This is a genomic window from Paracoccus methylovorus (genome assembly GCF_016919705.1).
Classification (GTDB): domain Bacteria; phylum Pseudomonadota; class Alphaproteobacteria; order Rhodobacterales; family Rhodobacteraceae; genus Paracoccus; species Paracoccus methylovorus.
The window spans coordinates 113,444-226,222 of the sequence record NZ_CP070372.1; the positions used below are offsets into that span (position 1 = coordinate 113,444).

The window sequence follows — 112,779 nt, forward strand, 5'->3', positions numbered from 1 at the left end:
ATGAACAGCCCGTTGGTGATCGGCCAGACGGTTGAATTTCTTGAACATGGCAGGTTCGATCCGGAACTGACGATGCGCGATATACTACGCCGGTTCACACAGTAGCATCAGGCCAGAGAGGCAGGCTTCTGTCATCTCAATAGCAGTCCTCGACCGACCAATGGACGGGGATATCCGCGATCGAGGCCGTGGGGGGCAGGTTCAGTACGGTTTCTGCGATTACGGCGATGTCTTCGGGTCGGGTCAGTTCGGTCATGTTCTGGACCATACCTGCCGCCATCTCTGTTGCCACAAAACTGGGACAAATCGCGGTGGTGCGCACCAGATTGTCGCGCCCGCATTGCCGCAACCCTTGCGCCAGCCCCATCAGTGCGAATTTCGATATGCCGTAAAGCCCCGATCCGGCAGATTTCACGCGCTTGCCGGACAGGGACGACATCAGCACGATCCGGCCGGGATGGGGTTTGCCCTGGGGCAGGGCCTCCAGATGCGGCCAGGCAAGCTGCGCCAGCCGCAGGGGTGACTTCACGTTGATCGCGATCAGCCGGTCGAATTCATCCTCTTGCGCCTCCAGCACGGTGGCCCGGCTATGGATTCCGGCATTCAGGACCAGCCCGTCGAGCCGTCCGAACCGGGCAATGGTCGCGTCTATCCAATCAGGCTCGGATGCCGGGTCCAGCGCGTCATAGCGGCAAAGCAGTCGCGTATCCGTCGTCTGCCCGGCATTCTCTGGGTGCCGAAGCCCCAGACTGACATTCCAGCCCGCGGCAAGCATCCGTGCCGCAATCGCGGCACCGATACCGCGCGAGGCCCCTGAAATCATCACGGTCCGAGCCATCATTTCCTCTCCATTGCGCCTGACGGCTCTGTATGGTTCGACACCGGGCGGGGATGTGCTGCCTGCGGGTCGGTTATTTCGCGCCGGCATCCTCGTTATGTGGCAGAACGTCAGCGTGATGTTCAGCTTCGTGGATCGCCGCACCCATGATCGCGATGGCGTTCCGCTCGGCCGCTTCGTCCAGAATATTCAGCGGCGCGAGCAACGAGATTGCCGTTTCCATGCCGCGCAGACTGTCGTTTCTGATCGGCAAGGTCAAAGTCAGGCTTTCGATTCCCGCGCTGCGCCGGATGCCGCGCATAAAGCCGTTGCGAAGAAACTCGGCGATTTCACCCTCGATCTGGGCACGGCTGAGTTCCCATTCCGCCAGTCGCGCCTCGATCATGTTCAGGCAATGGCCACGACTGCGGGCGTCCATCATGCCCAGAATGCAGACACCCGAGATGCCGACCCCCAAGGGAATGCGGCCGCCAATGCCAGAGACATAGGGCTGCGCGGCGATCTGGCCCATCTGATAGTCCAGACAGATCGTGTCGAGCCCTGACCGCACCATCAGATAGGTGGAAAACTGCGTGCGTGCCGTGATGTTGACCAGCGCAGGGCGATAGGTTGCCACGATCTCGTTCACGCCAATGCTGCGATGGGCCAGCGCATAGGCGGCAGGGCCAAGCATATAGTTTGCGCGATTGCCGCTTTGAACGACAAGACCGTAATCGGCAAGCGCGACCAGGGTCCGGTGGACCGAGGATTTCGCCTCGCCGGTGGCTTCTGCCAAGGCGGCCAGAGCCATACCCTTGCGATCGGCCTGTCCCAGCAGGATCAGGATTTCCGCCGCACGCCCTGCATTCGAGGATGATTGTCTGGCCAAATGTCGCTCCTGAAGGCTTTACCGCCGTTCCGGGTTTGGCGGGAACGGCGGACAAGTCAAGGTTTGCGCGTCTTAGACAAAGCGTTTTTCGCGCAGATCGCGGGAACGGGCGACAGGGTCGCGCAGATCGGGGTCGCCATATCCCCCCGCGCCGGGGGTGACGATCTCCAGAACATCGCCGGCTTCCAGGTCCACCGCATCCCGTTCAAAGCCGCTTTGCCGACCGTTCAGGGTGAAATAGCCGCTGGCGCCCGGCTGGCCTTTGTCCAACCCCCAAGGCTGGGAACCAAGGCGCGCGCCCATGACCTGCACACGGCAGGGCTTTTCTGCACGATAGACTCTTCGCAGCCCCATGCCCCCGACGAACTGGCCGTTACCGCCGGACCCGTCCACAAGCTCATAGCGCCGCAGGGTGATGGGGTATTCGTTCTCCAGCGCCTCGACCGGCAGGTTCGAGGTGTTGGTCATATGGACATGCACCCCGTCCAGCCCGTCCTTGTTATGACGGGCGCCAAAGCCGCCGCCGATGGTTTCCAGATAAACCCACAGCGAGCCATCCTCGCGCCGCCCGTTGAAGCTGGCCACCGCGACCGAGCCGTTGGACGCTGCGGTGACCCGATGCGGCACGACCGGGGCAAGGGCCCCGTGGATCAGGTCGACGACCCGCTGGCACGCGGTGATGCGACCATCCACCGCTGCCGGATGGGCGCAACGCAACAGCGTGCCCTCCTGCGCGGTAACGGTGATGGGACGGGCAAGACCCGCGTTGGGCAGCACGGTCGGATCAACAACGGTCTTGACGGCGTAATAGACCGTCGCGAGCAGTGCGGTATAAACCACGTTGAGACCGGCGCGGACCTGCGGCGGGCTGACGAAATCAAGCGCGATTTCGTCCCCCTTGACGTCGATCGTGACCGACAGGTCCAGCGGCTGGTCCAGCGCCTCGCTGTCAAATACGTCCGAGAAGGTATAGCGCCCGTCGGGAATGGCGCTGATGCCTGCGCGCATTTTGCGTTCGGCGTAATCCATCAGTTCGGCGCCGGCGGCCAGCACCGTCTCCAGCCCGTATTTCGCGCACAGCTCGGTCATGCGGATCGTGCCCAGCCGGTTTGCCGCCAACTGCGCCCGCAGATCCGAGATACGCTCGGCCGGCACCTGACAGTTCAGCAGGAACAGGCGCTGGATATCCTCTTGCAACTCGCCTTGCCGATAGAGGCGCACAGGTGGGATGCGCAACCCCTCCTGATAGATATGGGCGTGGCCGCGGTCGGCGAAATCCGAGTGATGGGCGGTGTTGATCGCCCAGGCCACCAGTTTGTTCTCGACGAAGATCGGCTCGGCCAGAACGATGTCGGGCAGGTGGGTCCCGCCGCCCTCATAGGCGTCATTGCCCATGAACACGTCGCCGGGGTGGATGTTGTCCTGACCGAAATGGGTCAGGATCCACGGGATGAAACCAATGAAACTGCCCAGATGCATCGGGATGTGCTCTGCCTGGCACAGCATCCGCCCCTCGGCATCGAAAAGCGCGGTCGAACAGTCGCGGCGTTCCTTGATGTTGGTGGAATATGAGGCACGCACGAGCGCCTCGCCCATTTCCTCGACGGTCGAGGCAAAGGCCGATCCGATGACCTCGACCGTGATCGGGTTAAGCTTCAGGCGGGTGGTCATGTTCACTTGCTCGCCTCCAGAATGAGGTTCAGATAGGCATCTACGGTCGCAGACATGCCGGGCGGGACGACGGTGGTGGAATCCATCTGGTCGATGATCGCCGGGCCTTGAACGACATTGCCCGCTTTCAAAAGCGCGCGGTCGTATAGTGTCGTTTCCACGAAATCCCGACGTTCGACCATCCAGACCGGGCGAGAGCCGGTGACGGCGGCGCCAGAGTCGCTTCCCTCCAGCGGCTGGGGTGCAAAATCGGCCTTTTGCACAAGGCCGCTGGCGGCGGCGCGGAAGGTGACAAGCTGCATCGGCTCTCCCTCGGCGACGAAACCATATAGCTGGCGGTGCGCGGCAAGAAAGCCCTCGCGAATGGAATCGAACGTGGCGTCCGTGATCGGACCATCGGGCAGCGCGATGGCGATTTCATAGTTCTGGCCGGCATAACGCACGTCGACGGCCAGATTGAGCACGCGGGCTTGCGGGGCGATGCCCTCGGCCTCGAACCAAAGTTCCGCGCGCGACTGCAGGTCGGCAAAGATTGCGGCGACCGTGTCGGGGGTGGCCTGATCCAGCCGCATCAGGCTGGTGGCTGAAAAGTCGCTGCGCAGATCGGTCATCAAAAGACCCAAGGCGCATAGCACGCCGGGCGTGCGCGGGATCAGGACGCGGCTCATGCCCAGCTCTTGCGCCAGACGGGCGGCCTGCACGGGGCCTGCGCCGCCAAATGCCACCAGCGTATAGTCGCGCGGATCGTGGCCCCGCTGGACCGAGATCACCCGGATCGCCTTGGCCATGTTCGCAACGACGATATCAAGGATGCCATTTGCGGTTTCCAGTATCTCCATGCCCAGCTTGTCGGCCAGCTTCTGGATCGCCGCCACCGAAAGCTGACGGTCGATCTTCATACGACCGTTCAACAGGTATTCGGGGTTTTGCGTTTGCAGGACGACATTGGCGTCGGTGACCGTCGGCTCATCATTGCCAAGCCCGTAGCAGGCAGGACCGGGATTAGCACCGGCGCTGCGCGGTCCCACCTTCAAAAGCCCACCGTTGTCCACATAGGCGATCGAGCCGCCGCCCGCACCGACGGTATGGATATCGAGCATCGGCACCTTCAGTGGATAGCCATGCACGACCGCCTCGTTTACCACCCGGCATTCTCCGCCCGACAGCAGCGCGACATCCGAACTTGTGCCACCCATGTCAAAGGTGATCAGGTTCTTGATTCCGGTCATCCGACCGATCGCCTGCGCGGCCACCACGCCGGTCGAGGGACCCGACAGCACCGTTCGCACCGGCATTTCGGCCGCAGTGTCAAAGGCGATCACACCGCCATTCGATTGTGTCAACTGCGGAGCGATCTTCAGACCCAGATCGGCCAGCTTCTTTTTCAGCGCACGGACATAGCCCTGCATCACCGGCCCGAGATAGGCGTTGACCACGGTGGTCGACAGCCGCTCGTATTCACGGAATTCGGGGGCGATATCCGACGAGATGGCCGTAAATGCGTCGGGGAATTCCTCGGCGATGATCGCGGCAGCGCGGCGTTCATGTGCATCGTTGAGAAAGCTGTAGAGAAAGGAGACCGCAAGCGACTTGACGCCTTGCGCCTTCAGCTCTCGCACGGCTTCGCGAAAGGCCTCTTCGTCCAGCGCCTCTTCGACCGAGCCGTCTGCCCGCATACGCTCGACCACGCCAAGGCGCAGATCGCGCGCAACCAGCGTTTCGGGCTTGTCGGCTTGCAGATCGTAAAGGTCGGGGCGCTTTTGCCGGCCGATTTCCAGCAGGTCGCGGAAACCGTCGGTGGTGATCAGGCCGGTCTTGACGCCACGGCCCTGGATCAACGCATTCGTGGCGACGGTCGTGCCGTGGCCCAGAAAGTCGACCTCGTCGGCCGTGGCCGAGACGCGCTCAAGCCCTTCGGACACACCCTGCGTAATGCCGCGTGACGGATCGTCGGGGGTTGAGGAGACTTTCCAGATCGTCACCTCGCCAGAGGTGTCATTGAACAGGCAGACATCCGTGAATGTGCCGCCGGAATCCACGCCGATACGCCAAGTCATACGTTTTCCCTGCATCAGTTGTCGGGCGTAGGGCTGCGGCAATCGGTTGGCCGCCCGCCTTTTCTGCCCCGGTTGACCTGGGCCATATCAGTCCTCGAATCTGACAGTGGTCAATCAAATTCTTACAGTTGGGACAAAAAATAAATCTTATACTGATAATCAGAATAAAAGAGGAAATCTGAGGAAAGATCCGCCCGCAAAATAAGCAGAATGAGTGCTATAATTCTTATAATAGGAATTAATAATAAATTGTCATCTGATAGATGGAATATACTTGACCGAAGAAAAAATGAACCGCAACCTTCTCGCAGTGAAACCACCCAGGCATCACCTGTGGCGGCCCATGGCCGAGGCTTCGATAACCGCCCCCTCAAGCGGGCGACAGCAGGGAAAGCAAGTCATGCAACTTAACAGACGAAACTTGTTGAAGATCGCCACCGCCTCGGGCGCCGTTCTGGCACTGGGGGGACGTTTTGCCCATGCGCAGGGGGCACAGAGCCTGCGAATCGGGTTGTCCACCTATCCGCCGCATCTGCGCCCCTGGGTGAATGTCGGTTATTCCGGTCATCTGCTGAGTTCGCTGATCAATCGCAACCTGATCAACTATAACGAACAGGGCGAGCTTGTCGGAGAACTGGCCGAAAGCTGGGAAAACGAGACCCCCGAGACCTGGCGCTTTACCCTGCGAGAGACGCATTTCCACGACGGTAGCCCCGTTACCGCGCAAGACGTGGAATGGACTTTCGAACAGATCAGGGCCGATGGTTCCGGCGCCTATATGTTCGATGCCCTGCGCACCATCACAGGATTCGAGGTGATTGACGAGCGCAATTTCCGCTTGACCACCGAATCGCCGCTGGCCACCGTTCCGGCGCTGATGACCTTTCCGTTCCTGTCGATCATCAAGTCCGGCTCTACCGATTCCGAGGATCAGGGGATCGGCGCAGGTCCTTATCGCATCGCCTACGCCGAGAAGGGCGTTTCGATCGAGCTGGAGCCCAATGAGCATTATTTCAAACCCGGCCTGCCGGCACTGTCCGGGATCGTCATCACCCCCTATGCCGATGAAAGCGCGCGGGTCGCGGCGCTGAGTGCAGGGGACGTCGATATGATCGACTATGTGCCGTGGTCGGCGATGGCCTCGATCGACCGGAACCCCGCCTTGGCGCTTCACAAGGCCGATGCCGGCGCCTTCATGTATCTTAGCTTCAACGGGGATGGCGTATTTGCCGATCCGCGCCTGCGTCAGGCTGTGGCCTTTGGCCTGCGGCGGGATGAGTTCGTCAAGTCGATCTTCTTTGGCTTCGGCGCCGAGATGACCGGCCTGCCGCGCACGGCGGGCAGCCCCTTCCACCACGACGATCAGGCGGCGTTCTGGGGCTATGACCCCGAACGGGCCAAGGCGCTGCTGAAAGAGGCCGGGCATGAAAACGGGCTGACGGTATCGCTGCTGGCCACCTCGCAATACTCCATGCATCGTGACACGGCAGTTCTGGTGCAGGCGCAACTGGCCGAGATCGGGATCACCGTCAACCTGACCATGCCCGACTGGGCAACGCGGGTGAACCTGGGCAATCAGGGCGCGGGCGATTTTGCGGTTCAGGGGGTGGGACTGGACAATCTGGACCCCGACGCCGTGACGACGCTGATCGACCCGTCGCTGTCGCCAACATACCTGCGCAGCCGCAATTTCAAAGTCGAGGGTCTGAGCGATCTTCTGGAACAAGGTCGCGGCGAAATGGATGCGGCCAAGCGGGTCGAGATTTATCGGCAGGCGGACCAGATGGTTCTTGATGCAACCTCGATCTGCGGGCTGTGCTATCGTGCGACCGGCTTTGCCGCAAAGGCGGGCGTTCAGGATCTGGCCATGCTGCCCGACCAGCTTTCTCCGTTCTCCTCGGTGCTGTTTGACAAGCTGAAACTGGCCTGAGCCTTCCTGCCGGGCGCAGGATTGTGCCCGGCCCTTACTGACTGATCCAAACGAAAGGCGGCCTGATGGGGTGGTTCCTTCGACGCGTGGCCCAAAGCCTCGTCATGCTTTGGGTGGTGATCTCACTGGTCTTCCTGTCCATCCATTTCGTCCCCGGCGACCCGGCCGAGCTTTTGCTGTCGCAGGACGGCGGCTCGCCCGATCCGCTGATGGTCGAGATGCTGCGTGAACAGCTGGGGCTGAACCGTCCGCTGTTCGAACAATACCGCCATAATATGGCCGGGATGCTGCGTGGTGATCTGGGCGTTTCGATGGTTGACGGCAGTTCGGTCGGCAAAGAAGTGATGCGGCGTCTGCCACGCACGCTGGAGCTGATCGCGGCGGCCGGCATTCTCAGCCTGCTGATCGGTATTCCGGCCGGGGTGCTGTCGGCATTGCGGCCCAAAAGCCAGTTTTCGCGGATCGCTTCGATGGCGGCGGGGACGGCGCAATCGGTGCCGGTCTTCGTTCTGGGCACGCTGGTGGTGGTGGTGTTCGCACAGATTCTGGGCTGGCTTCCGGCCGGAGGGTTCGCACCGATCTCGCGTGATCCGGGCAAGCATCTGCTGCTGCTGATCCTGCCTGCCGCGACCATCGCGATCGGGCTTTCGGCGATCGTCTTTCGCATCACGCGCGCCTCGATGCTGGATGTATTGCCGCTGGATTTCATTCGCACCGCGCGCGCCAAGGGCGTGCCTGCGCGCAGGGTGGTGATCCGTCATGCGCTGCGCAACGCGCTGATGCCGGTCATAACCGTTTTCGCGCTGCAATTGGGCGGACTGCTGGCCGGCACGGTGCTGGTCGAGACCGTCTTTAACTGGCCGGGCCTGTCAGGGATGCTGGTCGCGGGCGTCAACGCCCGGGACTATCCCGTCGTCACCGGAGTGATCGTCGTCGTCTCGGCCTTCTACATCGGGCTGAACCTGCTGGTGGACGTCATCTACGGCATCACAGATCCGAGGGTGCGCAAATGAAACAGGCCTTCCAAAGCCCCTCGGGCATTCTTATGGCATTGATCCTCGCCATCGCTTTCATCGGACCCTTGCTGCCTCTGGCCGATCCGCTGGCCATCGACGTGGCCGCGCGGTTTGCCGGACCTTCGGTGGCGCATCCGTTGGGTCAGGATGAATACGGGCGCGACCTGCTGTCGCGGCTGATCCACGCGATGCGCTCGGCCATCGTGATCTCGGGCGGGGCGGCGGTGATCGCAGCCGTGATAGGGGTCACGATCGGCGTCGTCGCGGGCTATGTGCGCGGTTTTTCCGAGGCATTGTCCCTGCGCATCATGGACGTGATCTTGTGCTTTCCGCCCCTGCTGCTGGCGATGCTGGCCGCGACGCTTTACGGTGCCGGGCCTGCGACGCTGGTGCCGGTGCTGGCGCTGGTCTTTGTGCCCAGTTTTACCCGCGTGGCCCATGCCAGCGTGATGACCGTCCGGGGCCAGGACTATGTCGATGCGGTCAAGCTGATGGGTGCGCCGGCATGGCGGATCGTCTTTCGCACCATCCTGCCAAATATCGCCGGCCCGCTGTTCGTGCAGTTCAGCTTTGTCGTGGTGATGTCGGTCATCCTTGAATCCGGCCTGTCGTTCCTGGGTCTGGGCGTGCTGCCGCCTCAGCCATCGCTGGGGATGATGATCGGCGCCGCGCGCGCCACCTTTGCGCAAGAGCCGTGGCTGCTGCTGGCCCCTTGCCTGTCGCTGATCGTTTTGGTGCTGGTGCTGAACGCATTCTGCGACCATCTGCGACAGCTCTTCGATCCAAGGCGGAGTTCGGGCGTATGAACCAGGATCAGACGGACATGACTGCGATGCAATCCGCCGAACACCCCCTGTTGCAGGTCTCGGACCTGACCGTCGGGTTCCGCCGCGGCGCGGACTGGAACGATGTGGTCCGCAATGTCGGCTTCAGCGTCCACGGCGGCGAGACGCTGGCCATCGTCGGCGAATCCGGCTCGGGCAAAAGCGTTACCTCGATGGCGCTCATGCAGCTTTTGCCGCGCGAGGGCACGCGGATCTCGGGGCAGGCGATGTTCCGGGGCACCGATCTTTTGCAACTGGGCGAACGGCAGATGGAGCGGATCCGGGGCGACCGGATCTCGATGATCTTTCAGGAGCCGATGACATCCCTGAACCCGGTGATGACCATCGGCGCGCAGATCGCCGAGGCGATCCTGATGCACCGCCGTGTCAGCCCTTCCGAGGCGCGGGCCGAGGCGCTGGCGATGATGGACCGGGTGCGGATTCCCTCGGCCAAAAGCCGCTATGACGCTTATCCTCATCAGTTCTCGGGTGGGATGCGGCAGCGGGTGATGATCGCGGCGGCGCTGGCCTGCCAGCCGGACCTGCTGATCGCGGACGAGCCCACGACGGCGCTGGACGTGACCATTCAGGCCCAGGTCCTGAGCCTGATCAAGGAACTTCAGGCGGAAAGCGGCATGGGGGTGATCTTCATCACCCATGACATGGGCGTGGTGGCCGAGGTATCCGACCGCACGCTGGTAATGTATCATGGCGACGTGATCGAGGCGGGCACAACGGAACAGATTTTCCGAAATCCATCCAGAACCTATACCCGGGCACTTTTGTCCGCCGTGCCCCGGCTGGGCTCAATGGCCGGCAAGGGGGCCCCTACGCCCTATCCGATCTTCGACATTGCCAGTGGCAAGGTGACGGAACCCGTTGCCCGGCCCGATACGCTGCATCCCGAACCGCCCTATCTGCTAGAGGTCCGCGATCTTTCCAAACGCTTTGCCATCCAGAGCAAGCTTTTCAAACGGACGGTTGCGCGCGTCCATGCGGTCGAGGGGGTGAACTTCACCCTGCGTCGGGGCGAGACGCTGTCCATCGTCGGCGAATCCGGTTGCGGGAAATCGACGACGGGAAAACTGATCACCGGCCTGCATCCCAAGGATTCGGGGCAGATCACGCTGGCCGGACGCGATCTTCAGGCGATCCCCGCCGCGGAACGTGCGCATGACATCCAGATGATCTTTCAGGACCCCTATGCCAGCCTCAATCCCCGGCTGCGCGTGGGCGAAGCGATCACCGAACCCTTGCGCATTCACGGCAAGGTCAGCGCGGCGGAAGAGCGACAGATAGCTGCCTCGCTGCTGGGCCGCGTCGGGCTGAAGCCGGATATGGCCGGGCGTTATCCGCATGAGTTCTCGGGTGGGCAGCGCCAGCGGATCTGCGTCGCACGGGCGCTGGTGATGAAACCCAAGGTCATCGTGGCGGACGAGGCGGTCTCGGCGCTGGACGTCACCATGAAGACGCAGGTCGTCAACCTGATGATGGATTTGCAGCAAGAGATGGGGCTGGGGTTCGTCTTCATCAGCCATGACATGGCGGTGGTCGAGCGTATCAGCCACCGGATTGCGGTGATGTATCTGGGCGAGATCGTCGAGATCGGCCCGCGCGCCGCCATCTTCGACAATCCGCGCCATCCCTATACCCGCCGCCTTTTGGGGGCTGTGCCCGTCCCCGATCCCGCGCGCCGGCATCAGCGCAGCACCGTGGCTGTCACTGAATTGCACAGCCCGGTCCGGTCGGCTGACTATAAGCATCCCGAACGGCGTTATCTTGAGATTTCGGACGATCACTTCGTTCTGGAAACCGGGGATGACTGGCAATGACGCCAGCCCCCTTTGAGTATGCGAGCCTCAGCTATGACCACGCTTTCCATTCCCGTCGCCCCCTTCGTCGGTGACGATACCCTTCCTGCGGCCGTCGATGTGGTAATCGTCGGCGGCGGCATCATCGGCGTGACGACCGCGCTGGAACTGGCCGAGCGCGGGGTCTCGGTCGCGCTTTGCGAAAAAGGCGTGATCGCGGGCGAACAATCCAGCCGCAACTGGGGCTGGACGCGGCAGATGGGCCGGGATGAACGCGAACTGCCCTTGTGCATGCATTCGGTCGAGATGTGGTCGCAGATGAACGCCCGCATCGGCCGCGAGACAGGCTGGCGGCGCACCGGCATCAGCTATCTGTCCTATAACCGGCGTGACCTGAAAGGCTGGCTGACCTGGGAAGAGATCGGCCGCCGTCACGATCTGGACGCACGGATGCTGTCGCAGGCCGAAATCGCACAGAAGCTGCCGGGCAATAACGGCGGCATCCTTGGTGTCCTGCATACCGCCTCGGACGGCCGGGCAGAGCCGTGGATCGCGGTCCCGGCCATGGCAGAGGCCGCCCGCGAAAAAGGCGCTCATATCCTGACCAACTGCGCCGTGCGCACGATCGAGACGGCGGCAGGGCGGATCAATGCCGTGGTGACCGAGCGCGGCGAGATCCGTTGCCAATCGGTAGTCATCGCGGGCGGGATCTGGTCGCGTCTGCTTCTGGGCAACATGGGGCTGGACTTTCCACAGTTGAAAGTGATCGGCCCCGTGGCCTGCGTGGATGGGGTTCAGGGGCTGACCGACATGCCCGTCGGCGCGGGTGACTTTGCCTATCGCAAGCGGCTGGACGGCGGGTTTACCGTCGCGGTCAGGAACAAGAGCCTTGCGCCGCTGACCCCCGATCATTTCCGGCTGCTGACCGACTTCTTCCCCACCTTCCTGACGACATGGCGCGAACTCAGCCTGCGGTTCAACGGCACGTTCTTTCAGGAAATGATGACAAAGCGAAAATGGCGCGCCGATGAGCAGACCCCGTTCGAGGTCTGTCGGACGATGGACCCCCCTGCGGTCCCCGGCTTTACCCGCAAGGCGCTGCGCAATCTGGCGCGGGCGTTCCCGGGCTTTGCCGACGCGCGGGTCCGGCACGAATGGTCGGGGGTGATGGATGCGACGCCCGATGCGATCCCGGTCATCAGTCCGGTTCATACGGTTCCCGGGCTGCATGTCGCCTCGGGCTTTTCGGGGCATGGTTTCGGTATCGGGCCGGGGGCGGGACAACTGATGGCCGACCTGATTACCGGCGATCGTACCCGGGTTGATGCGAAGGTGTTCGATATCAGCCGGCTACGGCCCCGTTATGGCGCGACCAAGGCGCAGGGCCTTCGACCGAAGTCCGCGGCCGCCTGAAACAGCCCGGCCGCCGCCCCGGACCCCGATCCAAATCGAACATCTGAATGGAGGAACCAGCATGACCCATCGCACCCCCGCCCAAGCATTTTCTGATCAGCCGCGCGACTGGCGCAACTATATCGACGGCCGCTTTACCGATAACGGGGCCGAGATGATCGACGTCCTGAACCCCGCCACCGGCACGCTTCTGGGTCGTATTCCCGAAACCGATGCCGATCAGGTCGATGTCGCCGTCAAGGCCGCTCGTCATGCGCAAGGGGCGTGGGAAAAGCTGCCGGCCATCGAACGCGCGGGCTATCTGCGCAAGATCTCGGCCAAGCTGCGCGAGCACCGGCTGGAACTGGCGGATCTGATCGTCAAGGAACAGGGCAAGATCCGCGGGTTGGCGCAGGTTGAGGTCGATTTTACCGCCGATTACATCGACTACATGGCCGAATGGGCCCGCCGCATCGAAGGCGAGGTGCTGACGAGCGACCGCCCGAACGAAACCATGCTGTTGCTGCGCAAGCCGGTCGGCGTGGTGGCGGGCATCCTGCCGTGGAACTTTCCGTTTTTCCTGATCGCGCGCAAGATGGCCCCGGCGCTGGTGACCGGCAACACCATCGTCATCAAGCCCAGCGAGGAAACCCCGCTGAACGCCTATCTCTTTGCCGAGCTTCTGGCGGAAACCGATCTGCCCGCCGGCGTATTCAACCTGATCGGCGGCCGCGGTCACGTCTCGGGCGAGGCGCTGGCCTCACACCCCGGCGTGGACCTGATCACATTCACCGGCAGTGTCGCGACCGGTTCACATATCATGCAACTGGCCGCCAAAAACCTGACGCGGGTCAATCTGGAACTGGGCGGCAAGGCCCCGGCCATCGTGCTGAAGGATGCCGATCTGGATCTGGCAGCGCAGGCGATCTACGATTCGCGCGTCATCAATACCGGACAGGTCTGCAACTGCGCCGAGCGCGTCTATGTCGAGCGCCCGGTCCACAACGCATTCGTGGAAAAGATGAAGGCGCTGTTCGAAGCCACGCGCTATGGCGATCCGTCGGTTCTGGAGGATCTGCACATGGGGCCTTTGGTCAGTCAGGCCGGGCTGGAAAAAGTGGCCCGCGCCGTGGACCTTGCCCGCGAGCAGGGCGCGCAGGTGATCATCGGCGGCAAGGCCGCCGATCTGGGGCAGGGGTTCCATTATGAGCCCACACTGATCACGGGTGCCACGGAAAAGATGGATATCATGCAGCGCGAAACCTTTGGGCCGGTTCTGCCGATTCAGGTGGTGGACGGTCTGGATGAGGCCATCGCTTTGGCGAATGACAGCGAATATGGCCTGACCTCTTCGATCTATACGCGCGACCTCAATGCGGCGATGCAGGCCGCGCGCGAGCTGAAGTTCGGCGAAACCTACATCAACCGCGAGAATTTCGAGGCGATGCAGGGCTTCCACGCCGGCCGCCGCAAGTCCGGCATCGGGGGCGCAGACGGCAAGCATGGGCTTTATGAGTTCACCGAAACCCACGTCGTCTATATCGCTGGCTGACGTCCCCCGATTACGCGCATTAAGATAACGAGGCCGGCCGGTCATCGGCCGGCCTTTGCCGGGCAGGGACCTATGAGGGCATGATCTAAAGATCATAAGGTCATTTTATTATCTGAAGATCATTTGTTATCTTTATGATCTTGGCGACATATTGACAAAAAATGATCCAACAATCATATTCGTGCGGAAAGGATCGCAATGATGGATCAGATCGCCCGCACTACAAAAGATATCGGCAATGTCCTTCGCAATGCGCGCAAGGCCAGAAAGCTGACGCAGACCGACCTTGCCCGTCGCGCAGGCGTCTGGCAGCGCACGATCTCGAATATCGAGACCAGCGCCAGCGGGGCAAAGCTGGACACGATCTTCGACCTGCTCGCGGCGCTTGATCTTGAAATTCACATTGTCCCGCGCAGCAAGATGAAGCCCAGCGATCTGGAAGATATTTTCTGATGGGGCGCAAACGCACCTATGCGCCGCTTGATGTATTCATGAACCGCCGAAAGGTGGGGCAGTTCTTCCGCGAACCCGACGGCGCATTTGCCTTTACCTATGCCCCGGAATGGTTGGCGTGGCAGAACAGGCTGCCTGTCTCGCGATCCCTGCCGCTGCGTCCCGAGCGTTATATCGGCCCGCCGGTCATCGCGGTATTCGACAACCTGCTGCCCGACAGCGACGATATTCGCAGACGCGTAGCCGAACGTGTCGGCGCGGACGGGCTGGACGCCTATAGCCTGCTTGCCCGGATCGGGCGGGACTGCGTAGGCGCCCTGCAATTCCTGCCCGAGGGCGAGGTGCCCGACACCACCGACACGCTGGCGGGCGAGCCCCTTGGCGACAATGAAATCGCCGCCATGCTCAAGGATCTCAGGGGCACACCGCTTGGTATCCGACGCGACCGCGATTTCCGGATTTCCGTTGCAGGAGCGCAGGAAAAGACCGCTCTGCTGCTCCACAACGGCCAGTGGATCGAACCCACCGGCACGACCCCGACAACGCATATCCTCAAGCCTGCGATTGGCGCCCTGCCCAACGGCATGGACCTGACCGACAGCATCGAGAACGAGCATTTCTGCTTGCGGCTGCTGGAAGCGTTCGGACTGTCGGTTGCCCACACCGAGATCGCGACATTCGCGGATACCAAGGCGCTGGTCATCCAGCGCTTCGACCGTCTGCACGCGAGGGATGGAAGGTTTATACGGCTGCCGCAGGAAGATTGCTGCCAGGCGCTCTCGGTTCCACCAACCCGCAAGTACCAGAACGAAGGCGGTCCCGGCATCGTCGAGATCTGCGAGCTTTTGCAAGCAAGCGACGAGCCGCTTTCCGACCGCGCCAATTTCTTAAAAGCCAATGTGTTGTTCTGGTTGATCGGCGCGACGGATGGCCATGCGAAAAACTTCAGCATTGCACTGATGCCGGGCGGACGTTTTACCCTGACACCGCTTTACGACGTGCTGACGGCGCAGCCCTCTCTGGATGCGGGACAGTTTCAGATCAAGGACATGAAGCTGGCGATGCGGGTGGGAAAGGGTCGGCATTACAGGGTCTCGGAAATCCAAGGCAGGCATTTTGTTGAGACAGGTCTGGCCGCAGGCTTCTCGCGCGAACAGGTCGAGCAGATTTTCCAGGACATCGAAGCCGGGTCAGAAGAGGCCTTCGCCAGAACCTTGACGCAGATGCCGACCGACTTTCCGGCCGCTTTGTTCGAGTCTGTCAAGCACGGGTTTGACCAGCGGGCACAGCGCCTCTTGACCAAGGAACGATAGACTGTGGCAAGAGGCCGGTGAATGTGTCCAGTCGCAGGGACACTTTTCGGCTAGGGTCGGGACCCATTGATTTACCTTTTCTTGCGTGATTGACCAGCCTGCCGCGTTATTTCGCCAGCGACCACGCCACGCGCGGTCGCTAGCCAGATATTCATCGTTCTTCAGAAGATGAAATCGCCCATACCCAGTTGCGATCTCTGGAAATCTTCGAGAATGACGGTCGTGTTGCCATTCAGTATCAGCGCCAGATCGTCGCCTTGCTGGACGGCATTCTCTATCACAGACCGGACCTGATTTCGGCTCATGTCATCAAAATGGAGATGATCCACACCGTTTCGGAAATCGGTGATCACATCGCGGCCGTCTCCGAACTCGAACTCAAACACATCGGCGCCTTTGCCGCCGATCAGAGTATCATTGCCCCGACCGCCCTCCAGCGTGTCGTTGCCCGCGCCGCCAAACAGACGGTCGCGACCGCTGCCAACGTCCAATTCGTCGTGACCGTCGCCGCCCCGCAGCGTGTCGTTCCCGGAATCGCCGTCCAGTTCATCATTGCCGGTGCCGCCCTCGAGGATGTCGTTTCCGCTGCCGCCCTCAAGCTCGTCGCGGCCCGCCCCGCCGCGCAGGATATCGTTGCCGCGACCGCCCTCCAGCTCGTCATTGCCCGCGCCGCCCAACAGCGTGTCGCGCCCGTCGCCGCCTGACAATTCGTCATTGCCGCCAAAGCCCCGCAACAGATCGTTGCCGCCCCGCCCAAACAGAAAATCCGCGAAACTGGTGCCGTCCAGCCTGTTGTGCCCGTCCGTTCCGATCCTGCGTACCATCTTTGCGTCCTTTCCATTCTCCATGTCGATCCGGTCGCATTGCGGCCGATCCCGAACCGATAACGCCAATGGGCTGACGCCCCGCTGATCCGGCCTGTCAGGGAAATATCAGGACAGAGCGGCTAAAAACCGCTCATGAGCCGATTGACCCTGCCATTTTTTCCCTTGCGGTCCTGTTTGCCCTGCTGCCGCTGGCGGGCGGCGGGCAACCTGCCGATAGATCCCCGGCCGATAGATCCATGCCCGATTACGAAGTGGCCCGCGATGCCGTCGGTCGCGGCGAATTTCTACCGTTGGAGGAAATCCTTGCCATTGTCTCGCGCGATCACCCCGGCCAGATCATCGAAATCGAACTGGAGTTCGAGGACGGCGTCTGGGAATATGAAGTCGAACTGGTAACACCGGACGGGCGGCTGATCGAGATCGACCTTGACGCTGCAACCGGTGAGATCCTCGAATATGAGGAAGACGACGATTGATGCGCGTGCTTGTGGTAGAGGATGACAGCCGTATTGCCAAAGATCTGGAATGCGCGCTCTCGGCAGCCGGGTTTCGTATCGAACATTCCGATAATGGCGAGGACGCATGGTTTCGCGGCGGCACCGAGGCCTATGACCTGATCGTTCTGGATCTGGGGCTGCCACGGATGGACGGGCTCAGCGTATTGAAGCGCTGGCGACGCGAGGGCTGCGATTGTCCGGTGCTGATCATGACCGCGCGTGGCGCCTGGACTGAACGCGTCGAGGGCATCGATGCTGGCGCCGACGATTATCTGCCCAAGCCCTTTCGCATGGAGGAACTGGTGGCCCGCGTGCGCGCGCTTGTCCGCCGGGCGGGTGGTCGCGGCAGCGCGCGGCAGCGGATCGGCAGGCTCAGTGTCGATCTGAATCGGATGACGGTTGATGTGGACGGCATTCCGGTGGCGCTGACACCCTTGGAATTCCGGTTGATCGCCTATCTGGCTTTGCATCGTGACCGGGTGGTGCCGCCGACCGAACTTCTGGAACATCTTTATGGTGACAATGACGCGCGCGAGGCGAATGCGCTGGAGGCCGTGATTACCCGCATTCGCCGCAAGCTCGGGTCGGGAATAATTACGACGCGGCGCGGATTTGGCTATGGACTGGACGCGACCGAATGAGGTCACGGATGCGGCCACTGTCCTTGCGCTGGCGGCTGCTTGTGGTCGGGGGGGCGGCAATCCTTGCTGCTTTGGGCGCCGCGGCGATCGGGCTGGCGGTGCTGTTCGACTGCCATGTCGAGAGGGTCGCTCTGGCCGATCTGGAGGACAGGGTGCTTTCCCTGATTGCCATGTAGAGCAGGATGGCGACTTGCCCCGGCTGAAAACCGTGCCAGGTGATCCGATCTATAACCGGCCGTTTTCGGGGCATTACTGGCAGATCTTGCTGGGTGACCAGATGGAGCGCTCGCGGTCACTGTGGGGCTATACACTGCCGGCGGATCAGGCAGCCCCCGCGGGCGCACGCCGGGTCCTGACGTTGGAGGGGCCGCGCGACCAGCCGCTGGCGGGCGGGTTTCCAGAGCCTTGACCTTGCGAGCCCGGCAACAGCGCCTCTAACTGGGCATGGTTCAGCGCCATCACCCCGTCCTTGATGGCGGGCCAGGTGAAGGTTGCATCCTCCAGCCGCTTGTAGGCCATCACCAGACCCGTGCCGTCCCAGTAAAGCAGTTTCAGCCTGTCAGCCCGGCGCGCGCGGAACACAAAAACCGTACCGGTGAACGGATCCTTGCGTAGCACAGACGGTACCAGCGCAGCCAGGCCATCATGACCCTTGCGAAAGTCGACGGGTTTCGTCGCCACCATGATCCACACCCGGTTCGACGGGAAGATCACCGGCTTGCCGCCAAGGCGCGCACGACCAACGCGAGCCGCTCCGCCGAGGCCCGCGGCTTCCAGAACGGATCACCACCGCGCTTGCCACAATTTCCGGCCGGGCCACGCCACCGACATCGGCGCGCGGCGCATCCTCAGCGGGGCCGAGCATCAGTGCCGCGAACTCCACCGGATCCTCCGGCGCAGGCAGCACCAGCCGCCCTTTCCCGCCAGCGTTCGCCACGAGGATACATGGTTCGCAGGCACCCCGTGCCGACACGCCACGGCGTTCACGGTCACACCCGGCACCAGCGTCTCCGCCACGATCCGCGCCTTCACCTCATCCGGCCACTTCCGGTTCCGACGGCCCCGACCGCCAGCCGGGAGAAGCTCCAATGCAGACTCCATGGAAAAACTCCATCCCAACAATCATCACGATCCAATGAACCGATCAGAATGCCGAGGAGAAGGTGGGAGGCAGAGACCGCTTACGTCTCACGACCGTTGCGCCATACTGCTCTTTGCCCTCTTCCGCTCTGACGTCCTCGCAGCCAACGGTCGGCTTATGCTGACGCGGCTGGAGCCCGGTATTCTCCGCCTTTCACCATCAGCGCCCAAACGATGCGCGCCACTTTGTTGGCCAGCGCCACGCGCACCAGCATTGGCGGCTTGCGTGACAGCATCCCACCCAGCCATGTCCGGGGGCGGGCGGAAGCGTGGACATGCCGTTTGATGATGACGCTGTTGGCGCCGAGGATCAGCAGTCGCCGGAGGGACCGTTCTCCCATTCTGGTCGTCGCCCCGAGGCGCTGCTTGCCGCCGGTCGAATGCTGGCGCGGCACCAGTCCCAGCCGGGCGATCTCCCGCCCCCAGAAATGCGAGCCGCCACAGGCTGCCATCGCAACGGTGCATAGCGCAATTACGCTGAAAAACTCCAGCACCTGCGCTCGCCGCAGCTTCTTGCGCAGAACCGTGCGGCCTGCGCCATCGGCACCATGGACCTGAAACACATTCTTCGCCAGATCGAGACCGACAGTGATAATCTCCGACATGACCGCTCCCCTTTGTGGAGCGTTGCAGACCCACCTTGGCACACAGATGCCGCCGGGGGGCGGTTACATCATCAGAGCCAAGAGGGGGCAGTCATGACAGTGATGAGCTTTGAACGTGAGTTGTTTGGGCGTCTTCCTGCACCAGATCTTTCAGGATGTTCAAGAAATTCCCAAGCGTCGGAGAAGGGTCATTTTCGCGGTAGATTGCATGGAGCGGGATTTTGGGGCGCGCGCCGCTAATGCTTTTGAAGATCACGTTGCGCTGCGCGATATGGCGCATGCTTGTAGGCAGAAGTGCCACGCCCATGTTCGCACCTACTAGGCTAAGAAGCGTTTGCACCTCGACCACCTGTTGACGGATCTGGGGAATAAAGCCGGCCTGCACGCAACAGGCATAAAGATAATCTGCAAATCGGGATTTTTGCAGGCCGAACATGACGAAAGGCTGCTCGCGAAGATCGGTCAGGGCCAGTGAGGGCCGGTCTGCGAGAGGATGTGCGCGGGGCAGCGCAATCATAAGGTCCTCTTCCATGATCTTTTCCTGGTGCAGCCCCTCTTGTTGAGGCGGCATGCGGAACAGGCAGACGTCGATCTGTTTTTCAAGAAGTCCCTGAATCTGCAGGTTCGGCGGAAGTTCATGAAGCGTCCATTGCGTATCCGGGTACCGTTCGCGGAATTTTTCAAGTGCGATGGGGACCACGCCGACTAGAGATGAACTTATGACGCCGATCTCTAGCCTTCCGACTTCGCCCTGCGCGGTCTGGCGGGCGATGGTCACGGCTTTTTCCAACTGGCCGAAAATGGCAGGAACTTGCTCGCGAAAGACATGGCCAGCGGGCGTCAATTCAACATTGTGCCGGCCGCGCGAAAACAGTGCAAAGCCAAGGCTCTCCTCCAACTGACGGATCTGCTGGCTTAGAGGCGGCTGCGACATGTTCAGCCTTTTTGCCGCCCGGCTGAAATGTAGCTCTTCTGAAAGAACCAGGAAATAGCGCAGCGTCCTGAGATTGAACTGACGGATGTCCAGTTTGTTCATATCGAAAACCTATCACCATCCCCTTAAACGGATATTATACGTCTCAACTCTCTCATGTGAAGGTGGAATCCGAGGGGAATCACTGCTGTCAATGAAAGTCGGTCGCAAGATGACCGAGGGCCGCCGGGCGGCGCTAGGCAGGCCACGGCCTGTCCAAGAGGGAAGACACAGCGGTTTTCCGAACAGTCGGCCCGGCAGGGGTCGCGCTAAAAGGAGACCTGGCATGATCATAGACACAAGCTGCTATCCGACCGATCTGGTCGATCTTGCGTGGCAGCATGATGGCGACCCGTTCACCGGCGAACGGCTTATCCAGATGATGGACGGTCCTTACACGATCAATGGCAAACCGCGCCGGATCGACAAGGCCTTTATCCAGCCGCCACAGGGCAACACCATCTACACTTGGACTGACGGCGATCTGGATGGCCGCCAGTCCATCGACGCCTATATGGCCTATACGCTGAAAATGGTTCAGAAATATCCCGACCGTTTCATCGGCTGTTTCGTCTATAACCCGCGCTGCGGAGTCCAGAACGGCGTCGAGGCAATCGAACGCTACGTCAAGGAACACGGCTTCAAGATGGTGCAGTTCCAGGCGAACATGCACGCTTACCGCCCCGACCGTGCCAAGGACTGGATACGTCCTGCATTGGATAAATGCGCCGAGCTTGGGGTTCTGGTGAAGGTCCACACCGGCGACGGACCCTACAGCATCCCGACCGAGTGGATTCCGATGATTAAGGAATATCCGCAGGTCAATTTCATCATGGCCCATTTCGGTGTCCAGACCGGCGGCGTCTATTGCTTTGAACCATTCCAGTGGGCGATGGAATTCCCCAATGTCTATTGCGAAAGCAGTTGGTGCCTGCAGTCGCGGATCGTCGAATTCGCCAAGGAACTGCCGACGCACAAGATCCTTTACGGATCCGACACGCCCCCGAACGAGCCGGGCATGTGGCTGAACCTGCTTGAGGTTCTGTGCCACGAACCTCCGCAGGGCATGAACCTCGATGAAACCACACTCGAGGATTACCTCGGCAACAATCTGGCCCGGATGATCGGTATCGAACCCACCCCTCAGCCAGCCACCTACGAAGATGCAGTCGCGGAGCTAGAGCGCCATGGCATCAAGAACCAGCACTATCTGGCCACGCTCGTCTAAGTACCGCGGAGAAGAAAATGATCATCGACACTCACCTGCATCCGACCAATCTGGTCGACGAAGCCTGGCGCCACACCGGCGAGCCCTTCACCGGCGAGCGGATGCTGAAGCTGATGGACGGCCCTTACATGATCAACGGCAAGCCGCGCCGGATCGACATGGGCTTTATCCAGCCCCCGCCCGGAAATACCGGTTATCGCGACGGGAACCGGCGCGGTCGTGAGGGCATCCGCGACTACATGGCCTATGTGGCCGAGCTGTGCCAGAAATACCCGGACCGGTTCATCGGCAACTTCAACTTCAACCCGCGCTGGGGGCCGGAAGAAGGCGCCGCCGAACTGGAGTTCCATGTCAAGGAATATGGCTTCAAGATGCTGAAGCTGCATTCCAACATGCATGGCTATCGCCCCGACCGCGCGCTGGAGTGGTTGCGCCCCGCGATGCGCAAATGCGCCGAACTGGGCGTGGTGGTGCTGATCCATACGGGCGACGGGCCCTATTCCATCCCGACGCAGTTCTATCCGATCATTCGCGAATTCCCGATGGTCAACTTCATCATCGGCCATTTCGGCATCCAGACCGGCGGCAACTATTCCTTTGAGGCCTTCTGGATGGCGATGGACACGCCCAACGTCTATTGCGAATCTGGTTGGTGCTTTCAGTCGCGGATCGTGGAGTTCGCCAAGCAACTGCCGCCCCACAAGATCGTCTTCGGCACCGACTCGCCGCCGAACAACCCCGGCATGTGGCTGCGCGAGCTTGAGGTTCTGTGTTCGCCCGAACCGCAGGGGATGAACCTCAGCGAGGACATTCTGGAAGACTATCTCGGCAACAATATTGCCCGTCTTGTCGGCATCGAACCTACCAAACCTCCCAAGGATTTGGCCGAGGCCGAGAAGCGTCTCACGGCGACCTACGTCTGAGACGGCGGGGGTGCGGGGCCGATTTCCCGCACCCCAAGTCACCAACCAATATGAGGGCGAGATGCGCGATTCCCAGGATTTCCAGACCTTTGCAGCCGATTATCGCGACCGATTTCCTGATGACGTCCTAAGCGTTTCAACGCCCTTGGCCGATGGGCAAGAGATCACCGCGATTGTCGAGGCCCTGTCGCGTGATGGTCGTGCGCCGATGCTTTGCTTCGATCAGGTTCCCGGCAGCGACGTTCCTGTGGCAACCAATGTATTCGCCTCGCGCGACCGAATTGCCCGCATCCTTGGCACGGATCACGCAAACCTTCATGCCGAATATCAGCGCCGTGCGAATACCCCGATCACGCCGGTTCTTGTCGAGGACGGCCCGGTGACCGAGGTGGTGACCGAGGGCGATGCGGTCGATCTGGCCAACCTGCCGATGCTGCGCCATTTCGACAGCGACCGAGGCCCCTATGTCACCAACGCGATCATCGTCGCCTCGGACCCTGAAACCGGAATTGCCAACCTGAGCTATCACCGCTCGATGCGCCATGCGCAGAATGCGCTGGCCACCAGCCTGCATTCCCGCGGCCACCTTTGGCGTATGTATCAGGCGGCGCAAGAGCGGGGCAAACCGCTGCCGGTCGCCATGGTCATCGGCTCTCATCCGCTGTTCATGCTGGCGGCATCGGCCCGCGTTGCCTATGGCGTCGATGAACGCGCGGTGGCAGGTGCGCTGATGGGCGCGCCCCTGCAGATGATTGCAACACCCTGTCACGGAATAGGCGTGCCGGCTGCCGCCGAGATCGTGCTGGAGGGTCATCTCGACCCCGAGGCGCATGTGGCGGAAGGGCCCTTTGGCGAATTTTCGGGCTATTCCTCGGATCGTTCCACCAACACCCTGTTCAACGTCACCGCGATCCTGCGCAAACGTGCGCCTTGGCTCGTCGATGTGGTCGGCGGTGCGACGGACGAGCATCTCAACCTTGCGCGCCTGCCACGTGAAGCCGAAATGTACGAGAAGCTGAAGGCCCGTTTCCCCTCGGTCACCGGGTTGCATTACCCGACCTCGGGCACGCACTTCCATTGTTATGTCCGTCTGAAACAGTCCCGCCCTGGCGAGGCGCGTCAGGTCATGCTGGGCCTGCTGGGCTGGGACCCCTATCTGAAAACCGTGATCGCGGTCGATGACGATGTCGACGTCACCCAAGACAGTCAGGTCCTGTGGGCCCTTGCCACGCATTTTCAGCCGCATCGCGATATGTTCACCATCGACGGCCTGCCGGGTAGTCCACTCGACCCGTCATCCACCGCAGACGGCACGACCTCGCGGCTGGCGCTGGACGCGACACGCGGCCCGGATTTCCACGGCATCCGCGCGACGTTAAGCGCCCAAGCGCAGGCCAAGGCGCAGACAATCCTGCGTCAGTTGGCGGGGGCAAGATCGTGAACGCCCATCATGTCCCCCGCCAGGAATCTCCGCCACGGATGGCTGTGGGGATCAGTGGCGCCTCGGGCTTCCTCTACGGCCTGCGCCTGCTGGAGATGCTGCGCGAGCTTGGGATCGAAACCCATGTCACCGTAACCCGCGCCGCGCTTCTGACCATGGTACACGAAACTTCGTTCAAGCTGTCGGATGTCGAGGCCCGCGCGGATTTTCTTTACCGACCCGACGATGTCGCCGCCAGCATCTCAAGCGGTTCATTCAAGACCATGGGGATGATCATCGCGCCATGTTCGATGAAAACCCTGGCCGAGATCGCGCAAGGCGTCACCTCTGGCCTTGCCAGTCGCGCCGCCGAGGTGACGCTGAAGGAACGCCGCAAACTGGTTCTTTTGGCGCGCGAAACGCCGCTGACGCAAAGCCACCTGACGAACATGCTGACGGTCACGCAGATGGGCGCGATCGTCGCCCCGCCGGTCCCTGCCTTTTACGCCAAGCCCGAAAGTATCGACGATCTGGTCGATCAGACGCTGGGGCGCGTGCTGGACCTTTTCGATCTCGACGCGGCGCAAGTGCGGCGTTGGGTCAAGACGCCTTGAACAAATCTGGGAGGAAAACATGCAGAAATCAGTCAAAGACAAGATTCCGGTCACCGTGCTGACGGGTTTCCTTGGGTCGGGCAAGACCACCTTGCTGAACTATATCCTGAAGGAAAACCACGGCATGAAGATCGCCGTGATCGAGAACGAATTCGGTGAGATCGGAATCGATGGCGATCTGGTCGTTGGCAGCACCGAGGAAATCTTCGAAATGACCAACGGCTGCGTTTGCTGCGTTGCCGAGGCTCGTGACGATCTTTTGCGCGTGATCCGCCAGTTGCTGGAACGTCCCGACCGTCTGGATCATATCATCATCGAGACGAGCGGTCTGGCCGATCCCTATCCCGTGGCGCAGACCTTCTTTCTTGACGATCCGATCCGCGAGGAAACCAATCTGGACGGTGTCATTGCGCTGGTCGATGCCAAGCACATCCTGCGTCATCTGGACGACGGAAAGGTCGATGCTTTCGACAATCAGGCCGTGGACCAGATCGTCTGTGCGGATCGTATCGTCATCAACAAGATCGACATCGCGACCGAGGATGAGATTGCCGAGGTCACCGCGCGCGTGCAGCAGTTGAACGAGACTGCCGAGATCGTGCGGTCGAGTTTCGCGCAGATCGACTTGGGCAAGATACTGGGTCTTGCGGCCTTTGACCGCAATCGCAAGATGGCGGCGGATATCGGGCTGGACCCTCCTGATCACGACCATGCGCATCATCACCCTGCGCCCTGGGACAAGGATGCAAGCCACACCCATGACGCATCCGTCACCTCGGTCGGGATCGAATTGCCCGGCCATATGGACGCCACGGCGATGGCCCGCTGGGTGCAGGAACTCAAGGGGCAGGACACCGCCGATCTGTTCCGGATGAAGGGAATCTTTTCTGTCAAGGATGACGACTACTGCTACGTTCTGCACGGCGTACATAGTGAGATCGAATTCCGCCCCAACCATCCTTGGGCGGATGAGATCAGGTGCAACAAAATGATCTTCATTGGTCGAAATCTGGACCGTGCCGCATTGCAGGCACGTCTGGCCGAATGCGTGGCTGCCGCCTGAGGGAGAGACAGGCGGCTTCGCGCGAATATTCAGCCGAAAGCTGAAAAACAATAATCCCAGGGAGGGGATAATGGCGAAAGGAATACATCCGGTTGATGAGGTCCTGCCGGTAAGGCAGATGCTTGCTCTGGCGCTTCAGCACCTGGCCGTCTCATATGTCGGCTCGGTCGCGGTTCCGTTGATTATCGCCAGCGCGTTGGGCTTCAGCCAGAGCGAAACCATCCTGCTGATCAGCGCGACTTTCTTCTGCTCGGGGATCGCCACGCTTTTGCAAACTATCGGCTTCTGGCGCTTTGGCGTCAGGCTGCCGATCATGAACGGCGTCGCGTTCAGCAGCGTCTCGGCGATCATCGCCGTCGGCACCATGCCGGGCGTGGGAATCGCCGGCGTCTGCGGCGCGGTGATGCTGGGCGGTGTCTGCATCATGTTGATTGCTCCAATCGCGGGACGCCTGCGGCGGTTCTTTCCGCCGGTCGTCACGGGGTGCATCGTGACCGCGATCGGTGTGCAGCTGTTGCCGGTTGCCTATCAATGGGCCGGTGGCGGTCATGGAAGTGCGAATTTCGGTAATCCCGGCTATCTGGCCATCGCCATGCTGGTGCTGATCGTGATCCTTGCCTGCAACCGCTTTGGCTCGGCCCTTGTCAGCAATCTTGCGGTGCTGTGCGGTCTGGCTGTCGGCGCGCTGGTCGCCGTGCTGTTCGGCATGGGCGACCTGACCCCCGTGCGCGAGGCGCCGTGGCTGATCGTTCCGACCCCGTTCGAGTTCGGCCTGCCCACCTTTGCGATACTGCCCTTTGTCACCATCCTGATCGTCATGCTGGTCCAGACAGTTGAATCGATGGGCCTGTTCATCTCGATCGGCGACATCGTCGACAAAGAGGTCGCGCCCGAGCAGGTGGCAGACGGCATTCGTGCCAATGGCCTTGCCAGCGCCGTGGCGGGTGTCTTTGCCGGCTTCCCCTTTATTGCACATATGGAGAACGTGGGCCTTGTCATTCTGAGTGGGGTGCGCAGCCGCTGGGTCGTAGCTTTGTGCGGCCTGATCTTCTGCGTCGTCGCCTTTTTCCCCAAGTTCGGCGCCATCCTTGCAGCAGTTCCGGCTCCGGCTTTGGGCGGGGCAGGAATTGCCATGTTCGGGATCGTGGCCGCAGCCGGGATTCAGTCTCTGGCAAAGGTCGATTATGCGAACAACCGCTATAATATGCTGATCGTTGCCCTGACTTTGGCGATTGCCTTCATCCCGATCCTGTCGCCGGGCCTGCTGGAGCAGCTTCCGAAATGGTCGCAGTCGGTCCTGCACAGCAGCGTCGTCGTCGCCTGCCTTGTCTCGGTCACGCTGAACCTGCTTTTGAACGGGGCAGGGGGCGATTGCGACCATGCGCATCACCCGCTGCACCGCAACCCTGAGAGCGGCCCTTCCACGGACGAGCTTGGGTCAATGAAAATGCAAGCGAACGTCTGAAAAACCGGGCCGGGGTAAGAAACGCCCCGGTTCCCCTTACTGATCCGAGTGCCGTCCTGCGCGCATCGTGCCAACGGCCGCGCCTAGTCCCCGCCAAGACCGAGGCCCGATATGACCAAGACCGAACAGATCTCTTCTCCCCTTCGTCCGACATTGATCGAGGGTGGCCGCATGACTTCTCCTGACGGCAAGTTGCTGCGGGCCGATATCCTGATAGACCAGCAGGGCCGTATTGCCGAAATCGCGGAGAATATCGCGCCTACGCCCCAGATGCTGCGCGTCGATGCTGAAGGTTGCCTGATCACGCCGGGTTTTGTCGATGCACACCAGCATCTGGACAAGACGGGCGTGCTGCGTTTTGCACCCAATCCATCGGGGACGCTTCAGGGCGCACGCGATGCTTTTGCTGCATATGCGCGGCAAGCGCCCCCCGAGGATATCTTCAGGCGTGCGTCGAAGACGATCGCGAAATGCCTGTCACGTGGCACAACCGCGATCCGCAGTCATGTCAACGTCGACAAGGACGCCGGCTTCAACGGAATCGAGGCGCTGGCACAGTTGCGTTCGGACTGGTCGGACCGGGTGGTGCTGCAACTCGTGGCCTTCATGACGCCCCATCCCCGTCAGGATCTGGACTGGCTGGCAGCGAATATCGACCGCGCGGCGGCGTCGGCCGATGCGCTGGGTGGAACCCCCGCCGTGGCCGAGGATCCCGACCGCTACCTTGACCTTATCTTCGATGCTGCGGCCCGCCGCGGATTGCCGGTCGATCTGCATATGGACGAACATCTGGACCCGAACCGGCTGCATTTCAGCAAGGTGTTCGAGCGGGTTCGTCGCTTTGGCATGCAGGGCCGGACGGTTCTTAGCCATACTTCCGTCCTCAGCGCGATTCCTCGCCCCGAGTTTGAACGGATCATGGCGGAAATCATCGAGTTGCAGATCGGCGTCATCACGCGGCCTGACGCGGGTTGCCGAACTGGTGCGCGCCGGAGTTCCAATTGCGACCGCTTCGGACAATATCCAGGATCCCTTCGTTCCGACCGGCTCTGGCGACATGCTTGAAATGGCGCGCTGGACCCTGCTTGCGGGACATCTGAAAGGGGACGAACTGGCAACCGCCTATGCCATGATAACCGATGTTCCCGCGAAGTTGATGGGGCTGGGCGATTACACAATCCGCAAGGGTGCGCCGGCCAACCTCAATATCATGCGGGCCGAGGACATCGATACGCTGGTCGCCGGCGGCCCCTCCGGCTCCAGCACCTTTGCGCGCGGAAGGCTTGTTTCCGAGATCACTCATCGCGATGCCCCGGTCCGTTTTGAGCGTGTGGATGCCTGAGCGGCTCTGTCCTGCTGGCCTGTCGGCCGGCAGAGACATGCGCTGTTTCTTCTGACCAAGGCCAGCGATCACATTTCGACAGCTCTCGAAGCATGAACGGCAAGGTCCAAAGTAGAGAGAAGGGGCTCCACACCGAAAGCCCACTGCGATGACCGTCAAGCCGAACCTGAGAAATGAGTTGGCGTTGCTGGTGACGCTTTCTACCCCTGAGTACCTGCCCACTGCGCCGCCCCGCGCTATACGCTCCGGGTGGCCATCTTGATCAGGTCACTTTACAAAATCAAAAAAGATAACCATTATTATGTAATATAATGGGCATGCCACCTGTGCATGGATCTTTGCGCCCGACCCGCGGACAATGCAGCGCGCCCTCATCAAGCCACGCCAGCCGCCAAGCGCCGGCAGGTTGGCGCTCCAGTTGCCAATGCCGAAACCACCCGCCGGAAAGAACGCTATCAGTGTGATCCGCTCGCGCTGCGGATACTCGCGTCCGCGAATTTGCCACCGGAAGCCCTAGAGGACGAGGCGTTCCAGAAGCGCCTTCATCCCGGCCGCGACCTTGAAACTGTCGTCCTGATGCTGCCTGCAGCAGAACAACTCGCCGCTCCACCAGCCGACGTAGCCTGTCGCCTTCACCGCATCCACCCATTCCCGAAGGTCCAGTACACCGCTGCCGGTGGGCACGTCGCGCAGCACCGCCTCATCCGGGATGCCGCCGTCGTGGCGCAGGGAATCGCAGACATGCACGCCATAGATCGCATTCCTGTCGATCCGCGCGATCCGCTCGGGGCTGTCGCCAGAGACATAGCAGTGCCAGAAATCCACCACCATCTTCACATTGGACCGCCCTGCCCGGTCGATCAGTTCCAACTGGTCCGAGATGGTGTTCAGCGGGCACCAGCCAAGCGCTTCAAGGTAAAGGATCAGCCCTTTCTCGGCCGCCATGTCGCCCAACCGTGCCAGATTGCGGGCGGCGATCCGCATCTGCTCGTCGCGGGAAAGCCCAAGCACGCCAGAATAGCCGGTCACCGGCCGGCCCCCCGCATGCGCCCTGACCGTGGCGACCGAGACCGGGCCGGTGATCGCCTGCACGGCCTTCGCCCCGGCGATCTGCGCCAGATGGAAAAGTTCGGCGGCATCCTGCCACAGCGATGGCTCGGCATCGCCGTGCCGCTCGATATCCATCAAAAAGCCGGTGCCGGGAATGTCGTAATCGCGCAGGCGCCCGGCCAAGTCGGCCTCGGTCCAGCCGGCGGCAAGGAACGCGCGCATCTTGGCGGCCGAGATTTCGATGCCGTCATAGCCAAGATCAGCGGCGATCTTCAGGTCCATCGCCATCGGTGCGTCCTTGGCGATCAGGGAATGGAGGACGATTTTCTGGCGCTCGGCGCGCATGGGTTTTCCTTTCGTGGGACATTCGCATTTTCCGCGCTAGCCGGTGCAACGGCAATTTCGCAGTCCGACGAATTCTTGCGCAACTTGACGCAATCGCCGCGCGCTGTTGCGTCATTGGCGTCATGCTTGCGAAATTGCCAACTCCTCCCTCGCCCGGCTTACTGCGTCAACAGGCCGGAAGGAGATACGGGATGGACTGGGCGGATTATGTCATCGTCGGCGGCGGCTCGACCGGCTGCGTCATGGCCTCGCGCCTCAGCGAGGACACCGATACGCAGGTTGCCCTGCTGGAGGAAGGCCCACGCGATCTGAACCCCTATATCCATATCCCCGGCGCCTACTACAAAACCGCACAGGGCCCGCTGCTCAAGCGCTTCCCCTGGGAGCCGACGGACGGCCAGAACCGCACCGAGCCACCGACGATGGTGCAGGCCAGCGTCTTGGGCGGCGGGTCTTCGGTCAATGCGATGATCTATATCCGGGGCAATCCCGACGATTACGCGATGTGGGAAAACCTTGGTGCGACCGGCTGGGGCTATGAGGGCGTTCTGCCCTATTTCCGCAAGGCCGAGAACAACAACCGCTTCTGCAACGACGCCCATGGCATCGACGGCCCACTGGGGGTTTCGGACATCGACCATATCCACCCGCTGACCCGGGCCTGGCTACAGGCCTGCCAGCAGAAGGGGCTGCCGCTGAACCCGGATTTCAACTCTGGTGATCAGGCGGGCTGCGGGCTTTACCAGATCACTGCACGCAACGGGCGCCGCAGCAGCGCGGCGGTCGCCTACCTGAAACCAGCCCGCAAGCGGCGGAATCTTTCGGTGCGAACCGGTGCGCGGGTGCTGCGCGTGCTGGTCGAGAACGGCCGCGCGACCGGGATCGAATATGTCCTGAAGGGCGAGACCCGGACGATACGCGCCCGGCGAGAGGTGATCCTCTCGGTGGGCGCGATCAATACGCCCAAGCTGCTGATGCTCTCGGGTATCGGTCCTGCCGACGAATTGCGCCGCCACGGTATCGAAGTCGTCCACGACCTGCCGGGCGTCGGGCGGAACCTTCAGGACCATATCGAGATTTCGCTTATCTATCAGCTCAATGGATCGCACAGCTACGACAAGTACAAGAAGCTGCACTGGAAGGCACTAGCGGGGCTGAACTACCTGCTGTTCAAGGGTGGCCCAGCCTCGTCCAACCTGATCGAGGGCGGCGCCTTTTGGTGGGCCGACCGGTCAGAAAAGCATCCCGATGTGCAATATTTCATGGTCGTCGGTGCTGGAATCGAGGAGGGGGTCGAGGCCGTGCCGGGCGGTAATGGCTGCACAATCAACCTTGGCCAGATCCGCCCGCGCTCGCGCGGCGAGGTGCGACTGACCAGCGCCGATCCCACCGCCTTCCCCCGCGTGATCCCTAATTATTTCAGCGATCCGCATGACCTGGAAACCATCACCGACGGCACCATGTTCGCGCTTGAGGTGATGGAGCAATCCGCGATCAGCCGCTTCGTCGCGCGCCGCCAATTGCCCGAGGCCGGGCCTGTCACCCGCGATCAGATCCGCCGCTTCTGCCAGACAACGGCCCATGCAGCCCTGCACCCTGCGGGCACCTGCCGGGCCGGAACGGATGACATGGCGGTCGTCGATCCGAAGCTGCGCGTCCATGGGATCGAGGGGCTGCGGATCGCCGATGCCTCGATCATGCCGACGCTGATCTCGGGCAATCCGAACGCCGTCTGCATCATGATCGGGGAAAAGCTGGCCGACATGATCCGGCGTGGGTGACTGGGCGGCCTTAACCGCAAGACCGACAGAGGAGGAATGACATGACCAAAATACTGCTCTCATCGCCCTTGCCTTTCTGAGCGCCACGCCGGCGCTGGCGGTCGAGGACGCTGTCACCATCGACCTGCATGGCAAACGGATTGCCGGGATCCTGAACCTGCCGGACGGAGCCCAGAATCCTCCGGTCGTGCTGATGATGCACGGCTTCACCGGCAGCAAGAACGAATTCACCATCGCCGGAACCGAAACTGGGCTGTACACTTTTATAGCCGATCGGCTGGCCGAGGCAGGGATCGCGTCGCTGCGCATCGACTTCACCGGCTCGAGCGAATGGCAAGACACCACCTTCTCAGGCCAGATCGCGGATGCCGTCGACGCCTTCGGCTATCTGCAGGTCCTGCCCAAGGTCGACGGCAGGCCGCATCGGCATCCTGGGCTTAGGTCGGCGCGCATCTGGCCGCCGCGCGGCCCGAGACCGATGCGGTCGTCCTCTGGGCACCGGTGACCAATCCGATGGCACCCTATTCCACCCTCATGGGGGACGGCAAGGACGAGACGATCACCGCCAATCTTTTCTGGGGCGGGCAGACCACACTGAAGGGCGGATTCTTTCACGAATTGCCGCTGATGTCGGCGGCCGGTGCCATCGCCCCCTATCCGGGACCGTTGCGCGTTATCGTGGGCGCAAAGGAAACCATCGTCGCGCCGCAGCCCATCGCCGGCAACCAGTTGCTGCAATACCACGAGGGCACCGGGGATCTGGTGGTGCTTGAATCCGACCATGATTTCGGCGCCGGGGTATCCATTGATCTTGTCGAAAAGGATCTGGCACCCAAGACCGTCGAATGGTTCAGGATCAATCTGTAACCTGAACCAAAGCGCCCCCAATCTGCGCTTCCTTCTGACGCAGAGTATCGCGTCAGAAGGAAGCGCATGAATCCATGCGGTTACGTATCCAGAGCACATCAGCTACGAAAATTCGCAGGGAACCCATGATACATTCCATCCAGTCGCGTTCGCGGTACCTGTTGGGCGCGCTTGCCCTTGGCACCCTGATGCTGCCGGCACTCGCCCATGCAGAATATGACGGCCTGCCGTGCACCTTCATCTGGAATCCGGATATCACCGAGATGGTCGATACGACGCCGTTCAAGAAGGATGGCCCCTATCGCATCGGCTTCGCCAACGCCTCGCAGGCCGACCTGTGGCTGGTGACGTTCGCCAGGGCGTCCAGTATCAGGCCGCGCAGCGCAAGCACCTGATCGAGAAGTTCATCATGACAGATGCCAACTCGGATCCGGCCAAGCCCGTCGGCGGCGTGCCGATCTGGCTTGAGGATTTCGCTTATGACGCGGCGTGCGGCATTCCTTTCGTAGCCATGATTACCATCGCGGCCTTCATGATCCTCGGGCTGGTTCTACGCTCGGCCCGGACCGGGCAGTCCGTCTATGCCGTCGGCGGCAATCCCGTGGCGGCCAAGGCCGTCGGCATCTCGGTCGGCCGGGTGACGATACTGGCCTATTCGGCCTCGGGTTTCTTCGCCGCTCTGGCTGGGATATATCTCACCTGCCGCACTGGCACGGGCGATCCGCGGGTCGGCAACGCGATGACGCTGGCCTCGATCGTCCCGGTCGTCATGGGCGGCACCATGCTGGGCGGAGGCGTCGGAACGGTCTTCGGAACCGCAATCGGCCTCGCGCTGGTCAGCGTCCTGGGCAATGTCCTGAACTACATGAATGTCACGACCTTCGTGCAATGGGTGGTCCAGGTCATCGTGATCCTCGCCGCCGTCTCCATCTATGTCGCCCGGAGCCGCAAGCTATGACGGAAGCCACCTCTCCCACCGCTTTCGGTTGACGCCGGGCATCGCGCTGCCGCTGGCGCTCGGCGTGATCCTCATCGCGGCCGGCCTGATGCAGTCCTCGTTCCTGTCATTGAGGAACTTCCAGGACATCCTGACCCAAGCCCCGCCCCTCTGAATCGTGATGATCGGGCAGACCTTCGTGATCCTGGCGCGGGGTCTGGGTTTGTCGGTCGCCTCGCTGATGGCCACGGTGGCGGTAGTCGCCACGTCCTTCAACACCACCGGAAATGACGTGTTGCCGCAGGTCGTCCTGATGTCACTGGCGCTGGCCGTGGCGGTGGGCTTCGTCAACGGCTGGCTGGCGGTGCGGCGCAACGTCTCGCCCTTCCTCGCCACTCTGGCGATGATGACCGTGCTTCAGGGCGCGCGGTTCTACTACACCCAAGGCGTGCCGGGCGGCGGGCTGCCGTCGGCCCTGCGCTTCTATCGGCACGGGCAAGATCGCCGGCGTGCCGGTCAACCTGATCGTGCTGCTGATGCTGCTGGCAGGCGCGGCCTTCCTGCTGAGCCGCACGGTGCTGGGGCGCAAGATCTACATCACCGGCGGCAACCCCCGCTCGGCCGAGTTGCTGGGAATCAATGCCGGCGGCGTGACGATTCTGTGCTATGTGATCTGCAGCGTGATGGCGACCATCGCCGGGCTGGTGCTGGTCGGCTATGTCGGCAGCGTCGGCAACTGGGTCGGCCGCGGCTCGGTCGTCAACAGCGTGCTGTGCAATCATCCTAGTGCTGACCTTCAACTTCGTGGTGATCGTCGGCCTGCCGGTGCAGGCCCAGCTGATTATCAAGGGCGTGGTGATCATCGTCGCGGCGACATTGTTCAACCGCTTCACCAACCGGTGACGCCAAGTGGTCGACCGGCCTCCCTCAGCCCATGCTGTCAGCAAGCGCGCGGACGCGGTCTGCGGCTTCTGTCAGGCGTTCCTCAGGCAGGCTGCCCTCGGCGACGGCCGACAGGATACGGCTGCGGACCTGTTCCAGATCGTTTTCCGCCGACAGAAGCAGCAGGTCCGACCCTGCGCGCAAAGCTTCGACCGCCGCCGTTGGTACGTCGCGCTGGCCGCGCAGTATACCGATGGCGTCGAGGTCGTCGCTGACCACCAGCCCGGTGAAGTCTAACCCCCGTAGTGCGGCGATGGTGGGGACGGAAAGCGATGAGGGCATCACAGCGTCCATCCCCGGCACCAGCGCGGGGCCGGTCATCACCGCTCGCGCACCCGCGGCGATGGCCGCGCGAAAAGGAACCATGCCGGGCGCCAGCGCGTCGGTCCCGCCGCTGACCGTGGCGACATCCACTGCCGGGTCGCCGTCGATGTTGTGATGACCGGGGAAATGCTTGGCGGTGGCGACGACGCCCGCCGCCTCGACGCCGCGGATATGGGCGCTGCCGATCCGCGCCACCTCGGCCGCATCGGTGCCCAATGTCCGGCCCTGCAGCCAGGGATTGTGCCCGGTCACTACGTCGATGACCGGCGACAGGAACATGGTCAAACCCATTCCGCGTGCCGCTTGGGCCATGCGGAACGCGACCCGCTCGATCTCCTCCGAGGCCATGGCGTGCAGCGCATGATTGTCGGGCAGTTGCGGCACCAGCCCGTGCAGCCGGCGGATGCCCGAGGGCTCCTGGTCCAGCGCCACCAGTGCCGGGCCGGCAAAACCGGTGATCCGGTCGGTCAGCGCGCACAACTTCTCGACGCTTTCACCCGAGCAGCGAGCGTCCGACATACTGCGTGCGACATATTCCTCGCGTGTTTCGCCGATCAGGAGGGCACGCCCGCCTTGATCCAAGAAACGTGCCAGAGGATTAGTCAGCACCAGATTGTCGATCGCCGGCAGCAGCACGGCATAGGTATCGGCCTTCAGGCTCATGTCAGTATCCTTTGCGGCTTAGGTCATGTTGACAAATGGCGGAGCCAGAGGCGGATCGACGTGATGTCGATGAAGCCCAGGAAGCTTTCGGCGGTCTTGTCGTAGCGGGTGGCGACGCGACGGGCATTCTTGAGCTTGTTGAAGCACCGCTCAACGAGATTGCGCAGGCGGTAGAGCCTGCGGTCAACGGCGACCCGTAGCTTCCGGGTTTTGCGCATGGGGATGACCGGCACCACGTCGCGCACCTCCATGGTCTTGCGGATGTTGTCGGAGTCGTAGCCGCGGTCTGCGAGCAGAACGCTTGGCTCGGGCAGGTTGTCAGCCATGACCAGATCGAAGCCGAGGTAGTCCGATGTCTGCCCGGCCGTGATCTCGGTTCTCATGGGCAGGCCTGCCGCATTGACCCGCAGATGGATCTTGGTCGTGAAGCCACCTCGCGAGCGGCCGAAACCTTGGCGCGGAGTCCCCCTTTTGCGCCCGCTGCCTGATGATGAGCGCGAACCACGGTGCTGTCGATCATCTGCAGCGCATCCGGCACGATCCGGCTCTCGTTCAGCGCCTCCAGGATCTGTTCCCACAGCCCCGCCAACGTCCAGCGCCGGAACTGCCGATAGACAGACGACCATTTGCCGAACTCTTCCGGCAGGTCGCGCCAGGGCGACCCCGTTCGGGCGATCCAGAAAATCCCATCCAGAACAAGCCGATGGTTCGTGGGCTTGCGGCCGTTCGGAGAACGGACAGCCAGGATGAAGCGTTCAAAGAACGCCCACTCGTCGTTCGACATCAGGTTTCGTGCCACGCTGGTCTCCATTGCAGATACCAGCTTGAATCACGATCACCGCGCCCGGTGAATCCCTTTTGTCAACACGCCCTAGGCTCAATCAGCCGGACCTGAGGCAAGGCCGTGCGCGCGTAGGAGCGCGCCCAGATCCTTGCCATCGGCAACCGCCTCAGCGATATCGGCAGCGGCCTCCGGCCCGACCAGGGGCACCAACCCGGCTGCCAGCGTGCCGGGTGCCGACAGATTGCCGGCGCAGGCCTCGGGCACCGCCCGGATGTCCTGCACGCAGCGTTCGGCAAAGATGCGGGCAGCGCTCTCGATCATGCCCAAGCTGGTCAGCAGGCAATGCGCCATTAGCGGCTCGAATGCATTGCGCTGCAACTGTCCGGCCTCAGCCGCCATACCGACGGCAACATCGGCCCCTGCGACATGAAAGGCAACTTGGCTGACCATTTCGGGGATCACGGGATTGACCTTGCCCCCGATTAGCGGCGAGCCGGATTGGACGGCGGGCAGGGCGATCTCGCCAATGCCGCCGCGCGGGCCGCTGGACAGCAGGCGCAAGTCGTTCGCGATCTTGGAAAGCGTCACCGTGATGCCGCGCAAGAGCGATGAGAACTGCACCAGGCCGGCGCTGTTCCAGGCCGCGCAGACCAGATCGTCATCGCGGCGCAGGGGCAGTTCGGTCAGGCGCTGCAACTCGGCGATGACCGTCTCGGCGAAATCCGGCTGCGCGGCCAGGCCGGTGCCGACCATGGTGCCGCCCAGGTTCAGCCCCGCCAGACTTTGCGAGGCCGGCCAGATCCGTGCCGCCTCGTGCCGCAGCGCGGTCGAGAAGGCGTGGAACTCTTCGCCTAGCGTCATTGGCACGGCATCCTGCAGATGGGTGCGCGCCAGCTTGAGGATGCTACCGAACTCCTGCGCCTTGGCGGCAAAGGTGTCGGCCAGCGCCAGCAGCGCCCGCTCCAGCCCCGGCGCTCCCTGCATCAGCGCGACGCGCAGCGCCGTGGCATGAACGTCGGTAGTGGATTGCGAGCGGTTGACGTCGCGGATCGGATGCAGGTGCTCATACTGGCCGCAGGCACGACCCATCAGCTCCAGCCCGCGATTGGCAATCACCTCGTTAAGGTTCATGTGGCTGGAGGTGCCACCGCCGCCCTGGAACACGTCGACGATGAAATGCGCCCCATGCTGGCCGGCCATCAACTCGTCGCAGACCCGGCCAATCACCTCGGCCTTGCGCGCCGACAGCTTACCCAGTCGGTAATTCGCCGCAGCCGCAGCCTTTTTCGTCAACGCCATAGCGCGGATCAGCGGCGCCAGCGACCCTATTTTCATGCCCGAAACCGGGAAGTTCTCAACTGCGCGCAGCGTGTTGATGCCATAGAGCGCCTCGCCTGGCAGCCGGCGGCTGCCCAGTTCGTCGCTTTCGATGCGGGTCCAGGATGCGCCGGGAATCATTGCGTCTCCTTGGCCCTGTCAGCCTTTGGGGTGCAATTCGACCGCCAGCCAGACCGAGTCGGTGTCTGCGTAATAGCGATGCCAAGGATAGGTCCATTGGTTCGGGCCGGTCACGCGACAAAACGGATCGTGCGAATAGCCGATCGGCATGATTACATCTTCATAAAGGGTATTCTCGCGGCGCTCGACGAATTTCTGCATCCGACCGAGGCCGTGGATCTGAGTATGCACCTCGAGGAAGGGGTGCTCGTTATGGATAAAGCAATCGGTATTGCCCGGGGACCACCACAGGTTCAACTTCAGCTCGAACTCCTGCGGTTCCTCGGACGTGCGGCGTTCGTTGGTAAAGACATAGGGGTCGGTCGTGACCGAGCCGATCGTGTCCTGGGCCGAGATGAACAGCGGCGTGTCGCGCGGAAAGTTCTTGATCCGGTTGCCGAGCCAGTCCCAGCCCCGGAACATGCAGCCGCCGAGGTTGGTGGGCTTGAGCACCTTGATGATCGCGGCCCGCTCGCCCGAGCGAATCGTCCCACCCCTGAGCCAGGTCGACTTCCACGCCGGGACGATGGTGGGGTGATCGGTGCCGGTCACCAGCGGCGCGGGCGACAGGTTGATGACGACGGCGTCCTCGACCAGGTAATCCTTAGGATTTTCAACAAGCTGCGCCTTAATGAACTCGTCGGCAAAGGCAAGGTCGCGGATCTGGTTGTGCATGATGATGTCCCCGAAGGATGCTGGATATGGCGCAAGGACAGCACGGAAAGACCTTACAGACCATTGCGCGACCACCGCAAAACTGACGCAGACTGGCGCAATTTCGGGCATCGCGCGCGTCGGTCATACCGGTTTGATCATGTCGGGGCTTTCGCCCAGATATTCGCGCGCCTCCCGGGGGATCGAGGCGTCGTTCATGTCCAGCGTCGTGGTGGCCTGCAGCTCCGCCCGGCTCAGCAATCCCGGGCGGCGGTAGTGCAGCACTGCACGGGTCGAGAAAGGTTGGCGAAACATCGTCGCCGCGACACCGCTGACGATGCCGAACATGAAGCGCTTGGCGCTGCGCTGCACGGTCGAGAAGATGCCAAAGGTGAATTCGTTGCGCTGCACCGTCTCGAAGTCGATGGTGAATACGCGGTCCTCTACCGGGAAAGTGAAGCCGTGATATTTGAAGATGTATTCGGTGCGCGATGGGTCGTCATAGCTGGGAAAACGCTCGATGTAATAGTGGTTCAGGAAATCCCCGCTTTGGAAGATGCAGAAGGCCGAGCGCAGGATCTTGCGTGCGTAAATCGAGGAATACTGGTAGCGGTCATAGCAGCCGACATATTCCCCCATGTCGATCTTGGTCGATACCGCCACCGTGTCGAGAAAACGCGCGACCTGCGGCGCCCGGCGCAGATGGTCCAGCACATCGAAGAAGTTGCCGTCGACCAGAGCGCGGAAACGCTCATGTTCGCTAAACAGGACCTCGGGACCTAGGCCGAAGTAGTTCGCGATCAGGCGGATATTGCCGGAAGAGGGCATGTGCCGGCCCGACAGATATTTGTTGAACTGCTGACGGTTGATGCCGAGCTTGCGGCAGATCTGCGAGATCGAGCCCTGCCGGTCGCAGAGCAGGCGCAGATTTGCGGCGAAACTCGCTATGCGGTCCGCAGCGTCCCTCGACAGGTCGGGTGGAGTCATGCTTCGATCCCTTCGCAGGCAGTGCGTCAGTTTGCGCCATGAATCGAATGGATGCGAAATTGCGATTGAATCGTCAAGCCCGCAGCATCGGGAAAGTCATTCGCAGATGTGCACCGACCCGAAACGGTGCAGCTAAACAAACGGGGAAACACATGAAACTCACCGGCGGACAAGTCGTGGCGCGCGCGCTGAAGGAATATGGGGTTGAGTATGTCGCCGGCGTCCCCGGCCACGGTATCTGGTCGCTATTCGACGCCTTCCTGCAGGAAGGGTCGGAAATCCCGTTCATTCAAGTGATGCACGAGCAAAGCGCCGTCCACATGGCCGATGGTTATTTCCGCGCATCGGGCAAGATCATGGCCTGTTCGACCTCGGTTGGGCCGGGCGCGACCAACACGATCATCGGTCTGGCCACTGCCTATACCGACTCGACCTCGCTCTTCTATGTCTCGGGCTCGCCCCAGACCTATATGCACGGCCACGGCACCATGCAGGAGATCGAGCGCCAGCAGGACAACGCCTTCCCGCGTATCACCGAGCAGGTGACCAAGCGCGCCTGGCAGGCGACATCGGTCAGCACGCTGCCCTCGATCATGCACCGCGCGTTCAACGAGATGCTGACTGGCCGCCCGGGTCCCGTCCATGTCGAAGTGCCAATGAACATTCAGGTCGAGGCCGACGAGGTCACCATCCACCCGCTGGAGAAGCGTCTGCCGACAGGTATCGCCCATCCCGATCCGGCGGCGATCAAGGCGGCGGTCGAAGTGCTGCTGACTGCTAAACGCCCGGTCATCGTGGCCGGCGGCGGCGCCATCACCGCCAATGCCTCTGCTGAACTTACCGCACTGGCGGAAAAGCTGGGTGCCGCAGTTTCGATCACCTGGAACGGCAAGGGCGCCATCGCCGAGGACAATGATCTGTTCATCGGCGCCGTCGGCCAGACCGGTACCACCTGCGGCAACGAGATCACCGCGTCGGCGGATGTCGTCATCTCCGTCGGCTGCCGGTTCACCGACTGGTCGGCCTCGTCCTATGCTAAGGGCGTGTCGTTCAGCTTCCCGCCGGGCCGACTGATCCATATCGACCTCGACCCGCGCGAGATCGGCAAGACCTACCCGACCGAAGTCGGCATCGTCTCGGACGCGAAGATCGCACTGCAGTACATCCTCGCCGCGCTGGAGGACGACAAGGCTGCCGCGCTGCGTGACGGCAACGCCGCCTTCCTCGCCGAGGTCAAGCAGGCCAAGGCGGACTGGCGCGCCAAGGTCGAGCCGCGCGAAACCAGCACCGAAACGCCGTTCACCTCGCAACGCCCGCTGGTCGCGCTGCGGAAGGTGCTGCCGCGTGACGGGATCGTGGTCGCAGGCTCGGGCAACACCCAAGGCGCGGTGAAGCAGAGCTTCCCGGTTTACGAGCCGCGCACCCATCTGACCTCGGGCTCGTTCTCGCCGATGGGCTGGGCGGTTCCGGCCGCCATGGGCGCCAAGCTGGCCTGCCCCGACAAGAAGGTCGTGGCCATCGTCGGCGACGGCGACTTCATGATGTCGCTGCCGGAAATGGGCACCGCCGTGATGAATGGGATCAACGTGGTGTTCCTGGTGCTGAACAACCAAGGCTACATGTCGATCCGTGGCGGCATGCGCAAGTTCATGGGCCGTCATATCGCGTCCGAGTTCAACCACCATGCCGGTAATGGCGAACCCTATTCGGCGGACATCGCCGCCACCGCCCGCGCCTTCGGCCTGCAAGCATGGAGGGTCGAGAAGGACGATGATCTGGAACCGACACTGGAGGCCGCGCTGAACACCGACGGCCCGACCCTGGTCGAGGTGATCGTGTCGCGCGATGCCGCCGGCCCCTTCGCCACCGGCTGGTGGGATTTCCCCTCGCCCGCCTATTACGAAAAAGAGCAGGAAGCTTACGCCGAGATGCGCGCGAAGGAACAGATGCTCTGATCCTGCCGGGGGCGGCCCTGCTCGCCCCTGCCCTCGCCTTTCATCCCATTCCAGAAACCAGCTTGGGTGGCCACAAGTCTTCCACCCCCAGAGGTAGATTTGCCATGATCCGGCATGTGAAGACCGCGCGCCTCACGCAAGGCGACCAGACCGATCCCGCCGTCACTGAAGCCGTCCGCGCCCTCCTGGCACAGGTCGCCGAAGGTGGCGACAAGGCCGTGCGCGAACTCAGCATCAAATTCGACGGGCTCGACCGCGACAGCTATCGCCTGACCGAGGCCGAAATCGCGGGTTGCGTCAACGGACTGACCAAACAGGAACGCCACGATCTGGATTTCGCGCAAGAACAGATCCGCAATTTCGCCCAAGCCCAGCGGGACACCATGCTGGACCTCGAGGTCGAGACCCTGCCAGGCGTTGTCCTCGGCCACCGCAACGTGCCGATCCAGAATGTCGGCTGCTATGTGCCGGGCGGCAAATATCCGCTGCTGGCCTCGGCCCATATGACGGTGCTGACCGCCAAGGTCGCCGGCTGCCAGCGCGTCATCACCTGTGCCCCGCCCTTCAAGGGCAAGATCGCCGAGAAGATCGTGGCGGCCCAGGCGTTGGCCGGCGCGGATGAGATCTATTGTCTCGGCGGCGTGCAGGCCATCGCCGCCATGGGCTACGGCACCGAGACCATCGCGCCGGTGGACCTGCTGGCCGGTCCCGGCAACGCCTATGTCGCCGAGGCCAAGCGGCTTTTGTTCGGCAAGGTCGGCATCGACCTTTTCGCCGGCCCGACCGAGACTCTGGTGATCGCCGACGACAGCGTGGACGGCGAGATCTGCGCAACCGATCTGCTGGGACAGGCCGAACACGGCCCGAACTCGCCCGCCGTGATGATCACCAATTCGGAAAAGCTGGCCCGCGACACGCTGGCCCAGATCGAACGCCTGCTGACAATCCTGCCCACGGCGGAGATCGCCCGCAAGGCCTGGGAGGATTACGGCGAGATCATCCTCTGTGACACGCTGGATGAGATGGTAGACGAGGCCAACCGCATGGCTTCGGAACATGTCCAGGTGATGACTACCGATCCGGATTATTTCCTGAACAACATGGCCAATTACGGCGCGCTGTTCCTAGGCGCTCGTACCAACGTCGCCTTCGGCGACAAGGTGATCGGCACCAATCACACGCTGCCAACGCAGCGGGCCGCGCGCTATACTGGCGGGCTGTGGGTCGGGAAGTTCCTCAAGACCTGCACCTATCAGAAGATCCTCACCGACGAAGCCTCGGCCATGATTGGCGCCCACGCCTCGCGCCTTTGCCATATGGAGGGCTTCGTGGGCCATGCCGAGCAAGCCAACATCCGCGTCCGCCGCTATGGCGGGCGGAACGTGGAATATGGGAGCGCCGTCACGGCCTGAACCCGACCTAGCCCGAGAAGAGCGGAATGCGACCGGGCCCCACCACCACCGAAAACAGGGAGTATCCCCATGAAGAACCTATATTTCGCCCTTCTCGCAAGTTCGGCCTCGCTGGTTGCCGCGATGCCGGCCCAAGCCGAGGTGAAGCTGGAGGTCATGCACCACTGGGTGGCCGAAAGCGAAGCCGCCGCGCTGAACGTCGTCCGCGAGGCACTGGCTGCCAAGGGCTACGGCTGGCAGGACAGCGCCGTGGGCGGACAGTCCGGCGGCAACATGCAGCAGGCGTTGCGCAGCCGGCTGGCCTCTGGCAACCCGCCCGGCTCCATGCAGTTCATCGGTTGGGAGGGCATCGATTGGTCGGCCGAGGGCGTAATGCGCGACCTCAACGCGCTTGACGAGGCGAATGGCTGGGAAGCCGCCATTGCGCCGCAGGTGCTGCCCTTTGTCAAGAACGGCGACGACCTGATCGCGGCGCCCATCAACATGCATCGCCAGAACTGGGTCTGGGCGAACAAGGCCGCCTTCGACAAGGCCGGCATCGATCCGCCCGGCACCTGGGCCGAACTGATCGAGGACGGGGCGAAGCTGAGGGAGGCCGGCGTCATTCCGCTGGCCATGGGCGACGAGCCCTGGCAGATCCAGGTGATATTCGACGCGCTCGTCGCGGATATCGGCGGGCCGGAGTTCTATAACAAGGCGCTGGTCGAACTGGACCCCGAGGCGCTGTCCTCGGACACCATGAAACAGGTCTTCGACACGCTGCGCCAGGTGCGCGGGCTGGTCGACGACGGTTTCACCGGCCGCGACTGGGCCGTGGCCTCAGGCATGGTCATCAACGGTCAGGCCGGAATGCAGATCATGGGCGACTGGGCCAAGGGCGAATTCCTAGCCAAGGGATTGAAGCCGGGCACGGATTTCCTGTGCTTCGCAACGCCTTCGGAAACCCCGTCCTTCCAATGGCTGATCGACAGTTTCGGCATGTTCAAGGTGACCGATCCCGAGGTGACCAAGGCGCAGGACGCCCTGGCCGAAGTGGTCATGGACCCCAAGGTCCAGCATGACTTCAACCTGATCAAGGGCTCGATCCCGGCCCGCACCGACCTGCCGGTGGACGATTTCGACGATTGCGCGAAGAAGGGCTTCGAGGATCGCGCCGTCGCGATCAAAAACGGCGCCATGCTCGGGGCCTCGACGCATGGCTTCGCGAGCCAGCCCCAGTTCGCCACCGTGTTCGGGGATGTCGTGGCACAGTTCTTCGTCAACGACATGGCCTCGGAAGACGCCGTGCAGATGCTGGTCAGCGGAATCGACAACGCCCGCTGATCCCACCTGCCGCCTGGACCTGCCGGTGACCGCCACCCCGGCAGGCCCTTCCGCATTGTCCCCTTTTTCTGGAGAGGATCGTCATGACCCGAAAGAAAAGCTTCTCCGACCGGTTGGCCGATTGGCTGCCGCGGCTGGTCATGGCGCCAAGCCTGCTGGTGATCCTTGTCGGTGTCTACCTGTTCATCGCCTGGACCGGCTGGATCTCGCTGTCCTCGTCCAGAATGGTGCCGCAATACGATTTCGTCGGGCTGGAGCAGTATTACCGGCTGTGGGCTACGCCTCGCTGGCATACGGCGGTGGCGAACCTGTTCATCTTTTCGGCGCTGTTTCTGACCGTGACCATCGGGGTCGGCCTGGTCATGGCGATCCTGCTGGACCAGAACATCCGGGCCGAGGGCGCGCTGCGCGCCGTCTATCTCTATCCGATGGCGCTCTCGTTCATCGTCACCGGCACAGCCTGGAAATGGATCCTGAACCCTGATTTGGGCATCCAGAAAGTCGTGAACGATCTTGGCTGGGAAGGCTTCGTCTTCAACTGGATCACCCGGCCAGACTTTGCCATCTATACCATCGTCATCGCCGCGGTCTGGCAATCCTCGGGCTTCGCCATGGCAATCTTTCTGGCCGGGCTGCGCGGCATCGACAACTCGGTCATCAAGGCTGCGCAGATCGAGGGCGCCACCCTGCCCCGCATCTATGCCAGCATTATCGTCCCGATGCTGCGTCCAGCCTTCCTGAGCGTGATCGTCCTGTTGGGCTATATCGCGATCAAGACCTTCGACCTGGTGCTGGCCATGACAAACGGCGGTCCGGGGAACGCGACCGAGATGCCGTCGACCTTCATGTTCTCGGCCACCTTCCGACGCAACCAGATGGGCGTCGGCGCCGCCAGCGCCATGATGATGCTGATGACCGTCGCGGCGATCATCATCCCCTATCTGTATTCTGAGCTGAAGGAGAGCCGCAATGACCACTGAACGCCGCTCGGCGGCTCGGGCGCAGGCCATCGGCCGGGTCTTTATCTACGGCTCCCTGCTCGTATTGGCCGCGTTCTACCTGATGCCGCTCTGGGTCATGATCATGACATCGGCGAAATCTCTCGATGAGATCTACGGCGGCTCATTCATCGGATTGCCGCAGGCCGTGACCTTCGAAGCCTGGGCAAAGGCCTGGAGCCAGGCCTGCATCGGCACCTCCTGCACCGGACTGAAACCCTATTTCTTCAACTCGATCATGATGGTCGTTCCGGCTGTCGTTCTGTCGACCGGGATCGGGGCGCTGAACGGCTACGTGCTGACTAAATGGCGCTTTCGCGGCTCGAACCTGGTCTTTGGCCTGATCCTCTTCGGCTGCTTCCTGCCCTTCCAGGCTGTGATCCTGCCGATGGCACAGGTGCTGGGCCGGCTGGGTCTCTCGGGCTCGATCTCGGGCTTGGTCCTGGTCCACACGGTCTATGGCATCGCCTTCACGACGCTGTTCTTCCGCAACTATTTCGTCACCATCCCGGACGAGTTGACCAAGGCGGCGCAGATCGACGGCGCGGGATTCTTCCGCATCTTCTTTTCGATCATGCTGCCGGCAGCGCTCCCGATCATGGTCGTGTCCTGCATCTGGCAGTTCACCCAGATCTGGAACGACTTCCTGTTCGGGGTATCCTTTACCGCAGGGGAAACCTCGCCCGTGACGGTGGCGCTGAATAACATCGTCAACGTCACCATGGGCCGCAAACAGTATAACGTCGACATGGCTGCCGCTATGATCGCCGCGCTTCCCACCCTTGTCGTCTATGTCATCGCGGGCCGCTATTTTGTCCGCGGGCTGACCGCCGGCGCAGTGAAAGGCTGACCGATATGGCTACTCTCGAAATCGACCGCGTCCGCAAGTCGTATGGCGCGATGGAAGTGCTGAAAGAGGTCAGCATCTCGATCGGCAGCGGGGACTTTCTAGTCCTCCTTGGCCCGTCAGGCTGCGGCAAGTCCACGCTGCTCAACATGATCGCGGGCCTTGAGGGCATCACCGCCGGCCAGATCCGCATCGACGGCGATGTGGTGAACGACCTCTCGCCCAAGGACCGCGACATCGCCATGGTGTTCCAGTCCTATGCGCTCTACCCGACCATGACGGTGCGCCAGAACATCGAATTCGGCATGAAGATCCGCGGGGTGCCGCCGGCCGAGCGTGACAAGGCCACCCGCGAGGCGGCCGAGCTGTTGCAGATGGCGCATCTGCTGGATCGCCGCCCCTCGCAACTGTCGGGCGGCCAGCGCCAGCGGGTCGCGATGGGCCGCGCGCTGGTCCGCCATCCCAAGCTGTTCCTGTTCGACGAGCCGCTCTCCAACCTGGACGCCAAGCTGCGCGTGGACATGCGCACCGAAATCAAGCGGCTGCACCAGCGGCTGGGCACCACCATCGTCTATGTGACGCATGACCAGATCGAGGCAATGACGCTGGCCACCCGCGTCGCAGTGATGAAGGATGGGTTCGTGCAGCATCTGGACGAGCCGCAGGTGGTCTATGACCGGCCGGCCAATGTGTATGTGGCGCGCTTCGTCGGCTCGCCGGCGATGAACATCATCCCGGGCCACCTGATCGAGGGTGCCGCGGGGCCGGAGCTGGAGATGGATCAGCCCGATGGCGGCAGGTCGCGCATTTCCGGCGTGGCGGTCAGCGAGGCCGCGCGACGGCAATATGCCGGCAAGCCGGTGCTGGTCGGCATCCGTCCCGAGGGTTTCTCGGTCGCCGAACCGGGCCAGCAGGCGGTGCAGGCCGCCATCGAGGTGGTTGAACCCACCGGTCCCGATACGCTTGCCATGTTCACCTTGGGCGGCGTCGAGGTGATCGCCCGGCTTGCACCGCGCACCGCGCATGCGGGCCAGACCGTCCAGCTTGCGGTCGAGATGGCCAAGGTGGTTCTGTTCGATCCGCAGACCGAAATCCGCATCGACTGAGGTGGCCATGAGCACGGACAGCGACGTCATCATCATCGGTTCGGGCATCGGCGGCGCCACGCTCGCTTCGGCGCTGGCTCCTTCGGGTATGCGTATCCTGATCCTGGAACGCGGCGAGCATCTGGCCGACACGCCTGAGGCGCGGGACGACGTGGCGATTTTCGAGCGGGGCTTCTATCGCTCGGACGAGGAATGGATCGGCTCCGACGGCAAGAAATTCCTGCCGGGGAACTATTACTACGTCGGCGGCAACTCGAAATTCTACGGCGCAGTGATGTATCGCTACCGCGTCGAGGATTTCAGGGCACGCCCGCATCTGCAGGGCACATCGCCCGGCTGGGACATGTGCTATGACGACATGGAGCCTTGGTATGCCCGGGCCGAGGCGCTGTTCAAGGTGCGCGGCGCGGCCAGGCAGGACCCGACCGAGCCTCCCCGGTCGGGGCCGTTTCCTTTTCCGCCGGTCCCGGACGAGCCGGCGCTGCAACTGGTGCGTGAGCGGCTGAAGCGGGCGGGCGTCCATCCCGCCAGTCTACCGCTGGCCATCGACATCGATGCCTGGCTGAAGCGCGGCCGGACCGGATGGGACGCTTTCCCCAACACCGGCGGCGTCGGCAAGATTGATGCCGAGGTCGGACCGCTGGCCGATGCGCTGAAACATCCCAACGTGCGGCTGATGACCGGCGCGCAGGTGATGCGGTTGGAGACCGGCGCACATGGACGCGAGGTGGCCGCGGCGATTGTTCGCCGCAACGGTCGGGAAGAGCGCCTGACCGCGCGGCATTTCGCCGTGGCGGCGGGGGCGGTGCAATCGGCGGCGCTGCTGCTGCGCTCGAGCAACGCGGCACATCCGACGGGTCTGGCCAACGGCTCGGACCAGGTCGGCCGAAACTTCATGAACCACAACACCAGCGCAATGATCACACTGAACCCGTTTCTGCGGAACGACTCGATCTATCAGAAAACGCTGTTCTTCAACGATTTCTACAACGACGATCCCGAGGTTCATGCGCCGCTTGGCAATGTGCAGCTGTTGGGACGGATCACCGGCAACATCCTCAAGGCGCAGGTGCCGGCCATGCCGCGTTTCCTGGCAAGGCTGATGGCCAACCGCGCGTTTGGCTGGTTTCTTACCAGCGAGGACCTGCCCAATCCGAACAGTCGTGTTCTGGTTCGGGGCGAGGATATCGTCATGGACTGGCAGCGCTCCAACATGGATGCGCATCACTTGTTAATCAAACGCACTCGGCAGGTGATGAAACGCGCGGGATTCCCGGTGGTGATGGTGCGAATATTCGGCAACAAGACCACCTCTCATCAATGCGGAACTGCGCGCCTTGGCACGGATCCACGTGACTCCGTCGTCGATCTGGACGGTCGCAGCCATGACGTGCCCAACCTCTGGGTGACGGATGCCTCGGTCCTGCCGACCTCGGCAGCGGTAAACCCGGCCCTGACCATCGCGGCGCTAGCTCTCAAGGCAGGCGAGGCAATGAAAGGTGCGATAATTTGATCAGAGTGCTGCAGATATATCGGCCCTTCCCCGACTACGGCCCCTTCCCTTTTTCCCGACGGTGCGACCGTCCGCATACCCCGCCATTCGAACGGCTGGTCTTCATCAAATAGCGCATCCGGTGATTATCGCGCGGATACCCGATCCGGTCAGGCTGTTGCGTCCGATCAGCCAATTCGTCCAGACATGTGGATAACCCATTCTGGAGGGGTAGTCATGTGGCCTTGCCTGCATAGTGTTCCAGTCGATCTGCAAATCCATCATGGAAAGGTTCGACAATGGAAAGATCAGGCAAATCCCACCTCACGGCCGATCAGGTCGACGCCTTGCGCCGGCGTCTGCGCGATCTGCCGCCCAAGCCTCCGACGCATCGCACGGCCAAACAGGTCGTGATCGAGTTGGAGGCCGATATTCGGGCAGTACTGGCGCGGGCTATACCCTGACCGGTATCGCCAAGGTCTATTCAGGGCTTGGCGAGGTCAGCGCGAGCACACTGCAAACCTATCTGCGTGATCTCGAACGGCAACAGGCACAAGGCCCTGTCCGCCGCCGTCGTCCGGCAGCTCCCGCACCCTCTGGCGCAGTGATCAACCGGTCCGTTCTTCAGCCGCCGCAGAACACCGGCGATCCGGAAGTGTGACATGGCGGTCGCGGGTGACCAGCAGCGGCGATCCGAGCGGCGGCGACGCAACGGGACGATCAGCCTGCGGGTGACGCCGCAGGAGAAGGCGCGGCTGATCCGCCGCGCGCAGGCGGCGGGCTATCCCGGCCTGTCCTCCTAAGGTCATGGACCAGTTGGCCGATCGCCCTGCCCTCTCTCATCGTGACCGGATCCAGGCCGTTTCCTGGATCGGACGGATCGGCCATGTGCTGTCTGATCTCTGCGCGGATCTCGATATCAGGGAGCATCCCGGGATCGCATTGCCGCTTGACCGTATCGGGCAGGATGCCGTGCATCTGCAGCAATTGCTGATGGGCGAGGGCCACAATGCTGGCTGAGGTCATACCTGCCGGAAAGCCTGGCGATCCCGATCCGGGATTTGGCCCCCGGATCGCCTATATCTGCCGCAAGGCCTGCCGGATCGAGATGCGCCATCTGGCCGGCGGCTGGATCCATGCCGGCGACCAGATGCGCTGGATCGCGCGGCTCAACCCGCATCGGTCCCGGCCATGCCATCATCTGGTGCTGAGCTGGTCGCCTTTGGAGCAACCCGATGATGACCAGATGATCGCGGCGGCAAGGCAGGTTTTGCGCGCACTCGGTGCCGGTGAACATCAGGCGGTCATCGCCATCCACCGGGACCGCGCACATCCACATGCCCATATCATCCTGAACGTGATCCATCCGCTGACCGGCAAGGGGCTCGATCTCGGCCATGATTATGCCCGACTCGAAAAGGCCTGCCGCCGGATCGAGCGACAGATGGGCTGGCCCGCGGATCGTGGCAGATATGACGTCGAGATCGTCGCTGATGAGATCATGCTTCGGCGCAAGCCGGCCGGCCATTGGCAGCAGTGCCGGCGCGATCGCGAGGAGGGGTTTCGTTCCGAGAGTACCGCCATGCGCGGCCATGCCCTTCGCACCGGCCTCCGGCCCCTGCATCGGATCCATGGCCCCGATCAGTTGCGTCTGATCCGGAGGGCGCTGGATGCCTGCGCGGACTGGCCTGGAACCCACGATGTCATGCGGGCAGCCGGTTGGGACTATCGCCCGCATGGGTCCGGCGCCCGGATTTCATCGCGGCAGGATCCGACCTGGTCGATTCCCGCAAGTCATCTCGGAGCTCGCTTTTCTCTGCGGAGGATGGTGAAGCGGCTTGGCGCCTTCATCCCGGCCGTGAAAGGCAGAGTTTCCCAGGCCACATCAATTTTCCGTCGGCAGTTGCAGCAGATCGGCAACAAGGAGAGGGGCGGCCCCCTGCCGCAACCCGATCCGGAGATTCTGGAACCGCTTGCCATGGAGCAGGCAGATCGACGCAGGCAAGCACAGGTGAAGCGACAGGCACGCGAGGATCTGCGGGCCCGGCAGGCAGAGGAGCGGCGGCAGATCGGGCACTGCCTTGGCAGGCGACGCAATGGGGTTGCCGTGCTCATCCGCAGCATGATGCATCAGCAACAGCGCGATCAGCGACAATGGCTCCAGGCATCGCACCCCCGTCGCGGCCCTCTGCCCCTGGCTGGCGATATGCTGGCCAGCCATGATCCGGATTCTCGGCTGTCGCGACAGTATTTGCGCGCGATGCGGCTGCATGCGCAGGAGGAGCGAGCCATCGGGATCACCCCACCCTGGGATCATACCGCCTGCCGGCAGGAATGGGCATTGGCGGAGAGGACCGACGGCAGGCCGGTCTCACCCCCACGACTCGACCATCTGCTGGCGGTATTCCGCAATGATCTGCGTATCGTCACCCCTTCGACCATCCTCATTGCGCAGCGCGACCTTCGCGACGGCATTTCCGGCTTCTGCCGTATCGATCCCGACCGCGGCATCTTCGATTCCCTACCCGCCCCGGGCGGCAGGGCGGGTCTGATCCGGATCGGTCCCCGAGGCAGCAGAACCTGCCGCCTGGTTCCGGATCTGCAGACGGCGATGATCACAGCCCTCATGACCGTCACAGAACCGGCTCTGATCGCTCTCATGCCCGACGATCCTGACCCTGAACAGGAAGCCACCTGTACCACGCCCCATGGGGCGCATAAAGCCACGCCTGCTTTCACGCATACCTGCGTCTCGCGCCGCTTTTCCGAGCTTCTCGGTACTTTGGCGCATGCCATCGAAGCGGAGTGCGATGTCCAGCATGGCTGGTCGCGGGATCCCGCGTTCGCCCATTGGCTGCGCGAATCCGAGTTACTTTGGCAACAGGCGCAAGACATGGCCCGCGATCTGGCCGAGAGCCCCGCCCTGCGCGCCGCGGATAGACCGCTGATCCGGGCCGCACAGGTCCTGCACTTCGTCCTCGGCTGCGAGCATCCGGCGGAATACGACGCGGCGGTCGTCGATCTGGCCACCTGCAGTGAGCGCTTGAGCTTACGCCGCGGCGATGCCGTCACATGGCACGTCCGCGAGATGATGCGCAGCGCCGAGATGCGGCTGGCGGAGATCGGCAGTCTCAAGATGATTCCGACCGCATGCGATCCAGATGGGCTCAACGACTGGCCCAGCTTCAGTTGCTGATCCGGTCCTGATCCGCACCCCATCCTGACTACACCCCCTGATCATGGCGTGCGCTTGCGCGCGCCATGCAGAGTGCGGCCGCACCGCACCAATCCGCCTGCCCTTTTTTCCAGAACACCCGCAACCGGGAGGATACTCCATGCCTAAAGCTCACCGTAAAAATACCGGATAGCCGTAGACATTGCCGCTCTCAGCCCAAACCCGCAGCAGCCGTTCAGTCTGGCACCTGTCTTCCTGTGCTCGCTTGCTCAGCGGCGCCTGCAGCCAAGCTGAAAGCCCGCTCGGCTGGATGCGCAGGCAACGGCACATAGCCCGCACCGAAAACCGGCCCCGATGCTCGGCCACAAACGCGTATCTCACTTTGCATCCTTGGCGAAATACGCGGTGACCTTTTTTAGGATGTCACGTTCCTCCGATACTCGGGCCAGCTCCCGCCTCAGCCGCCGGATCTCGGCGTCCTTCTCGCTGTCGCCTGATACCGCCTGCGCGAACTTGCGCTTCCACGCATAGAGCGAGTGCGTGCTGACCCCGAGCCGCTCCGAAACCTCCCTGACCGGACAGCCCCGTTCCGTGATCTGCGCGACCGCATCGCGTTTGAACTCGTCCGTGAAATTGCCTGTGCCCATCATGGCCTCCTTGCCTCAAAATTACCGAAGAAGGCGGCCACGAAATATGGGGCTATTCAGTTCACGAAGATCAGGTCCGCAAGCTTCACCAACTCATGGCGTGGATAGATCATGTCCGTCAGTTTCGGGCGCAGGAGATCATCTTGTTCGGGGCGGGGGGATGGGGCTTCGTCCGCGATCCGAAATTGCAGGGTTCCTGCGACAAGAAAACGAAACATAGCAGGACAAAGTCAACAAAGCTGCAAGTTTATCACACGAAATCGACTAGATACACGTTACTCAGACCGGGCTATTTAACCGAACACGACCGACAAGCTCGGGCGGGGCCGGAGGGTATATGCCGCATAGCAGCTCCTCGCTCAGAAGTCCCGGCCCCGCGCCGGTTCGACGTGCCGCTGGGATCTGAACCGCAAGGTTCATGAAGGTTTTACAAAACAGCCACGCTCGTGTCATGCCGCCGCTGCATTAGTCGCGCCGGAATGACAGGAAAGGGACAGCGCGGCATGACGGGTTTGCGGCTGTCGAACATCGGCAAGAGCTATGGTGAGACCAGAGTTCTGTCGGGTATCGACCTTGACATCGCGGCGGGCGAATTCGTGGCCGTGCTTGGCCCCTCGGGCTGCGGCAAGACCACGCTGCTGCGGCTGATTGCAGGCTTTGACCGCCCCGATGAAGGCACGGTCACCTTGGGCGACCAGAAGGTGGCGGGTGGAAATGTCATGGTGCCGCCTGAAGGGCGCGGCATCGGCATTGTGTTCCAGAATTACGCGCTGTGGCCGCATATGTCGGTGGCGGAAAATGTCGGCTATGCACTGAAGGTGGCGCGCCTGCCTCGGGCCGAACGCGAGGCCCGGGTGGCCCGCGCGCTGGATACCGTCGATCTGACGCCATTTGCTGCTCGCCGCCCGGCGGATCTGTCGGGCGGGCAACGCCAGCGGGTTGCGCTGGCACGCTGTCTGGCTGCCGGTTCGGATCTGGTGTTGTTGGATGAGCCACTGGCCAATCTGGATGTGCATTTGCGCGCTACCATGGAAGAGGAATTCCACCGCTTCCACCGCGAAAGCGGGGCGACATTGGTCTATATCACCCATGACCAATCCGAGGCGATGGCCTTGGCCGACCGTATCGCGGTGATGGACAAGGGCCGCCTGCTGCAATGCGCCAGCCCCCGGCAACTGTATCGCGAACCTGCCGACGCCACAGTGGCCGGTTTCATCGGGGGCGGACTGGTGCTGCCGGTCGAGGGACTGCGGCCCATCGGGCGCGGGCTTGCCACGGCCGATCTTCTGGGAACGCGGGTCCGCTTGCGCTGCCATGCCGGGGAAACCGGTCGGCCGCTGGCCACGGCCTCCACCCATCCAGCCGATATCCAACCTGCCCATCCGGGCGAGGCCGGCATCCCCGCCCGTGTCATCACCCGCACCTATCGCGGCGGAAGCTGGTCCTACGAGCTACGCCCGGAGACGGATCCGTCGCTCCGGCTGCCGATGGTGCTGCCCGACACAGCTACACCACCCGAACCGGGCGCGCGCCTGGATCTGGCATTTCGCGACCTCTGGGCCATCCCGCTTTCCGGCACCTCTGGTCCCGGGGCGGCACCGATTCTTTCCTCCTCCTCGCATCTTACGGAGCAATTCCAATGCGCCTGACTGTCACCACCTTTGCCCTGATGCTGTCCGCGACCGCGGTGTCGGCGCAGACCACGCTGACGCTCTACACGTCGCAATCGCCGGAAATCGCGCAACAGACCGTCGATGCCTTCATGGCGAAGCATCCCGATATCATTGTGGAATGGATGCGCAACGGCACCTCGCAGTTGATGAACATCATGACCGCCGAGCAGGAAGCCGGTGGCATCAAGGCCGATGTGCTGCTGGTCGCCGACAGTATCAACCTGGGCACGCTGAAGCAGCAAGGTCTGCTGCTTGCCTGGCCCGAGGCCCCGCTCGAAGGTATCGACCCGCTGATGTATGATGCCGACAAGACCTTCTTCGGCACCAAGATCTCGTCCACCGGCATCGTCTACAACACCCAGATCGCCGCACCCGTTACGGGCTGGGCCGATCTGTTCCAGGATGCCAATGCAGGCCAGATCGTTGCCCCGAGCCCGCTTTATTCCGGTGCGGCGCTGGTCCACATGCATTCGTTGCTGCAGGACGCCTCCCAGGGCTGGGGTTATTATGAACGTCTGAACACGCTTGGGGTGGTCCCCGAGGGCGGAAACGGCCCGGTGCTGAAGGCGGTGGCCGGGGGGCAGATGAAGTATGGCGTCAACATCGACGCAGATGTGCTGCGCGCCAAAAGGGCAGGATCGCCGGTAGAATTCGTCTACCCAACCGAAGGCGCCACCTTCTTCACCGAACCGGTGGCTATCCTTGCCGGCACCGATAAGGTCGAAGCGGCACATGCTTTCGTCAGCTTCATACTGTCGGAAGAGGGCCAGAAGCTGGCCGTCGAACAGGGTTATATGCCGGTCGACCCCAAGGTCGCCTCGCCCGAGGGAATGCCTGCACTGTCCGAGATCAAGCTGATGCCGCTGGATGCCGACCGCGCGGTGGCCGAGGATACCGAGGCCCGCGCCAAGTTCACCGAGATATTCGGCGGCTGATCGGGGATGAGTTCCATCTCGCACAGCAAAGGGGCGCCGCGCGCGCCCCTTTTCCGGATTTCCTCCGAAAGAATCGTGCTGGCCTTGCTGGCGCTACTGATCCTGTCTGTTTCCGTCGCGCCAATGCTGCGGCTGGCGCAGGCGGCTCTTTTAGATGATGACGGGCTGGCGATCGAGCGGCTGACAAAGCTGTTCTTACGCCCGCAGACCGGGGCTGCGATCTGGAACACCATCCAGATTTCGCTAACTTCAACCCTTGTTTCCCTGCTGGTAGGCACGATTTTCGCAGTGATCATGGTGCAGACCGACCTCCGCGGCAAATCGGCGCTGGTCTTTGCCTTCGTTCTGCCCCTGATGATCCCGCCGCAGGTGACTGCCATGGCCTGGATTCAGGCCTTCTCACCCTCCAGCCCGGTGCTGGGCTTACTTGGCCTGTCGATGGAGGCGGGCACGCGGCATCCCCTGTACTCCAAGACCGGGATCATCCTGCTTCTCGGCATCTACAACGCACCGCTGGTCTATCTGGCGATGCAGGCCAGCCTGCGTCGCATTCCGATGGATCTGGCCGAGGCGGCACGGGCCGCGGGGGCCGGTCCGCTCCGGGTGCTGCTGACGGTGATCCTGCCTTTGGCACGTGGCGGTATGGTGGCGGCGGCCAGCCTCGCTTTCGTCTCGGCCATCGGGAACTTCGGCATTCAGGCCATGCTGGGCATTCCCGCCCGCGTGCCGACCCTGATCATCCAGATCTATCAACAGATCAATGGGCTGGGGCCAAGCGCCTTGCTAAACATGGCGGCGTTGTCTTTGGTACTGGCCGCCCTGACCGTGGCGGGCGTGTTGCTGGCCGGCCGTGCGGGTGACCGCAACGATACCCGCGTCGATCTGGTCAGCCGCCCCCTGATGCTTCCCTTGGGCCGGGCCGGGATTGTGATCGCGGTGCTGCTTTGGGGTTATCAGATCGTCTCGCTGCTGCTGCCTTTGTCAGCGCTGCTCCAGACTTCTTTGGTCCCCGCTTACGGTCTGCCGCTGACGGCGGAGACGATCACCCTGAAGAACTATATTTCGGCCTTGTTCCAGCAAGTGTCGCTGCGCAATGCCTTTGTCACCTCGCTGTGGTTGACGTTGTTCACCATGGGCTTTCTGATGCTGAGCTCTGTTTTTCTGGGGTATTTTCTGGCATGGCGGCGCGGGCCTTTGGTGCGCCTTCTCCATTTCGGGTCTGAGGCCGCCTATACCCTGCCTGGCATTACGCTTGGCGTCGCAATGATCCTGCTGTTCCTCCGGCCTTTGCCGGGGGTCGGAATATCGATTTATGGCACTCCCTGGATTATTCTGGCGGCCTATGTCGCGGGTTTTTTCGCGCTGGCGCTGCGTCCGGTGCTGTCTGGCTATGCCCAGATCGACCGTGCACTGGAAGAGGCGGCGCAGGTCGCGGGTGCGGGTTTCCTGCGCCGGATGCGCGACGTGATCTGGCCGCTGATCGCCCCCACCGCCATTGCCGCCGCCGTGATCGTCTTCATGACCGCGATCAACGAGATCCAGACCTCGATCTTGCTGATCTCCTCCGGCACCCGCACCATTGGGCCGATGATCATCTTCCTTGAGGAAGGCGGGGCATCGACCCTTGCCGCCGCCGTTGGCTGCCTGATGATCCTGGGCGTGCTGACCCTTATGCTGCTGTCGACGGCGCTGTCGCGCTTCCTGCCGAAAGGCGTGTTGCCATGGCAATTCTGACCGCATTCAGCGGCCTTGGCGGCAAATCCCCGGCGGCCTTCCTGCTGGAGATTGCCGGACGGCGGATCCTGATGGATCTGGGCGAAGGTCCCACGCCGGGCCAGCGCCCGGATCTGGATGGTATCGGCCGGGTCGATGCGATCTTCCTGTCCCATGCGCATATCGACCATGTGGGGGCCATCGACCTCTGGCCGCAACTGGGTCGCCCGCCGGTTTTTGCCACCCGGGCCACCTTCGACGCCTTGCCGCTGCTGGGCCTGCATCTGCCGTATGAAGCCTGCCACGATCTGCCGCTGCAGGGCCCGGCGCAATTGCTGGATCTGCCCGTCTCTGTCGGGCGCAGCGGGCATGCCATGGGCGGCATCTGGCTGCATCTGTGGCAGGAGGGCGGCGCGCTTTACATGGGCGACTGGAGCCGGGAATCCGGACTTCTGCCCTTCGATCCGCCGCCGTTGGCGGATCTGGTGATCACCGACCTTTCCTATGGCGACCGGAACCAGAGACTGGTCGACCAGGTGGAGGCACTGGCGGACAGCATCATTCCCGGCACGGTGCTGCCGGTGCCGATCCTGGGGCGCGGCGCGGATATGGCACTGCGGCTGTCCGCCTTGGGCTTGTCGCCGGTGGTCTGCCCGCAGATCCGGTCCGAAATGCAAGGGGCATTGCCCGATCTGCGCTGCATCACCAACCCGTCAGAGGCTGGGGACGGCGAGGTGATCATCGCCGCAGATACCGAGCGACCCGGCGATCTGGTATCACGCCTGATCGCCGATCCGCGAGGCTGGCGCTTCATCTTTACCGGCCATGTCGCCCCCGGCAGTGCGGCGGCGGGGCTGATTACCGCTCGTCGCGCCTCCGGACACCCTTGGAACGTGCATCCCTGTGCCCGCGACCAGCTCTGGCTGGCCGAGGTCACTGGTGCCAGACACCTAATCCCCGCCTTCGGCGCACTGGACGGAGCCCCTGACCTTGCACAGGCTCTGGCCGCGGTATGGCGACCGAACCGGATCTGCCCCTGACAGAAGAAAGCCAAATCCATGCTGATCAAGGAAACCACCCGCGAGCAGGCCGAGAATGACACCACGATCCTTGTCCCGGTCCATAATCTGACCCTGCCCGAAGGCCGGATCTGCCGCCTTTACGTGGGCAATCTGATTGGGGCGGGCGATGGCGCAGGGCTGCTGGCGGCGGGGATCACGGCATCGCTGAATGTGTCGCTGAATATCGATGTCGCGCCTCTGCAATTGCCCGACGGCACCCATATGCGCCGTGCCAAGGTGGGGCTGATCGACGGGGCGGGCAATACACCCGCCCATCTTGCCGCCGCGGTGCTGGCACTGGAAGGACTGGTCACGCAGGCCAGCCCCGGCAAACCGAACTATCCTGCCCATCGTGCCGGGCATGTGCTGGTGAATTGCCGGGGCGGACGGTCGCGATCGGTTATTGTGCTGGCGATCTATCTGCACATGCGCGCGCCCGGGACGTTCCCGACACTGAACAGTGCGGTGAACCATATCCGCAGGGCGCGCGGCAATTCAGACACCTATCCGCTGCCCCCGATGTTGGATCTGGCGCGGGCGGTGCTGGCGAGCGGTGGCCTGCCCGCCCTGCTGCACGGTTAACCTCTCCCTCCGACAGGGACCATTACCGCCCTCATCCCCGTTTCTAGGACGCCATATAACTCAGGATCACCCAAGCGGGGGGCCAGCCCGGCCACCACCCAGAAGAGTTCCTATGAGGTCTTCCTGAGATCAACCTAGCAATTTAGTGGAGCGCTTCGCCCTCCGCGCGGATCTGGCACTACTGGTCGCAATCGCCAGCAGGCTTGAATCCTATGGATTGAAGATATACATATTCTGAACGTATATCCTGTGCGGGAGGTCCGAATCATGCAGATAGCGAAATGGGGCAACTCGCTGGCGGTCCGGTTGCCCGCCGAACTCGTGCGCGAACTCGGGCTTGAGGCTGGCGACGAGATCGAATTGTATCCAGCAGAGAAAGGCTTTGCCGTGCATCGCAGGCCTTCGGCCGAGGATGTACTTGCCGATCTGCGCCGATTTCGCGGGCGGCTCCCTGCCGCGGAGAGAATGAGCCGCAACGACGCGAATGCGCGCTGATTTCTTTGACACGAACATCGTCCTCTACCTGCTGGACGACAGCCCGAAAGCCGACATGGCCGCCGGCTTGTTGGCAAACGGCGGTGTGATCAGCGTCCAGGTACTGAACGAGGCTCTCGTCAACTGCATCAGGAAGGCCAGGATGTCCTGGCAGGAGGCAGGCGATTTCTTAGCTGGTGTGCGCGAGTTGTGCGAGGTGGTCGATCTCTCGGCGAGGATGCATGATGTGGGCTTGGCTGTTGGTGAACGATACGGATTCTCGGTCTATGACGCGATGATCGTCTCGGCCGCGCTGACCAGCGACTGCGAGCGGCTTTATACGGAAGATCTTCAGCATGATCAGCTGATCGAAGGCAGGCTTCGGGTCGTCAATCCCTTCAGGCAGTAATCCAGACGGCATTGTTGCAAAGGTCAGATCTTGAGCAGCCCCCCTTTCCTCGACGGCCTGATGTCACGCGTTCGATCTCGGCGGTGCCGAGTGAGGCACCTCATCTTTGCCTCAATCCGGCTTCCAACGTGATATCCGGACCAGCGTTTCCAGATCGTAAGACCGCATGTCTTTTTCACCTGCCCGGCCATGACGGATCAGTCTGCATCCTGATCGCTGGGCGGCGGGTGCCGTCCTTTTTGCGATAGAGAAAGACATGCGGTAAGCCCATGCAACGACCTACGTCAGAATTGATGTGTCCAAGGACAGGCTTGCGGTCGCGACCCGGGGGTGGTGACCGCTAGGGTGAGGTGCTGAACCTGGGCACATTCAAGAATACCCCCGCCAGCGTTAACAAGCTGCTGAAGAAACTTGCCGGGCGGGGCGATATCTCTGTCTGCTACGAAGCTGAACCAACGGCCGCACAGTTCGAAGGAACTCTTGATGAGTCATGGCTTGTCTCCGGGATTTCGCTACTTGTCCTCGCACTGGTTCTGGGCCTTTCCATCTCTCTGGACCTGTCCCGGCTCCGCTCTGGTCTTCTGAGAGCGATGTGCGCCAAGAAGGAGACCGAATATGGCAGCGATACACAGCGACGAGTTCAAGCGGAATGCGGTTCACATTGCGCTTGCCAGGAAGCCTGACACAGGCCCGCATTGCCGATCGATGGTTAAAAGTTAAGAAAGTATCGAAAATTCGGATGGAGGAGATGGCCCGACAACCGATACTGGCGGCTCTTCAGGCTACCGTATTCTGCAAGGAGGCTTCGATATAACGAAGCGCGCCAAGGGCCATGTCCGGGCTCACCCGTGCAGCAACAGCATCATCGTGTCCGGAAGCGACTCTGACCAAGTGCCTGCGCAATATTTCCACAGAAAGCGCGCCATCTTCCCTTAAAGCGGTGATGGCAATCTGCCCGATGGTGAAGGCTGCCATGTCCGGGGTAGCCACGTATTCAGGCGCTTGGCGGCGTGGCCGCATGATCGTTGCGTCGCTCATCAATCCCTCGCATTGCAAAACCGTCAGTCCGAAGATCGGTCTGGCGCTCAATATCCAAGCTGAACAATTTATTGCGCACCAACCGCGCATCCTGCGTGGCCGCTCTAGGGGATGGTGATCAGCGTTGTCATACGCCGATTGGTGTATGCACCTCAGTTTCGGTGTGCCGAGGCAATAATACGATCAAGGATGAGGTCATTGCGCTGGTAAAAAACCAACTCGGCCGCATCAGTGACCGGCTCAACGGTGATCAGGGGGTTGATCTTTTCCAGTTGCCTGCACGATGCGAGATCGATGCCGGCATCCTCAAGGGGTGCCAGATATCGCATGGGGATGGCAAGCTCCCGCAGCGCGGCGTCCATACGGTGGCACGAAAGCTGCAATTCCCGCACGAAGGTCGCGTGACCTTGTTTCAGCAAATGCTCACAGGCGTTTCGGATCAATGCTGTCCAATCGGGGTTGCGCACCGTTTGCTGGTTCAGCGGCGTATTGCGGAAAGCACGCTCGAGATACCAGTCCAGGCCGTGCTGGCGCATCATCCTGTGCCCGGATTTGGCCATCAGTTCGGCCACCCATGGCGCGCTGTCTGCGAGTTGCAGCAGGGTGCGCTGAATCTGCGGCAGACGCCGAACTCCCGAAGGATCGATCCCGGACGAGAAACCGACCGCCAGGATCCCATGGAAGCGCGAAGGATCCGCGACGGCCTCGACCACAAGGGGCAAGGTGCCGCTGGCCAATCCGACACCGAGGCAGGGGCGGTCGACGATCTGATCCAGAAAGGCCCGCAATACGACAAGATTGTCGCTCATCACATCAAGTGAAGGGTCCATCGTGCTGTTCCCATGACCCGGCCGTGACGGAACATATAGGCAGATGCCCGCGTCGCGCAGCCGGGCTTCTCCATCGCCGGGCAGCAGATAGGTCATCGGCAATCCGCGCAGCATGACCACCGGTACGCCCCGCTTCGCGCCCATCCACGTCCAGGCGATCTTGCGGCCATCGGACATCTCGATCAGCCTTTCGCGGCCTAGGGGATCGTGCCAGACAGGGGCCTCGCCCCGAAGACCGACGTGTTCACGACTGGCAATCATGGCCAGCAGGCGCATCAGGTCGATATTCGAGGGGGCGCCCATCTTGGCCATGATCGATTTGATCTGGGTGCGCACGGTCAGCAGCGACACGCCTCGCTCTGCAGCGATTGATTCGAGGTTGCGCATACGAAAAAACAGATGCGCGACCTCGGATTCGGCCTGCGTCAGGCCGAAGGCCTGTTGCAACCGCTCGGCGATCCGCGGCCCCCAGGCAATTTCCAGAGAACGGATGGCGATATGGGCGCCGCTCTGACCGGGCACGCGGATGAGGTAACCCTCAGCCAGGAAGGATTCACCATAATCCTCAGTAACCGGCAGGATCGTCAGGATTGCCTGCGCCGCGTTGCCCTGACCGGTGGCGGCGCGTAACAGCGCGCGATAGTCTTCCAGGGAATTTGGCGCTACGACAGCGGTGCCCATGAACGCGCCCTGCCGTTTACCAAATGCACGTTCGCCTGCGATGTTGATGACCGCGACATTGCCGTTTGGAGACAGCACAGCCGCCGGGCCTGGCACTTCGGAAACCGCCAGTTTCAGCGGGTCGCTTTCCGTCGGGACGTCCAGTTTTTCCAAGGTATTTCGGAAGGTCAGCAACTGGCCGAACAGACCCTTGGAGACCTTGGGATGCTCAGTATCTCCGCCGGAGGATGTCAGCTTGGTTTCCCAGTTCGCAACCATTTCATCGAAGGCATGTTCGTCGATGATCGAGCGATAGGTGCTGGCGATGATGTTCAGATCGATATCGTCATCCGAACTCTGGCCTTCGCTCAGTTGAGGGGACAGAAAGAAGTGCTGATCGGCCAGTGGCGTTTTGGATTTGGAACTGTGCATGAGCGGGCCTTTTTCAGGCAGACTGTCGCGACATCGCATTTTACCGGACTGCATTCAACCTTGACGGTCCCGAAACGGAAGGGCACTGTGTGAGGCTAAGCTCTGCGTAATCGCTGATTTTGGTGGTGGTGACGAACCGCTGGGTCCGGCAACCGCTTGCCGCCCCGTTGGGTATCTCCTTGCTCATTTCAGGGCCATCCGTATTGCAGGCGATGATATTGAAGATCACATACTGCATCAGCCTGGGCACCGAGGCCAGGTCCGCTACCACCCACGTGATCCGCACCATCTCCCGCAGATCGCGCCCGTTTCGTCCACAATGCATATCGACGTCTCTTTCACCAAGACATCCAGTCGGGCCCTTGGGCAGATTGCTGCTTCAGGAACGGGCGTCAGTTTGCCGCTTGACTTGGATTGGTCCCGAAACAGCGATCAAGTGGCGGGAGGCCTCGCCTGTTCTGTATCAGCAAACGGGGCGATCGATACCTGCGCACTCTGATGATCCACGGCGCGCGTACCGTTCTCAGCAAAGCCCATGGAAAGACCGTTCCCAGAAGCCAGTGGATTGGTCGTATGCGGGAACGGCGGCATCCGAACATCGTGGCCGTCGCTCTCGCGAACAAGAACGCCCGGGTCGTATGGTCGCTTCTGGCAGGTGGCGGAAACTATCGGCCGCCGCAAGCCGTCGCGGCTGGCTGAACCGGCAGCGCGATAGGCACGGGACGGAGGCCAACGGAACATTTCAGCAACTTGGGCTGAAGATGGTGAAAGGGTCGCTCCCATCGCTTCCAGAACCTGATGTGTGGACCGGCACGGCAGAGGCTGATGTTATGGGGGCATTGAGGAGGAAGCGCGCGGAAATCCATCGGGGCTCGCGGCGACGAAGGATCGGGCCGCTCACAGAAGCCGGATATACGTCCGCAATGGCGAGTTCTGAACCAGAGCCAACCAGACCGTTGCAATCAGGCGGGGTCCACATACATCCACACACGCCCCGGGTTTGCCGGAGGCTGATTTGGGTTAGTTACGCGGCCATGTCTTCAGTTTTCAGAGCCGCGTAGAAGTTTGCCTCTGCTTCCGCTGGCGGGATGTTCCCGATCGGCTCGAGAAGGCGGCGGTTGTTGAGCCAGTCGACCCATTCGAAGGTGGCAAATTCGACGGCCTCGAAGTTGCGCCATGGCCCGCGTCGATGGATGACCTCGGCCTTGAAGAGACCGTTGATCGTCTCGGCCAACGCGTTGTCGTAGCTGTCGCCTACACTGCCGACTGCGGGCTCGATGCCCGCTTCACCCAGCCTCTCGGTGTATTTGATCGACAAGTATTGCGACCCGCGGTCGGAATGGTGGACGAGCCCCGCGCCTTTGACCGGGCGGCGATCGTGGACAGCCTGTTCGAGGGCATCGAGCACGAAGCCTGCATGGTCCGAGGCGCTGACCCGCCAGCCAACGATCCGGCATGCGTGAGCGTTGATGACGAAGGCGACATAAACGAACCCTCTCCAGGTGGCGACATAGGTGAAATCGCTGACCCAGAGCATATTCGGCGCGGGTACCCGGAACTGCCGATTCACCTTGTCCAACGGGCATGGTGCCTTTCTGTCTGGCACCGTTGTCTTGTGCATCTTTCCCCGTATAATGCCTGGAATATCCATGCTCCTCATCCGCCGAGCCACCGTGCAACGGGCGACCGAGAAGCCTCCCCGAGCCAACTGACTCCAGACCTTCCGCACGCCGTAGACGCGCCAGTTCTCCTCGAAGACGCGTTCGCTCTTGGGCCGCAGAGCCGCATCGCGCCGGGCACGATCCGACAGTCGCTGCGGAGGCCACCAGCGAAGGAGGCGATCATGCTGTCTTCCGCCTCGTCGAGCTATCGGCGCGTGACCCACTAGCTTTGCCGCCACGGACTTGTAGTCAATCACAAGAGGGTAGCACGGTGAAGCGGGCGGCGCGCCTCAGCATCAAGCCTCGCAAACGCTCTGTGTGCACGACAATCAGCCGGCACGATTCGTCTTGCAAGCTATTTCGGGCTGACACCACGGATCATGCGTTGCAGAGCTAATCAGCGGACCCCCGTTCTTCTTTCATGGCTCCGGCGAGCTTGCGCATGAGGCGCACAAGTTCGCTAACGTCATGCGCCTCCCAGGTCTCAAAGATGGCGCGAACGTTACTCTCGCGTGCGGTGTCAATCTTGTCGGTCACCGCCTTATCCTTCGGCGTGACCACAGCCTCATTCACGCGGCGGTCGGCTGCGCTCTGCCTGCGCTCCGCCAGGCCAAGACTTTCCAGCTTGGCCACTTGACGGCTGACGGTGGTATAATCGCGGCCGATCCCGTCAGCGAGTTCCACTATGCCGACCGGACCGCGCCGCTCGATCCCGACAAGTAGGGGAAACAAGGCACGATCGAGCGAAATTCCGGCTTCGCGCACAAGGTCTTCGTCCCGCTGCGGCCGGTTCATAAGACTGACGATATCGATCAGCGCTGCGTGGAGTTCGCGAATCTGGTGACTCTCGATATGTGCATTTTTCACATTTTTTCTTGACGGCATTCCAAGTCTCCAATTATGTGCATATTACACACAAGGAGACAGACATGGCAACCGATTTTGCAGCAGATGTGCTCATCTGCGGCGCGGGCGCGGCCGGCCTGACGCTGGCGATCGAGCTTGCGCGGCGCGGGGTGTCTTTTCGGCTGATCGAGAAGCGACGGGAACCTTTCCGTGGCTCGCGCGGGAAGGGCATCCAGCCACGGACGCAGGAGATTCTTGAAGACCTGGGTATTCTCAACAAGATCGTTGCCGCCGGCGGCACCTATCCACCGATGCGCGAATATCGCGATGACGGCAGCTATGTAGAGAAAGACACCGGCGAGCGGCCCGATCCGACGCCGGGAGAACCCTACCATATCGCGTTGATGATCCCTCAATTTCTCACCGAACGGATCATGCGAGGACGACTGGTTGAGCTAGGTCATGGGGTCGAGTTCGGATGCGAGTTGGTCGGATTCGAGCAAAGTGAGAACGGCGTCACAGCACGCCTTGCAGGACCAAACGGCGAAGAAACCGTGCGTGTCCGCTATCTCGTTGGGGCAGACGGCGGGCGCAGCTTCGTGCGACACGCGCTTGGCGTGAATTTCCCCGGAAAGACGTTGGGCGTGCGCGCAATCGTGGCGGATGCCACGTTGACCGGCTTGGACCGCGATGCGTGGCACCAGTTCAACGACGGCGACATGGAGCGTATGGTCGCGATTTGCCCGCTCGCGGGAACTGATCTCTTCCAGATTCAGGCACCCATTCCACTGGACGGTAAAATCGACCTCTCGGCCGAAGGGCTTGGACGGATAATCGGCGAGCGCACAGGGGGCAGCAATATTCAGGTGAACTCGGTCGCATGGGCGTCGGCCTACGCGATGCACGCCCGGCTTGCCGATCGCTACAGGGTTGATCGGGTGTTCCTCGTCGGCGATGCCGCCCACATCCATCCGCCAACGGGTGGCCAGGGCCTCAATACCAGCGTGCAGGACGCCTATAACCTAGCCTGGAAACTCGCGGCCGTGCTCGGCGGCGCTGACTATGACCTGCTCGACACCTATGGAGAGGAGCGGCGGCCGGTCGCGGAATCAATGCTCGGCCTTTCAACCCGGCTGCTCGATGCGCAGAAGCAGGGTGGAATGCGCCGCGGCCGCGAGGTGCGCCAGCTCAATATCGGCTATCCGGACTCACCGCTCTCCCGACAACTGACTGAGCGCAGCGGAACCCTGCGTGCCGGAGACCGCGCACCGGATGCGCCAATTCGAGGCGCGGCTGGCCAACCCTCGCGACTGTTCCAACTGCTCCAAGGGCCGCATTGGACACTGCTTGTCCATGGGGCGGGCGGCGAGACGGTAGCGCCTCGGCCGGGGCTGCATGTCCACCACATCGACCCGCAAGGCGATGTCATCGACGCTTGGGGGCACGTCCACGATGCCTATGAACTGGCCCCCGGCGAGTGCGTGCTGATCAGGCCGGACGGCTATGTCGGTGCGTTCCTGATCCTTGGCGCAGACCGGACCAGAAAGCTCGCAAGGTATCTCGGCCACATGGGTGTGGGCCAACTCGAAGAGGAATCAAAATGAGGGCCGCCATCGTTTCTGCTGCCGGGCGGGCACCCGTTCTCGGAAAGCTCGCCGCTCCCGTGGCATCCATAGGCGAAAAGCTGATTCAGGTGAACGCCGCTGCCATCAGCCATGTCGTCAAAGCCCGAGCCTCGGGCGCACATTACAACGCCGGTGAGCAGTTTCCCTTCGTGGTCGGTATCGACGGCGTGGGGCGGCTGGAAGACGGCAGCCGAGTCTATTTCGCCCTGCCGCGACCGCCTTATGGAAGTATGGCCGACCTTATCGTGGCGGACGCAAGGCTTTGCGTCCCCGTGCCTGAGGGGCTTGACGACTTCACCGCCGCTGCGATCGCCAATCCCGGCATGTCCTCCTGGGCTGCGCTGAGCGAGCGCTCTCGGCTGAAACCGGGCGAGACGGTGCTGATCAATGGTGCCACCGGCACTTCGGGGAGGCTTGCGGTCCAGATCGCCAGGCTGCTTGGCGCGGGCCGCATTATCGCCACCGGCCGCAACGTCAAGGCTCTTGGCGAAGCAGAGGCGCTTGGCGCTGATGTGACAATCCAACTCGGCGAGGATAGAGAGCAGCTTGAGCGCCGATTCATGCAGGAGTTTGCCCGCGGCGTCGATATCGTGATCGACTATCTCTGGGGCCAAAGCGCCGAATGCCTGCTGATCGCTGCCGTCAAGGCAGGCCGTGATGCAGTGCCCATGCGCTTCGTTCAGGTGGGATCGGTGGCCACTCAGGACATTACCCTGCCAAGTGCGGTGCTGCGCGCTTCAGCGATCGAACTAATGGGCAGCGGCAACGGTAGTGTTCCGGTTCCTCGCCTGATCGAAATCACCAACGAGGTTCTTCGTGCGACCTCCTCCAACGATCTCAAGATTGCCTTCAAGCCGGTGCCGTTCTGCGATTTCGATCAGGCATGGCCGCTGGATGACAGCACCTGCCGCACCGTCTTTGTCATGAATACCGGAGGGGTGTGAGATGACGGCCGCTTCCTTGCCGGAGGATATGACCAGCGGGACGAAGATGCTTGACTGGCGGTTGATACTGCCGGTCTTCCTGGTCGTCAGCATATATGCCGCGGGCATGGCGGCTGTCTTGCCCGTGCTGCCCTTCTATATTCGAGAAATGGGAGGCTCGCCGCTGGTCCTCGGCATCGTCATCGCGACTGAAGCCTTCAGCCAGTTTTCGGCCGCCCCCGTCCTTGGTCAGCTTTCCGATCATTTCGGCCGGAAGCGGATTCTTCTGGCGAGCCAGATCGTCGGGGCCGTTAGCCTTCTGTTGCTTGCAAGCGCACCTAACGTTTTTTTCATCGTGCTCGCCCGCGCGCTTTTTGGAATGACCGCAGGAAACCTGTCGGCCGCCATGGCATACATAGCGGATCATTCGGACCCGAGGAATCGGCGGCAGGCCATCGGCATCCTGACCGGCGGGGTTGGTCTTGGAGGGATCGTCGGCGCGGGGCTTTCGGGCCTTCTATCCGATACGTCATTGACCGCGCCGAAGACCCCATTCGGGGGCAGTGTCATGCTGGCTCCCAGCCAGGCAGCAAAGGTGAAAAGTGGGCCCGGCACAGCTTGTGTTGCGCCATAGCCGGTCAGGAAAGTACCCGCACTGACCCAGCCGGATTGAACGGTCTCTGCCTCAAGAAGCGGCAGGACGACGTGGCCGCCACCGAACACCAGCGCCCCTGCTCGGTAAAAGCTGTCGGCCAAGGCCAGCCCCTGGTTCAGGCTGGCAAAGACCGGCAGGGCTGCAAGCAGCGTGGCAAAGGCCACCAGTGCGGCGGCTCCCAGAGCCTTTGGCACCGGCACGGAGGACCGAGTTTCGTCGACGACCTGTCCGCGCCGCAAAACTGCGCCGGCACCGGTTCCAAAAAGGATGGCCAGCATCATTCCGACCGACCCGGGTGCAACGGCCAACAGCAGCACGGCCGCGACGGCGATGCTGGCTCGCTCACGGTCCGGGCAAAGGCTGCGCGACATCCCCAGCACGGCCTGCGCAACGATGGCCACCGCCACGATCTTGAGCCCATGCAGCAGCCCCTGTGCCAGCGGCCCCTCGATGCTTGTCGCGGTCAGGGCGAGGATGATCAGGAAAACGGCCGAGGGCAGCGTGAATGCCATGAAGGCGGCCAATGCGCCACCCCAACCCGCCCGCATGAGACCGAGCGCGAACCCGACCTGGCTGGATGTCGGACCGGGAAGAAACTGGCAAAGCGCGACCAGATCGGCATAGGCGACTTCGGACAGCCATCTTCGGCGCAGGACGAATTCATCCCGGAAATAACCCAGATGCGCGATCGGACCACCGAAGGATGTCACGCCCAGTTTCAGGAACGCGGCGAAGACCTCGCCGACGGAGCCGATGGACCGGGTAGGGGGATCAGCCATCTTGCCTGCCTGTCGTAGACTGTGCACACCGTTGCGTGCGTGAGATATCGGATTGATGACAGGCAGGAGAATACCCGTCGTAGCCGGAGGATAGCCGATGGGATTTCCGACCGGAATGGGTCGCCGACGCCAACCCTGCGCATCAAACCGCAATGACCGAATCCAACCCCGCACAGACCCGCCTGGCCTCGCGCCCCGCCATTCCCGGCAACGATCTGGATGCTGCGGATCGCCAGCCTGCTAATGGATGTCTCGTCCGAGATGATCAACGCGCTTTTGCCGCTGTATCTGGCCGGAGGGTTGGGGGCCTCGGCGCTGGAGGCGTCCGGGCCTGCCAGCCTTACTCTCGCCGCCGAGTGACGGCTATGGGAACCAGGCTCGCGGCAGCCTCGCGGACACGCTAAGGTTGAAGCGACGCGACAGCTCTGCGCGACCTGCCTGCCGTTCGTCGTGAGTACGAAGTGGCCGAGGCGTCATCGCGCAAAATCGTCGGGGAGGGCGAAAGTCATCTAAAGACATCGCCGCATCGCAGTCGAAGCAGCCTGGAGCACCAGACATCCGGGCATCAAGGGGATCCTCCGGCACCCGGCGCAAGACCAGTAATGCCGGAGAAAATGAACATCGCCCTAAGTTGGGAATTTGTATGCTCACTCTTAGGGCTTTGTCGCGCCGTTTTGGTCAGGCAGCGGCCATTGCAGCCGCCTTGCGCTTAGCATATCGCAGATCACGCTCTGCCTTGCGGGCGACCTCGTCCGCCACGACCCGGGCAATACGGTCGTCCATGGCGGATTTCCGAAGCTCAGTCTCGGCCGTCTTGGCCGCACGCTGCGCTGCTGCCTCCGATTCCAGCTGCTGCTGTTCTTCACGCTTTACTTGCTCGCGTTGCGCGCGCCGCTGGTCACGGGCTTGCGCAACGGCAACACGTTGAGCCAGCTTTGCGGCCTTTTCTGGAGCGGCCGTGGCTTGGGCCGTGCGAAAAGCATCAAGCATGGTTGCTTTGGCGGTAGCGGCATTTCCGCGACGGTCAGAGAATTCTTTGTTTCGCATTTTCTCTCATTGGATGGCCGTGTGTGATGGAGGTAAACGCGCATCAGGCCTGTTTCACGCATTTCCGCTGATCAATTGCCGAAGCGGCGAGCATATCACTCCGGGTTTTTTCAAGCCGCGCAGTGCGAAGCCGAAGCGTCTTTTCCGCACGCGCAGTTGTAATACTATCGTGCTCATTAAGTGCACGTTGACGGGCAAGAAACTGGGTCTGGGTTTTTCCAAAAGCTACTTCCGCCAGTTGTCTTGATTTACTGATTGTCTCGGTCATGGTCACACTTTCGGAAGGCCAGAAGGCCAGAAAACAAAGAGCCGGACAAAAATGCCCGACCCGGTGATTTTGGATTTCGCATGTCATGTTTGGGCTGTACGGCGCGAAAGCCCTGCAAATTAAGCCGCTTGCAGATTGCAGGCAGACATTTTGCCTGACTTGCTGTCGCGCTCAAGATCGTAGCCGATCTTTTGGCCCTCAACGAGATCGTGCATGCCGGATCTTTCAATCGCAGAGATATGTACGAAAGCGTCAGCGCCACCATCATCAGGTTGAATAAAGCCGAAACCTTTGGTGGAATTGAACCATTTTACTGTGCCGGTGGTCATAACGAACCCCTTTATAGCCATTATTAGCTGCAACGCGAATGCGAGGCAGGTTTTCTGAACGATGCTTTAGAGGGGAAAGCTAGCTTGTCTCACCGTATTACGGCGCAGCCACCAGGTTCAACTGTAAATAATCGATACGGAAGACATAATGGTGATCTGGTCACATGTCAAGTTTTATGGGGCCGATGACTTTGGGGCGATCCGAAGGAGTGATGAAAAAGAAAGCAGGTGAGAAAAATATCTCCGTTAATATTTGAACATGAAAACTTGATTGTCGTTATATTTCCGACCTTTGTCTTTTCAGGTATCCTCGACTTACTCGGCTCCCAAGTATTCCGCAAAGGCGGGAAATCCTTCTCCAGCCCATTGAGCTTGGCATCAAACGGCCGCCCGTAGCATCTGCTCAGGCTGAGCGTCAGTTAGGGAATGGCTTTCCGCCGCAACCGCGTAGGAATGTGTAATGCTGCGGCCTTGCCTGAATGCCTCTGATGGGCTCCAAGCATCGTGCTGCGGTCGTGATAAGGAGGTTTCAGCCGCCGCGTCCGCCCCGCGAGCAAAGAGGGTTTGAAGCCGCGGGATAACGACTGGCCGTGCTGAGATTGCTTAATGCCGCGGTTGGGCTTGTGGCAGCGACAATGCCCGTGCTGCCGGAGATATCACACGCAAGCGGTTCCCTTGATCAGACAGTATGTTCGATCTCGAACGCCTGCCTGAAGCCGATCCTGCCAGCCGGGGTGATCTCCAGCGCTCTGGTGCCGGCGCGGCGCCGGATCCAGCCGTGGTCTAGCGCATGGGTGCAGATTGCGGCACCAAGAACGCCGGCCAGATGCGGGCGGCGTTCGCTCCAGTCCAGACAGGGGCGGCAGACCGGGCGGGTGCTGCGCATGTCGCGGTCGGGCGCGAGGATGCCAAGCGCCTGCATCCTTGCCCGGCCGGTCTCGGTCAGCGCGGCGGCATCACCCGCGATCTCGACGGCGCCGCTGGCGCGGAGCGCGTCGGCGATGCTGACGCCAAGGTGGCCGGCCAGATGGTCATAGCAGGTGCGGGCATGGCGCAGGGCCGCGTCCTTTGGGCCGACGCGGCGCGGCGGACGAGACAGCGCGATACCGCCGGCGACCAGCATCACGCTTTCGATCATCCGCGCAACCTCGGCGCTTGCAAGGCGGTGATAGCGGTGGCGGCCCTGCTTTTCGGCAACGATCAATCCGGCGGTTGCCAGCCGCGCCAAATGGCCACTCGCGGTCTGCGGCGTGATCGCGGCCACCTCGGCCAGTTCAGTCGCGGTCAGCGCCCGGCCATCCATCAGCGCGGCCAGCATGGCGGCGCGGGCAGGTTCACCCACGGCGGCGGCGACCTCGGCAATACGGTTGGATGTGGCCATGCGATCCCTCCGCCTGATGCGGAGTCTGCCACAGAAAGGCGGGGAATGCTTCGGCTTTCGCCGAAATATTGCCCCCCGGATTGCGACCATAAGCGGCGGGTCATCATCGAGAGTGTCCCATGAGCCTGTCTTCCCCCTCCTCCCGTCCATTCTTTGGCTGGCATGTCGTCGCTGCCACTTTCGTGCTGGCAACCTTCGGGTGGGGTGTCGGCTTCTATGGCCCTCCGGTGTTCCTCTATGCCGTCGTCGCGCGGACCGGCTGGCCGGTGGCGATGGTTTCGGCCGCGGTGACGGTGCATTTCCTGGTGGGGGCGGTGGTGGTGGCCAATCTGCCGCGCCTCTATCCGCTTCTGGGTGTGCCCGGCGTGACCATGCTGGGCGCCGCGCTGCTGGGACTTGGCGCCGCGGGCTGGGCACTGGCGGCAGAGCCCTGGCAGTTGTTTGCGGCCGTGCTGGCGAGTGGTGCGGGATGGGTCGGCATGGGGGCGGCTGCAGTGAACGCGCTGATCGCCCCTTGGTTCGTCTTGCGCCGCCCGGCTGCGCTCGGCATGGCCTATAACGGTGCGAGCCTTGGCGGGGTGATGTTCTCACCGCTGTGGATCGCACTGATCGCAGCTATCGGCTTTGTGCCGGCAGCCCTGGCGGTCGGGGGCGTCATGGTCGCGGCGGTCGTAACTCTGTCGGTACTGGTATTCCGGCATACGCCTGAAAGCAGTAACCTAGGCGGCACTAGCGATCAATGAGATGGCCTATCGAGTCGGCTCTGAACAAATGAGACAGCCAATGCGTCGCGTTGATAGGGCGTCGCCCGGCGGTGGCGATCGGCAAGACTCGGCCAATGCGGGATCGATGCCTTGAAATACCGCCCCGGCTAGGTCCCGATGGCAAGCGACTGAATCACCTATCCTTGGGGCATCATGTATTCGCAAAAATTCTTCCGTCGCACCGTGCTGCAAACCGCTCTGGGCGGCGGCGCCTTCTTCCTGCTGCCCCGGATCGCGCGCGCGGCCGATAGCATCGCCAGTGATGCCGAGCCGGAGGCGTTCTCCTTCGAGAGCCTGACAGAGCGGGCGCGCGCAATAGCGCAGGCCGCCTATCAGCCGCCAGAGATCGAGGAGGCCGAAATCCTGGAACAGGTGGATTACGACCGCCACAACGAAATCCGCTTTCGCCAGGATCAGGCGCTCTGGGGCAATGAGCCGGCCTTGTCGCAGGTCCGGTTCTTTTTCCCCGGCCGTTATTTCAAGCAGCCGGTCCACATCCATGCGCTCAAGGACGGCATGGCGACCGAAATCCCGTTTTCGCTGGACCTCTTTGACATCCCCGCCGACAATCCGGCAAGTCGGTTGGCCCGGACCGACGGCTTTGCCGGCTTCAGTGTCATGGATGCGGAAACCGGGCTCGACTGGATGGCGTTCCTGGGTGCCTCCTACTGGCGAACCTCCGGCTATAGCGGCCAGTTCGGCCTCTCGGCCCGCGGCTTGGCGATTGACACCGCCATCCCCGACGGTCCCGAGGAGTTCCCACTTTTCACCCATTTCTGGCTGGAACCGGAAACCGATCACGGCATGACCACCTATGCGATGCTGGACAGCCCGCGCGCGACCGGCGCCTATCGCATCGTCTCCCGCCGCGGCGAGGGGGTCGAGCAGGACGTCACCGCTCGCATCTTCATGCGAGAAACGGTTGAGAGGTTGGGTATCGCACCGCTGACTTCGATGTACTGGTTCGGCAAGAACGCACCGCATATCGCGCCGGACTGGCGGCCCGAGGTGCACGACTCGGACGGCCTCGAGATACTGACCCAAACGGGCGAGCGCATCTGGCGGCCCCTGAATAACCCGCCCCATACCATGGCAAACACCTTCACCGCGCCTTCGGTCAAAGGCTTCGGCCTGATGCAGCGCGAAAGAAGTTTCGAGCAATATCAGGACGACGGCGTCTTCTATGAAAAACGCGCCAGCGCATGGGTCACGCCCAGTGGGGACTGGGGTGACGGCACGGTTACACTGGTCGAGCTCAGCACCGATGACGAGATCCACGACAATATCGTAGCCTTCTGGCAGCCTGCTGTCCCGCCTGGGCCCGGCGCGGAATACCGGCTGGACTACCGATTGTCCTGGCTTGAGGATAGCCCACTGGCTGACAGCACCGGGCAGTTCGTCGCAGTCCGCATCGGTGCCGGCGGCGTGCCCGGCCAGCCGCGCCCGCAGGAGACGGTGAAGATCGTGTGCGACTTCACGTCCCCTTCGCTTGAACCCGGCGACAAGCCGCATCTCAACATCACCGCCTCGCGCGGGGTGGTGTCCAACGACGCGGTCTATCCCGTCGTCGGCCGCCCAACCTGGCGCGCCATGTTCGATCTCGGTTTCGGCGGGCCCGAAGAGTTGGTGCCCCGCGACGACAGTCCCATCGATCTGCGTGTCTATGTCGCGAAATCTGAGGATGCTGTTACCGAGACCCTGTTGCTGCAAGTATTTCCCACGCAGTTGCGGGCCCTGCTGGCCAGCAGGCCGTGACCTGGAAGTAGGGCGTCTTAGGATCAGATGGGGTATTCGGCTTGGATCCCACTTCCCGCCCCGGAGTCATGAGGTGCTGCGCTTCGGGCTGATGGTAGAACGCGTTCTGTGTGAAGCAGCCACAAGCATCAGGGAAGGAAGCGCAGCATGAAGCGCCATTTCGGGTTGGGTGCATCGGTAAAAGAGACCTCGATCAGCATCGTTGATGAGGTTGGGGCGGATCTGTCGGGAGCTGAAAGTTATCAGCCACCCGAAGGATATCTCTCGCACTTTGAATGGCGAAAGCGTCCGGCTTGAGAGGGTTGGGCTGGAAAGCCTATGCTTTCTCGAACGGCGAAGACATGCCCCGAAAGAGGTTGCGATGCCAAACCCTAGCCTGTCAGTCTCTGGCTGTCTGTCCGGGCTGATCGCCTTGCTGTACCCTGTGGCGATAGATTTCAGCCAGGGCTGAACGGTTCCCCTGCCCCGTTCCGGTCTGAATGGTCGCCGTCGCTCATTGCAGCGCTGAACCCCACAAACCCCGCTGGCTGCACCTGCACGGTGGCCTTTGGCCGACAGCCAGTCGAGCTTTGCCTGAAAGGAGTTCACCCGATGCCCCAGACCGTCATCCCGGAATATTCGCTTTCCAGGCATTAGAAGGTGCCTTCCCACATCCCGCGCTTTCGGCACAGAGAGGCGCACTTCGCGCCAGCCTCATGCTCGGCCAAGATGCCATTAATCTGCCCTTCACGGTATCTCGTTCGCTTCATCGTCCGTCCTCAGGTTGGAGCGGGCTCTCGTCGCAGAGGGAAGAAAGCGCCCAAGGCAAGCCCACTTCCCTCTCGTATCTATTTGAAATATTTATATATTGCTTAGCACGCCTCATATTGTCCGGCATCAAGGCCGATGCCATTGTCAGCGATCTCTACACGAAACTTGACAGGATTGGGCAGGTTTGAGATGTCGACAGGACATGGCCCGGTCGCTTCATGCCAAGAGCCACCCGGTCCTCGATCGCATAACGTGCGTTGCTTACCGCTTCAAACAGGGGCCCAAGCGCTTGGGAGTCGAGGTTCGACCCGGCCCCATGATACGAGCTGCTGATCTCAGATACGCGACGTGGGAAGGCAGCCGGAAATGATGCAAGTTCGAGAGGCGGGAAAATGGCAACGGAGCTGATGATTGTCCTGACGCTGCTGGCGGCGGCGATTGCAATGTTCGCGCTCAATTGGCCCCGGATGGACGTGGTCGCGATCCTGGCCCTGGTGGCACTGCCGCTCACAGGCATCATTACGCTTGAGGAGTCGCTGGCCGGTTTCAGCGACCCGAATATCATCCTGATAGCGACACTTTTCGTTCTGGGCGAAGCGCTGGTGCGCACCGGCGTCGCGCAACATACCGGCGATCTGTTGGTGCGCCATGCCGGTGCATCGGAAGTGCGTTTGATCGTGCTGCTGATGGCGGCCGTTGCCGGGATCGGCGCATTCATGAGCTCGACCGGAGTGGTCGCGATCTTTATCCCGATCGTGCTGCGGATCGCGACAAATATCGGGGTGGCGCCTGGGCGGCTGATGATGCCACTGAGTGCGGCTGCGTTGATCAGCGGGATGATGACGCTGGTTGCCACGGCCCCGAACCTCGTGCTCGATAGCCTGCTCAGGCGCGAGGGGCATCAGGGCTTCGGCTTTTTCGACTTCACTCCATTTGGGCTGCCGGTCTTGATATTGGGGATCGGCTATATGCTGGTCGCCCGACGCTGGCTCGCCGCCGAAAGCACCGCTACGGACAATCAGCGACCGACGCTTGCCGACTGGATCGCCAGCTATGGCCTGGCCGGGCGCGAGTTTCGTTTGCACCTGACGGCCCGGTCGGGACTCGTCGGCAAACGGCTGGACCAGCTCGATCTTCGTGGAACGGCGGGGATCAACATCCTCGGTATCGAGCGCTCGACCTCTTATGGCCGACGGCTGATCCAGCCGCGGGCCGATACCATATTGCAGGCCGAAGACGCACTGTTTCTGGACGTGTTCGGTGAGGATACGGATATAGAGGCGTTCTGCAACACCTATGACCTGCGCCGCCTGCCTATCTCGGGCCGCTACTTCACCGACCAGGCGCAAGAGATCGGTATGGTCGAACTGATCGTGCCGCCCGGTTCGCCGCTGGTCGGCAGGAGTATTGCGCAGTCGCGGTTCCGGTCGGTCCACGGCCTTGCCGTCGTTGGCCTTCGTCGGGACAATCAGCCGATCGGAGATGTCGATGCGCAGACCGTGCTGCGCGGGGGCGATGTGCTTCTGTCGGTCGGTCCCTGGAGCCGTATCCGGCAGATGCGTCAAAGCCGGGATCTGGTCGTGCTCGCCTTGCCCGGAGAGATCGATGAATTGCTGGAGGCCCCTTTCCGGGCCATTCCTGCCGTCGCCATCCTGGCCCTCGTCGTCATGATGATGATTACCGGCATCGTTCCCAATGTGCTGGCAGCGCTGATCGGCTGTCTGCTGATGGGGCTTTTCGGCTGTGTCGACATGCCCTCGGCCTATCGTTCGATCCATTGGCAAAGCCTCGTGCTGATCATAGGCATGTTGCCGTTCTCGCTGGCGCTTCAGAAGACAGGTGGCGTCGATCTGGCAGCCGAAGCGCTGCGAGCCATGATCGGGGATTCAGCGCCCCGTGCCGCGCTGGCAGTGATCTTCGTGACCACGGCGGCACTGGGCCTGTTCATCTCGAACACGGCGACGGCGGTTCTGATGGGGCCAATCGCTCTGGCACTCGCGTCCGACTTGGGGGTGTCGCCCTATCCTTTCGCGATGACCGTGGCGCTGGCGGCGTCGGCAGCCTTCCTGACCCCGGTGTCCTCGCCCGTCAACACTTTGGTCATAGGTCCCGGTGGCTACCGGTTCTGGGACTTCACGCGGATCGGCTTGCCGCTGGTTGCTATCGTGCTGATCGTCGCGATCACGCTGGTGCCAGTGATTTTCCCGTTCCATCCAGGATGAATTGAGAGCGACTCGTCAGCTTTTGCATGTCGAAACGTACGACTGGAAACGCTCGGTCCCGCGTGACGGGAACGACAACCGGAACTGCCGCCCAAGTGGCTCAAGGGCGCCACTGTCACGGCGAAAATTCGTCCAGCCGCTAGGGCGTCCTAATTCCAATGCATGAGCTATCCTATAGCTTAAAATATCTCGTCGTAATGATCGGCAGAGGGGCGATCCGTTGTGATTGGGATGACATTGATCCTTCGGGAACGGTGACAGGGCTGGACCGCGGTATATCGGTGGTAGAAATGCTGTTCTGATTATACGAAAAGCCACGCCATTTCATGCCCGGCGCTTGATGAGGCGATGATCTTGCGAGACCATATTATTGAGATAGTGGACCTGCATTATCTCGATCAGCGCCAGCAGTCAGAGCATTTCAGCATCCGGTCGATGTCCTTGACGCCTTGGCTTTTCCGGACCTGCCAGCAGCATGGTAGCGATAAACCCGCTGTCCCGGTCCGCCTGGGCTCGTCCATCCGCCAGCATCCGTCAGCGGGCTGCTTCCGCCGACGCACGCTCTGAAAACCGCCGCTCCTTCTTATGCCTAGCCCTGACGCAGGGCGGCAATCAGGTCGTGGAAGCGGTCGCCCTGCACGATGACGTGGTCGCGGAGCGCGTGGGCCGCCTCATCGGCATTGCCCGCGCGGATGGCGGCCACCACCGCGTCATGTTCGGCATATGACCGGCCCATCCGGTTCCTTACCTGCAACTGCATCCGTCGGTAAGGCTGCAGCATCGCATGCAGCCGCGACGCCTCGTGTTCCAGAAAAGCGTTGTGGGTCGCGCGATAGATGCAATGGTGAAAATCCGAGTTCCGGGCGTAATACCCTTCCACGTCGCCTACCTCGGCGCGCTGGCGGCAGGCGTCATGCGCGGCCTCAAGCGCCGCCATCTCGCTGTCCAGAATACGGCGTGCGGCCAGCCTGCCGCAGGTCGCCTCGATCTCGGCCATAACCTCGAAGCGTTCGGCCAACTCCTCTGGACTCCATTCCGTGACGAAGGTGCCGCGCTTGGGCACCACCCGTACCAACCCCGAGGCCTCCAGTTGATGCAAGGCCTCGCGGATCGGGGTGCGCGAGCAGTCGAACTCCCGCTCCAGTGCTTCGGGGTCCAGCCGGGCACCGGGGGCGTAAACCCCTTGCACGATGGCGTTTTCCAACGCGTTGCGGATGCGCAGCGTGTTCGGGATGCTCGTCATGGTCGGCCTCATGCTCATGCGGGTCAGCATATCCCGCGCAGCAGCATTTATCCATCCGATCTTCTGTTATATACATCATGAACAGACAAATGTATAACAGCGGCGGGAGGGGATTCGCGCCGGGCGCGTGTCCAAGGAAGATTGCAAGGAGGAGGAGCCGCGCATGACCCCACATTTTCTATCAATTTACGCCTTGGTCGCGATGTTTGTCATCGCCACCATCTGGCCGATCAATATGGGTGTACTGGCCTTTGTCGGTGCATTTCTGGTCGGCACGCTGTTGGCCGGACAAAGCACCAACGACATCATCGGAGGCTTTCCGGGCGGACTGTTCCTGACGCTGGTGGGCATCACATGGCTGTTCGCCATCGCGCAGAACAACGGCACCATCGACTGGCTGGTCCGCATGGCTGTCCGCGCCGTCAAGGGTCGGATCGCCGCGATTCCGTGGATCATGTTCGGCATCTCGGCCATGCTGACGGCGGTGGGCGCGGTCAGCCCCGGCGCCGTCGCCATCGTTGCGCCCATCGCGCTTGGTTTCGCCTTCCGCTATCACATCTCGCCCCTGCTGATGGGTTTGATGGTGGTGCATGGCGCGCAGGCTGGGGGCTTTTCGCCTATCAGCATCTATGGCGGCATCACCAATGGCGTGGTGGAAAAATCGGGCCTGCCGCTTAGTCCGATGACCACCTTCGCGGCCAGCTTCACCGTGAACGCGGCGGTGGCCCTGATTCTGTTCATGGTGCTGGGCGGACGCGCGCTGATGCAGATGCGTCAGGAAATCGAGCCGGTCATCGTCCCGCATGTCGAGATCACCCGCGCCGCCACTGGCCCGCAGATATTCGGCGACAGCGAGGCCGAGGCAATCAGCCCCCGCATCGGACGCGAAGGCGGCGGCCATTCCAACAAGTTGGTCGACGAGGTCAATGAGGGCGACCATCCCGACGGCAACCTTTACCAGATCGTGACGCTGGCGGGACTTGGGTTGCTGGCGGTTCTGGTTCTGGCCTTCAAGCTGGACATCGGATTTATCGCGCTGACCATCGGCCTGGCTTTGGCACTTTGGGCGCCGACCATGCAGAAACGCGCCATGGCGCAGGTCGCCTGGCCCGAGATCATGCTGATTACCGGCGTTTCAACCTATGTCGCGGTGATGGAGGGGATGGGAACCATCGACTTTGTCGGCGACAGCGTAGCCGGCATGGCCTCGCCCCTGCTGGCGGCACTGATGCTGTTCTTCATCGGCGCGGTGGTGTCTGCCTTCGCATCTTCGACCGCGGTGCTGGGATCGTTGATCCCGCTGGCCGTGCCTTTTTTGCAGGGCGGCACGGGCGTCAGCGCCATCGGCTTTATTGCGGGCATGGCCGTCGCATCGACCATCGTGGATGTCAGCCCGTTTTCCACCAACGGGGCGCTGGTTCTGGCCAACGCGCAGGGTGTGGACAAGCAGGCCTTCTTCCGCAAGCTGCTGAACTATGGCGCTCTGGTCACGCTGATCGCGCCGGTCGTCCTGTGGCTGATCTTCGTCGTGTTGCCGGGGTGATCCCGGCAACCATCCCCTGAACCAAGGAGGTCGTGATGAAAACCCAAAGCCCGCGCGCCGGTCGCCCTGCCTTTCTGGGTGAGCTGTTCGAGACCCTGACCGAACGCGGTCGCCGCCTGTTGTGGCGCCGCGACAGCGGGGACGCCCCGCAGCCACCCGAGCTGGCCGAACTGGCCGAGGCGCTGTTGTCGCGGCAGGGCGAGGCATCGGGTGTGGCGCTGGCGAGCGGGCTTTTGTCGGCCTTCGATCATGCAGGGAGGGACGCACGGCTGGGCTTTCTGCGGGTGCTGGCCGAACGTTTCGGGCCCGATCCGATGGCGGTCAAGGCAGCCCTCGCCACCATCAAGCACGACCCATCGGCGCTGGAAGCCCTGCACTCCGCCTCCGAACCGCGCCGGCAGGAACTGATGCGCCGCCTGAACCTTGCCCCAGGCGGCACGGCCGCTCTGGTCCGGATGCGCGAGGATTTGCTGTCCCATCTGCGCGACGACCCGTCGCTGCGCCGCGTGGATGACGACTTCGCGCATCTGTTCGGGTCATGGTTCAACCGCGGCTTTCTGGTGCTGCGGCATATCGACTGGAACACGCCCGCCGCAATCCTTGAAAAGATCATCCGCTATGAGGCCGTCCACGCCATCCAGAACTGGGACGATCTGCGCAATCGCCTGCAACCGACCGACCGGCGCTGCTATGGATTCTTCCATCCGCAGTTGGTCGATGAGCCGCTGATCTTTGTCGAAGTGGCGCTGACGAAATCCATTCCCGATGCCGTGGGCGAACTTCTGGACCTGAAACGCCAGCCCATCGAGGCCGATGAGGCCACAACCGCCGTCTTCTATTCGATCTCGAACACGCAGCGGGGCCTGGCTGGGGTCTCGTTTGGCAACTTCCTGATCAAGCAGGTGGTCGAGGAGCTGAAGGCGGAACTGCCCAATATCCGCACCTTCGTCACGCTGTCGCCCGTGCCGGGCTTTGCGGCCTGGCTTGCCGCGCAGCGCAAGGACGAAGGCTCGGACATGATCGGCGCCGACCAGCGCATTGCCTTTGCCCTGCTGGACGAACCCGGCTGGCACAAGGACACCGAGAAGGCCGCAGCCCTGCGTGACCCCCTGCTTGCTGCCTCCGCCACCTATTTCCTGCGCGCCCGCGATGCCAAGGGCCGTGTCCCCGATCCCGTCGCGCGTTTCCACCTGGGCAATGGCGCGCAGCTTGAGCGGCTGAATTACCTTGGCGATGTTTCGCAGAATGGGCTGAAACAGGCGCATGGACTGATGGTGAACTATCTTTACGACCTCGACCGGATCGAGGTGAACCACGAAGCCTTTGCCGAACGCGGCACGGTTGCCGCCGCCCAAATCGTCGCGCGCGCCTTGCCGAACACGAACTGAAAGGAACCATGATGAGCGACAATCTTTTCGACATCCTCGCGCGCGGCATCCCGGACCCCGCAGCCACCGCCATCGAGACTCTGTCGGGCGAACGTATCAGCTATGGCGACCTGATCGCCCGGACCGGTCGCATGGCGAACGCGCTGGCAAGTCTGGGCGTGCAGCCCGGCAACCGCGTGGCCGCTCAGGTCGAAAAATCTGTCCAGGCGATCATCCTGTATCTGGCGACCGTGCGGGCGGGCGCGGTCTTTCTGCCGCTGAACACCGGCTACACCCCCGCCGAGATCGAATATTTCGTGGGGGACGCCGCGCCAGCGATCTTTGTCTGCGACCCGGCCAAGGCCGACCAGCTTGCGCCCGTCGCCGGAAATGCGCGACTGCTGACGCTGGGTGCTGATGGCCAAGGCAGCCTGACCGACGCGGCGACCAACGCGCCCGAGGATTTCGCGACCGTGCCGCGCGCCTCGGACGATCTGGCGGCGCTGCTTTACACCTCGGGGACGACGGGACGCTCCAAAGGGGCGATGCTGACGCATGGCAACCTTGTGTCGAACACCTTGGCCCTGCGCGAGGCCTGGGAATATACCGCCAGCGACGTGCTGATCCATGCGCTGCCGATCTTCCACACGCATGGGCTGTTCGTAGCGACCAACGTGACGCTGTTTTCCGGCGCCTCGATGATCTTCCTGCCCAAATTCGACGTGGACCGCATTTTCGAGGGGATGAGCCGCGCGACCGTGCTGATGGGCGTGCCGACCTTTTATACCCGGCTGCTGCAGGACGACATGCTGAATGCGGAAACCACCGCGGGGATACGGCTGTTCATTTCGGGTTCCGCGCCCCTGCTGGCCGACACGCATCGCGAATGGCGGGCGCGGACCGGCCATGCCATCCTGGAGCGTTACGGCATGACCGAAACCAACATGAATGCCTCGAACCCCTATCGCGGTGACCGGGTTGCGGGGACAGTGGGAATGCCCCTGCCCGGTGTCGAAATCATCGTGACCGATCCCGAAACCGGCGCCGAACTGCCCAAGGGCGAAATCGGCATGATCGAAGTGCGTGGCCCCAACGTCTTTTCGGGCTATTGGCAGATGCCGGAAAAGACTGCCGCCGAGTTGCGCGAAAACGGTTTCTTCATCACCGGCGATCTGGGGCGTTTTGACGAACGCGGTTATCTGCATATCGTCGGACGCGGCAAGGACCTGATCATCACCGGCGGCTACAATGTCTATCCCAAGGAGATCGAAACCGAGATCGATGCCCTGCCCGGCGTCACCGAATCCGCGGTGATCGGCCTGCCGCATCGCGATTTCGGCGAAGGCGTGACCGCGGTGATCGTGGGCAGCACACCCCCTTCCGAAGCCGAGGTTCTGGCGGCGCTGGAGGATCGGCTGGCAAGGTTCAAGCTGCCCAAGCGGGTTCTGTTCATCGATGACCTGCCACGCAACACCATGGGCAAGGTGCAAAAAAACCTGCTTCGCGACCAGTTCCGCGAACTTTACGACTGACACATATTGCCCGGCGGCGCGAATACAAACCGCGCCGCCTTGCGCAAACTCCAACTCTGGATCGGCTCAGCCGCAATTCTGCTACACGGGGCATGATTGTTGCGGGTAAGGGCAAAGGCGGCTTCTAGGGCGTGTTGACAAAAGGGATTCACCGGGCGCGGTGATCGTGATTCAAGCTGGTATCTGCAATGGAGACCAGCGTGGCACGAAACCTGATGTCGAACGACGAGTGGGCGTTCTTTGAACGCTTCATCCTGGCTGTCCGTTCTCCGAACGGCCGCAAGCCCACGAACCATCGGCTTGTTCTGGATGGGATTTTCTGGATCGCCCGAACGGGGTCGCCCTGGCGCGACCTGCCGGAAGAGTTCGGCAAATGGTCGTCTGTCTATCGGCAGTTCCGGCGCTGGACGTTGGCGGGGCTGTGGGAACAGATCCTGGAGGCGCTGAACGAGAGCCGGATCGTGCCGGATGCGCTGCAGATGATCGACAGCACCGTGGTTCGCGCTCATCATCAGGCAGCGGGCGCAAAAGGGGGACTCCGCGCCAAGGTTTCGGCCGCTCGCGAGGTGGCTTCACGACCAAGATCCATCTGCGGGTCAATGCGGCAGGCCTGCCCATGAGAACCGAGATCACGGCCGGGCAGACATCGGACTACCTCGGCTTCGATCTGGTCATGGCTGACAACCTGCCCGAGCCAAGCGTTCTGCTCGCAGACCGCGGCTACGACTCCGACAACATCCGCAAGACCATGGAGGTGCGCGACGTGGTGCCGGTCATCCCCATGCGCAAAACCCGGAAGCTACGGGTCGCCGTTGACCGCAGGCTCTACCGCCTGCGCAATCTCGTTGAGCGGTGCTTCAACAAGCTCAAGAATGCCCGTCGCGTCGCCACCCGCTACGACAAGACCGCCGAAAGCTTCCTGGGCTTCATCGACATCACGTCGATCCGCCTCTGGCTCCGCCATTTGTCAACATGACCTAGGGTCAAAGAGCCCAGAGCAAAGATTGAGTGAACCAGTTTTGATGTAGACCGGAATCCCCCGCAGCAAGACCCCCGACGGCACGGTGCTTGGGGCCGATAATCAGACCGGCCTTTCAGCAACATCAACTTTTGGGATAACCATTTCAGGATGACCAGCCGCGATCAGGCCCATCATGCCATCTAGTCCCCTTCGAAATAACGAATGCCCTTGACCACCAGATCGGCAAGATTGGTCGCGCCAAGCTTGTCCTTCAGCACCAGGCTGACGTTCGAAACCGTCTTGTAGCTGATGCAGGCCCGGTCCGCGATGTCGCGATAGGACATGCCTTCCGTGATCATGCCCAGAATTTCCTCTTCGCGGCCAGTCAGACGCGGGGCGCTTGCCCCGGGGCGCGAGACATTCAGCAGCGCAATCTGCATCGCCAGCCGCGAATCGACGTAATTGCCCCCTCGAGCCACCTGGGCGAAGGCCTCGCAGATTTCGGCGGGCGGGCTGTCCTTGTTGATGATCCCGTTCGCGCCGAACATCAGCGCGCGGCGGGCAAGCACGGGACTGCGATGCATGGTGAACACCAGGATCGGCAGGCCGGGATCGACGCGCCGCAGCCGTTCGATCAGCCGGATTCCGGCCATCTTGTTCTTGCCGATGCTCAGGTCCACGACCATCAGATTGGGCCGGGCCTGCCGCCATGCCCGCCAGCCCTCGGATGCGGACGGGGCCGAGGCGATCTCGCAGGGGACCTTGGTGCGGATAATCCGGCCCCAGCCCTCGGCCACGACGGGGTGATCGTCCACGATCAGGATCTGCAAGGGGCGGGTGTTGTCCGGTGTCGGTTTCAGCGCGGTTTTCATGGGCGGGGCATCCTTAATTCGGTATGGGTCAGTTTGTTGTCCCGCCAAGGCGGCAGATAGGTTGCGCCAAGCGCGCGAGCACGGTCCTGCATGCCGATCTGCCCGAAGCCGGGCGTGGGGCACCCTCCGGCGGGACCGGGTTGCGGGCCAGTCCCGTTGTCGGTGACACGCGCGACGATCTGCTCGGGTCTGCCCGGCATGGTTTCCAGACTGACCCGGACCAGCGTCGGGCGGCCGTGCCGCATGGCGTTCAGGACGCTTTCGCGCACGAAGCGATAGATCGACAGTTCCGCCAGTTCGCCGGGGCTGGAATCCTCGGCTTCGTCCATGTCCAGAACCACGCGGGTTTCCGGCGCGACATCGCGAAGGCCCGCGACCAGTTCGGCCAGCAATTCGGTCAGGCTGGCTTCGCCCAGCAGCATCGGGCGCAGGTCGTTGATTGCGGTGCGGGCGCTTTTCTGGACCTCAACGGCATGGCGGCCAATGGCGTCCAGCGTTTCGCCCAGGGCGGCTGGCGGCTCGGGAAGTTCGGCGGTCATCGCCTGCGCGTGACTGACGGCCGCCTGCAATGCGAAAAGCTGCGGCCCCATCTCGTCATGCAGGTCCAGCGCGATGCGCGAGCGTTCGGCCTCGGAACTGCCGATCAGGCGGGCTTGCAGCAGGTCGTTCTCTGCTCGCTCGGCTTGCAGATGCGAGGCAAGTGCGTTCACCCCCTCGGCCAGATCGGCAAATTCGGTCAGCCGGTCGCCGGGCGCGCGCACCGACAGCCGCCCCTCTCGCATCTGGGCCATGGCGGCCTGCACCGATTTCAGACGCCGCGTCAACAGCGTGGCCGTCAGGAACGTCAGCCCCAACATGGCAAACCCATTCAGAAACAGCACGGGCAGGATGATGCTGAAATCGTCCCAGACCTCCGCGATCTCGTCGGTTGGGTCGGCGCTGACCTGCAGCATCCCCAAGACGTTTGGGTAATGGGTGATGGGGATCGATGCCTCGACCACCGGCGGGGTCATAAGGTCCGAAAACCAGCGCGGCGCGGATTTCTCGGACCGGAACTGACCATGCGCGCGCAACTGCAAGGGCTGGCCGTCGGGGTCCAGAATGCGGGCCGCGACATGCCGCAGCCCGTCGATCTCTTCTGCAAGGCTGATCGCCTCGGCCATGGTATCGCGCCCGCCGTGGCTGGGGGGCAGACGACGCACGAGGGATTCGTGCGCAAGGCGGAAGGCGGATTCGGTTTCCTCCTGCACGGCGTCGCGGGCATTCAGGATAAGAATGGCCGAGACGATGAGGCAAAGCGACAGGCTGACGATGCAGGCCAGCCCCATCACGATCCGGCGCATTGGCACCGTCCGCCATCCGGGCAGCACGCGATCAAAAGACCGGAAGCCGAACTCTTCTACCGGCGCGCTCACCCGCCTTGCCCCATGACGACGGCAGCGGCATCGGCATGGCTGGCCCCATTCGCGCGCAGGATGCGGTAGTGTTGGGCGACGGGACCCAGGCTTTCCTCGGGGGTATCCTGTGCGGGCACCAGATCGGTCATCAGCCGGTCCAGCGGAATATCGGGATATTCCTGCCACAATTGCAGGACGCGGTTGGCGATCATCCGCGGGCTTTCGCGGTAATGGGCCGAAAGCTCGTCCAGCAGCGGGGCAAGCGCATCCGGCGAAAGCCCGGACTCGGTGGCAAGGAAGGTTTGGGGGGCACGGGCGTCATCGACCTCCAGCCAATGCGGGCTTTCCCCGATCGCGGTTTCCCTGGCTGTGGTCGAAGGCAGGGTCTGGTTGTCCTCTTCATAGCATGCGGACAGGGCAAGCAAAATCGACATGCTTGCCGTGTAGCGCCCGAAGACGGTGCCCCGGCAGAATCGCATCCTGCCTCCTCCTGTTTTCTGCGCTGCAGTGATTCGCTGCAGGCGCATCCTCCTGCACTCAAGACTATGCCCGCCTTTGGTATGGGACAACCGCCGCACGCTGCGACGTTGGTCTGGGACTTGCGGGAAACGGGTGATGCATCCCCCGAGTCAGACGGGGGAAAACCCCCGGACAAGTCAGGAAGCACACCCGCAGACAAGGCAGACGGCCGGGTGTCTTAATCACCGTTGCGGCGGTCAGGGTAGTGGAGGCCCGGACCCGCCAAGGGCTGTGACCGCCGGGGCCGAACAGGCGTCCCGGTCCATATCAGACAGCGAGAGGGAGCGAGATCGCTATGATAAGCAATACCCCGAAGGCAAAGGGCGCGTCATACCTTGCGATGACCGTCGCCATGGGCCTTGCCATCCTGACCACTGCACCAGCAACCGCCAACGACCAGTTGGTCGAACTGGCCAAGGACCCGGCAAACTGGGTCATGACGGGGCGCGATTACAACGCGCAGAACTATTCCGAAATGACCGACATCAACAAAGAGAACGTCAAGCAGCTGCGACCCGCCTGGTCCTTTTCGACCGGCGTGCTGCATGGACACGAAGGCACTCCGCTGGTCGTCGGCGACAAGATGTTCGTCCATACGCCCTTTCCCAACACGACATTCGCGCTGGATCTGAACGAGCCGGGCAATATCTTGTGGCAGAACAAGCCCAAGCAGAACCCGACCGCCCGGACCGTGGCCTGCTGCGACGTGGTGAACCGGGGGCTGGCCTATTGGCCGGGCGACGGCGACGTGCAGCCGCTGATCTTCCGCACCCAGCTTGACGGCCATATCGTCGCCATGGATGCCGAGACCGGCGAGACCCGCTGGATCATGGAGAACTCGGACATCAAGGTCGGCTCGACGCTGACCATCGCACCCTATGTCGTCAAGGACATGGTGCTGGTCGGCTCATCGGGCGCGGAACTGGGTGTGCGCGGCTATGTGACCGCCTATGACGTCAAGACCGGCGAGATGCGCTGGCGCGCCTTTGCCACCGGCCCGGATGACGAACTGTTGCTGGCCGAAGACTTCAACGCCCCGAACCCGCATTACGGCCAGAAGAATCTGGGCACCGAGACGTGGGAGGGCGACGCCTGGAAAATCGGCGGCGGCACCAACTGGGGCTGGTATGCCTATGACCCCGAGGTGGACCTGTTCTATTACGGCTCGGGCAACCCCGCGCCCTGGAACGAGACCATGCGTCCGGGCGACAACAAGTGGACCATGGCGATCTGGGGCCGCGAGGCAACCACCGGCGAGGCGAAGTTCGCCTATCAAAAGACCCCGCATGACGAATGGGACTATGCCGGCGTCAACGTCATGATGCTGTCCGAGCAAGAGGACAAACAGGGTCAGATGCGCAAGATGCTGACCCATCCGGACCGCAACGGCATCGTCTATACGCTGGACCGCACCAACGGCGACCTGATCTCGGCCGACAAGATGGACGACACGGTGAACTGGGTCAAAGAGGTGCAGCTGGATACCGGCCTGCCGGTGCGCGACCCCGAATTCGGCACCCGTATGGACCACAAGGCGCGCGACATCTGTCCCTCGGCCATGGGCTATCACAACCAGGGCCATGACAGCTACGACCCCGAGCGCAAGCTGTTCATGCTGGGCATCAACCATATCTGCATGGATTGGGAACCGTTCATGCTGCCCTATCGTGCCGGCCAGTTCTTCGTCGGTGCGACACTGACCATGTATCCGGGGCCAAAGGGCGACCGCCAGAACGCGCTGGGTCTGGGCCAGATCAAGGCCTATGACGCCATTTCGGGCGAGATGAAATGGGAAAAGATGGAACGCTTCTCGGTCTGGGGCGGCACCATGACGACGGCGGGCGGGCTGACCTTCTATGGCACGCTGGACGGCTTCATCAAGGCGCGCGACAGCGACACGGGTGATCTGCTGTGGAAGTTCAAGCTGCCTTCCGGCGTCATCGGCCATCCCATGACCTACAAGCACGACGGGCGCCAATATGTCGCGATCATGTATGGCGTCGGCGGCTGGCCGGGCGTGGGTCTGGTCTTTGACCTTGCCGACCCGACTGCCGGGCTGGGTTCGGTGGGCGCCTTCAAGCGTCTGCAGGAATTCACCCAGATGGGCGGCGGCGTAATGGTGTTCTCGATCGACGGCGAAAGCCCCTATTCCGACCCGAACGTGGGCGAATACGCGCCGGGCGAACCCACCTGACGCGGCAGGCGGGCCCGCCGTCTTCCTTCCCTGCGGGCCTGCCTGATTGACCTATTCAGTCTGGAGAAACCGAAATGAACATGGATTTCCTGCGGATTTGCGGGGCGGGGGTGGCGGCCTTGACCCTTGCCTCGCCCGCTTTGGCCGACACGACGTCCCTGCGGGTCTGTGCCTCGACCAAGGATGCGCCTTTTTCCCAAGCCGACGGCACGGGCTTCGAAAACAGGATAGCCCAGGTGCTGGCCGATGAGATGGGCGCAAGGCTTGAACTGGTGATGCTGGAAAAGGAAGCGATCTATCTGGTTCGCGACGGTATCGACAAGGATCTGTGCGACGTGCTGGTGGGTGTCGATGCGGACGACCCGCGCCTGCTGACCAGCAACCCCTATTACCGCTCGGGCTATGCTTTCATCACGCGGCAGGACCGCAACTTCGAAGGCGACAAATGGCAGGACGTGGACCAGGACGGCTTCAACACTTTTGCCTATCGCCTGCACTCTCCGGCCGAAACGATCCTGAAATATACTGGCCGCTATGAATACAACCTGATCTATCAGGCTTCGCTGACCAATTTCGAGGATCGCCGCAACAAATACACGCAGGTCGAAGCCAACCGGGTCGTCTCGGAGGTTTCGGACGGCGGCGCCGATCTGGCCATCGTCTTTGCCCCCGAGGCGGCGCGCTATGTCCGCGACTCTCGCGTGCCTTTGCGGATGACGCTGATCACCAATGAAATCGAACGCTCGGACGGGGTCATCATCCCGCTGCAATATTCGCAGTCGGTCGGTGTGTCCAAGACCCACCCCGAGCTTCTTGAGCCCATCGAACAGGCTCTGCAATCCGGTAGCAAGAAAATCGAGGCCATCCTGGCCGACGAAGGCATTCCCCTGCTGCCGTCAAGCTGAAGGAAATGGAATGACGAAGCCCAAGATCCTTGCCGCATGGGTGCTGGCGACGCTTGTCCCAGTCGCGGCAATGGCAGCCCCACAGTTCTTCAACATCATCGACGGCTCACCGCTGAGCTTCGATGACGCCATGGAGGAAGGCCGCGACACCGAGGCCGTGAAGCATTTCATGGAAACCGGCGAGAACATCTATAACGAAGACCTCGCGGTCCTGCCCGAGGGCGAGGAACTGTTCGCCGGCATGTGCTCGGGCTGCCATGGCCACTATGCCGAGGGCAAGATCGGTCCGGGCCTGAACGATGCCTATTGGACCTATCCCAGCAACGAAGAGGATGTCGGGCTGTTCTCGACCCTCTATGGCGGCGCGACCGGACAGATGGGCCCTATGTGGGGCAGCCTTACATTGGACGAGATGCTCAAGACCATGGCCTGGGTCCGCCACCTTTACACGGACGACCCCAAGGACGCCGCCTGGCTGACCGAAGAGCAGAAAGCAGGCTTCAAGCCGTTCCAACCCAAGTCGTCAGATGACGACAATTCGTGAACGCCAACCGCCGGGCGGCCCCCTCGCCCGGCCCGACCCAGAAGGAGGAGACAGCATGAAACGCATCCTGACCCTGACGATCGCCGCCCTTGCCATTGGCACTCCGGCGCTGGCCTATGACGGCACCAACTGCAAGGCCCCCGGCAATTGCTGGGAGCCCAAGCCCGACTATCCCGCAACGGTCGAGGGCTCGAAATACGATCCGCAGCACGATCCGGCCGAACTGTCGAAACAGGGCGAGTCGCTGGCCATCATGGACGCCCGCAACGAATGGCGGGTCTGGAACATGAAAAACACCGGCAAGTTTGAATATGACGTGAAAAAAATCGACGGATACGACGAAACCAAGGCTCCGCCCGCCGAATAAGCGGGCTGGGGGCGCTGCGCGTGTCTCCAGACCACGCGCAGCGCGTCAATCGGGACGGATCATGGATAGCAATATTTCCGACTGGCGTGTGCGGTTCCGCGACGCCGAAAAGGCGCTGAACGGTGTCGTTCTGGGACAGACCCGGAGCATACGCCTGCTGCTGATCTCGGCGCTGTGCCGCGGCCATGTGCTGCTGGCGGGCGATGTCGGAACCGGCAAGACCACGCTTTTGCGCGCCATGGCCCGCGCGCTTGGCGGCCCCTATGCCCGGGTCGAGGGCACGGTGGACCTGCTGCCGACCGACCTGATCTATGCCGCCCACATAGCCGAGGACGGCCGCCCGCGCATCGAGCCCGGCCCGGTTCTGGAGCAAGGCGAGGATCTTGCGGTCTTCTTTTTCAATGAAATCAATCGCGCCCGCCCGCAGGTCCACGCGCTGCTTTTGCGCTTGATGGCCGAGCGCAGCCTGTCGGCATTCCGGCGCGAATTTCATTTCCCGCATCTGCAGGTCTTTGCCGACCGCAACCAGATCGAGCGCGACGAGACATTCGAGCTGCCCGCCGCCGCCCGTGACCGCTTCCTGATGGAAATCGCCGTCGATGCCCCCGCCGCGCCCGAGGATCGCGTGGCGTTGGCCTTCGAGCCGCGCTTCCATGACACCACCACGCTGATTGCCAGTGTGGGTCAGGGCATGCTGCGCTATCGCGGGCTGAACGATCTGGCAGCCTCCATCCAGAGCGGTATCCACGCGAGCCCGGCGTTGCAACGCTATGTCTTCGACCTGTGCGAGGCACTGCGTCATCCGGCCTCGGCGGATCTGGTGCTGGAGGGCGCTGATGCCGCCCGCCTGATCCGGGGCGGCATCAGCCCTCGCGGTATGCAATATCTGGTCCGCGCCGCCCGGGCCGGCGCCTGGATCGAGGGCCGTAATGCCGTCCTGCCGCAGGATGTGCGTGCCGTTCTGGCCCCTGTCATGGCGCATCGCATCTTTCTTGCCCCTGCCTATGAGCCGCGACGCGATGCGCTGGTTCCGGCGCTGATCGACGCCGCCTTTGCCAAGATCCCGGTCCCGGCATGAACGCCCAGTTGCACCTGTTCGATGCTCTTGCCTGGCGGCTGGCGCAGGGGCTGCCGGGTTTGCGCAGCGGCAGCCATGCAGGCCGGATGCGCGGCGCGGGTGAAAACTTTGCCGACATCGCCCCCCTGCTGGCGCATCCCGACCCCAGACGCCTGGACCTGCGCCGTTCGGTCATGGATCCGCTGGGGGCGCTGCATGTCAGGCGTTTTCAGACCCGCACCGACCTGCGGCTGCATGTGGCGCTGGATGCCTCGGCCTCGCTGGGCGCGGTGGCGCGGGCGGACCGTCTGGGCCTTGCGCGACTGCTGGCCGCGGGCTTTGCACAGGCCGCAAGGTGCGCGCGCGATCTGTTTTCCCTGACCGTCTGCGCGGGCGACCGGGTACTGCACGACCAACCTCCGACGCGGCGCAGCCTTGCCCCAGAGTTGCTGGAACTGCCGCTTGAGCCCGCAGGACGCGGCACCAATGCGCTGACCGTCATGGCGCATGAACTGCCGCGGGAACGTGTCCTTGTCGTGTTGATTTCGGATTTCGAACTTGCGCAGGACGAACTGGCCGCGCTGCTGACGATCCTGCGCCCGCGAGCTGTACTGCCAATCTGGCTGCGCGACAGCGGGCTTGATGCGCCGCCCCCGCAGCTTGGGCTGGCCGAGGTCCGCGACCCCGAAACCGGCCGCCGCCGCACCGTGCTGACCACGCCGCGTTGGGCCACGCGACAGGCACAGGCGACCGCCAACCGCCATACCGCCCTGCGCCGCACTTTTGCGGAACACGGCCTTTCGCCCATCGAGATCACCGACAGCATCGATGTGGCGCAATTGGCCGTCTCGGTTTCCGAGGCTCCGCTGTGAGATGGCTGGCGCTGGCCCTGCTGCCGCTGCCCGCCTTTGCGCAGCAGGCCGAAAACCCGCGCCCTTATGGCTGGTGGCTGGGCGACGAGTTGGTGCAGCGCATCCGCATTACAGGCGTGCCGGACCCAGCCTCGCTGCCCCGTCCAAGGGCGGTGGATTACTGGCTGGACCTGCGCGAGGTAGCGCAGCGCGACATTCCCGGCGGCACCGAGCTGACCCTGCGCTGGCAAAATTTCTACTCTGCCCTGGAACCCAGCGAAAGACGGGTGCCGCCGTCGGCGATCAGGCTCGCGGATGGCACGGGGCTGGAACTGCCGGGCTTTCGCTATGTCACCTCGCCGATCCGCCCGATCCTTGCACCCTCGACCGCTAAGCAATTGCAGCCCGACCCGCCGTTTCACCTGATCGATCCGGTGCCCCCGCAATTGCGGCTGCTGGCGGCAGTGCTGGCCATGATGGTGGGCCTGTTGGCGCTGGCCTGGCAACAGGGCTGGTTCCCGTTCCACCGCCGTCCCGCGCGCCCGTTCACCCGTGCCGCCCGCACCGTTGCGCGCCTGCCCGAACCGCAGGCCCGTCACGCCCTGCACCGTGCCTTTGACCAAAGCTTTGGGCAGGTGCTGATCGGGGCGGATCTTGATCGCTTCCTGACAGCAGCACCGCAATTCGCTCCGCTGGCCCGGCGGTTGCGCGACTTTTTCGAGGCATCGGATGCTGCCTTCTTTGGGATGGGGCCGGGAGCCGCGCAGGACATACCGCAGCTTGCCCGCGATTTGGCGGCGATCGAGCGGGGCAGGCGATGATCGGATTTGCCCATGCGCCAGCTTTGTTCGCCCTGCCGGTGGCGCTGCTGCCGCTGGCCATTCGCTGGCTGGGTGCATCCGCCGTGCCGCGTCTGGACCTGCGCGCAGTCGGGGGACGCACGGTCGGCCCGGCGCTGATCGCGCTGGCGATGCTGGCGTTGGCCGCGCTGATCCTAGGCCTTGCGCAGCCCTATCTGCGGGGTGGCAGCGTCGCCTATCGCGGGATCGGGACGAATCTCGTGTTGCTGATCGACCGCTCTTCCAGCATGGACGATACTTTCGCGGGACGTTCCCCGCAGGGGGACAACGAAAGCAAGGCCAGTGCGGCGCGGCGCATCCTGCTGGATTTCATCGCGCGCCGTCCCGATGACCGCATCGGCATCGCCGCCTTTTCCACTGCCCCGATGCTGGTTCTGCCGATGACCGAAAGCCGCACCGCCATTGCCGCCGCCGTCGCCGCGATGGCCGAGCCGGGCCTGTCCCAGACCGATGTCGGGCGCGGACTGACACTGGCGCTGGAGATGGCGGGCGAGGCATCGGCCAGCGACGCGCGTGCCGTGGTGTTGGTCAGCGACGGCGCAGCCGTCATCGCGCCCGAGGTGCAGACCGCGCTGCGCAATCTTGCCGCGCGCCAGCAGGTGAATATCTACTGGCTCTACCTGCGGACCAAGGGCGCAAAGGGCATATTCGAGGTGCCCGAACCCGGACAGGGCGATACGCCACATCTGCGCCCCGAACGGCATCTGCACATCTTTTTGCAAAGCCTGCGCCTGCCCTATTACGCCTTCGAGGCCGACAGCCCGGGTGCAGTCGAGGCCGCCGTGACCGAAATCGACCGCATGGAATCCCGCCCCATCCTGACGCGCCGTCCCGTGCCGCGCCGCGATCTGGCTTGGGCTTGCTATCTGCTGGCCTCAATTTCCTGTGCCGCGCTTGCCGCCGCGCGCTGGCTGGAACGGCGCTATGCGCCCCGTCGTCCCGCCCCTTTACTGGTCACGACATGAGAAGGCTGGGTTTTTTCGCGCTGCTGGTCTGGGTCGCGCTTGCGGGTGCGGCGGTGCTGTGGTCGGGCTGGCAGTTATGGGGCGTGACGGTCGACAACCGCGCCATTCGCAGCCTTGCCGGTGGCCGCGATATCGCGTTGCGGGACGCTGCCGACCCGCGCGCCGCCCATGCCCGCGCGCTTTACATGATGCTGCGCGACCGGCCGCATGACGCCGAGGCGTTGTCGGGCGGACTGGCGGCCGCCCCGCCGGGGCTGGTATCCGAATATCACTATGCCATCGGCAATTCGCGGATGCGGATGGGGTTCGAGCGGATCGAGGCCAACCGCATCGACGACGCCACGGCGCTGATCAACCTCGCCAAGGCGTCCTATCGCGAGGCGCTGCGCGCCTACCCCGGCAATTTCGACGCCAAGGTGAATCTGGAGCTGGCTATGCGTCTGGTCCGGGATCTGCCGCGCGAGGGGCAGGATGGCGACGAAAACCCCGACACCCAGCCGCGCCGGCTGTGGACGGACCTGCCGGGCCTGCCCCGAGGCGAGCCATGACCGTGGCCCGCGCCATCCTGCCGGCGCTGGCAGCCGGACTGGCCCTGATTGCCGCCATAGGCCCGGGCATGGAGGGCCGGCGCGAGCTGCGCGATGCGCTGATCGTCGTGGACATTACCCGTTCGATGAATGTGCGCGACATGGACGGCGTCTCGCGGCTGGATGCAACGCGGGATGTGCTGACGCGCTGGATCGCCAGCCAGCCTTGCGGGACGCGGGTCGGCCTTGGCTTCTTTACCGAACGCCGCAGCCTGACGCTGATTGAACCGGTCGAGATCTGCACCGATTATGCCGCGTTGACCGGGACGCTGGCCGGTCTGGAATGGCGCATGGCCTGGGAAGGCGACAGCATGGTGTCCAAGGCGTTAAATCACGCGCTGAACCGGGCGCGGGGGCTGGATGCCGCGCTGGTCTTTATCACCGACGGACACGAGGCGCCGCCCCTGCCCTATTCGGGCCCCGAGGGCTGGCATGAAGACAGTCTGGGCGGTGTGATCCTTGGCGCGGGCGGCAATGAGCCCGCGCCGATCCCGAAATTCGACGATCTGGGGCGTGAGACCGGTTTTTACGGTTCCGAAGACGTGCAGCACGCGCCCTCCCGCATCGGTGCCCCGCCGACGGATGCGGCGGATCGGCCCGGCTTTCATCCGCGCAACAACCCCTATGGCGAAGCTGATCTGGAGGGGTCGGAACATCTTTCGGCGATGCGCGGGGATTACCTGACGCAGCTTGCAGGCGAACGCGGCATGGGCTTTGCGCGTCTGTCGGACGGACCTGCGGCCTTGGAGGCGGCGCTGGACGCCCATGCCCCGGCACGAGAGGTCACCACCCGCCGCAGCCTGTCGCCCGTTCTGGGCGCCTTGGCCTTGGCCGCGTTGCTGGCCGCGCTGCTTTCCACCCCGTTTCACGCAAGGAAGGAGATCATATGATGAACCGCAGAACCCTGCTTGCCTCGGCGATGGCGGCACTGGTGGCGAACCCACTGCTGGCCCATGGTCCGACGCCCCAGCAATTGTCGCGCAGCATCAAGGTGGCCGCGCCGCCGGAGAATGTCTGGGCGGTGCTGGCCGATCCGGCCTCTATCACGACATGGCAATCGGCGATCGCCACAGCCAGCATGGAGGGTGAGGGTGCAGGCGCCAAGCGCATAATCGAGTTCAAGACAGGGGGCACGCTGGTCGATGGCATCGACGACATCAGCGCCGAAAAGATGACGATCCGCTGGCGGCTGTCCAAGGAGGACATCGAGGTGTTCCCCATCAGCTTCTATACCAACAGCATCACGGTGGCCCCGGACGGTGACGGGGCAAGCGTCGCGTGGCAGGCCAGTTTCTTTCGCGCCGATACGACCAACGAGCCCGAAGAGCGTTTCAGCGACGAGGCAGCCGTCGCAGCCATGGAAAAATACGTCGACGACGCCTTGGCCGGCATCAAGGCTGCAGCCGAAAGCGGCAGTTGACCGCAATCTGTCCGGGCTTAACGCGCCTCGCCCAGTGTGGCCTTGAACCGCTCGACGGTCGCATCGATGACCTGCCCAGCCATCGAACGGCTGGGGGTGTAGACGTGGAATACATGATCGCCACCCTCGATCACCAGCGCCTGCTTGTCTGCGCTTGCTGCTGCTTCCATCAGCGCGGGGGTGTATTTGCGATAAGGATCGTCGCTACCGTTCACCGTCATAAACGGCCCGTCATAGGCCAGCAGCGCCGCCAGCAGGTCGTGCCCGTTCAGGCTGTCGAAAAAACCCTGCTTCAACGCCATGGTCCGCCAGCCCAGATCCAGCCCGACGACTCCATCCTGCGCCGCAAGGTCAAAGGCGCGCTGGCCCATGCTGTCCAGCATGTCGTCGTGGTAATTGCCCACCGGCGCCCACACGACAAGCGACTTGATCGCATCCGGTCGTGCCGCAGCCAATTCGATGGCAGCCCCCGCACCAAAGGAAAAGCCCATCACACCGATGTGCCCGGCATCAATCTGGTCCATCGCGGCAAGCGCCTGCAGTGCTATCGCCGCGTCCTCGTTCTGCCGCTCCAACGTGAATGCGCCCGTATCTCCGTCTGATTTGCCAAAGCCGCGAAAGTCGATCCTGAGCGAGGCAATGCCATTCGCGGCCAGTGCCTTTGCGCTATCGGCAAATATCAGCCCGACCTCATCGCGGCTCGAGCCCAGGCCGTGGAACATCAATACGGCGGGAAACTGGCCTTCTCCTTCAGGCATCTCAAGCGTCGCGGCAATACCCCGGTCGAGAGTCGGTGACGATACCCTCTCTCCATGGGCCGGCAATACGATCAAGGCAAGAGCGGCGCTGACGGTCAACCCCTTGCGCATGTTAACCATCGTATTTACAATAATTTTTAGGTTTCTTCTCTCATCCCGCAGATCTCCTATTCGACCACAAATCTGCCCTTGATGATATTGGCAGGTTCTGCGTGATCTTGCACGGTGAACTCGAATGTGCCGGAACGGACAGGATAAAAGCTGAACCGTATTGTTCCGGCTTCATCACATTGGAGGGCATGAAAGCTCAGCCCTTGCATATGAATCTCCTGGCCTTCGGCGCTGACAACTCTCAGATGTGAATTTGATAGCAAAGACACGGACTCGAATTGAAACCCCGTGCCATCGGCATCATCCGCGCAAACGAAGTTGAGGCGGTAGTATTCATTTTTCGCAAGCCGGAATTCGTCTTGCGAAATCGTGGGTTTCCCATCCTGACCTGCGGCCACTTCAAGGAATAATTCCTCCAAGGGTGCGGGCTGGGCTGACACAGAGAGTGCCATGCCAGTTGCAAGAAGCGTTGTGGCGACGAATTTCCCGATCATGCTGATCCTCCAGTTTGTAAGTAAGGACATGGATCCACATTCCGACGGTCGGCGAGAAAACAACATCTCGACACTGCTTGTTTGTGCGGATTCGCCCCCGTGTGGCAACATACGCTTGGCTGTTCGACATGCCACACCACGCTCGCCTTGGGCTGGGCTGCGAAGCTGTCGCTTTGCCGCCAGCGACCCTTGGAAAACATTTCCGAAGCGGCCGGGCGCCATGACATGATCTTTGCCAATCTCATAAGTTGGTTTTCCCTGCTTCTCCATCGAAACTTCTTGATTGCGGCAGCTTACAGAGCCGTCCGACCTGCCGACCAGCCTCCCACGTCAAGGAAGTTGAGCATTGATTGTCGTTCTTGTCTTCGGGGAAATTCCCCCGATCTTGGCAGGGCATTTTTCCGCGAACGGGAAACAGTCGCTGCGCGCCCTGGCGAGATGGTCCAGAGGTTCTGTCGCAAGCTTCCCGGGCCTTTATCACGTTGCGGCCATCTTTTCTCGAAGCTCCGGGTCGCCAGAAAGATCAGCTTCGGGGCGGCATCGTCCGTCGGGAACGAGCCTCTCGTCTTGATGGATTTGCGGAATGAGGAGGATCAGAAGACAGTCCGGGGGGCTGTTTTCCCGCCTTTCGGTCCGTCCATGAGCGGAAGTTCAGGCTGTGGCGAACCAGATGCACGACGCATGTCTGGACCATCGCCTCGGGAAATGTGGCAGTAATGGTTTCGGGAAAGCTCTTCAGCTCGTTCATCACCGAGAGCCAGAATTTGGCGCCCGTGGTCGGGCCCAAAAAGTCCCCCGGATTGTTTTGTGGCCCCTCCAACTCACGGCGATCCAGAGCCCCAGAACCTGGCGCTGGTAAAGGGTCGGGGACGGTTCGTTCGCCCAATTTCCGCAGCCCGGCGACCGATCGCAACACGGCGCTGCCGTGCATAACGGCAAGTAATGCCATGAAGACGAGCCATCGGGCGAGTTTTAGAAGGAGAGGGAGAAATGCTCTCCCATATCGGGTTTGTCGCCGGTGACCTTGGACTTCGCTATCTGGTAGATGAACGACAGGCTGCCACCCGTCACCCAAGCCTCGGCTTCGGAGAGATCGAACCGCAAAAGCTGGATATCCTCGTCCTGCTTGCCGTCTTCGAACCAACTGGAGGCCACGGCATTCCACAGCTCGTCAAGCTTGGCACGGTCATCGGACAGTGCCAGCCTGCCATGGATGCGGGCGAAAAGCCCTTTTCCTTCATCGGCGACCACATGCACGGCATCCTTGCCCCCAGCGGCCAGAGATCCGGCGAGATCCGTTCCCTTGGCAGTGATGAACCACAGCCTGCCGGCTTCGGCTTCGGCATAATGCGACATGGGCACAAGTCGGGCGTCTTCCATCAAGCCCAGCATGCCGGAGTTTATGCCGCCGAGCCGGCTCCAGAATTTCTCAACGTGATCGTCATGATCGGTCATGTTCGCCTCCTCTTCATGCCGCTCAACGATGGGTATCGAGAAATGTTCCTGCGAACGTATAAGGTGGGGACTGCACCGCAGATCATCACTGCACTATCAAAGGTACGATATCCTTGGTCCCCGTCCTGACGGAAATCGCATTCGTGTCGTAAAACTCCTGCCGGCGCAGCAGCAGCCGCTCTGGCTGGCCGTCCTTGAAATAGGTCTTGGACAGCGGCGGCCGGCTATAGGGCAAATAGGGCTCGTCTCCGATCAGCGTGACCGAGCCCGTGAATTTCTTTTGGCGAAGGCTGATCGCTAATTGGCTGGCGGCCTGCCCCGCCCCGATGATCAGGACTGAGTTCGGGATATGTTCGGTCATAGTCCATCCGTCCGGCTATAAGGTCCGGGCAGCCCATAGAGCCCGCCCGCATGCTGACGGCAAGTAAAGGTCAAGTATGCAATAATCTCAAGAAAAAATACTAATTGGCGATATAGAAATACCTTCTTGCCTCAAACCTCCTCCAGTCCCTCCAGCAAACCCGGCGACATCTCCTCCCAAAAGGCGGCGATGCGGGTGCTGTTCAGCGGCGACATCCAGCCGTGCTTTTCGAAATCATCACGCATGGCCGCGTCGGAAAGCTGCGCCAGAAACAACCGCTTGTCGGCGTCGCGCTGGGTCGGGGTGCGCGCCTTGACCGCCTCCAGGATGCGGCGCAACCGCTCGGCCCGCGGACTGGGGGCGGCCTCCCCTGCCCTGTCGGCCACTGCGCCGAAATTACCCTCCAGCGCGGCGGTCAGATAGCCCAGCTTGCTTTTTACGTTCTTGCGCGCCTCGACGTAGTCCAGCTTTTCCAGCACCTGCTCTTCGCCATGCGCGGACAGCCATTGACGCGCCAGCCGGTCGCTGACCCCCAGATCCCGCAGCCGGGCATAGACCGCGCCGTGCCGCATCCCCTCGCCGTCGTCCATATCCAGGATCGCCAGTTGCGGGTTTTCCTTGATGCGAAAGCGGATATCGGTGACCGCCCTGCCCTGCTTGCGCGTCTCGGGCGTGACAAGGATGTTGCTGGTGCGGTTCACCTCGTCCACGGCGGGCTTGATGACCTTGGCATTCAGGTGCTTGAAAGTCTCGTAATAGGCCGAGCCCTCGACCCCCATCAGCCGGCGGAACAGATCCAGCGGCCACCACCCCGTCGAGCCGGTCCTGACGAAGCGATAGCAATTCTCGTAAAGCGCCAGCGCGTGACCCGAGGTAAAGCGGCGCTGGATATTCAGGTTGATCAGCGCAAAAACCTTTGGATCATGCAGTTTTTCCGCCAGCGCCGGGGAATAGGCGTATTCGCAGATCCCGCCTTTCAGCTTGGCATAGCTCAGCAGGCTGGACACGCCCCATTCCTGCTGGCCCTTGCCGTCCAGCATGTCCCATTCCGCCACCGTTTCAGCCAGACCACGCAACGACTGTTTCAGCGTGTCCATGTCGTTGCTGTTATAGCCGATCATCAGGCACAGGGTCCGCGCGTCGATCTGGTGACGAGAGCGGCTGATCAGCGTGTCATAGGCATTCAGCAGCAGCACATTCGACAGCTTGCGCTGCAGAAGCGTCAACTTGCCCGAAACATGGATCGCCGCCACGTGTTTCTTGACCGCCCCCCGGCGCAGCGCGCCTGAAAGCTGATCGCGAGGGATATCGTCCATCGCCCTGCCCTTTTATCGTTACCCGGATTATGACGGATAAGGTACCTTCCGACAACAACTATCCGGGTCCCCGTTGATCGCGTGACCCGCTCCCGTAGATGGGTGCCTTTGCGCAATAGCACTCGGAAAGGCACCCGTTTGCAGGATGTCGGAGGGCTGCTTTCAGGCAGAAATCTGGCGAAAACCGCACATCCGGGCCCATCCCGCTGATGGAAACCTCATTTCCTGCGAATCGGTGCCGCAATTCCCGGATTCGGGTGCCCTTCATCCCGCAGACGGGTGCCCATCAGCCTGAAAACGGGTACCGAACTTGCGGTATCAGTCTGAAATTAATGGAATTTACAGTGCTAAAGATTCTAAAGAACTGAAAGGAATCACAAACTATATGTTGCTGCTTTCCGATAAATTTCAGGGATTTCGCTGCGAAACCTCGGAAGGTGATTCCCTTGTGAGCGATGACGTGTAATAGTTTCGCCCAAACACACATCGAAGCAGCACATCGCAGAGGTAGTGATATGTCCTCAGGCAAGGACCCCCTCCCCCCCTATTTCAACATCAACCCGGCAAAGGCGGCCGAGCGTCTTTCCGACCCTATCGACACCGCCCGATTCGCAAAAGCCGCCGCCTTCGCCGCGCGCGGGCGTCAGGATCTGGCCGAGCGCGGCTATGCCCCGGACGGCCGCAAGCGTTTGCGCCGGTTCTCCACTTGGGAGGTCTGCCGCTATCTCATCCCGGTGGCGCCCGCGCATTTCCGCCGCGTGCTGCTCAAGAACCCCGACCTGCCGCAAGGCACGGGCGAGGGCAATTCGAAATGGTTCAGCCTCGAAGACGTGTTGCGCCTGCGTGACCATTTTGCGGCCGAGGGCGCGGCCGGCCGGGAATACCGCCCCTGGCGCCCCGAGGGTCTGCCGGCCAAGATCATCGCCGTGGCCAATTTCAAGGGCGGCGTGGGCAAGACCTCGACCGCTGCGCATCTGGCCATGTCGGCGGCCCTGGACGGCTACAAGGTGCTGGTGATCGACCTCGACAGCCAGGGCAGCATGACCTCGATCATGGGCGGCAAGATCGCCGATGAATGGTCCACCGCCTTTCCGCTTCTGGCCAAGGATTACGCTCTGGCGCTGCAGGACGAAAACCGGGTGCGCGAGGCGGCGGGTCAGCCCCCCCTGCCCTTCGACGAGACCTTGACCGAGGCTCTGAACATTTCCGCCCCGGACCTGATTCAGAAAACGCATTGGCCGAACATCGACTTGCTGGGTGCGCAGCTCAATCTCTACTGGGCCGAGTTTCAGGTCCCGGTCTGGCGCATGGGCCTGCGCGGCTGGCCGCTGTGGGATGCGCTTGGCAACGCACTGGTGAACGACCGCGTCGTCGACAACTACGACATCATCATCATCGACACGCCGCCGGCGCTTGGCTACCTGACCATCAACGCGCTTGCGGCGGCCGATATTCTGCTGGTCCCGCTTGGCGCCTCGTTTCTGGAATTCGACTCGACCGGACGTTTCTTCGACATGCTCTATTCGACCTTCGCCAGCGTCGAAGAAGGCGAAAACGCCGCCCGCCGCCGCGACGGCTTGCCCGAGATGCGCTTTGAATGGGATGCCGTGCGGGCGATCGTCACCCGCTTTGACGCCAGCCAGCAGACCGATCTGGCCAACGTCATCCAAGCCTATTTCGGCGATTTCATGACCACCTATCGACAAGAGCTGACCGCTATGGTCGGTCAGGCGGGGGAGCAGGTGAACGGCATCTACGAGGCCGACTATCGCGAGTTCAACCGCGAAACCTATGTGCGCGGCCGTGAGACATTTGATCGCACCTGGGCAGAGGTGAAAGAGCTTATTCTGGGCACTTGGTGGCGCGATCTTCAGGTCAAAACCGCAGAAGAGGCGGCGCAGGCGAAGGAGCAGGCCCATGGCTAAGCGCAGAAGGTTGGAAACCCCCAGCAGCGCGGATCTGGACCGGATCGAGGAGCAGTTTCGCAGCGAAACCTCTGATCGTCCCGCCTTGGGCCGAGGCATCGCACCCATCGCTCAGGTCGCCGCCGACAGCGCCGCACTGTCCACCGTCGAAAGCGCCGATGTTCGCGCCGCCCGCGCCAAGGTCGAGGCGGACGCCGCTCGGCTGCACTCGGCGCAGGAACAGGGGCTGTTGATCGCCGAACTGCCCGTTGATCAGATCGACGAGGGCGCGATGATCCGCGACCGCATGGTGATGAGCGAAGAGGACATGCAGGAACTGCGCCTGTCCATCGCCGCGCACGGTCTGCGTTTGCCCATTGAGGTCTTTGAAATGGTCGTGCCGGAGGGGCAGGGGCGGCGCTACGGTTTGCTTTCGGGCTATCGTCGTCTGCATGCGGTGCGGGCGCTCTACGATCTGACGCAGGCCGAAAAGCACAGCCGGATCCGTGCGCTTATCCGGCCGCGCACCGAAGCTGACGAGGCCTTTGTCGCCATGGTCGAGGAAAACGAGGTCCGCGAGGAACTCAGCCATTTCGAGCGGGGCCGCATCGCCGTCATCGCCGCCAATCAGGGCGCTTTCGCCAATACCGAAGAGGCGGTGAACAAGCTGTTTGCCACCGGCTCGAAGGCCAAGCGCTCCAAGGTACGGTCCTTTGCCCTGATATTCGAGGAACTGGGCGATATGCTGCGTTTTCCCGAGGCCCTGACGGAAAGAAGCGGCCTGCGCCTGTCCGCCGCCTTGCGCAACGGGGCCGAGGCACGTCTTCGACAAGCCTTGTCGCTGCGGATTCCCGATGATGCGGACGCTGAATGGGCCTTGATCGAGCCGGTGCTGCAATCGGTCGAAAACGAGCCGCGCGATGCCGGACGAGGAGGGCGCCCGCGCTCGAAACCCGCGCCGCAAGGATGGATCGACGGGATGACGATGCGGACGAGCAACGGCGTTGAGATCAGGCGGGGCAGGGACGGCAACGCCCACCTTCTGCGGCTTGAGGGCGACGACCTGAGCGATGAAGTGATGGACAGCCTGCTCTCTGATATCCGGGCTCTTCTTGAGAAGTAACGGGTTTCGCAGCGAAACCAGCCGCGTTTTTACCAAAGCGACGCGATTACGTAGTGCGAAAACGCGTTGGGGTGTCGGCAGACAGGGTCCGCTGCTCCATCAAGGGTCAGAGCACCTTGCCGAAATCGGTCCGGCAGGTGCTGGATTTTGCGCCCGGCGACTGGCTGCGGCATGTGGCCCTGGATGGAGCGGCTGATGCAGGCGCGCCCGGTTGTGGAACTGGCCGGCATCTTGCGGCGCGAGGGCAGGGGGTCGATGATCGCCTCGGATACCAATGTCTTCGTGCCGTTTCTGACGCAGGCTGACCTGACGGGCCCCCGGCAGGCCAGCGCATTGTTTTCCGGCTGATAGCGGCGAATGCCGGCTATCTTTGCGAGCGAGGCTCTAGCCCAGATCGTGCGGGCCTGACGCGGGGCTATGAGCTGCCACGACAGGCCATCGCAACAGTAGTAGGCCGGGCTTCTGGCCGCGCAAGAGATCGCCGTCGAGGCCCTCGGATGCGGTGGGTCTTGTGGCCGAGCGTTGTCGTCAGGGCGGAGCGAGGTTTTCCGGCCACATGATCTTGCTTGCGATCCGAAGTGCAGGCTGAAGCGCGACCTGTAGTTTCGACCATAGAGACTTGGGACGGTGCGGTTGTGCGGCGCAGCTCTCGAGAGTCGTGATAAGCGGGCCTTGCCGGGAATGATGGTGGGTAAAGTGGGGATGCGGGCGTGATCCGCAGAATAGCATTATATGGCGGTCAATACGCATTATTTAATTGAATTAATTAATAAATATTCTTTAAAAGAGTGATGAGATTATGTCGTGGGTTCTGATGACATGCCCGTTCCCCGTATGTGGATCCTCGCTGACCCACCTTGGTACGCTGGCCCCGTCGGGGGCGGTCACATCATCAGAGCCCGGCGCGGATCCCGCCTGCCAGCATCAACCCTTTCGTTTCCTTGGTTTTTAGTTCGGGGACTACGGGGCGGTTTTATCGCCGCCGGATGCGGTGATCTCTATCAAAAAATCGATCAACACCCTTACCCGTGCAGGAAGGTGTCGACCGGCAGGAAAGATGACGGAAACCGCATGGCCTGCGACCTGATAGGGCTCCAGTACCGGGATCAGCCGACCCGCCATCAGGTCATGCCGCAAAGCCCACCAGGAGGAATGGACGATCCCCATTCCCATTACTGCAGCCTCGCGCAGCGCATCGCCGTTATAGACTGCCAGATTTCCTGAAACACGGATGCGCTGGCGTCCAGATTGTTCGTTTTTGAACGTCCAATCCAACCCAAATCGGCCATGAATGCAATTATGGTGCAGCAGATCTTCGGGCTTTTGCGGCGTGCCGTATTTTTCCAGATAGATCGGCGATGCTGCCGTGATCATAGGCCCGCGCGTCAACTGACGGCGTATGAAGCTTGTATCGGCCAATTCGCCCGTGTGAACGCCCAGGTCGTAACCTTGCTCGATCAGGTCAACATGCCGATCGCTGAAATGAATTTGCAATTGCACGTCGGGATATCGTTCGAAAAACTCCCTAAGTGCCGGAATAAGCGTCAGTCGCCCAAACAAGTTCGGCACGACAAGACGCACGGTACCCTGCACTGTCTTGCTGGCCACACGCATCGCGCTTTCTGCATCGCTGAGGTCGACAAGTATCTTCTTGACGCGGTCGAACAGCTCTTGTCCCGGTTCAGTCAGGGCCAGTTGACGGGTGGTCCGGTTGAACAGCCTTACCCGTAATTCATCCTCAAGCCGACTGATGGTCTTGGTTACCGTCGAGGCCGATGTGTTAAGTTTCTTGGCCGCAGAGGTGAAGCTGCCCTGTTCGCAGACTGCCACGAAGCATTGGAACGCGGCGAATTTGTTCATGCTGCCGTTCCTACATTATCGGAAAAATATTCACAAATGATATTCTAACTGCTGCAATTTCGGAGCGCAACAGGCTTGGTTATATCAAGTGAAGAAAACCAAGCGGAGGCTGAGATGCAGGATATCTTTGTTGAAACGTCGCAGGGCCGCATCCATCTTTTGGCGGCTGGAACCGGGACGCCGCTGCTGCTTCTGCACAGCAATGGTGGATCGGCCTATGAATATGAACATGTGATCGAACCCCTGGCCAGGAAATTCAAGGTTTATGCCTGGGACATGCCGGGGCAGGGCGACAGTGATCCATTGTCGCGCCATATCAGCGTAAAGCAATATGCTGACATCGTGATCGAGATGATGGACCGGCTGGAGCTGGACGAGGTCGTGGTCGCGGGGGCTTCAATCGGCGGTGCGATCTGTGTGGCGCTTGGTGCACATTACCCCGAACGGTTCTCGAAGATCTTCGTCGTCGAATGTCCTTTCCGCTCGCCCGAGGAATGGAAGAACAATTGGCACAACACCGAGGCAAACTATGCTCCGGTGACCCAAAGCCACGAAAAGGTTGCCCCTCGCCTACGGGACCTCACGTCCGAACTGATGCTGCGCTGGAACATTGATCGCGCCAAGGCCGGATCGAAAACGTGCCTGAGTGTCATGTGGGCGCTGCGCGAATATGATATCGCCGCGGACCTGAAGAAATTTCCTAACAACCAAGTGCTTGTTTTTGGAGATCGCAGCCCGACCGTGGGAAAGAATGAAAAATTCCACGCGGTCCTGAAGGGCACCACCACCCACATTATCGAAAACTGCGGACACTTTCCGATGATCGACGACCCGGAGCGGTTCGTCGAAATCATCGTTCAAGAGTCCTGAACCCTCGACCGAGCAGGAGAGACGATATGAGACTCGGCTATTTCGCCATGCCCATGCATCCGCAGCAACGTGCTTGGGCCGACACGCTGGATGAAGACCGCGCGGCCGTGATTTTGGCCGATGAACTGGGCTTCTATGACGCCTTCATAGGCGAGCACCTGACCGATAGGGTCGAAAACATTACCTCCAGCATGCTGTTCCAAGCCTCGCTGATCCATGCGACGAAAAATATCAAGCTGGCCACCGGGACCACGAATCTTTCCTATATGCACCCGACGCTGATCGCCTCGAATGCCGCGATGTTCGATCATATGTCTAAGGGGCGGTTCATTTTCGGCATCAGTCCGGGCAACCTTCGATCCGATGCCGAAGCGCTTGGCCAGTTGGACGAGGATCGCGGCAAGATGTTTGCCGAAGCTATCGACGTGATCCTGGAAATTTGGAACCGTGAGGCGCCCTACAGGATCGACCTGCCCGACAACCGCTTCAAAGTCACCACCGAGCAGACCGCCTGGCTGGAAATGGGGATAGGTCATCTGGGCCAGCCCTATCAGCAGCCGCGCCCGGAAATCGTCGGAACGGTCGTCGCGCCGTTTTCTCCCGGGGTTATTCTAATGGGCAAGCGTGATTTCCACCCGCTTTCGGCCAACTTCCTGCAAGCGAAGTGGGCCAAGACGCACTGGGACAATTATGTGCAGGGCAAGGAATCCATCGGACAAGTGGCCAACCCCTCTGACTGGCGTGTGGCGCGAACGATCTTCGTGGCGGATGATGAGGGGACCGCGCAGCGCTATGCCGGCGCCGATGCGAACAGCCCGTATCGATTCTATTACAACCAGATGCTGACCAAGTTTGCCAAGATCGGCCGTCTTCCTCTCTTCAAGGAAGCTCGTGAACAGCCGGATGCGGAGATCACGCTGGACTATGTTCTGGACAAGCTGGTGATCCGGGGCACGGTGAACAGCGTGGTGGACCAGATCCTCGCATTGCGCGAGCAGATAGGTGACTTCGGCGAGTTGGTCTATGCCGGTATGGACTGGGTGGACCCGGCTCTTGCCAAGCGATCAATGCAACTGATGGCCGAGGAAGTGATGCCGCGGGTCAACGCCGCCATCGGCAAGACCTGAACGTCCGAAGTCGGGGGCGGTACGGCCGTCCTGTCCTGCCCAATCGCAAGGGAGAAAAAGATGAACGGCGCGGAAAGCCTGGTAAGAACCCTCGTCGGTGCGGGGGTGGAAGTCTGCTTTGCCAACCCCGGCACCTCCGAGATGCATTTTGTATCGGCACTTGACCGGACTCAGGGCATGCGTTCGATTCTCGTGCTGTTCGAGGGCAGCGCGACCGGCGCGGCAGACGGCTATTACCGCATGACGGGAAAGCCGGCCTCGACTCTGCTGCACCTTGGACCGGGACTGGCGAATGGACTGTCGAATGTTCACAACGCCCGCAAGGCAGCCTCAGGCATGGTCAACGTGATCGGTGAACATGCGACCTGGCATCTGGAATTCGACGCACCATTGGCCTCGGATATTGAAGGATTGGCACGGCCGCTGTCGGATTGGGTTCATACGTCGCGTGGGGCGAATGCCATTGGTGCAGATGCGGCCAAAGCAATAGAGGTGGCGCGACGCTCGGGTATAGCTTCGCTTATCCTGCCAGGTGATACGGCTTGGAACGAAGGCGGCGTCGTGGCCAGCCTGAGTGCCGCCGCGCAGGAGGACCCCGTCGATTTCGACGCGGTCGAGGCGGCGGCGCGCGCGCTGCTGTCGGGACAGAAATCCATGTTGTTGATAGGCGGCCAGACGATCCGCGGTGAAGCGCTGGAGCTTGCCGGTCAGATCGCGGGCCGTACCGGGGCGACGCTTGCGACGCAATTCTTTAGCGCGCGGACCGAGCGTGGGGCGGGGCGCGTCACCGCGTTGCGAATTCCGTATAATGTCGATGCAGCATTGAATATGCTGGCAGATTATCGCCAGATCGTTACGGTAGAGACCCGCGAACCGGTATCCTTCTTCGCATATCCCAACAAGCCCAGCCAGATGAAGCACCCCGAGACGCAGGTGACCGAATTGTCGCCGCGGGGGCTTAGCAGTGTCGCTGCGCTTCGTGCGCTGGCCGATGCCGTGGGTGCCCGACCACAGCATATGCGACGCCAGCAGCAAGGTGAGGACGGCCTGCCGTCAGGTGCACTGAACCCGGTCAGCATCGCGCAGATTCTGGCGCAACTTATCCCGGAAAACGCGATCATCGTCGATGAATCGGTGACCACCGGGCGCGAAAGCTTTGGCCTCACGGCAGGTGCCCGTCCACATGATTGGCTGCAAAACATGGGCGGCTCGATCGGCTTCGGCATGCCTGTGGCAACGGGGGCTGCGATTGCCTGTCCCGACCGTCGGGTCATCAGCCTGTCGGGTGACGGCTGTGCCATGTATATGCCGCAGACCCTGTGGACGCAGGCGCGGGAAGGTCTGGACGTCACTGCCATCATCTTCGCCAACCGTGCTTATCAGATCTTGCAGCAGGAATTCGCAGGTGTTGGCGCCGGAATGCCTGGGGAAAAGGCTCGTGCGATGCTGTCTATCGACAATCCGACGCTGGATTTCGTTGCCATGTCGCAAAGCATGGGTGTTCCGGCAGAGCGGGTGCATGACTGCGAGGAGCTGATCGTAGCACTGCGCCGTCGTCTTGTGGAGCCGGGACCGAATCTTATCGAGGTAATCCTGTGATTTTGGAAATAATGGAAATTATCCTCTGAGCATTAAGGATATTATAGTAGCCAATAATTGACGCCATATTGCTTGGGAAGCTAACTTCTAGAGTCGAGATCAAAGATGACAACAACGATTGACGCATTTGAATTTCGCCAGACCATGTCCAGTTTCGCCACCGGCGTGGCGGTACTCACGACCACCCATGAGGGCCAGCGTTTTGGCATGACGATCAATTCGCTGACCTCTGTCTCGCTGGATCCACCGCAGATCCTTGTCTGCATCAACCGGGGCAGCGCAACCGGTGAGTCGATCAAGAAAAGCGGTATTTTCGCGGTTAGCCTTCTGGCGAATGACCAGACAGCAGCGGCGAAAAGCTTTGTGGGACGGGATGCCGCCCGGTTCGACGCAATTCGCTGTACCGACGATGCAGCCTGCGGCGCGCCGTTGGTGGATGACGCGCTGGCGGGTATCGTTTGCCGCTTGGCTAACATAGTCGAAAGTGGCGACCATGAAATCCTGATCGGCGATGTCGCGCATTGCGTGCGGGGCGGCGGTGATCCGCTGGTATTCTTTGGCGGCAAATACGGCGGCTTCCAGCCGGCCAAATCGCCGGGCGAAATGCAAAGGGGAGTTGCATGACACAGACGGCAGACAAGGGCGTACCGGTGGCGCTGGTGACGGGCGCAGCCTACGGCATCGGCGCCGCATCTGCGGTTCAACTGGCGAAGGACGGGCATGATCTCGTGCTTTTTGACCTGAAGACCGAAATGCTGGACGAGACCGCCGCCGCCATCCGTGCTCTGGGCTGCCAGGTGGAATGCCTGACGATGGATTTGCGCGACGATGCCAGTATCGAGGCCGGGATCGATGCCGCGTTGGCTACCTTTGGCCGCGTTGATGTGCTGGTGAACAACGCCGGCATCCCGATGCGCAAACCCGCGCTGGAGGTAACGCGCGAGGATTTCAACCTTGTGATGGATATCAACCTTGCGGGGACCTTCGTCATGTCGCGGATCTTCGGGGATCGGCTGATCGCGGCGGGTCGACCCGGGGTGATCGTCTCCATCGCCTCGACCCATGGTCTGCATGGGGTGCCCGAAAGCTCGACCTATGGCATCGCCAAGGCCGGTGTCGCCCATATGACGCGGATGCTGGCAATCGAATGGGCCAAGCACAACATCCGGGTCAATGCGGTGGCGCCGGGCTCGACCGTGACGCCGACCCGAACCGGTCTGTCCGATCCGGCCAAGCGTGATGCACTGATGGCGCGCTTTCCGCTCAACCGCTTCGGTTCGCCCGAGGATACGGCCGAAGCCGTATCATATCTGGTCCGTGCCGGCTTCGTCACCGGCCACGTGCTGGTGGTCGATGGTGGCCTAACCGCGAAATAGTACTGGGAAAACGGATCGATGACCACTGATACCACTGCGCAATCGCGCTATCGTTTTCTGCTGATCCAAGGGTTCCGTCTGCCGTCGGACAGCCCGTATTTGCACCGCAAGCTGGACGGACCCAAGGAAACGACGGTGATGGATTACCCGCTTCTGGCACCAATGCTGGAGGGGGTCGCCTGGGATGTCCATGGCGGTGCACCCACCACGTACGGCAATTGGCCGGTCGAGAACCGACGGGAGTTCATGCATTCGGGTCTGGCCCGGCTGCCCATCGTCAAGGAAGCCTGCGAAAGCGGCAAATATAACGCCATCATCCTGTTGGGCGGCGGGGAGCCGGGCTTTCATGAGGCCACCGAGCTGGCGCGGCCCTACGGCATCCCCGTCTCCTCCTGCGCCTGGTCGCAGATGCATGTGGCGGCAATGCTGGGATCAAAATTCGGGGTGATCGACTTGGCCGAAAGTCATTCCAGCTATTATTCCAACCTGATCCTGCAGCACCGGATGGAGGGCCGCTGCGCTTCGATCCGGCTGATCAATTTTCCCCATGACCGGCCCGGCTGCGTCTCGGGCCGCCCTTTGCACGAGGAACGTGCAAAGGCGCGATCCGGCGAACGGTCCGTCGCAGTGGACGAGGCGGTGGAACAGGCCGTTGCCGCAATTGAGGAAGATGGCGCCGAAGTGATTTTCATGAGCTGTTCTGGCCTGTTCTGGTTGCAGCCCTTCATACAGGCGCGGCTGGACGAAATGGGTTGGGAAGTGCCGGTCCTGCACGGTTACAAATGCGCGATCTCGACGGCCAAGGCGATGGTAGACATGGATGTGACGGCCAGCGGCCTGAAATATCCGGGCGACCGGCCGAGGCGGTGGCGTCGGAAGAAGGTGGTTTGACGATGGAGCGCCTTGGACAATTCTACATCGGCGGTGCCTGGATTGCCCCCACGGCAGGAGCGGGTGCCGCCGATGTGGTGAACCCCGCCACCGAAACCGCCTACGCCCGCGTCGCATTGGGCACCGCAGCGGATGTGGACAAGGCGGTTTCCGCCGCACGTGCCGCCTTTCCCGCCTTCGCTGTCACCTCTCTTGTCGAGCGCCGGTCCTTGATCGAGCGCATCCGCACGGGCTGCGTTGCCCGGACCGAGGATCTGGCCCGCGCCATATCCGAGGAAATGGGCGCGCCGCTGGATTTTGCACGCAACGTGCATGTGCCCGGCGGCATTTCTCATCTGACCGAGATCATGCGGGTATTGGAAGCCTATCCTTGGGAATATACTCAGGGCACCACCTTGATCACCAAGGAACCGATCGGTGTGGTTGGGCTTATCACGCCGTGGAATTGGCCCCTGAACCAGACGCTTTGCAAGATTGCGCCGGCACTGGCAGCCGGTTGCACCATGGTTATGAAACCCAGCGAGCTTGCCCCCGTCAGCGCCATGATTCTGGCCGAGATCCTGCATGATGCCGGCACTCCGCCCGGCGTGTTCAATCTCGTGCAGGGCGATGGGCCGGGGGTAGGGACCGCTATTTCGGCGCATCCCGGCATCGACATGGTGTCCTTCACAGGCTCGACCCGCGCCGGTATTCAGGTGCAGAAGACTGCCGCAGATACCGTCAAACGCGTGACGCTGGAACTGGGCGGTAAAAGTGCAAATATCCTGCTGCCCGATGTCGACCTGCCCAATGCCGTGGCCCAGGGTGTCGCCCGTTGTATGGCGAATGCCGGACAGTCCTGCAACGCACCGACACGGCTTCTGGTGCCGCAGGGCAGGTTGGAAGAAGTTCGCCAACTGGCCCGCGCCGCGGCAGAAGCCATCTTGATCGGCGATCCCGCCCAGCCGGTATCGTTGGGGCCGCTGGCCAATCGGGCGCAGTTCGAGAAGGTGCAGGCGATGATCGAACAGGCCATCGCCGAAGGGGCCGACGTGGTTGCCGGCGGTCCGGGCCGTCCGCCCGGACTGAATCGAGGGTATTACACGCGCCCTACCGTCCTGATCGCCGCGCCCGAGATGACTGTCGCCCGTGAAGAGGTGTTCGGCCCAGTATTGACCGTTCTGCCCTATGTCGATGAGGAGGATGCCATCCGCATCGCCGAGGACACGATCTACGGGCTTGCGGGCTATGTCGCAGCAACCGACACGGAAGAGGCACGTCGCGTCGCGCGGCGCATCAGGGCCGGCACG

Annotated in this window: 106 protein-coding genes and 11 pseudogenes (2 of these 117 only partly in view); 80 read left to right on the forward strand and 37 right to left on the reverse strand. The window is 62.1% G+C overall.

Annotation, left to right across the window (positions count from 1 at the left end; genetic code table 11):
• On the forward strand, nt 1-105 hold the 3' end of the coding sequence (locus tag JWJ88_RS21045; RefSeq protein ID WP_205297136.1) for a lipase family protein. Its footprint begins 651 nt before the window's first position; 105 of the gene's 756 nt are visible here — the last part of the coding sequence; the start codon falls outside the window, past its left edge; the stop codon is at nt 103-105.
• A gap of 31 nt (nt 106-136) precedes the next feature.
• On the opposite strand, the gene JWJ88_RS21050 is transcribed toward JWJ88_RS21045, so the two are convergent.
• The 4 genes from JWJ88_RS21050 to JWJ88_RS21065 all read right to left on the reverse strand — a co-directional run bounded on the left by JWJ88_RS21050 (nt 137) and on the right by JWJ88_RS21065 (nt 5,434).
• Nucleotides 137-841 (reverse strand): SDR family NAD(P)-dependent oxidoreductase, encoded by a 705-nt coding sequence (locus JWJ88_RS21050; RefSeq protein WP_240200399.1) that lies wholly within the window; start codon nt 839-841, stop codon nt 137-139.
• A 70-nt stretch (nt 842-911) separates the two neighbouring features.
• Entirely contained in the window at nt 912-1,706 is a 795-nt protein-coding gene (locus JWJ88_RS21055; protein ID WP_205297137.1) for a helix-turn-helix domain-containing protein, read from the reverse strand.
• A 72-nt stretch (nt 1,707-1,778) separates the two neighbouring features.
• Nucleotides 1,779-3,377 (reverse strand): hydantoinase B/oxoprolinase family protein, encoded by a 1,599-nt coding sequence (locus tag JWJ88_RS21060; protein ID WP_205297138.1) that lies wholly within the window; start codon nt 3,375-3,377, stop codon nt 1,779-1,781.
• Between the two features lie 2 nt (nt 3,378-3,379).
• Nucleotides 3,380-5,434, reverse strand: a complete 2,055-nt coding sequence (locus JWJ88_RS21065; RefSeq protein ID WP_205297139.1) for a hydantoinase/oxoprolinase family protein — start codon at nt 5,432-5,434, stop codon at nt 3,380-3,382.
• Between the two features lie 400 nt (nt 5,435-5,834).
• On the opposite strand from JWJ88_RS21065, the gene JWJ88_RS21070 reads away from it, so the two are divergent.
• The 8 genes from JWJ88_RS21070 to JWJ88_RS21105 all read left to right on the forward strand — a co-directional run bounded on the left by JWJ88_RS21070 (nt 5,835) and on the right by JWJ88_RS21105 (nt 15,725).
• The gene (locus JWJ88_RS21070) at nt 5,835-7,364 is read left to right on the forward strand and encodes an ABC transporter substrate-binding protein (RefSeq protein ID WP_205297140.1); all 1,530 of its coding nucleotides are present in this window, start codon (nt 5,835-5,837) and stop codon (nt 7,362-7,364) included.
• 65 nt (nt 7,365-7,429) lie between these two features.
• The gene (locus JWJ88_RS21075; protein WP_205297141.1) at nt 7,430-8,377 is read left to right on the forward strand and encodes an ABC transporter permease; all 948 of its coding nucleotides are present in this window, start codon (nt 7,430-7,432) and stop codon (nt 8,375-8,377) included.
• Nucleotides 8,374-9,186 carry an ABC transporter permease gene (locus tag JWJ88_RS21080; RefSeq protein ID WP_205297142.1) on the forward strand — a complete coding sequence of 271 codons (813 nt, stop codon included), beginning with the start codon at nt 8,374-8,376 and terminating at the stop codon, nt 9,184-9,186. The genes JWJ88_RS21075 and JWJ88_RS21080 overlap by 4 nt, the downstream gene beginning before the upstream one ends.
• Complete coding sequence (locus JWJ88_RS21085; protein WP_205296932.1) at nt 9,183-11,036, forward strand: ABC transporter ATP-binding protein; 1,854 nt, start codon at nt 9,183-9,185, stop codon at nt 11,034-11,036. Before JWJ88_RS21080 ends, JWJ88_RS21085 begins: the two co-directional genes overlap by 4 nt.
• 33 nt (nt 11,037-11,069) lie before the next feature.
• Complete coding sequence (locus JWJ88_RS21090) at nt 11,070-12,428, forward strand: NAD(P)/FAD-dependent oxidoreductase (RefSeq protein ID WP_205296933.1); 1,359 nt, start codon at nt 11,070-11,072, stop codon at nt 12,426-12,428.
• A 61-nt stretch (nt 12,429-12,489) separates the two neighbouring features.
• Nucleotides 12,490-13,959, forward strand: a complete 1,470-nt coding sequence (aldA, locus tag JWJ88_RS21095; protein ID WP_205296934.1) for an aldehyde dehydrogenase — start codon at nt 12,490-12,492, stop codon at nt 13,957-13,959.
• A 201-nt stretch (nt 13,960-14,160) separates the two neighbouring features.
• Nucleotides 14,161-14,412 carry a helix-turn-helix domain-containing protein gene (locus JWJ88_RS21100; RefSeq protein WP_240200383.1) on the forward strand — a complete coding sequence of 84 codons (252 nt, stop codon included), beginning with the start codon at nt 14,161-14,163 and terminating at the stop codon, nt 14,410-14,412.
• Complete coding sequence (locus JWJ88_RS21105; protein ID WP_205296936.1) at nt 14,412-15,725, forward strand: type II toxin-antitoxin system HipA family toxin; 1,314 nt, start codon at nt 14,412-14,414, stop codon at nt 15,723-15,725. The genes JWJ88_RS21100 and JWJ88_RS21105 overlap by 1 nt, the downstream gene beginning before the upstream one ends.
• A 161-nt stretch (nt 15,726-15,886) precedes the next feature.
• Here the strand turns inward: JWJ88_RS21105 and JWJ88_RS21110 are convergent, their stop codons facing one another.
• Nucleotides 15,887-16,549, reverse strand: coding sequence for a calcium-binding protein (locus tag JWJ88_RS21110; RefSeq protein WP_205296937.1), 663 nt, complete (start codon nt 16,547-16,549; stop codon nt 15,887-15,889).
• A 239-nt stretch (nt 16,550-16,788) separates the two neighbouring features.
• On the opposite strand from JWJ88_RS21110, the gene JWJ88_RS21115 reads away from it, so the two are divergent.
• From JWJ88_RS21115 to JWJ88_RS21125, 3 genes are read left to right on the forward strand one after another with little or no spacing between them, the layout of a single operon-like run.
• Entirely contained in the window at nt 16,789-17,028 is a 240-nt protein-coding gene (locus tag JWJ88_RS21115) for a PepSY domain-containing protein (protein ID WP_205296938.1), read from the forward strand.
• Nucleotides 17,028-17,690: a response regulator transcription factor gene (locus JWJ88_RS21120; RefSeq protein WP_205297154.1), complete on the forward strand. Its 663-nt coding sequence runs from the start codon at nt 17,028-17,030 to the stop codon at nt 17,688-17,690. The genes JWJ88_RS21115 and JWJ88_RS21120 overlap by 1 nt, the downstream gene beginning before the upstream one ends.
• Nucleotides 17,691-17,698: 8 nt before the next feature.
• Nucleotides 17,699-17,866: a hypothetical protein gene (locus JWJ88_RS21125; protein WP_205296939.1), complete on the forward strand. Its 168-nt coding sequence runs from the start codon at nt 17,699-17,701 to the stop codon at nt 17,864-17,866.
• Nucleotides 17,867-18,011: 145 nt separating this feature from the next.
• On the opposite strand, the gene tnpB is transcribed toward JWJ88_RS21125, so the two are convergent.
• The 4 genes from tnpB to JWJ88_RS21145 all read right to left on the reverse strand — a co-directional run bounded on the left by tnpB (nt 18,012) and on the right by JWJ88_RS21145 (nt 20,471).
• Entirely contained in the window at nt 18,012-18,374 is a 363-nt protein-coding gene (gene tnpB, locus JWJ88_RS21130; RefSeq protein WP_205296940.1) for an IS66 family insertion sequence element accessory protein TnpB, read from the reverse strand.
• 180 nt (nt 18,375-18,554) lie between these two features.
• Complete coding sequence (locus JWJ88_RS22245; protein WP_407673951.1) at nt 18,555-18,791, reverse strand: transposase; 237 nt, start codon at nt 18,789-18,791, stop codon at nt 18,555-18,557.
• A 155-nt stretch (nt 18,792-18,946) separates the two neighbouring features.
• Complete coding sequence (locus JWJ88_RS21140) at nt 18,947-19,435, reverse strand: transposase (RefSeq protein WP_205296941.1); 489 nt, start codon at nt 19,433-19,435, stop codon at nt 18,947-18,949.
• 91 nt (nt 19,436-19,526) lie between these two features.
• On the reverse strand, nt 19,527-20,471 hold the full coding sequence (locus JWJ88_RS21145; RefSeq protein ID WP_205296942.1) for a LysR substrate-binding domain-containing protein: 945 nt from the start codon (nt 20,469-20,471) through the stop codon (nt 19,527-19,529).
• 223 nt (nt 20,472-20,694) lie between these two features.
• Here JWJ88_RS21145 and JWJ88_RS21150 point away from each other — a divergent pair, with 223 nt between their 5' ends.
• The 7 genes and pseudogenes from JWJ88_RS21150 to JWJ88_RS21180 all read left to right on the forward strand — a co-directional run bounded on the left by JWJ88_RS21150 (nt 20,695) and on the right by JWJ88_RS21180 (nt 28,463).
• On the forward strand, nt 20,695-21,636 hold the full coding sequence (locus JWJ88_RS21150; RefSeq protein ID WP_205296943.1) for an amidohydrolase family protein: 942 nt from the start codon (nt 20,695-20,697) through the stop codon (nt 21,634-21,636).
• Nucleotides 21,637-21,653: 17 nt separating this feature from the next.
• Nucleotides 21,654-22,559, forward strand: a complete 906-nt coding sequence (locus JWJ88_RS21155) for an amidohydrolase family protein (RefSeq protein WP_205296944.1) — start codon at nt 21,654-21,656, stop codon at nt 22,557-22,559.
• Between the two features lie 61 nt (nt 22,560-22,620).
• On the forward strand, nt 22,621-24,000 hold the full coding sequence (locus tag JWJ88_RS21160) for a UbiD family decarboxylase (protein WP_205296945.1): 1,380 nt from the start codon (nt 22,621-22,623) through the stop codon (nt 23,998-24,000).
• Between the two features lie 38 nt (nt 24,001-24,038).
• A complete protein-coding gene (locus JWJ88_RS21165) occupies nt 24,039-24,593 on the forward strand; it encodes a UbiX family flavin prenyltransferase (protein WP_205296946.1) in 555 nt (184 codons plus the stop codon).
• 19 nt (nt 24,594-24,612) lie between these two features.
• Entirely contained in the window at nt 24,613-25,656 is a 1,044-nt protein-coding gene (locus JWJ88_RS21170) for a CobW family GTP-binding protein (RefSeq protein ID WP_205296947.1), read from the forward strand.
• Between the two features lie 70 nt (nt 25,657-25,726).
• The gene (locus JWJ88_RS21175) at nt 25,727-27,121 is read left to right on the forward strand and encodes a nucleobase:cation symporter-2 family protein (RefSeq protein ID WP_205296948.1); all 1,395 of its coding nucleotides are present in this window, start codon (nt 25,727-25,729) and stop codon (nt 27,119-27,121) included.
• 171 nt (nt 27,122-27,292) lie between these two features.
• Nucleotides 27,293-28,463: pseudogene (locus tag JWJ88_RS21180) on the forward strand (amidohydrolase family protein).
• Nucleotides 28,464-28,976: 513 nt separating this feature from the next.
• On the opposite strand, the gene JWJ88_RS21185 reads toward JWJ88_RS21180, so the two are convergent.
• Complete coding sequence (locus JWJ88_RS21185) at nt 28,977-29,858, reverse strand: sugar phosphate isomerase/epimerase family protein (RefSeq protein ID WP_205296949.1); 882 nt, start codon at nt 29,856-29,858, stop codon at nt 28,977-28,979.
• Nucleotides 29,859-30,049: 191 nt separating this feature from the next.
• Here JWJ88_RS21185 and JWJ88_RS21190 point away from each other — a divergent pair, with 191 nt between their 5' ends.
• The 8 genes and pseudogenes from JWJ88_RS21190 to JWJ88_RS22255 all read left to right on the forward strand — a co-directional run.
• On the forward strand, nt 30,050-31,639 hold the full coding sequence (locus JWJ88_RS21190; RefSeq protein ID WP_205296950.1) for a GMC family oxidoreductase: 1,590 nt from the start codon (nt 30,050-30,052) through the stop codon (nt 31,637-31,639).
• A gap of 187 nt (nt 31,640-31,826) precedes the next feature.
• Complete coding sequence (locus JWJ88_RS21195) at nt 31,827-32,144, forward strand: alpha/beta hydrolase family protein (protein ID WP_205296951.1); 318 nt, start codon at nt 31,827-31,829, stop codon at nt 32,142-32,144.
• Between the two features lie 8 nt (nt 32,145-32,152).
• Nucleotides 32,153-32,506 carry a hypothetical protein gene (locus tag JWJ88_RS21200; RefSeq protein ID WP_205296952.1) on the forward strand — a complete coding sequence of 118 codons (354 nt, stop codon included), beginning with the start codon at nt 32,153-32,155 and terminating at the stop codon, nt 32,504-32,506.
• Between the two features lie 74 nt (nt 32,507-32,580).
• The gene (locus JWJ88_RS21205; RefSeq protein ID WP_205296953.1) at nt 32,581-32,901 is read left to right on the forward strand and encodes a hypothetical protein; all 321 of its coding nucleotides are present in this window, start codon (nt 32,581-32,583) and stop codon (nt 32,899-32,901) included.
• A gap of 14 nt (nt 32,902-32,915) precedes the next feature.
• The gene (locus JWJ88_RS21210; protein WP_205296954.1) at nt 32,916-33,464 is read left to right on the forward strand and encodes an ABC transporter permease; all 549 of its coding nucleotides are present in this window, start codon (nt 32,916-32,918) and stop codon (nt 33,462-33,464) included.
• Nucleotides 33,465-33,492: 28 nt separating this feature from the next.
• On the forward strand, nt 33,493-33,618 hold the full coding sequence (locus JWJ88_RS22030) for a hypothetical protein (protein ID WP_256439750.1): 126 nt from the start codon (nt 33,493-33,495) through the stop codon (nt 33,616-33,618).
• Between the two features lie 66 nt (nt 33,619-33,684).
• Nucleotides 33,685-33,834, forward strand: a pseudogene (locus JWJ88_RS22250) (hypothetical protein); the annotation flags it as partial.
• Between the two features lie 145 nt (nt 33,835-33,979).
• A pseudogene (locus JWJ88_RS22255) lies at nt 33,980-34,114 on the forward strand (ABC transporter permease subunit); the annotation flags it as partial.
• A gap of 256 nt (nt 34,115-34,370) precedes the next feature.
• Here JWJ88_RS22255 and JWJ88_RS21220 read toward each other — a convergent pair.
• The 5 genes from JWJ88_RS21220 to JWJ88_RS21240 form a co-directional block, all read right to left on the reverse strand.
• Nucleotides 34,371-35,372 carry a glycoside hydrolase family 3 N-terminal domain-containing protein gene (locus JWJ88_RS21220; protein ID WP_205296956.1) on the reverse strand — a complete coding sequence of 334 codons (1,002 nt, stop codon included), beginning with the start codon at nt 35,370-35,372 and terminating at the stop codon, nt 34,371-34,373.
• 23 nt (nt 35,373-35,395) lie between these two features.
• A protein-coding gene (locus JWJ88_RS21225) for an IS5-like element ISPme2 family transposase (protein WP_088238952.1) occupies nt 35,396-36,183 on the reverse strand; the annotation gives its coding sequence in 2 pieces (ribosomal slippage) (nt 35,396-35,847 and nt 35,847-36,183; 789 coding nt in all).
• Between the two features lie 66 nt (nt 36,184-36,249).
• A complete protein-coding gene (locus JWJ88_RS21230) occupies nt 36,250-37,614 on the reverse strand; it encodes an aspartate ammonia-lyase (RefSeq protein WP_205296957.1) in 1,365 nt (454 codons plus the stop codon).
• Between the two features lie 18 nt (nt 37,615-37,632).
• Nucleotides 37,633-38,328: a hypothetical protein gene (locus tag JWJ88_RS21235; RefSeq protein ID WP_205296958.1), complete on the reverse strand. Its 696-nt coding sequence runs from the start codon at nt 38,326-38,328 to the stop codon at nt 37,633-37,635.
• Nucleotides 38,329-38,451: 123 nt separating this feature from the next.
• Nucleotides 38,452-39,294, reverse strand: coding sequence for a helix-turn-helix domain-containing protein (locus JWJ88_RS21240; protein ID WP_205296959.1), 843 nt, complete (start codon nt 39,292-39,294; stop codon nt 38,452-38,454).
• Nucleotides 39,295-39,446: 152 nt separating this feature from the next.
• Between JWJ88_RS21240 and JWJ88_RS21245 the strand changes: the two genes are divergently transcribed.
• The 11 genes from JWJ88_RS21245 to JWJ88_RS21295 all read left to right on the forward strand — a co-directional run bounded on the left by JWJ88_RS21245 (nt 39,447) and on the right by JWJ88_RS21295 (nt 51,623).
• Nucleotides 39,447-41,249, forward strand: a complete 1,803-nt coding sequence (locus JWJ88_RS21245; protein WP_205296960.1) for a thiamine pyrophosphate-binding protein — start codon at nt 39,447-39,449, stop codon at nt 41,247-41,249.
• A 104-nt stretch (nt 41,250-41,353) separates the two neighbouring features.
• Nucleotides 41,354-42,661, forward strand: coding sequence for a histidinol dehydrogenase (gene hisD / locus JWJ88_RS21250; RefSeq protein WP_205296961.1), 1,308 nt, complete (start codon nt 41,354-41,356; stop codon nt 42,659-42,661).
• Nucleotides 42,662-42,730: 69 nt separating this feature from the next.
• Nucleotides 42,731-43,984, forward strand: coding sequence for an ABC transporter substrate-binding protein (locus JWJ88_RS21255; protein ID WP_205296962.1), 1,254 nt, complete (start codon nt 42,731-42,733; stop codon nt 43,982-43,984).
• An 83-nt stretch (nt 43,985-44,067) separates the two neighbouring features.
• Entirely contained in the window at nt 44,068-44,964 is an 897-nt protein-coding gene (locus JWJ88_RS21260; RefSeq protein ID WP_205296963.1) for a carbohydrate ABC transporter permease, read from the forward strand.
• Nucleotides 44,954-45,832, forward strand: coding sequence for a carbohydrate ABC transporter permease (locus JWJ88_RS21265; RefSeq protein WP_205296964.1), 879 nt, complete (start codon nt 44,954-44,956; stop codon nt 45,830-45,832). The genes JWJ88_RS21260 and JWJ88_RS21265 overlap by 11 nt, the downstream gene beginning before the upstream one ends.
• Before the next feature lie 5 nt (nt 45,833-45,837).
• Entirely contained in the window at nt 45,838-46,935 is a 1,098-nt protein-coding gene (locus JWJ88_RS21270; protein WP_205296965.1) for an ABC transporter ATP-binding protein, read from the forward strand.
• A gap of 7 nt (nt 46,936-46,942) precedes the next feature.
• Entirely contained in the window at nt 46,943-48,448 is a 1,506-nt protein-coding gene (locus tag JWJ88_RS21275) for a GMC oxidoreductase (RefSeq protein WP_205296966.1), read from the forward strand.
• Nucleotides 48,449-48,726: 278 nt separating this feature from the next.
• Nucleotides 48,727-48,891 (forward strand): hypothetical protein, encoded by a 165-nt coding sequence (locus JWJ88_RS21280; protein ID WP_205296967.1) that lies wholly within the window; start codon nt 48,727-48,729, stop codon nt 48,889-48,891.
• A gap of 198 nt (nt 48,892-49,089) precedes the next feature.
• Nucleotides 49,090-49,230 carry a hypothetical protein gene (locus JWJ88_RS21285; RefSeq protein ID WP_205296968.1) on the forward strand — a complete coding sequence of 47 codons (141 nt, stop codon included), beginning with the start codon at nt 49,090-49,092 and terminating at the stop codon, nt 49,228-49,230.
• A gap of 4 nt (nt 49,231-49,234) precedes the next feature.
• Entirely contained in the window at nt 49,235-49,447 is a 213-nt protein-coding gene (locus JWJ88_RS21290) for a hypothetical protein (protein WP_205296969.1), read from the forward strand.
• Nucleotides 49,437-51,623 carry a relaxase/mobilization nuclease domain-containing protein gene (locus JWJ88_RS21295; RefSeq protein WP_205296970.1) on the forward strand — a complete coding sequence of 729 codons (2,187 nt, stop codon included), beginning with the start codon at nt 49,437-49,439 and terminating at the stop codon, nt 51,621-51,623. The genes JWJ88_RS21290 and JWJ88_RS21295 overlap by 11 nt, the downstream gene beginning before the upstream one ends.
• A gap of 168 nt (nt 51,624-51,791) precedes the next feature.
• Here JWJ88_RS21295 and JWJ88_RS21300 read toward each other — a convergent pair.
• A pseudogene (locus tag JWJ88_RS21300) lies at nt 51,792-52,252 on the reverse strand (transposase); the annotation flags it as partial.
• Nucleotides 52,253-52,752: 500 nt separating this feature from the next.
• Here JWJ88_RS21300 and JWJ88_RS21305 point away from each other — a divergent pair.
• From JWJ88_RS21305 to JWJ88_RS21340, 8 genes are all read left to right on the forward strand, one after another.
• Nucleotides 52,753-53,898 (forward strand): ABC transporter ATP-binding protein, encoded by a 1,146-nt coding sequence (locus JWJ88_RS21305; protein ID WP_205296971.1) that lies wholly within the window; start codon nt 52,753-52,755, stop codon nt 53,896-53,898.
• Complete coding sequence (locus JWJ88_RS21310) at nt 53,889-54,857, forward strand: ABC transporter substrate-binding protein (RefSeq protein WP_205296972.1); 969 nt, start codon at nt 53,889-53,891, stop codon at nt 54,855-54,857. Before JWJ88_RS21305 ends, JWJ88_RS21310 begins: the two co-directional genes overlap by 10 nt.
• Before the next feature lie 6 nt (nt 54,858-54,863).
• Nucleotides 54,864-56,591, forward strand: a complete 1,728-nt coding sequence (locus JWJ88_RS21315; protein WP_205296973.1) for an ABC transporter permease — start codon at nt 54,864-54,866, stop codon at nt 56,589-56,591.
• Nucleotides 56,579-57,610 (forward strand): MBL fold metallo-hydrolase, encoded by a 1,032-nt coding sequence (locus tag JWJ88_RS21320; RefSeq protein WP_240200384.1) that lies wholly within the window; start codon nt 56,579-56,581, stop codon nt 57,608-57,610. The genes JWJ88_RS21315 and JWJ88_RS21320 overlap by 13 nt, the downstream gene beginning before the upstream one ends.
• 18 nt (nt 57,611-57,628) lie before the next feature.
• Nucleotides 57,629-58,213, forward strand: a complete 585-nt coding sequence (locus JWJ88_RS21325) for a protein-tyrosine phosphatase family protein (RefSeq protein WP_205296974.1) — start codon at nt 57,629-57,631, stop codon at nt 58,211-58,213.
• Nucleotides 58,214-58,480: 267 nt separating this feature from the next.
• Nucleotides 58,481-58,708 carry an AbrB/MazE/SpoVT family DNA-binding domain-containing protein gene (locus JWJ88_RS21330; RefSeq protein ID WP_205296975.1) on the forward strand — a complete coding sequence of 76 codons (228 nt, stop codon included), beginning with the start codon at nt 58,481-58,483 and terminating at the stop codon, nt 58,706-58,708.
• Nucleotides 58,698-59,096 carry a PIN domain-containing protein gene (locus tag JWJ88_RS21335; protein ID WP_205296976.1) on the forward strand — a complete coding sequence of 133 codons (399 nt, stop codon included), beginning with the start codon at nt 58,698-58,700 and terminating at the stop codon, nt 59,094-59,096. Before JWJ88_RS21330 ends, JWJ88_RS21335 begins: the two co-directional genes overlap by 11 nt.
• A 350-nt stretch (nt 59,097-59,446) precedes the next feature.
• Complete coding sequence (locus JWJ88_RS21340; RefSeq protein ID WP_205296977.1) at nt 59,447-59,779, forward strand: hypothetical protein; 333 nt, start codon at nt 59,447-59,449, stop codon at nt 59,777-59,779.
• A gap of 94 nt (nt 59,780-59,873) precedes the next feature.
• Here JWJ88_RS21340 and JWJ88_RS21345 read toward each other — a convergent pair whose 3' ends face one another.
• Nucleotides 59,874-60,134: a hypothetical protein gene (locus JWJ88_RS21345; protein ID WP_240200385.1), complete on the reverse strand. Its 261-nt coding sequence runs from the start codon at nt 60,132-60,134 to the stop codon at nt 59,874-59,876.
• Nucleotides 60,135-60,286: 152 nt separating this feature from the next.
• Entirely contained in the window at nt 60,287-62,056 is a 1,770-nt protein-coding gene (locus JWJ88_RS21350) for an alpha/beta fold hydrolase (protein ID WP_205296979.1), read from the reverse strand.
• 378 nt (nt 62,057-62,434) lie between these two features.
• Between JWJ88_RS21350 and JWJ88_RS21355 the strand changes: the two are divergent.
• A pseudogene (locus JWJ88_RS21355) lies at nt 62,435-62,755 on the forward strand (transposase); the annotation flags it as partial.
• Nucleotides 62,756-63,080: 325 nt separating this feature from the next.
• Here JWJ88_RS21355 and JWJ88_RS21360 read toward each other — a convergent pair.
• Nucleotides 63,081-63,902, reverse strand: a pseudogene (locus JWJ88_RS21360) (IS3 family transposase); the annotation flags it as partial.
• A 208-nt stretch (nt 63,903-64,110) separates the two neighbouring features.
• Nucleotides 64,111-64,602, reverse strand: coding sequence for a MarR family winged helix-turn-helix transcriptional regulator (locus tag JWJ88_RS21365; protein ID WP_205296980.1), 492 nt, complete (start codon nt 64,600-64,602; stop codon nt 64,111-64,113).
• A 44-nt stretch (nt 64,603-64,646) separates the two neighbouring features.
• Between JWJ88_RS21365 and JWJ88_RS21370 the strand changes: the two genes are divergently transcribed.
• The 3 genes and pseudogenes from JWJ88_RS21370 to JWJ88_RS21945 all read left to right on the forward strand — a co-directional run.
• The gene (locus tag JWJ88_RS21370) at nt 64,647-66,167 is read left to right on the forward strand and encodes an FAD-dependent oxidoreductase (RefSeq protein WP_205296981.1); all 1,521 of its coding nucleotides are present in this window, start codon (nt 64,647-64,649) and stop codon (nt 66,165-66,167) included.
• Complete coding sequence (locus JWJ88_RS21375; protein WP_205296982.1) at nt 66,164-67,132, forward strand: quinone oxidoreductase family protein; 969 nt, start codon at nt 66,164-66,166, stop codon at nt 67,130-67,132. The genes JWJ88_RS21370 and JWJ88_RS21375 overlap by 4 nt, the downstream gene beginning before the upstream one ends.
• A gap of 106 nt (nt 67,133-67,238) precedes the next feature.
• Nucleotides 67,239-67,628 (forward strand): annotated as a pseudogene (locus JWJ88_RS21945) (MFS transporter); the annotation flags it as partial.
• On the opposite strand, the gene chrA reads toward JWJ88_RS21945, so the two are convergent.
• The gene (gene chrA / locus JWJ88_RS21385) at nt 67,535-68,545 is read right to left on the reverse strand and encodes a chromate efflux transporter (protein ID WP_240200386.1); all 1,011 of its coding nucleotides are present in this window, start codon (nt 68,543-68,545) and stop codon (nt 67,535-67,537) included. The pseudogene JWJ88_RS21945 and the gene chrA overlap by 94 nt on opposite strands.
• 219 nt (nt 68,546-68,764) lie before the next feature.
• On the opposite strand from chrA, the gene JWJ88_RS21390 reads away from it, so the two are divergent.
• Complete coding sequence (locus JWJ88_RS21390; RefSeq protein ID WP_205295609.1) at nt 68,765-68,905, forward strand: hypothetical protein; 141 nt, start codon at nt 68,765-68,767, stop codon at nt 68,903-68,905.
• Between the two features lie 318 nt (nt 68,906-69,223).
• Here JWJ88_RS21390 and JWJ88_RS21395 read toward each other — a convergent pair whose 3' ends face one another.
• The 4 genes from JWJ88_RS21395 to JWJ88_RS21410 all read right to left on the reverse strand — a co-directional run bounded on the left by JWJ88_RS21395 (nt 69,224) and on the right by JWJ88_RS21410 (nt 71,570).
• Entirely contained in the window at nt 69,224-69,592 is a 369-nt protein-coding gene (locus JWJ88_RS21395) for a DUF6481 family protein (protein WP_205295280.1), read from the reverse strand.
• Nucleotides 69,593-69,635: 43 nt separating this feature from the next.
• Nucleotides 69,636-69,860 carry a hypothetical protein gene (locus JWJ88_RS21400; RefSeq protein WP_205295281.1) on the reverse strand — a complete coding sequence of 75 codons (225 nt, stop codon included), beginning with the start codon at nt 69,858-69,860 and terminating at the stop codon, nt 69,636-69,638.
• A gap of 119 nt (nt 69,861-69,979) precedes the next feature.
• On the reverse strand, nt 69,980-70,189 hold the full coding sequence (locus tag JWJ88_RS21405) for a cold-shock protein (RefSeq protein ID WP_205296984.1): 210 nt from the start codon (nt 70,187-70,189) through the stop codon (nt 69,980-69,982).
• Nucleotides 70,190-70,868: 679 nt separating this feature from the next.
• Nucleotides 70,869-71,570 (reverse strand): helix-turn-helix domain-containing protein, encoded by a 702-nt coding sequence (locus tag JWJ88_RS21410; RefSeq protein WP_205296985.1) that lies wholly within the window; start codon nt 71,568-71,570, stop codon nt 70,869-70,871.
• Nucleotides 71,571-71,689: 119 nt separating this feature from the next.
• Here JWJ88_RS21410 and JWJ88_RS21415 point away from each other — a divergent pair.
• The 3 genes and pseudogenes from JWJ88_RS21415 to JWJ88_RS21425 all read left to right on the forward strand — a co-directional run.
• Nucleotides 71,690-72,283, forward strand: a pseudogene (locus JWJ88_RS21415) (hypothetical protein); the annotation flags it as partial.
• Between the two features lie 204 nt (nt 72,284-72,487).
• On the forward strand, nt 72,488-74,089 hold the full coding sequence (locus JWJ88_RS21420) for a glucan biosynthesis protein (protein WP_205296987.1): 1,602 nt from the start codon (nt 72,488-72,490) through the stop codon (nt 74,087-74,089).
• Between the two features lie 147 nt (nt 74,090-74,236).
• Entirely contained in the window at nt 74,237-74,386 is a 150-nt protein-coding gene (locus JWJ88_RS21425; RefSeq protein WP_205296988.1) for a hypothetical protein, read from the forward strand.
• 338 nt (nt 74,387-74,724) lie between these two features.
• Here JWJ88_RS21425 and JWJ88_RS21430 read toward each other — a convergent pair.
• Nucleotides 74,725-74,838: pseudogene (locus tag JWJ88_RS21430) on the reverse strand (IS3 family transposase); the annotation flags it as partial.
• Nucleotides 74,839-75,231: 393 nt separating this feature from the next.
• On the opposite strand from JWJ88_RS21430, the gene JWJ88_RS21435 reads away from it, so the two are divergent.
• On the forward strand, nt 75,232-77,061 hold the full coding sequence (locus JWJ88_RS21435; protein WP_205296989.1) for an SLC13 family permease: 1,830 nt from the start codon (nt 75,232-75,234) through the stop codon (nt 77,059-77,061).
• A 589-nt stretch (nt 77,062-77,650) separates the two neighbouring features.
• Here JWJ88_RS21435 and JWJ88_RS21440 read toward each other — a convergent pair.
• Nucleotides 77,651-78,304 (reverse strand): GntR family transcriptional regulator, encoded by a 654-nt coding sequence (locus JWJ88_RS21440; RefSeq protein ID WP_205296990.1) that lies wholly within the window; start codon nt 78,302-78,304, stop codon nt 77,651-77,653.
• A 163-nt stretch (nt 78,305-78,467) separates the two neighbouring features.
• On the opposite strand from JWJ88_RS21440, the gene JWJ88_RS21445 reads away from it, so the two are divergent.
• The 4 genes and pseudogenes from JWJ88_RS21445 (at nt 78,468) to JWJ88_RS21460 (ending at nt 83,722) form a co-directional block, all read left to right on the forward strand.
• Nucleotides 78,468-79,847 (forward strand): SLC13 family permease, encoded by a 1,380-nt coding sequence (locus tag JWJ88_RS21445; protein ID WP_205296991.1) that lies wholly within the window; start codon nt 78,468-78,470, stop codon nt 79,845-79,847.
• Nucleotides 79,848-79,882: 35 nt separating this feature from the next.
• The gene (locus JWJ88_RS21450; RefSeq protein ID WP_205296992.1) at nt 79,883-81,235 is read left to right on the forward strand and encodes a malonyl-CoA decarboxylase; all 1,353 of its coding nucleotides are present in this window, start codon (nt 79,883-79,885) and stop codon (nt 81,233-81,235) included.
• A gap of 11 nt (nt 81,236-81,246) precedes the next feature.
• A complete protein-coding gene (locus tag JWJ88_RS21455) occupies nt 81,247-82,746 on the forward strand; it encodes a malonate--CoA ligase (RefSeq protein ID WP_205296993.1) in 1,500 nt (499 codons plus the stop codon).
• Between the two features lie 215 nt (nt 82,747-82,961).
• Nucleotides 82,962-83,722: pseudogene (locus JWJ88_RS21460) on the forward strand (IS5 family transposase).
• A 185-nt stretch (nt 83,723-83,907) separates the two neighbouring features.
• Here JWJ88_RS21460 and JWJ88_RS21465 read toward each other — a convergent pair.
• From JWJ88_RS21465 to JWJ88_RS21475, 3 genes are read right to left on the reverse strand one after another with little or no spacing between them, the layout of a single operon-like run.
• A complete protein-coding gene (locus JWJ88_RS21465) occupies nt 83,908-84,579 on the reverse strand; it encodes a response regulator transcription factor (RefSeq protein ID WP_205296994.1) in 672 nt (223 codons plus the stop codon).
• On the reverse strand, nt 84,576-85,994 hold the full coding sequence (locus JWJ88_RS21470; protein WP_205296995.1) for a LapD/MoxY N-terminal periplasmic domain-containing protein: 1,419 nt from the start codon (nt 85,992-85,994) through the stop codon (nt 84,576-84,578). The genes JWJ88_RS21465 and JWJ88_RS21470 overlap by 4 nt, the downstream gene beginning before the upstream one ends.
• Nucleotides 85,991-86,455, reverse strand: coding sequence for a protein moxZ (locus tag JWJ88_RS21475; protein ID WP_205296996.1), 465 nt, complete (start codon nt 86,453-86,455; stop codon nt 85,991-85,993). The genes JWJ88_RS21470 and JWJ88_RS21475 overlap by 4 nt, the downstream gene beginning before the upstream one ends.
• 380 nt (nt 86,456-86,835) lie before the next feature.
• Between JWJ88_RS21475 and JWJ88_RS21480 the strand changes: the two genes are divergently transcribed.
• The 11 genes from JWJ88_RS21480 (at nt 86,836) to JWJ88_RS21530 (ending at nt 96,245) form a co-directional block, all read left to right on the forward strand.
• The gene (locus JWJ88_RS21480) at nt 86,836-88,689 is read left to right on the forward strand and encodes a methanol/ethanol family PQQ-dependent dehydrogenase (protein ID WP_240200403.1); all 1,854 of its coding nucleotides are present in this window, start codon (nt 86,836-86,838) and stop codon (nt 88,687-88,689) included.
• Between the two features lie 74 nt (nt 88,690-88,763).
• On the forward strand, nt 88,764-89,594 hold the full coding sequence (gene moxJ / locus JWJ88_RS21485; protein WP_205296998.1) for a methanol oxidation system protein MoxJ: 831 nt from the start codon (nt 88,764-88,766) through the stop codon (nt 89,592-89,594).
• A 10-nt stretch (nt 89,595-89,604) separates the two neighbouring features.
• Nucleotides 89,605-90,138 carry a cytochrome c(L), periplasmic gene (gene moxG / locus JWJ88_RS21490; RefSeq protein WP_205296999.1) on the forward strand — a complete coding sequence of 178 codons (534 nt, stop codon included), beginning with the start codon at nt 89,605-89,607 and terminating at the stop codon, nt 90,136-90,138.
• A 55-nt stretch (nt 90,139-90,193) separates the two neighbouring features.
• On the forward strand, nt 90,194-90,505 hold the full coding sequence (locus JWJ88_RS21495) for a methanol dehydrogenase [cytochrome c] subunit (RefSeq protein WP_205297000.1): 312 nt from the start codon (nt 90,194-90,196) through the stop codon (nt 90,503-90,505).
• Nucleotides 90,506-90,566: 61 nt separating this feature from the next.
• Entirely contained in the window at nt 90,567-91,583 is a 1,017-nt protein-coding gene (locus JWJ88_RS21500) for an AAA family ATPase (protein ID WP_205297001.1), read from the forward strand.
• Nucleotides 91,580-92,434, forward strand: coding sequence for a DUF58 domain-containing protein (locus JWJ88_RS21505; RefSeq protein WP_205297002.1), 855 nt, complete (start codon nt 91,580-91,582; stop codon nt 92,432-92,434). The genes JWJ88_RS21500 and JWJ88_RS21505 overlap by 4 nt, the downstream gene beginning before the upstream one ends.
• Complete coding sequence (locus JWJ88_RS21510; RefSeq protein ID WP_205297003.1) at nt 92,431-93,234, forward strand: nonribosomal peptide synthetase MxaA; 804 nt, start codon at nt 92,431-92,433, stop codon at nt 93,232-93,234. Before JWJ88_RS21505 ends, JWJ88_RS21510 begins: the two co-directional genes overlap by 4 nt.
• A complete protein-coding gene (locus JWJ88_RS21515) occupies nt 93,231-94,238 on the forward strand; it encodes a vWA domain-containing protein (protein ID WP_205297004.1) in 1,008 nt (335 codons plus the stop codon). Before JWJ88_RS21510 ends, JWJ88_RS21515 begins: the two co-directional genes overlap by 4 nt.
• A complete protein-coding gene (locus tag JWJ88_RS21520) occupies nt 94,235-94,786 on the forward strand; it encodes a hypothetical protein (RefSeq protein ID WP_205297005.1) in 552 nt (183 codons plus the stop codon). The genes JWJ88_RS21515 and JWJ88_RS21520 overlap by 4 nt, the downstream gene beginning before the upstream one ends.
• Complete coding sequence (locus tag JWJ88_RS21525; RefSeq protein ID WP_240200387.1) at nt 94,783-95,715, forward strand: VWA domain-containing protein; 933 nt, start codon at nt 94,783-94,785, stop codon at nt 95,713-95,715. Before JWJ88_RS21520 ends, JWJ88_RS21525 begins: the two co-directional genes overlap by 4 nt.
• Nucleotides 95,715-96,245 carry an SRPBCC family protein gene (locus tag JWJ88_RS21530; protein ID WP_240200388.1) on the forward strand — a complete coding sequence of 177 codons (531 nt, stop codon included), beginning with the start codon at nt 95,715-95,717 and terminating at the stop codon, nt 96,243-96,245. Before JWJ88_RS21525 ends, JWJ88_RS21530 begins: the two co-directional genes overlap by 1 nt.
• Nucleotides 96,246-96,262: 17 nt before the next feature.
• Here JWJ88_RS21530 and JWJ88_RS21535 read toward each other — a convergent pair whose 3' ends face one another.
• The 6 genes and pseudogenes from JWJ88_RS21535 to JWJ88_RS21560 all read right to left on the reverse strand — a co-directional run bounded on the left by JWJ88_RS21535 (nt 96,263) and on the right by JWJ88_RS21560 (nt 100,740).
• The gene (locus JWJ88_RS21535) at nt 96,263-97,114 is read right to left on the reverse strand and encodes an alpha/beta hydrolase family protein (RefSeq protein ID WP_205297008.1); all 852 of its coding nucleotides are present in this window, start codon (nt 97,112-97,114) and stop codon (nt 96,263-96,265) included.
• A gap of 56 nt (nt 97,115-97,170) precedes the next feature.
• Nucleotides 97,171-97,878: a hypothetical protein gene (locus tag JWJ88_RS21950; protein WP_240200389.1), complete on the reverse strand. Its 708-nt coding sequence runs from the start codon at nt 97,876-97,878 to the stop codon at nt 97,171-97,173.
• Nucleotides 97,879-98,102: 224 nt separating this feature from the next.
• Nucleotides 98,103-98,425, reverse strand: a pseudogene (locus tag JWJ88_RS22260) (transposase); the annotation flags it as partial.
• Nucleotides 98,426-98,580: 155 nt separating this feature from the next.
• Nucleotides 98,581-99,063 carry a pyridoxamine 5'-phosphate oxidase family protein gene (locus JWJ88_RS21550; RefSeq protein WP_205297009.1) on the reverse strand — a complete coding sequence of 161 codons (483 nt, stop codon included), beginning with the start codon at nt 99,061-99,063 and terminating at the stop codon, nt 98,581-98,583.
• A gap of 85 nt (nt 99,064-99,148) precedes the next feature.
• Nucleotides 99,149-99,424: an FAD-dependent oxidoreductase gene (locus tag JWJ88_RS21555; RefSeq protein ID WP_205297010.1), complete on the reverse strand. Its 276-nt coding sequence runs from the start codon at nt 99,422-99,424 to the stop codon at nt 99,149-99,151.
• Between the two features lie 131 nt (nt 99,425-99,555).
• On the reverse strand, nt 99,556-100,740 hold the full coding sequence (locus JWJ88_RS21560; protein WP_205297011.1) for a replication initiation protein: 1,185 nt from the start codon (nt 100,738-100,740) through the stop codon (nt 99,556-99,558).
• Between the two features lie 515 nt (nt 100,741-101,255).
• On the opposite strand from JWJ88_RS21560, the gene JWJ88_RS21565 reads away from it, so the two are divergent.
• From JWJ88_RS21565 to JWJ88_RS21575, 3 genes are all read left to right on the forward strand, one after another.
• Nucleotides 101,256-102,665 carry an AAA family ATPase gene (locus JWJ88_RS21565; RefSeq protein ID WP_205297012.1) on the forward strand — a complete coding sequence of 470 codons (1,410 nt, stop codon included), beginning with the start codon at nt 101,256-101,258 and terminating at the stop codon, nt 102,663-102,665.
• A complete protein-coding gene (locus JWJ88_RS21570; protein WP_205297013.1) occupies nt 102,658-103,767 on the forward strand; it encodes a ParB/RepB/Spo0J family partition protein in 1,110 nt (369 codons plus the stop codon). Before JWJ88_RS21565 ends, JWJ88_RS21570 begins: the two co-directional genes overlap by 8 nt.
• A 195-nt stretch (nt 103,768-103,962) precedes the next feature.
• Nucleotides 103,963-104,115 carry a hypothetical protein gene (locus JWJ88_RS21575; protein ID WP_205297014.1) on the forward strand — a complete coding sequence of 51 codons (153 nt, stop codon included), beginning with the start codon at nt 103,963-103,965 and terminating at the stop codon, nt 104,113-104,115.
• Between the two features lie 612 nt (nt 104,116-104,727).
• On the opposite strand, the gene JWJ88_RS21580 is transcribed toward JWJ88_RS21575, so the two are convergent.
• Nucleotides 104,728-105,627: a LysR family transcriptional regulator gene (locus tag JWJ88_RS21580; protein ID WP_205297015.1), complete on the reverse strand. Its 900-nt coding sequence runs from the start codon at nt 105,625-105,627 to the stop codon at nt 104,728-104,730.
• Nucleotides 105,628-105,741: 114 nt separating this feature from the next.
• On the opposite strand from JWJ88_RS21580, the gene JWJ88_RS21585 reads away from it, so the two are divergent.
• The 7 genes from JWJ88_RS21585 to JWJ88_RS21615 form a co-directional block, all read left to right on the forward strand.
• The gene (locus tag JWJ88_RS21585) at nt 105,742-106,497 is read left to right on the forward strand and encodes an alpha/beta fold hydrolase (protein ID WP_205297016.1); all 756 of its coding nucleotides are present in this window, start codon (nt 105,742-105,744) and stop codon (nt 106,495-106,497) included.
• Between the two features lie 26 nt (nt 106,498-106,523).
• Nucleotides 106,524-107,624: an LLM class flavin-dependent oxidoreductase gene (locus JWJ88_RS21590; RefSeq protein ID WP_205297017.1), complete on the forward strand. Its 1,101-nt coding sequence runs from the start codon at nt 106,524-106,526 to the stop codon at nt 107,622-107,624.
• 60 nt (nt 107,625-107,684) lie between these two features.
• Nucleotides 107,685-109,223 carry an acetolactate synthase large subunit gene (locus JWJ88_RS21595; RefSeq protein ID WP_205297018.1) on the forward strand — a complete coding sequence of 513 codons (1,539 nt, stop codon included), beginning with the start codon at nt 107,685-107,687 and terminating at the stop codon, nt 109,221-109,223.
• A gap of 105 nt (nt 109,224-109,328) precedes the next feature.
• On the forward strand, nt 109,329-109,847 hold the full coding sequence (locus tag JWJ88_RS21600) for a flavin reductase family protein (RefSeq protein ID WP_205297019.1): 519 nt from the start codon (nt 109,329-109,331) through the stop codon (nt 109,845-109,847).
• Nucleotides 109,844-110,599 carry an SDR family NAD(P)-dependent oxidoreductase gene (locus tag JWJ88_RS21605; protein WP_205297020.1) on the forward strand — a complete coding sequence of 252 codons (756 nt, stop codon included), beginning with the start codon at nt 109,844-109,846 and terminating at the stop codon, nt 110,597-110,599. The genes JWJ88_RS21600 and JWJ88_RS21605 overlap by 4 nt, the downstream gene beginning before the upstream one ends.
• Before the next feature lie 18 nt (nt 110,600-110,617).
• Nucleotides 110,618-111,490: an aspartate/glutamate racemase family protein gene (locus tag JWJ88_RS21610; RefSeq protein WP_205297021.1), complete on the forward strand. Its 873-nt coding sequence runs from the start codon at nt 110,618-110,620 to the stop codon at nt 111,488-111,490.
• 2 nt (nt 111,491-111,492) lie between these two features.
• A protein-coding gene (locus JWJ88_RS21615; protein ID WP_205297022.1) for an aldehyde dehydrogenase family protein crosses the window boundary here: on the forward strand, nt 111,493-112,779 show its 5' portion. The gene runs 141 nt beyond the window's last position; only the first 1,287 of its 1,428 coding nucleotides appear in the window; the start codon lies at nt 111,493-111,495; its stop codon lies off the right edge, out of view.

Coding starts and splice junctions, on each gene's coding strand:
- JWJ88_RS21050 (WP_240200399.1), bottom strand. CDS start 841: ATGATGGCTCGGACCGTGATGATTTCAGGGGCCTCGCGCGGTATCGGT.
- JWJ88_RS21060 (WP_205297138.1), bottom strand. CDS start 3,377: ATGACCACCCGCCTGAAGCTTAACCCGATCACGGTCGAGGTCATCGGA.
- JWJ88_RS21065 (WP_205297139.1), bottom strand. CDS start 5,434: ATGACTTGGCGTATCGGCGTGGATTCCGGCGGCACATTCACGGATGTC.
- JWJ88_RS21070 (WP_205297140.1), top strand. CDS start 5,835: ATGCAACTTAACAGACGAAACTTGTTGAAGATCGCCACCGCCTCGGGC.
- JWJ88_RS21075 (WP_205297141.1), top strand. CDS start 7,430: ATGGGGTGGTTCCTTCGACGCGTGGCCCAAAGCCTCGTCATGCTTTGG.
- JWJ88_RS21080 (WP_205297142.1), top strand. CDS start 8,374: ATGAAACAGGCCTTCCAAAGCCCCTCGGGCATTCTTATGGCATTGATC.
- JWJ88_RS21085 (WP_205296932.1), top strand. CDS start 9,183: ATGAACCAGGATCAGACGGACATGACTGCGATGCAATCCGCCGAACAC.
- JWJ88_RS21090 (WP_205296933.1), top strand. CDS start 11,070: ATGACCACGCTTTCCATTCCCGTCGCCCCCTTCGTCGGTGACGATACC.
- aldA (WP_205296934.1), top strand. CDS start 12,490: ATGACCCATCGCACCCCCGCCCAAGCATTTTCTGATCAGCCGCGCGAC.
- JWJ88_RS21100 (WP_240200383.1), top strand. CDS start 14,161: ATGGATCAGATCGCCCGCACTACAAAAGATATCGGCAATGTCCTTCGC.
- JWJ88_RS21105 (WP_205296936.1), top strand. CDS start 14,412: ATGGGGCGCAAACGCACCTATGCGCCGCTTGATGTATTCATGAACCGC.
- JWJ88_RS21110 (WP_205296937.1), bottom strand. CDS start 16,549: ATGGTACGCAGGATCGGAACGGACGGGCACAACAGGCTGGACGGCACC.
- JWJ88_RS21115 (WP_205296938.1), top strand. CDS start 16,789: ATGCCCGATTACGAAGTGGCCCGCGATGCCGTCGGTCGCGGCGAATTT.
- JWJ88_RS21120 (WP_205297154.1), top strand. CDS start 17,028: ATGCGCGTGCTTGTGGTAGAGGATGACAGCCGTATTGCCAAAGATCTG.
- JWJ88_RS21125 (WP_205296939.1), top strand. CDS start 17,699: ATGCGGCCACTGTCCTTGCGCTGGCGGCTGCTTGTGGTCGGGGGGGCG.
- tnpB (WP_205296940.1), bottom strand. CDS start 18,374: ATGGTGGCGACGAAACCCGTCGACTTTCGCAAGGGTCATGATGGCCTG.
- JWJ88_RS22245 (WP_407673951.1), bottom strand. CDS start 18,791: ATGGAGTCTGCATTGGAGCTTCTCCCGGCTGGCGGTCGGGGCCGTCGG.
- JWJ88_RS21140 (WP_205296941.1), bottom strand. CDS start 19,435: ATGTCGGAGATTATCACTGTCGGTCTCGATCTGGCGAAGAATGTGTTT.
- JWJ88_RS21145 (WP_205296942.1), bottom strand. CDS start 20,471: ATGAACAAACTGGACATCCGTCAGTTCAATCTCAGGACGCTGCGCTAT.
- JWJ88_RS21150 (WP_205296943.1), top strand. CDS start 20,695: ATGATCATAGACACAAGCTGCTATCCGACCGATCTGGTCGATCTTGCG.
- JWJ88_RS21155 (WP_205296944.1), top strand. CDS start 21,654: ATGATCATCGACACTCACCTGCATCCGACCAATCTGGTCGACGAAGCC.
- JWJ88_RS21160 (WP_205296945.1), top strand. CDS start 22,621: ATGCGCGATTCCCAGGATTTCCAGACCTTTGCAGCCGATTATCGCGAC.
- JWJ88_RS21165 (WP_205296946.1), top strand. CDS start 24,039: ATGGCTGTGGGGATCAGTGGCGCCTCGGGCTTCCTCTACGGCCTGCGC.
- JWJ88_RS21170 (WP_205296947.1), top strand. CDS start 24,613: ATGCAGAAATCAGTCAAAGACAAGATTCCGGTCACCGTGCTGACGGGT.
- JWJ88_RS21175 (WP_205296948.1), top strand. CDS start 25,727: ATGGCGAAAGGAATACATCCGGTTGATGAGGTCCTGCCGGTAAGGCAG.
- JWJ88_RS21185 (WP_205296949.1), bottom strand. CDS start 29,858: ATGCGCGCCGAGCGCCAGAAAATCGTCCTCCATTCCCTGATCGCCAAG.
- JWJ88_RS21190 (WP_205296950.1), top strand. CDS start 30,050: ATGGACTGGGCGGATTATGTCATCGTCGGCGGCGGCTCGACCGGCTGC.
- JWJ88_RS21200 (WP_205296952.1), top strand. CDS start 32,153: ATGGCACCCTATTCCACCCTCATGGGGGACGGCAAGGACGAGACGATC.
- JWJ88_RS21205 (WP_205296953.1), top strand. CDS start 32,581: ATGCGGTTACGTATCCAGAGCACATCAGCTACGAAAATTCGCAGGGAA.
- JWJ88_RS21210 (WP_205296954.1), top strand. CDS start 32,916: ATGACAGATGCCAACTCGGATCCGGCCAAGCCCGTCGGCGGCGTGCCG.
- JWJ88_RS21220 (WP_205296956.1), bottom strand. CDS start 35,372: ATGAGCCTGAAGGCCGATACCTATGCCGTGCTGCTGCCGGCGATCGAC.
- JWJ88_RS21230 (WP_205296957.1), bottom strand. CDS start 37,614: ATGATTCCCGGCGCATCCTGGACCCGCATCGAAAGCGACGAACTGGGC.
- JWJ88_RS21235 (WP_205296958.1), bottom strand. CDS start 38,328: ATGCACAACCAGATCCGCGACCTTGCCTTTGCCGACGAGTTCATTAAG.
- JWJ88_RS21240 (WP_205296959.1), bottom strand. CDS start 39,294: ATGACTCCACCCGACCTGTCGAGGGACGCTGCGGACCGCATAGCGAGT.
- JWJ88_RS21245 (WP_205296960.1), top strand. CDS start 39,447: ATGAAACTCACCGGCGGACAAGTCGTGGCGCGCGCGCTGAAGGAATAT.
- hisD (WP_205296961.1), top strand. CDS start 41,354: ATGATCCGGCATGTGAAGACCGCGCGCCTCACGCAAGGCGACCAGACC.
- JWJ88_RS21255 (WP_205296962.1), top strand. CDS start 42,731: ATGAAGAACCTATATTTCGCCCTTCTCGCAAGTTCGGCCTCGCTGGTT.
- JWJ88_RS21260 (WP_205296963.1), top strand. CDS start 44,068: ATGACCCGAAAGAAAAGCTTCTCCGACCGGTTGGCCGATTGGCTGCCG.
- JWJ88_RS21265 (WP_205296964.1), top strand. CDS start 44,954: ATGACCACTGAACGCCGCTCGGCGGCTCGGGCGCAGGCCATCGGCCGG.
- JWJ88_RS21270 (WP_205296965.1), top strand. CDS start 45,838: ATGGCTACTCTCGAAATCGACCGCGTCCGCAAGTCGTATGGCGCGATG.
- JWJ88_RS21275 (WP_205296966.1), top strand. CDS start 46,943: ATGAGCACGGACAGCGACGTCATCATCATCGGTTCGGGCATCGGCGGC.
- JWJ88_RS21280 (WP_205296967.1), top strand. CDS start 48,727: ATGGAAAGATCAGGCAAATCCCACCTCACGGCCGATCAGGTCGACGCC.
- JWJ88_RS21285 (WP_205296968.1), top strand. CDS start 49,090: ATGGCGGTCGCGGGTGACCAGCAGCGGCGATCCGAGCGGCGGCGACGC.
- JWJ88_RS21290 (WP_205296969.1), top strand. CDS start 49,235: ATGGACCAGTTGGCCGATCGCCCTGCCCTCTCTCATCGTGACCGGATC.
- JWJ88_RS21295 (WP_205296970.1), top strand. CDS start 49,437: ATGCTGGCTGAGGTCATACCTGCCGGAAAGCCTGGCGATCCCGATCCG.
- JWJ88_RS21305 (WP_205296971.1), top strand. CDS start 52,753: ATGACGGGTTTGCGGCTGTCGAACATCGGCAAGAGCTATGGTGAGACC.
- JWJ88_RS21310 (WP_205296972.1), top strand. CDS start 53,889: ATGCGCCTGACTGTCACCACCTTTGCCCTGATGCTGTCCGCGACCGCG.
- JWJ88_RS21315 (WP_205296973.1), top strand. CDS start 54,864: ATGAGTTCCATCTCGCACAGCAAAGGGGCGCCGCGCGCGCCCCTTTTC.
- JWJ88_RS21320 (WP_240200384.1), top strand. CDS start 56,579: ATGGCAATTCTGACCGCATTCAGCGGCCTTGGCGGCAAATCCCCGGCG.
- JWJ88_RS21325 (WP_205296974.1), top strand. CDS start 57,629: ATGCTGATCAAGGAAACCACCCGCGAGCAGGCCGAGAATGACACCACG.
- JWJ88_RS21330 (WP_205296975.1), top strand. CDS start 58,481: ATGCAGATAGCGAAATGGGGCAACTCGCTGGCGGTCCGGTTGCCCGCC.
- JWJ88_RS21335 (WP_205296976.1), top strand. CDS start 58,698: ATGCGCGCTGATTTCTTTGACACGAACATCGTCCTCTACCTGCTGGAC.
- JWJ88_RS21345 (WP_240200385.1), bottom strand. CDS start 60,134: ATGAGCGACGCAACGATCATGCGGCCACGCCGCCAAGCGCCTGAATAC.
- JWJ88_RS21350 (WP_205296979.1), bottom strand. CDS start 62,056: ATGCACAGTTCCAAATCCAAAACGCCACTGGCCGATCAGCACTTCTTT.
- JWJ88_RS21365 (WP_205296980.1), bottom strand. CDS start 64,602: ATGCCGTCAAGAAAAAATGTGAAAAATGCACATATCGAGAGTCACCAG.
- JWJ88_RS21370 (WP_205296981.1), top strand. CDS start 64,647: ATGGCAACCGATTTTGCAGCAGATGTGCTCATCTGCGGCGCGGGCGCG.
- JWJ88_RS21375 (WP_205296982.1), top strand. CDS start 66,164: ATGAGGGCCGCCATCGTTTCTGCTGCCGGGCGGGCACCCGTTCTCGGA.
- chrA (WP_240200386.1), bottom strand. CDS start 68,545: ATGGCTGATCCCCCTACCCGGTCCATCGGCTCCGTCGGCGAGGTCTTC.
- JWJ88_RS21390 (WP_205295609.1), top strand. CDS start 68,765: ATGCTGCGGATCGCCAGCCTGCTAATGGATGTCTCGTCCGAGATGATC.
- JWJ88_RS21395 (WP_205295280.1), bottom strand. CDS start 69,592: ATGCGAAACAAAGAATTCTCTGACCGTCGCGGAAATGCCGCTACCGCC.
- JWJ88_RS21400 (WP_205295281.1), bottom strand. CDS start 69,860: ATGACCGAGACAATCAGTAAATCAAGACAACTGGCGGAAGTAGCTTTT.
- JWJ88_RS21405 (WP_205296984.1), bottom strand. CDS start 70,189: ATGACCACCGGCACAGTAAAATGGTTCAATTCCACCAAAGGTTTCGGC.
- JWJ88_RS21410 (WP_205296985.1), bottom strand. CDS start 71,570: ATGGCCACATCCAACCGTATTGCCGAGGTCGCCGCCGCCGTGGGTGAA.
- JWJ88_RS21420 (WP_205296987.1), top strand. CDS start 72,488: ATGTATTCGCAAAAATTCTTCCGTCGCACCGTGCTGCAAACCGCTCTG.
- JWJ88_RS21425 (WP_205296988.1), top strand. CDS start 74,237: ATGAAGCGCCATTTCGGGTTGGGTGCATCGGTAAAAGAGACCTCGATC.
- JWJ88_RS21435 (WP_205296989.1), top strand. CDS start 75,232: ATGGCAACGGAGCTGATGATTGTCCTGACGCTGCTGGCGGCGGCGATT.
- JWJ88_RS21440 (WP_205296990.1), bottom strand. CDS start 78,304: ATGACGAGCATCCCGAACACGCTGCGCATCCGCAACGCGTTGGAAAAC.
- JWJ88_RS21445 (WP_205296991.1), top strand. CDS start 78,468: ATGACCCCACATTTTCTATCAATTTACGCCTTGGTCGCGATGTTTGTC.
- JWJ88_RS21450 (WP_205296992.1), top strand. CDS start 79,883: ATGAAAACCCAAAGCCCGCGCGCCGGTCGCCCTGCCTTTCTGGGTGAG.
- JWJ88_RS21455 (WP_205296993.1), top strand. CDS start 81,247: ATGAGCGACAATCTTTTCGACATCCTCGCGCGCGGCATCCCGGACCCC.
- JWJ88_RS21465 (WP_205296994.1), bottom strand. CDS start 84,579: ATGAAAACCGCGCTGAAACCGACACCGGACAACACCCGCCCCTTGCAG.
- JWJ88_RS21475 (WP_205296996.1), bottom strand. CDS start 86,455: ATGCGATTCTGCCGGGGCACCGTCTTCGGGCGCTACACGGCAAGCATG.
- JWJ88_RS21480 (WP_240200403.1), top strand. CDS start 86,836: ATGACCGTCGCCATGGGCCTTGCCATCCTGACCACTGCACCAGCAACC.
- moxJ (WP_205296998.1), top strand. CDS start 88,764: ATGAACATGGATTTCCTGCGGATTTGCGGGGCGGGGGTGGCGGCCTTG.
- moxG (WP_205296999.1), top strand. CDS start 89,605: ATGACGAAGCCCAAGATCCTTGCCGCATGGGTGCTGGCGACGCTTGTC.
- JWJ88_RS21495 (WP_205297000.1), top strand. CDS start 90,194: ATGAAACGCATCCTGACCCTGACGATCGCCGCCCTTGCCATTGGCACT.
- JWJ88_RS21500 (WP_205297001.1), top strand. CDS start 90,567: ATGGATAGCAATATTTCCGACTGGCGTGTGCGGTTCCGCGACGCCGAA.
- JWJ88_RS21505 (WP_205297002.1), top strand. CDS start 91,580: ATGAACGCCCAGTTGCACCTGTTCGATGCTCTTGCCTGGCGGCTGGCG.
- JWJ88_RS21515 (WP_205297004.1), top strand. CDS start 93,231: ATGATCGGATTTGCCCATGCGCCAGCTTTGTTCGCCCTGCCGGTGGCG.
- JWJ88_RS21520 (WP_205297005.1), top strand. CDS start 94,235: ATGAGAAGGCTGGGTTTTTTCGCGCTGCTGGTCTGGGTCGCGCTTGCG.
- JWJ88_RS21525 (WP_240200387.1), top strand. CDS start 94,783: ATGACCGTGGCCCGCGCCATCCTGCCGGCGCTGGCAGCCGGACTGGCC.
- JWJ88_RS21530 (WP_240200388.1), top strand. CDS start 95,715: ATGAACCGCAGAACCCTGCTTGCCTCGGCGATGGCGGCACTGGTGGCG.
- JWJ88_RS21535 (WP_205297008.1), bottom strand. CDS start 97,114: ATGCGCAAGGGGTTGACCGTCAGCGCCGCTCTTGCCTTGATCGTATTG.
- JWJ88_RS21950 (WP_240200389.1), bottom strand. CDS start 97,878: ATGGAGAAGCAGGGAAAACCAACTTATGAGATTGGCAAAGATCATGTC.
- JWJ88_RS21550 (WP_205297009.1), bottom strand. CDS start 99,063: ATGACCGATCATGACGATCACGTTGAGAAATTCTGGAGCCGGCTCGGC.
- JWJ88_RS21555 (WP_205297010.1), bottom strand. CDS start 99,424: ATGACCGAACATATCCCGAACTCAGTCCTGATCATCGGGGCGGGGCAG.
- JWJ88_RS21560 (WP_205297011.1), bottom strand. CDS start 100,740: ATGGACGATATCCCTCGCGATCAGCTTTCAGGCGCGCTGCGCCGGGGG.
- JWJ88_RS21565 (WP_205297012.1), top strand. CDS start 101,256: ATGTCCTCAGGCAAGGACCCCCTCCCCCCCTATTTCAACATCAACCCG.
- JWJ88_RS21570 (WP_205297013.1), top strand. CDS start 102,658: ATGGCTAAGCGCAGAAGGTTGGAAACCCCCAGCAGCGCGGATCTGGAC.
- JWJ88_RS21575 (WP_205297014.1), top strand. CDS start 103,963: ATGCAGGCGCGCCCGGTTGTGGAACTGGCCGGCATCTTGCGGCGCGAG.
- JWJ88_RS21580 (WP_205297015.1), bottom strand. CDS start 105,627: ATGAACAAATTCGCCGCGTTCCAATGCTTCGTGGCAGTCTGCGAACAG.
- JWJ88_RS21585 (WP_205297016.1), top strand. CDS start 105,742: ATGCAGGATATCTTTGTTGAAACGTCGCAGGGCCGCATCCATCTTTTG.
- JWJ88_RS21590 (WP_205297017.1), top strand. CDS start 106,524: ATGAGACTCGGCTATTTCGCCATGCCCATGCATCCGCAGCAACGTGCT.
- JWJ88_RS21595 (WP_205297018.1), top strand. CDS start 107,685: ATGAACGGCGCGGAAAGCCTGGTAAGAACCCTCGTCGGTGCGGGGGTG.
- JWJ88_RS21600 (WP_205297019.1), top strand. CDS start 109,329: ATGACAACAACGATTGACGCATTTGAATTTCGCCAGACCATGTCCAGT.
- JWJ88_RS21605 (WP_205297020.1), top strand. CDS start 109,844: ATGACACAGACGGCAGACAAGGGCGTACCGGTGGCGCTGGTGACGGGC.
- JWJ88_RS21610 (WP_205297021.1), top strand. CDS start 110,618: ATGACCACTGATACCACTGCGCAATCGCGCTATCGTTTTCTGCTGATC.